This is a genomic window from Streptomyces araujoniae (assembly GCF_050871195.1).
In the GTDB taxonomy this organism is placed as follows: domain Bacteria; phylum Actinomycetota; class Actinomycetes; order Streptomycetales; family Streptomycetaceae; genus Streptomyces; species Streptomyces bacillaris.
In genome coordinates this window covers 6318003-6433345 of the sequence record NZ_CP194070.1, presented here as the reverse complement: position 1 = coordinate 6433345, position 115343 = coordinate 6318003, and the positions used below count along the sequence as shown (strand labels likewise).

Annotated in this window: 91 protein-coding genes and 1 pseudogene (2 of these 92 cut by a window edge); 52 read left to right on the top strand and 40 right to left on the bottom strand. The window is 71.9% G+C overall.

Annotation, left to right across the window (positions count from 1 at the left end; translation table 11 throughout):
• On the top strand, window positions 1–620 hold the end of the coding sequence (glgX, locus tag ACQ9ZG_RS27505; RefSeq protein WP_028418136.1) for a glycogen debranching protein GlgX. It extends 1510 nt beyond the left edge of the window; only the last 620 of its 2130 coding nucleotides appear in the window; its start codon lies beyond the left edge, outside the window; its stop codon occupies window positions 618–620.
• 80 nt (window positions 621–700) lie between these two features.
• The gene (gene treY, locus ACQ9ZG_RS27500; RefSeq protein WP_499281329.1) at window positions 701–3082 is read left to right on the top strand and encodes a malto-oligosyltrehalose synthase; all 2382 of its coding nucleotides are present in this window, start codon (window positions 701–703) and stop codon (window positions 3080–3082) included.
• Between the two features lie 33 nt (window positions 3083–3115).
• On the opposite strand, the gene ACQ9ZG_RS27495 is transcribed toward treY, so the two are convergent.
• From ACQ9ZG_RS27495 to ACQ9ZG_RS27480, 4 genes are all read right to left on the bottom strand, one after another.
• Window positions 3116–4252: a cytochrome P450 gene (locus ACQ9ZG_RS27495; protein WP_499281328.1), complete on the bottom strand. Its 1137-nt coding sequence runs from the start codon at window positions 4250–4252 to the stop codon at window positions 3116–3118.
• A gap of 163 nt (window positions 4253–4415) precedes the next feature.
• Complete coding sequence (locus ACQ9ZG_RS27490) at window positions 4416–4982, bottom strand: DUF1707 and FHA domain-containing protein (protein ID WP_018491631.1); 567 nt, start codon at window positions 4980–4982, stop codon at window positions 4416–4418.
• Window positions 4983–5113: 131 nt separating this feature from the next.
• A complete protein-coding gene (locus tag ACQ9ZG_RS27485; protein WP_109915432.1) occupies window positions 5114–6241 on the bottom strand; it encodes an alpha-L-fucosidase in 1128 nt (375 codons plus the stop codon).
• Window positions 6242–6255: 14 nt separating this feature from the next.
• The gene (locus tag ACQ9ZG_RS27480; protein WP_109915436.1) at window positions 6256–7683 is read right to left on the bottom strand and encodes a GH1 family beta-glucosidase; all 1428 of its coding nucleotides are present in this window, start codon (window positions 7681–7683) and stop codon (window positions 6256–6258) included.
• 220 nt (window positions 7684–7903) lie between these two features.
• Between ACQ9ZG_RS27480 and treZ the strand changes: the two genes are divergently transcribed.
• A complete protein-coding gene (gene treZ, locus ACQ9ZG_RS27475; RefSeq protein WP_109915433.1) occupies window positions 7904–9664 on the top strand; it encodes a malto-oligosyltrehalose trehalohydrolase in 1761 nt (586 codons plus the stop codon).
• Window positions 9665–9700: 36 nt separating this feature from the next.
• Here treZ and ACQ9ZG_RS27470 read toward each other — a convergent pair whose 3' ends face one another.
• Window positions 9701–10840, bottom strand: coding sequence for an aminopeptidase P family protein (locus ACQ9ZG_RS27470; protein WP_109915434.1), 1140 nt, complete (start codon window positions 10838–10840; stop codon window positions 9701–9703).
• Window positions 10841–11107: 267 nt separating this feature from the next.
• Window positions 11108–11755, bottom strand: coding sequence for a nucleoside/nucleotide kinase family protein (locus tag ACQ9ZG_RS27465; protein WP_499281327.1), 648 nt, complete (start codon window positions 11753–11755; stop codon window positions 11108–11110).
• Window positions 11756–11849: 94 nt separating this feature from the next.
• Here ACQ9ZG_RS27465 and ACQ9ZG_RS27460 point away from each other — a divergent pair, with 94 nt between their 5' ends.
• A complete protein-coding gene (locus tag ACQ9ZG_RS27460; protein WP_018491637.1) occupies window positions 11850–12251 on the top strand; it encodes a VOC family protein in 402 nt (133 codons plus the stop codon).
• 61 nt (window positions 12252–12312) lie between these two features.
• On the top strand, window positions 12313–13566 hold the full coding sequence (locus ACQ9ZG_RS27455; protein WP_499281326.1) for a low temperature requirement protein A: 1254 nt from the start codon (window positions 12313–12315) through the stop codon (window positions 13564–13566).
• A gap of 424 nt (window positions 13567–13990) precedes the next feature.
• On the opposite strand, the gene ACQ9ZG_RS27450 is transcribed toward ACQ9ZG_RS27455, so the two are convergent.
• The 3 genes from ACQ9ZG_RS27450 to tdh all read right to left on the bottom strand — a co-directional run bounded on the left by ACQ9ZG_RS27450 (window position 13991) and on the right by tdh (window position 17255).
• Window positions 13991–14914, bottom strand: a complete 924-nt coding sequence (locus ACQ9ZG_RS27450) for a LysR family transcriptional regulator (RefSeq protein WP_109914520.1) — start codon at window positions 14912–14914, stop codon at window positions 13991–13993.
• 49 nt (window positions 14915–14963) lie between these two features.
• The gene (locus ACQ9ZG_RS27445; protein ID WP_109914521.1) at window positions 14964–16163 is read right to left on the bottom strand and encodes a glycine C-acetyltransferase; all 1200 of its coding nucleotides are present in this window, start codon (window positions 16161–16163) and stop codon (window positions 14964–14966) included.
• Between the two features lie 63 nt (window positions 16164–16226).
• Complete coding sequence (tdh, locus tag ACQ9ZG_RS27440; RefSeq protein ID WP_084991414.1) at window positions 16227–17255, bottom strand: L-threonine 3-dehydrogenase; 1029 nt, start codon at window positions 17253–17255, stop codon at window positions 16227–16229.
• 744 nt (window positions 17256–17999) lie between these two features.
• On the opposite strand from tdh, the gene ACQ9ZG_RS27435 reads away from it, so the two are divergent.
• From ACQ9ZG_RS27435 to ACQ9ZG_RS27400, 8 genes are all read left to right on the top strand, one after another.
• Window positions 18000–21032 (top strand): 3-keto-alpha-glucoside-1,2-lyase-like domain-containing protein, encoded by a 3033-nt coding sequence (locus ACQ9ZG_RS27435; protein WP_109914522.1) that lies wholly within the window; start codon window positions 18000–18002, stop codon window positions 21030–21032.
• Between the two features lie 475 nt (window positions 21033–21507).
• Window positions 21508–23820: a coiled-coil domain-containing protein gene (locus ACQ9ZG_RS27430; RefSeq protein ID WP_109914523.1), complete on the top strand. Its 2313-nt coding sequence runs from the start codon at window positions 21508–21510 to the stop codon at window positions 23818–23820.
• 320 nt (window positions 23821–24140) lie between these two features.
• Window positions 24141–26825, top strand: coding sequence for a GTPase-associated protein 1-related protein (locus ACQ9ZG_RS27425; RefSeq protein WP_499281325.1), 2685 nt, complete (start codon window positions 24141–24143; stop codon window positions 26823–26825).
• A 285-nt stretch (window positions 26826–27110) separates the two neighbouring features.
• Window positions 27111–31283: a SpoIIE family protein phosphatase gene (locus ACQ9ZG_RS27420; protein WP_375138369.1), complete on the top strand. Its 4173-nt coding sequence runs from the start codon at window positions 27111–27113 to the stop codon at window positions 31281–31283.
• Window positions 31283–31564, top strand: a complete 282-nt coding sequence (locus ACQ9ZG_RS27415) for an STAS domain-containing protein (protein WP_084991426.1) — start codon at window positions 31283–31285, stop codon at window positions 31562–31564. The genes ACQ9ZG_RS27420 and ACQ9ZG_RS27415 overlap by 1 nt, the downstream gene beginning before the upstream one ends.
• Before the next feature lie 61 nt (window positions 31565–31625).
• Window positions 31626–32051 carry an STAS domain-containing protein gene (locus ACQ9ZG_RS27410; protein ID WP_499281324.1) on the top strand — a complete coding sequence of 142 codons (426 nt, stop codon included), beginning with the start codon at window positions 31626–31628 and terminating at the stop codon, window positions 32049–32051.
• Between the two features lie 134 nt (window positions 32052–32185).
• Window positions 32186–34273 (top strand): GAF domain-containing SpoIIE family protein phosphatase, encoded by a 2088-nt coding sequence (locus ACQ9ZG_RS27405; protein WP_258312487.1) that lies wholly within the window; start codon window positions 32186–32188, stop codon window positions 34271–34273.
• Between the two features lie 117 nt (window positions 34274–34390).
• Entirely contained in the window at window positions 34391–34750 is a 360-nt protein-coding gene (locus tag ACQ9ZG_RS27400; RefSeq protein WP_109917563.1) for a GvpU-like protein, read from the top strand.
• Between the two features lie 107 nt (window positions 34751–34857).
• Here the strand turns inward: ACQ9ZG_RS27400 and ACQ9ZG_RS27395 are convergent, their stop codons facing one another.
• A complete protein-coding gene (locus tag ACQ9ZG_RS27395) occupies window positions 34858–35226 on the bottom strand; it encodes a VOC family protein (protein ID WP_109917564.1) in 369 nt (122 codons plus the stop codon).
• Between the two features lie 74 nt (window positions 35227–35300).
• Here ACQ9ZG_RS27395 and ACQ9ZG_RS27390 point away from each other — a divergent pair.
• A pseudogene (locus ACQ9ZG_RS27390) lies at window positions 35301–35753 on the top strand (MarR family winged helix-turn-helix transcriptional regulator); the annotation flags it as partial.
• A 115-nt stretch (window positions 35754–35868) separates the two neighbouring features.
• Here ACQ9ZG_RS27390 and ACQ9ZG_RS27385 read toward each other — a convergent pair.
• Window positions 35869–36336, bottom strand: coding sequence for an ATP-binding protein (locus tag ACQ9ZG_RS27385; RefSeq protein WP_109917566.1), 468 nt, complete (start codon window positions 36334–36336; stop codon window positions 35869–35871).
• 153 nt (window positions 36337–36489) lie between these two features.
• Between ACQ9ZG_RS27385 and ACQ9ZG_RS27380 the strand changes: the two genes are divergently transcribed.
• From ACQ9ZG_RS27380 to ACQ9ZG_RS27360, 5 genes are all read left to right on the top strand, one after another.
• Window positions 36490–37365 (top strand): helix-turn-helix domain-containing protein, encoded by an 876-nt coding sequence (locus ACQ9ZG_RS27380; RefSeq protein WP_499281323.1) that lies wholly within the window; start codon window positions 36490–36492, stop codon window positions 37363–37365.
• The gene (locus tag ACQ9ZG_RS27375; RefSeq protein WP_109917568.1) at window positions 37362–37610 is read left to right on the top strand and encodes a DUF397 domain-containing protein; all 249 of its coding nucleotides are present in this window, start codon (window positions 37362–37364) and stop codon (window positions 37608–37610) included. Before ACQ9ZG_RS27380 ends, ACQ9ZG_RS27375 begins: the two co-directional genes overlap by 4 nt.
• Before the next feature lie 64 nt (window positions 37611–37674).
• Window positions 37675–38127: a hypothetical protein gene (locus tag ACQ9ZG_RS27370; protein ID WP_258312488.1), complete on the top strand. Its 453-nt coding sequence runs from the start codon at window positions 37675–37677 to the stop codon at window positions 38125–38127.
• Between the two features lie 362 nt (window positions 38128–38489).
• Complete coding sequence (locus ACQ9ZG_RS27365; RefSeq protein ID WP_099219858.1) at window positions 38490–38960, top strand: hypothetical protein; 471 nt, start codon at window positions 38490–38492, stop codon at window positions 38958–38960.
• Window positions 38961–39048: 88 nt separating this feature from the next.
• Window positions 39049–39195, top strand: a complete 147-nt coding sequence (locus ACQ9ZG_RS27360) for a hypothetical protein (protein ID WP_181398339.1) — start codon at window positions 39049–39051, stop codon at window positions 39193–39195.
• Window positions 39196–39318: 123 nt separating this feature from the next.
• Here the strand turns inward: ACQ9ZG_RS27360 and msrB are convergent, their stop codons facing one another.
• The 4 genes from msrB to ACQ9ZG_RS27340 form a co-directional block, all read right to left on the bottom strand.
• Window positions 39319–39726 carry a peptide-methionine (R)-S-oxide reductase MsrB gene (gene msrB, locus ACQ9ZG_RS27355; RefSeq protein ID WP_028418112.1) on the bottom strand — a complete coding sequence of 136 codons (408 nt, stop codon included), beginning with the start codon at window positions 39724–39726 and terminating at the stop codon, window positions 39319–39321.
• Between the two features lie 50 nt (window positions 39727–39776).
• Window positions 39777–41177 (bottom strand): UDP-N-acetylmuramate--L-alanine ligase, encoded by a 1401-nt coding sequence (gene murC, locus ACQ9ZG_RS27350; protein ID WP_109916826.1) that lies wholly within the window; start codon window positions 41175–41177, stop codon window positions 39777–39779.
• A gap of 113 nt (window positions 41178–41290) precedes the next feature.
• Window positions 41291–41743 (bottom strand): indole-3-glycerol phosphate synthase, encoded by a 453-nt coding sequence (locus tag ACQ9ZG_RS27345; protein ID WP_181398340.1) that lies wholly within the window; start codon window positions 41741–41743, stop codon window positions 41291–41293.
• A gap of 248 nt (window positions 41744–41991) precedes the next feature.
• Window positions 41992–42912: a pyrimidine reductase family protein gene (locus tag ACQ9ZG_RS27340; RefSeq protein WP_499281322.1), complete on the bottom strand. Its 921-nt coding sequence runs from the start codon at window positions 42910–42912 to the stop codon at window positions 41992–41994.
• A 37-nt stretch (window positions 42913–42949) separates the two neighbouring features.
• Between ACQ9ZG_RS27340 and zapE the strand changes: the two genes are divergently transcribed.
• The 4 genes from zapE to ACQ9ZG_RS27320 all read left to right on the top strand — a co-directional run bounded on the left by zapE (window position 42950) and on the right by ACQ9ZG_RS27320 (window position 47067).
• On the top strand, window positions 42950–44044 hold the full coding sequence (zapE, locus tag ACQ9ZG_RS27335) for a cell division protein ZapE (protein WP_028418109.1): 1095 nt from the start codon (window positions 42950–42952) through the stop codon (window positions 44042–44044).
• 99 nt (window positions 44045–44143) lie between these two features.
• The gene (locus tag ACQ9ZG_RS27330) at window positions 44144–44569 is read left to right on the top strand and encodes an OsmC family protein (RefSeq protein ID WP_109917589.1); all 426 of its coding nucleotides are present in this window, start codon (window positions 44144–44146) and stop codon (window positions 44567–44569) included.
• A gap of 140 nt (window positions 44570–44709) precedes the next feature.
• Window positions 44710–46131, top strand: coding sequence for an alkaline phosphatase PhoX (locus ACQ9ZG_RS27325; RefSeq protein WP_258312489.1), 1422 nt, complete (start codon window positions 44710–44712; stop codon window positions 46129–46131).
• An 81-nt stretch (window positions 46132–46212) separates the two neighbouring features.
• The gene (locus ACQ9ZG_RS27320; protein ID WP_028418106.1) at window positions 46213–47067 is read left to right on the top strand and encodes a polysaccharide deacetylase family protein; all 855 of its coding nucleotides are present in this window, start codon (window positions 46213–46215) and stop codon (window positions 47065–47067) included.
• Window positions 47068–47119: 52 nt separating this feature from the next.
• On the opposite strand, the gene ACQ9ZG_RS27315 is transcribed toward ACQ9ZG_RS27320, so the two are convergent.
• Window positions 47120–47878 carry a restriction endonuclease gene (locus ACQ9ZG_RS27315; protein WP_109917590.1) on the bottom strand — a complete coding sequence of 253 codons (759 nt, stop codon included), beginning with the start codon at window positions 47876–47878 and terminating at the stop codon, window positions 47120–47122.
• Window positions 47879–48698: 820 nt separating this feature from the next.
• Here ACQ9ZG_RS27315 and ACQ9ZG_RS27310 point away from each other — a divergent pair.
• Window positions 48699–49451 carry an HAD family hydrolase gene (locus ACQ9ZG_RS27310; RefSeq protein ID WP_109917591.1) on the top strand — a complete coding sequence of 251 codons (753 nt, stop codon included), beginning with the start codon at window positions 48699–48701 and terminating at the stop codon, window positions 49449–49451.
• Between the two features lie 30 nt (window positions 49452–49481).
• On the opposite strand, the gene dhaL is transcribed toward ACQ9ZG_RS27310, so the two are convergent.
• The 4 genes from dhaL to ACQ9ZG_RS27290 all read right to left on the bottom strand — a co-directional run bounded on the left by dhaL (window position 49482) and on the right by ACQ9ZG_RS27290 (window position 52295).
• Complete coding sequence (dhaL, locus tag ACQ9ZG_RS27305; protein ID WP_109917592.1) at window positions 49482–50159, bottom strand: dihydroxyacetone kinase subunit DhaL; 678 nt, start codon at window positions 50157–50159, stop codon at window positions 49482–49484.
• A gap of 47 nt (window positions 50160–50206) precedes the next feature.
• The gene (locus ACQ9ZG_RS27300) at window positions 50207–51199 is read right to left on the bottom strand and encodes a dihydroxyacetone kinase subunit DhaK (RefSeq protein ID WP_109917593.1); all 993 of its coding nucleotides are present in this window, start codon (window positions 51197–51199) and stop codon (window positions 50207–50209) included.
• 206 nt (window positions 51200–51405) lie between these two features.
• Complete coding sequence (locus ACQ9ZG_RS27295) at window positions 51406–51594, bottom strand: hypothetical protein (protein ID WP_109917597.1); 189 nt, start codon at window positions 51592–51594, stop codon at window positions 51406–51408.
• Window positions 51595–51620: 26 nt separating this feature from the next.
• The gene (locus tag ACQ9ZG_RS27290) at window positions 51621–52295 is read right to left on the bottom strand and encodes an AIM24 family protein (RefSeq protein WP_109917594.1); all 675 of its coding nucleotides are present in this window, start codon (window positions 52293–52295) and stop codon (window positions 51621–51623) included.
• Window positions 52296–52366: 71 nt separating this feature from the next.
• Between ACQ9ZG_RS27290 and ACQ9ZG_RS27285 the strand changes: the two genes are divergently transcribed.
• The 5 genes from ACQ9ZG_RS27285 to ACQ9ZG_RS27265 all read left to right on the top strand — a co-directional run bounded on the left by ACQ9ZG_RS27285 (window position 52367) and on the right by ACQ9ZG_RS27265 (window position 59011).
• A complete protein-coding gene (locus ACQ9ZG_RS27285; RefSeq protein ID WP_499281321.1) occupies window positions 52367–53167 on the top strand; it encodes a peptidyl-tRNA hydrolase in 801 nt (266 codons plus the stop codon).
• A gap of 678 nt (window positions 53168–53845) precedes the next feature.
• On the top strand, window positions 53846–54592 hold the full coding sequence (locus ACQ9ZG_RS27280) for a DUF4142 domain-containing protein (RefSeq protein ID WP_028418098.1): 747 nt from the start codon (window positions 53846–53848) through the stop codon (window positions 54590–54592).
• A gap of 130 nt (window positions 54593–54722) precedes the next feature.
• On the top strand, window positions 54723–56204 hold the full coding sequence (locus tag ACQ9ZG_RS27275) for an MbnB/TglH/ChrH family RiPP precursor modification enzyme (protein ID WP_499281320.1): 1482 nt from the start codon (window positions 54723–54725) through the stop codon (window positions 56202–56204).
• Window positions 56205–56212: 8 nt separating this feature from the next.
• Window positions 56213–57244 carry a TIGR04222 domain-containing membrane protein gene (locus tag ACQ9ZG_RS27270; RefSeq protein WP_499281319.1) on the top strand — a complete coding sequence of 344 codons (1032 nt, stop codon included), beginning with the start codon at window positions 56213–56215 and terminating at the stop codon, window positions 57242–57244.
• Between the two features lie 198 nt (window positions 57245–57442).
• Window positions 57443–59011 carry an alpha/beta hydrolase gene (locus ACQ9ZG_RS27265; protein WP_109916758.1) on the top strand — a complete coding sequence of 523 codons (1569 nt, stop codon included), beginning with the start codon at window positions 57443–57445 and terminating at the stop codon, window positions 59009–59011.
• Between the two features lie 160 nt (window positions 59012–59171).
• Here ACQ9ZG_RS27265 and hemQ read toward each other — a convergent pair whose 3' ends face one another.
• Entirely contained in the window at window positions 59172–59900 is a 729-nt protein-coding gene (hemQ, locus tag ACQ9ZG_RS27260) for a hydrogen peroxide-dependent heme synthase (RefSeq protein WP_084991462.1), read from the bottom strand.
• A gap of 4 nt (window positions 59901–59904) precedes the next feature.
• Window positions 59905–61416 (bottom strand): protoporphyrinogen oxidase, encoded by a 1512-nt coding sequence (hemG, locus tag ACQ9ZG_RS27255; protein WP_499281318.1) that lies wholly within the window; start codon window positions 61414–61416, stop codon window positions 59905–59907.
• A gap of 126 nt (window positions 61417–61542) precedes the next feature.
• On the opposite strand from hemG, the gene ACQ9ZG_RS27250 reads away from it, so the two are divergent.
• Entirely contained in the window at window positions 61543–62610 is a 1068-nt protein-coding gene (locus ACQ9ZG_RS27250; RefSeq protein ID WP_499281317.1) for a DUF4349 domain-containing protein, read from the top strand.
• A 46-nt stretch (window positions 62611–62656) separates the two neighbouring features.
• Window positions 62657–64045 carry an FAD-dependent oxidoreductase gene (locus ACQ9ZG_RS27245; RefSeq protein ID WP_109914451.1) on the top strand — a complete coding sequence of 463 codons (1389 nt, stop codon included), beginning with the start codon at window positions 62657–62659 and terminating at the stop codon, window positions 64043–64045.
• Between the two features lie 70 nt (window positions 64046–64115).
• Here the strand turns inward: ACQ9ZG_RS27245 and hemE are convergent, their stop codons facing one another.
• Entirely contained in the window at window positions 64116–65213 is a 1098-nt protein-coding gene (gene hemE, locus ACQ9ZG_RS27240) for a uroporphyrinogen decarboxylase (RefSeq protein WP_028418090.1), read from the bottom strand.
• Window positions 65214–65305: 92 nt separating this feature from the next.
• On the opposite strand from hemE, the gene ACQ9ZG_RS27235 reads away from it, so the two are divergent.
• From ACQ9ZG_RS27235 to ACQ9ZG_RS27205, 7 genes are all read left to right on the top strand, one after another.
• Window positions 65306–65965, top strand: a complete 660-nt coding sequence (locus tag ACQ9ZG_RS27235) for a DUF3000 domain-containing protein (protein WP_109916853.1) — start codon at window positions 65306–65308, stop codon at window positions 65963–65965.
• A 209-nt stretch (window positions 65966–66174) separates the two neighbouring features.
• Window positions 66175–66837 carry a helix-turn-helix transcriptional regulator gene (locus ACQ9ZG_RS27230; RefSeq protein ID WP_018491682.1) on the top strand — a complete coding sequence of 221 codons (663 nt, stop codon included), beginning with the start codon at window positions 66175–66177 and terminating at the stop codon, window positions 66835–66837.
• A 113-nt stretch (window positions 66838–66950) separates the two neighbouring features.
• Window positions 66951–68225, top strand: coding sequence for an HRDC domain-containing protein (locus ACQ9ZG_RS27225; RefSeq protein ID WP_499281316.1), 1275 nt, complete (start codon window positions 66951–66953; stop codon window positions 68223–68225).
• Between the two features lie 295 nt (window positions 68226–68520).
• Complete coding sequence (locus ACQ9ZG_RS27220) at window positions 68521–69747, top strand: thiolase family protein (RefSeq protein ID WP_028418088.1); 1227 nt, start codon at window positions 68521–68523, stop codon at window positions 69745–69747.
• Complete coding sequence (locus ACQ9ZG_RS27215; RefSeq protein WP_109916244.1) at window positions 69744–71873, top strand: 3-hydroxyacyl-CoA dehydrogenase NAD-binding domain-containing protein; 2130 nt, start codon at window positions 69744–69746, stop codon at window positions 71871–71873. Before ACQ9ZG_RS27220 ends, ACQ9ZG_RS27215 begins: the two co-directional genes overlap by 4 nt.
• Before the next feature lie 228 nt (window positions 71874–72101).
• Window positions 72102–73181 (top strand): LCP family protein, encoded by a 1080-nt coding sequence (locus ACQ9ZG_RS27210; RefSeq protein WP_109916245.1) that lies wholly within the window; start codon window positions 72102–72104, stop codon window positions 73179–73181.
• A 39-nt stretch (window positions 73182–73220) separates the two neighbouring features.
• Window positions 73221–73604, top strand: coding sequence for a PIN domain-containing protein (locus tag ACQ9ZG_RS27205; protein WP_028418085.1), 384 nt, complete (start codon window positions 73221–73223; stop codon window positions 73602–73604).
• A 118-nt stretch (window positions 73605–73722) separates the two neighbouring features.
• Here the strand turns inward: ACQ9ZG_RS27205 and ACQ9ZG_RS27200 are convergent, their stop codons facing one another.
• The 9 genes from ACQ9ZG_RS27200 to ngcE all read right to left on the bottom strand — a co-directional run bounded on the left by ACQ9ZG_RS27200 (window position 73723) and on the right by ngcE (window position 85908).
• A complete protein-coding gene (locus ACQ9ZG_RS27200) occupies window positions 73723–75189 on the bottom strand; it encodes an amino acid permease (RefSeq protein ID WP_028418084.1) in 1467 nt (488 codons plus the stop codon).
• 180 nt (window positions 75190–75369) lie between these two features.
• Window positions 75370–77283 carry a 1-deoxy-D-xylulose-5-phosphate synthase gene (gene dxs / locus ACQ9ZG_RS27195; RefSeq protein WP_028418083.1) on the bottom strand — a complete coding sequence of 638 codons (1914 nt, stop codon included), beginning with the start codon at window positions 77281–77283 and terminating at the stop codon, window positions 75370–75372.
• Between the two features lie 164 nt (window positions 77284–77447).
• Entirely contained in the window at window positions 77448–78782 is a 1335-nt protein-coding gene (locus ACQ9ZG_RS27190) for a sugar ABC transporter permease (protein ID WP_181398266.1), read from the bottom strand.
• A complete protein-coding gene (locus tag ACQ9ZG_RS27185) occupies window positions 78779–79567 on the bottom strand; it encodes an ATP-binding cassette domain-containing protein (protein WP_024264112.1) in 789 nt (262 codons plus the stop codon). The genes ACQ9ZG_RS27190 and ACQ9ZG_RS27185 overlap by 4 nt, the downstream gene beginning before the upstream one ends.
• Before the next feature lie 301 nt (window positions 79568–79868).
• The gene (locus ACQ9ZG_RS27180) at window positions 79869–80981 is read right to left on the bottom strand and encodes a sugar ABC transporter substrate-binding protein (protein ID WP_109914181.1); all 1113 of its coding nucleotides are present in this window, start codon (window positions 80979–80981) and stop codon (window positions 79869–79871) included.
• Window positions 80982–81101: 120 nt separating this feature from the next.
• Complete coding sequence (locus ACQ9ZG_RS27175) at window positions 81102–82301, bottom strand: ROK family transcriptional regulator (RefSeq protein ID WP_109914179.1); 1200 nt, start codon at window positions 82299–82301, stop codon at window positions 81102–81104.
• 259 nt (window positions 82302–82560) lie between these two features.
• The gene (locus ACQ9ZG_RS27170; protein WP_109914178.1) at window positions 82561–83490 is read right to left on the bottom strand and encodes a carbohydrate ABC transporter permease; all 930 of its coding nucleotides are present in this window, start codon (window positions 83488–83490) and stop codon (window positions 82561–82563) included.
• A complete protein-coding gene (locus tag ACQ9ZG_RS27165; RefSeq protein WP_028418078.1) occupies window positions 83490–84410 on the bottom strand; it encodes a carbohydrate ABC transporter permease in 921 nt (306 codons plus the stop codon). Before ACQ9ZG_RS27165 ends, ACQ9ZG_RS27170 begins: the two co-directional genes overlap by 1 nt.
• A gap of 49 nt (window positions 84411–84459) precedes the next feature.
• Window positions 84460–85908 (bottom strand): N-acetylglucosamine/diacetylchitobiose ABC transporter substrate-binding protein, encoded by a 1449-nt coding sequence (gene ngcE / locus ACQ9ZG_RS27160; protein ID WP_028418077.1) that lies wholly within the window; start codon window positions 85906–85908, stop codon window positions 84460–84462.
• Window positions 85909–86415: 507 nt separating this feature from the next.
• Between ngcE and ACQ9ZG_RS27155 the strand changes: the two genes are divergently transcribed.
• Window positions 86416–90288, top strand: coding sequence for a GH92 family glycosyl hydrolase (locus ACQ9ZG_RS27155; protein ID WP_109914177.1), 3873 nt, complete (start codon window positions 86416–86418; stop codon window positions 90286–90288).
• 87 nt (window positions 90289–90375) lie between these two features.
• On the opposite strand, the gene ACQ9ZG_RS27150 is transcribed toward ACQ9ZG_RS27155, so the two are convergent.
• Window positions 90376–91002 (bottom strand): histidine phosphatase family protein, encoded by a 627-nt coding sequence (locus ACQ9ZG_RS27150; protein WP_084991491.1) that lies wholly within the window; start codon window positions 91000–91002, stop codon window positions 90376–90378.
• 97 nt (window positions 91003–91099) lie between these two features.
• On the opposite strand from ACQ9ZG_RS27150, the gene ACQ9ZG_RS27145 reads away from it, so the two are divergent.
• A complete protein-coding gene (locus ACQ9ZG_RS27145; protein ID WP_499281315.1) occupies window positions 91100–91717 on the top strand; it encodes a hypothetical protein in 618 nt (205 codons plus the stop codon).
• 75 nt (window positions 91718–91792) lie between these two features.
• On the opposite strand, the gene acnA is transcribed toward ACQ9ZG_RS27145, so the two are convergent.
• Window positions 91793–94513 carry an aconitate hydratase AcnA gene (gene acnA / locus ACQ9ZG_RS27140; protein WP_109916439.1) on the bottom strand — a complete coding sequence of 907 codons (2721 nt, stop codon included), beginning with the start codon at window positions 94511–94513 and terminating at the stop codon, window positions 91793–91795.
• A 320-nt stretch (window positions 94514–94833) separates the two neighbouring features.
• Window positions 94834–97623, bottom strand: coding sequence for an alpha/beta hydrolase (locus ACQ9ZG_RS27135; protein WP_499281314.1), 2790 nt, complete (start codon window positions 97621–97623; stop codon window positions 94834–94836).
• A 248-nt stretch (window positions 97624–97871) separates the two neighbouring features.
• Between ACQ9ZG_RS27135 and ACQ9ZG_RS27130 the strand changes: the two genes are divergently transcribed.
• Both ACQ9ZG_RS27130 and ACQ9ZG_RS27125 read left to right on the top strand, forming a co-directional pair.
• Entirely contained in the window at window positions 97872–98708 is an 837-nt protein-coding gene (locus ACQ9ZG_RS27130) for an alpha/beta fold hydrolase (protein ID WP_109916177.1), read from the top strand.
• A 200-nt stretch (window positions 98709–98908) separates the two neighbouring features.
• Complete coding sequence (locus ACQ9ZG_RS27125; RefSeq protein ID WP_018491703.1) at window positions 98909–100438, top strand: helix-turn-helix domain-containing protein; 1530 nt, start codon at window positions 98909–98911, stop codon at window positions 100436–100438.
• A 143-nt stretch (window positions 100439–100581) separates the two neighbouring features.
• Here the strand turns inward: ACQ9ZG_RS27125 and ACQ9ZG_RS27120 are convergent, their stop codons facing one another.
• Entirely contained in the window at window positions 100582–100782 is a 201-nt protein-coding gene (locus ACQ9ZG_RS27120) for a site-specific integrase (protein WP_375138328.1), read from the bottom strand.
• 722 nt (window positions 100783–101504) lie between these two features.
• Here ACQ9ZG_RS27120 and ACQ9ZG_RS27115 point away from each other — a divergent pair.
• From ACQ9ZG_RS27115 to ACQ9ZG_RS27105, 3 genes are all read left to right on the top strand, one after another.
• A complete protein-coding gene (locus ACQ9ZG_RS27115) occupies window positions 101505–101954 on the top strand; it encodes a universal stress protein (protein WP_109916176.1) in 450 nt (149 codons plus the stop codon).
• Entirely contained in the window at window positions 101951–103021 is a 1071-nt protein-coding gene (locus ACQ9ZG_RS27110) for an adenylate/guanylate cyclase domain-containing protein (protein WP_109916175.1), read from the top strand. Before ACQ9ZG_RS27115 ends, ACQ9ZG_RS27110 begins: the two co-directional genes overlap by 4 nt.
• 287 nt (window positions 103022–103308) lie before the next feature.
• Window positions 103309–104109 (top strand): CPBP family intramembrane glutamic endopeptidase, encoded by an 801-nt coding sequence (locus ACQ9ZG_RS27105; protein WP_181398284.1) that lies wholly within the window; start codon window positions 103309–103311, stop codon window positions 104107–104109.
• Between the two features lie 284 nt (window positions 104110–104393).
• Here ACQ9ZG_RS27105 and ACQ9ZG_RS27100 read toward each other — a convergent pair whose 3' ends face one another.
• Complete coding sequence (locus ACQ9ZG_RS27100) at window positions 104394–104825, bottom strand: winged helix-turn-helix transcriptional regulator (protein WP_109916173.1); 432 nt, start codon at window positions 104823–104825, stop codon at window positions 104394–104396.
• 105 nt (window positions 104826–104930) lie between these two features.
• Here ACQ9ZG_RS27100 and ACQ9ZG_RS27095 point away from each other — a divergent pair, with 105 nt between their 5' ends.
• The 3 genes from ACQ9ZG_RS27095 (at window position 104931) to ACQ9ZG_RS27085 (ending at window position 107580) form a co-directional block, all read left to right on the top strand.
• The gene (locus ACQ9ZG_RS27095) at window positions 104931–105644 is read left to right on the top strand and encodes a DsbA family oxidoreductase (RefSeq protein WP_109916179.1); all 714 of its coding nucleotides are present in this window, start codon (window positions 104931–104933) and stop codon (window positions 105642–105644) included.
• A gap of 482 nt (window positions 105645–106126) precedes the next feature.
• Complete coding sequence (locus ACQ9ZG_RS27090; RefSeq protein ID WP_109916171.1) at window positions 106127–106789, top strand: NAD(P)-dependent oxidoreductase; 663 nt, start codon at window positions 106127–106129, stop codon at window positions 106787–106789.
• Between the two features lie 68 nt (window positions 106790–106857).
• Window positions 106858–107580: an SDR family NAD(P)-dependent oxidoreductase gene (locus ACQ9ZG_RS27085; protein WP_109916170.1), complete on the top strand. Its 723-nt coding sequence runs from the start codon at window positions 106858–106860 to the stop codon at window positions 107578–107580.
• Window positions 107581–107954: 374 nt separating this feature from the next.
• On the opposite strand, the gene ACQ9ZG_RS27080 is transcribed toward ACQ9ZG_RS27085, so the two are convergent.
• Complete coding sequence (locus ACQ9ZG_RS27080) at window positions 107955–109388, bottom strand: endo-1,4-beta-xylanase (protein WP_109916169.1); 1434 nt, start codon at window positions 109386–109388, stop codon at window positions 107955–107957.
• A gap of 1025 nt (window positions 109389–110413) precedes the next feature.
• On the opposite strand from ACQ9ZG_RS27080, the gene ACQ9ZG_RS27075 reads away from it, so the two are divergent.
• Both ACQ9ZG_RS27075 and ACQ9ZG_RS27070 read left to right on the top strand, forming a co-directional pair.
• Entirely contained in the window at window positions 110414–110863 is a 450-nt protein-coding gene (locus ACQ9ZG_RS27075; protein ID WP_375138327.1) for an RNA polymerase sigma factor, read from the top strand.
• Complete coding sequence (locus ACQ9ZG_RS27070) at window positions 110860–111513, top strand: hypothetical protein (protein WP_258312234.1); 654 nt, start codon at window positions 110860–110862, stop codon at window positions 111511–111513. The genes ACQ9ZG_RS27075 and ACQ9ZG_RS27070 overlap by 4 nt, the downstream gene beginning before the upstream one ends.
• A gap of 160 nt (window positions 111514–111673) precedes the next feature.
• Here ACQ9ZG_RS27070 and ACQ9ZG_RS27065 read toward each other — a convergent pair whose 3' ends face one another.
• Both ACQ9ZG_RS27065 and ACQ9ZG_RS27060 read right to left on the bottom strand, forming a co-directional pair.
• Window positions 111674–112336, bottom strand: coding sequence for a hypothetical protein (locus ACQ9ZG_RS27065; RefSeq protein WP_109916166.1), 663 nt, complete (start codon window positions 112334–112336; stop codon window positions 111674–111676).
• The gene (locus ACQ9ZG_RS27060; RefSeq protein WP_258312233.1) at window positions 112333–112893 is read right to left on the bottom strand and encodes a zinc metalloprotease; all 561 of its coding nucleotides are present in this window, start codon (window positions 112891–112893) and stop codon (window positions 112333–112335) included. The genes ACQ9ZG_RS27065 and ACQ9ZG_RS27060 overlap by 4 nt, the downstream gene beginning before the upstream one ends.
• A gap of 409 nt (window positions 112894–113302) precedes the next feature.
• On the opposite strand from ACQ9ZG_RS27060, the gene ACQ9ZG_RS27055 reads away from it, so the two are divergent.
• Window positions 113303–114772 carry an aldehyde dehydrogenase family protein gene (locus tag ACQ9ZG_RS27055; protein WP_499281313.1) on the top strand — a complete coding sequence of 490 codons (1470 nt, stop codon included), beginning with the start codon at window positions 113303–113305 and terminating at the stop codon, window positions 114770–114772.
• Window positions 114769–115343: the 5' portion of an APC family permease gene (locus ACQ9ZG_RS27050; protein WP_032755846.1), read on the top strand. 1018 nt of this gene lie beyond the right edge of the window; the window shows 575 of its 1593 coding nt (coding positions 1–575); its start codon is at window positions 114769–114771; its stop codon lies beyond the right edge, outside the window. Before ACQ9ZG_RS27055 ends, ACQ9ZG_RS27050 begins: the two co-directional genes overlap by 4 nt.

The window sequence follows — 115343 nt, the reverse complement described above, 5'->3', positions numbered from 1 at the left end:
GGAACTTCATCGCCACGCTGATGCTCTCGCAGGGCGTCCCGATGCTGAGCCACGGGGACGAGTTCGCCCGGACCCAGCAGGGCAACAACAACGCCTACTGCCAGGACAACGAACTGGCCTGGATCCACTGGCCCGATCCGGAAGCGCCGGACGACGCGTTCCGGCGGAACCTGCTGGAGTTCACCCGGGCCATGGTGTGGCTCCGCCGCGACCACCCGGTCTTCCGGCGCCGCCGCTTCTTCCACGGACGCCCGGTGGAGGGCACCCACGACGAGCTGTCCGACATCGCCTGGTTCACCCCCGAGGGCGAGGAGATGACCCAGCAGGACTGGCAGGCGGCGCACGCCAAGGCGCTGACCGTCTTCCTCAACGGCCACGCCATCTCCGAGCCGGGGCCACGCGGGGAGCGGATCTCCGACGATTCGTTCCTGCTGATGTTCAACGCGAGCGCCGAGACGCTGGACTTCGCCGTCCCGGTCGGCCACGGGGAGCAGTGGCAGGTCGTCGTGGACACCGCACGCGCGGAAGGGGTGCCTCCGGGGACCGGGCCGAAGGTGGCCGAGGGCGAACAGGTCACGATGATCGGCCGCAGTCTGACCGTGCTGAAACGGCCCGCCTGAGGCCCCGCGCCCGCGCTCGGCGGGGTGAGCGTTCCGCCCGGGGTGAGAGAGGCCGCCCCGGGCGGGGTACGTAGAAGGCCATGACGCCCACCGCCACGTACCGGCTTCAGCTCCAGCCCGACTTCCCCTTCCCGGCGGCCGAGAAGGCGGTGCCCTACCTGGCCGCGCTCGGCGTCTCCCACCTCCACCTCTCGCCCGTCCTGGAGGCGGTCCCCGGCTCCCGGCACGGCTACGACGTGGTCGACCACAGCCGCGTACGGGAGGAGCTGGGCGGTGAGGAGGGGCTGCGGAGCCTCGCCGCCACCGCCCGGGAGCACGGGCTCGGGCTCGTCCTCGACATCGTGCCCAACCACATGGCCGCGGCCCCCCGCCACAACCGGCAGCTCTGGGAGGTGCTGAGGGAGGGACGGGCATCGCCGTACGCCCGCTGGTTCGACATCGACTGGGCTGCGGGCGGGGACAAGGTGCTGCTGCCGGTGCTGGCCGGTCCGCTCGGCGGCGAGCTGGACGCCTTCACCGTGGACGCCGGCGCGGCCGTGCTGCGCTACGGCGAGCAGGAGTTCCCGCTGCGGGCGGGAACGGCGGAGCTTCCGCTTCCGGAGCTGCTGGACGCCCAGCACTACCGGCTCGCCTGGTGGCGCCTGGCCCGCACCGAGCTGAACTACCGCCGCTTCTTCACCGTCTCCGAGCTGATCGGCGTCCGCGTCGAGCACCCCGAGGTCTTCGACGCCACCCACGCCAAGGTCCTCGAACTGCTCCGCGACGGCGTCCTGGACGGCCTGCGGATCGACCACCCCGACGGCCTGGCCGACCCCGCGGCCTACCTGGGGCGGCTGAACGAGGCGACCGGCGGCCGCTGGACGGTCGTGGAGAAGATCCTCACCGGCGACGAGCACCTTCCGGCCGGGTGGGCGGTGGCCGGGACGACCGGTTACGACGCCCTGCACCGGATCGACGGGCTCTTCACCGACCCCTCGGGCGCGGCGGAGCTGCTCGGCCGCTACCGGGAGTTCGCGGGTCCGCCCGGCGACCGGGGCGGCTACTGGAAGGCGACCGTCCGCCGGGCCGCCTACCGGGTCGCCACCCATGAACTGGCCTCCGAGACCGCCTGGCTGACCCGGCTCGCGGCCTCCGTCTGCGCCGCCGGCCCGGCCCTGCGCGACCACGCCCCCTGGGCGCTGCGCACGGCGATCCTGGAGCTGCTGGTCCGGATCCCGGTCTACCGCCCGTACGTCACGGCGGGCGCGGTGCCGACCCGGATCGCGGAGGAGACCCTTCCGGACGATGCCGTACGGGACGCGAAGGCGGTGTTCTCCGTGCCGGAGGAGGCCGCCGCGGTCGATGTCGTACGGGATCTGGCCCTCGGGCGGCTGGGCGGCGGGGAGGAACAGGCGGCCTTCTGCGCCCGGTTCGCGCAGACGGCCTCCGCGCTGCACGCCAAGTCGGTGGAGGACACCGCGTTCTACCGGTACGTGCCGCTGGTCTCGGCGACGGAGGTGGGCGGGGACCCGGGACGGCCGGCGGTGTCGGTGCGGGAGTTCCACGCCTTCGCCACCCGCGTCGCCCGGGACTGGCCGGCGACGGGGACGGTGCTGACCACGCACGACACGAAGCGGAGTGCCGATGTACGGGCCCGGATCGCGGTCCTGTCGGAGTGCCCCGACCGGTGGGCGGAGCTGGTGGGCGAGCTGACACAGGCCACACCGGTCGCTTCCCCGGACCCGCAACTCGCCTGGCAGGCCTGGCAGTCGGCCTACGGCTGCGCACCGCTGCCCGCCGGGGAGCTGGGGGCCCGGCTGGAGCCAGCGCTGCTGAAGGCGGTGCGGGAGGCGGGGCTCTTCACCAGCTGGACGGAGCCGGACGCGGCGTACGAGCGGGCGGTGACGGACTTCGTGGCGGCGGGGCCGGGCAGCGCTTCGGGGACGGCCCGGCGGCTGGTGACCGCGTTCGCGGAGTCGCTGGCCCCGCACGTCCGGGCGACGGTGCTGGGGGCGGCGCTGGTGCAGCTGACGATGCCGGGGGTGCCGGATCTGTACCAGGGCACGGAGAGCGAGTACCTGGCCCTGGTCGACCCCGACAACCGGCGCCCGTTCCGGCGGCCGGAGGGTCCGGAGGAGGAGAAGCAGGTGGTGACGGGGGCGGCGCTGCGGCTGCGGCGGGAGCTGCCGGAGGTGTTCGGGGAGTCGGGGACGTACGCACCGCTGACGGCGCGGGGCCCGGCCGCCGGGCACGTGGTGGCGTTCTCCCGGTCCGGCGAGGTGGCGGTGGCGGTGACCCGGCTGTCGCTGCGGCTGGCGGAGGACGGCGGGTGGCGGGACACGGTGGTGGAGCTGCCGGACGGGGGGCCGTGGCGGGACGTGCTGGCCCCCGGGCCCGTGCGGGAGTGGGCGGGGGGCGCGGTGGCGGCGGGCGAGCTGTTCGGCGAGCGGCCGGTGGCGCTGTTGCGGAGGGTACGGGAGTGACGCCGGGGGCCGTGCCGCTCCGGCGGGAGGGGCTCAGGACGGGCGTACGAGCAGGGTCCTCGGCCCCCGGGTGAGCACCCCGCTCGCTGTCGGGCGGAAGCCCTCGGCCCAGCGGATGCGGGGCATCGCCGTCAGCAGGGCCCGCAGGCCGTGTTCGGCCTCCAGCAGCCCGAGGAGGACGGCGGGGCAGCCGGCGGGGCCGCTGAACAGCGGGTCGGCGTCGGTGCGCAGCGGGTCGAACCGGTCCGGGGCGGCGAACCGGGCCGGATCGCGGCCGGCCGCGCCGATGAGGCAGGCGACGGCCTCCCCGGCGGGCAGGGTGCCGCCGCTGACCCGGACCTCGGTGCGGGTGCGGCGCAGCACGATCTGGACGGGCGGGTCCCGGCGCAGCGTCTCGGCCCAGGCCCGGCGGACCAGCATCCCGGCCCCGGCCCCGCCGCCCGCCACGGCGGCCAGCAGGTCGGGGTCGTCCAGCATGTTGGCGAGGAACGAGGCGAGGGCCCGTTCGCGGAGCCCGGCCTGCCGGAGGCAGTCGTCGGATCCGCCGCCGGGCCGGGGCGGGGCGGCGGGGGCCGGGGAGGAGAGCCCCGCTGCGGCACCGGCACCGGCTCCGGCGGGCAGCCAACGGCAGAACTCCCCCACCAGATCCGCCTGGTCGCGCCCGGCTATGCGGCGGGCCAGGACGTAGGCGGCGCGCTCGACCGCGGGGGCCGGTCCGGCGGCGGTGACGGCCGGGGCGGAGGCGGGGACCGGCCCGGCGGAGGCGGCCCGGGGGTCCGGGGTCTCCGCCCGGAGGTCCCGGGTCTCCGGGCGGGGGTCCGGGGTCTCCCGCCCGGCGGGGGCCGTTCCGCCTTGCGGCAGCGGGGTGCAGACCAGGCTCCCCCGGCAGAGCCCCAGTGGCGCCGGGACCGGGCCGCGCGGGGCTCCGTCGTGCGGGTAGCCGGTGAAGCGGGGGTCCGTGAGGGCCAGGACCACGTCCTCGTACCGGCTGAGCAGCCAGGCGCCGAGGCCCGGGTCGTGTCCCAGCGGGAAGTCGGTGCGCAGGACCCGGTAGAGGCGCAGACGGTACGGGTCGGTCGAGGCGCCCGGTTCCAGGATTCCCGGTTGCCCGCCCGCGAGCCGGTGCGGGCGGCGGGCGGTGGGCAGGGCCTCGGAGCGGTCGGCCGGCATCCCTCGTCGCCCCCTGCGGTCGTGGCGTCGGCTGTCGACGCACCTGCGACCAGTGGACCTCCGCCGGGGGCCCGCCGCAGTCGGCGTACGCCCGTTCGGGTGAGGGTGCGGGGCTACGCCCACCGCCGCCGGAGCGCGGGAGCCGGGGAGGCCCGGGCCGTGCTCAGGCGGGCGGGCGCGGGGCGGGGGCGGTGAGGCGGAAGCTCATCCGGCCGAAGCTCACCTGGTCGCCGTCGCGCACCGGGATCGAGCCGACGAGGCGCTGGCCGTTGACGCAGGTGCCGTTGGTGGAGCCGAGGTCGCGCAGCACCCAGCGGCCGTGCTGCACGGTCAGTTCGGCGTGCAGCCGGGAGACCGTCTCGTGGTTGAGGCGCAGCCCGTTGCCCGGGTCGCGGCCGATGAGCAGCGGATGCGGGCCGGGCGCGGGGAGGAGCAGCTTCGGGAGGCGCTCGGTCTGCCAGGCGCGGCGCAGCCGGCCCGGGAAGGCGGATATCCCGCCGACCGCCCGGACGAGCCCCTGCGAGAAGCGGCTGCCGGAGTCCAGGTCCGAGGTGAGTGCCGCCAACTCCTCGGGGCGGCGCGCGGCGAGGGCCAGTTCCATGCGCCGCATGAAGGTGTCGTGGGAGAGCTTGCCCTGTGCGGCACCTTCTCTGAGCACGCCGAGGACACGGTCGCGCTGGGCGTCCGACAGCCGCGCGGGATACGTGTGGAACTCGGGGGACGACGTCACAGGGTCGATTGTCGGGCCGAGGGGGCCGGGGTGTCCAGAAGGGTCCGGGTTCCCGCCCGTTCTGACCTGCGCCGGGGGGCGGTCCGGCGGGCCGGACCGCCGGTCTCCGGGAGGTCCGGGGCGCGTGGGACTCATCGCGGGGGCGGTCCTCCCACGGTCTCCGCCGCGTCCTCCGCCAGCCAATCCAGCCGCAGCCGCTGTTCGGCCGGGATGGTCGCGTCCTCGCCGCGCGGGCCCACGTTCAGCAGCAGGTTCCCGCCGTCGGCCGCCGTGGAGCGGACCAGGGAGGCGAGGGCCTCGCGGCCGATGAAGGCGTCGGGCGGGGAGTTGCGGTTGTAGCCGAAGCTGTGGTCGATGCCCCGGGTGATCTCGTACGGGTCGGAGCCGGTGTACCGGGCGTACTCCGGCGTGCGGAAGTCGAAGGCGGGCGGGGTGCGCGGGACGAACCCCTCGCCCTGGGCCACCGTGCGCCTGTCCCACCAGTTGTAGAGGGACCGGGCGCCCGGCAGGCGGAGTGCCCGCCAGTGCGGGGCGTACGGGAGCAGGCGGTCGTTGACGACGCCGTGGGGGACGGTGAAGCGGTAGTAGTCGGTGAGGGAGCGGATCTCGGCGGCGGAGGCCGGCCAGGCGATGTCGTTCCAGAGGATGTCGGGGCGGTAGCGGCGGATCAGCTCGCGCAGTTGGGCGTCGGCGTAGGCGGGGTAGCTGCCGCGCGGGACGGCGGAGAACATGTCGGCGGCGGTGCCGATGGGCCGGTCGTCGAAGGTCCAGTCGAGCCCGCCGGAGTAGTAGACGCCGAACCGCAGGCCCTCGGCCCGTACGGCTTCGGCGAACTCCCCGACCACGTCCCGGGTGGTGTGCCAGCCGGTGCGGTGCGGGTTCTCGGTCTCGGAGGGCCAGAGGCAGAAGCCGTCGTGGTGCTTGGTGACGAGGACCGCGTAACCGGCGCCCGCCTCGCGGAAGGAGCGCGCCCAGGCGGCCGGGTCCCAGGTGGCGAGCCCGTCCTCGAAGTCGCGGCCGAAGTCGGTGTAGGGGCGGGTGCCGTAGGTGGCGCGGTGGTGGGCGGCGGCCGGGGAGCCGGGGAAGCGGAGGGAGTTCTCGTACCACTCCGCGTACGGGGTCCAGCCGAGCGGCGCACGCCGTCCCGCCGCCGGGAGTCCGGCGGCGGGGACGTGCGGCGGGGCCCAGCCGGGGACGGAGGCGGGTGTCCAGTGAACGAAGATCCCCAGCCGGGCCCGGGACCACCATGAAGCGACCATGGCCGGAGTATTGATCATTCGGAGGGGGCCGCGTAAGCCCCCTCGACCGCCGGATTCCGGTTCTTCCGCCGGCCTTGCTGCATCCGGTCCGGCTTCTGCCGCTTCTGGGCGCGGATCAGGTCGCGGTACCAGGCGTAGGACGCCTTCGGCGTCCTGGCGAGGGTCTCGAAGTCGATGTGGACCAGGCCGAACCGCTGCGACGCGCCCTCCGTCCACTCCACGTTGTCCGTGAGCGACCAGGTGAAGTAGCCCCGCACGTCGACCCCGGCGTCCATCGCCGCGCGCAGGGCGGTCAGGTGGCTCTCCAGATAGGCGATGCGGCGGTCGTCGGCGAGCGGCTCCGCGAGGGCGCAGCCGTTCTCGGTGATGTGGAGCGGCGGGAGGCGGTCTCCGTAGCGGCGGTGGAGCAGGGTGAGGATCTCGGTCAGCCCCTCGGGAACCACGGGCCAGCCGAAGCCGGTCTTCTCGTACCCCTCGATCTCCCTGATGCCGAAGGGGAGTTCGGCGGGCATCGCGAAGCCGGAGAAGGTCTCCAGCGCCTCCGGGCGGGGGGCGCCGACGAGGGTGGGGTTGTAGTAGTTGACGCCGTACCAGTCGAGCGGGGTGGAGATGACCTTGAGGTCGTCCGCCACCGGCCCGGGCATCAGGGCGGCGAGGCCGTCGTCCGGGTAGCGGCCGGTGAGGACGGGGTCCGCGAAGAGCCAGTTGGTGAGGGTGTCGTAGAGCTCCGCCCCGAAGCGGTCCTCGTCCGCGTCCCCCGCCGTCCAGACCGGGGCGTGGGAGAAGGCCGCGCCGATGTTGTCGGCGCCCGCCGCGCGCAGCGCCCGGACGGCGAGGCCGTGGGCGAGGAGCTGGTGGTGGGCGGCGGGGAGGGCGTCGAAGAGGAGGGTGCGGCCGGGGGCGTGCTCGCCCAGGGCGTAGCCGAGCAGGGTGACCTCGGCGGGTTCGTTGATGGTGATCCACATCGGGACCCGGTCCGCGAGCCGTTCGGCGACGATGCCCGCGTACTCCGCGAAGCGGTAGGCGGTGTCCCGGTCGAGCCAGCCGCCCGCCTCCTCCAGCGGGAGCGGGGTGTCCCAGTGGTAGAGGGTCGGGGCGGGGGTGATGCCGTGGGCGCACAGCTCGTCGACGAGCCGGTCGTAGAAGTCGAGCCCGTCCGCGTTGACGGCCCCGCTGCCGCCCGGCACCACGCGCGGCCAGCTGACGGAGAAGCGGAACGCGTCGGCGCCGAGCCCGGCGAGCAGGGCCACGTCCTCGCGGTAGCGGTCGTGGAAGCCGGTCGCGCGGGTGGTGTCGGTGCCGTCCTTGATCCGGCCGGGCAGCGCGGCGAAGGCGTCCCACCCCGAGGGGCCCTTCCCGTCGGCGTCCACGGCCCCCTCGGTCTGGAACGCGGAGGCGGAGGCCCCCCAGAGGAAGCCGGGCGGGAACTGCGGTACGGGCATCTCGGCCTCCATGAGCCGTACGGATGAACGGAACCTGTATGAGCGGGGAGCCGACCGGGCAATGATCAGGACCAGACCTTAATGGCCGGTAACCGGCCGGTTCTAGAGGCGGGCGGTCATGGATGGTGGTGAGCCGGGCGCGGGGCCTGCCTCCGGACTGCGGGGGGCGGCCTGACGGTCTGTTACGAGCGTGGCGGACGTTACGGACGAGGAGTGGTGGATGCGGTTCGAGGTGTGGGCCCCCGAGGCGGACACGGTCGTGCTGGAGGCGGCGGAGGTCCGGTATCCGATGGAGCGCGACCCGCTGCGGGAGGGGTGGTGGGGCGCGGAGGCGGAGGCGGCGGACGGGGACCGCTACGGATTCCGGGTGGACGACGGGCCACTGCTGCCGGACCCCCGTTCGCGCCGCCAGCCGGACGGGCCGGACGGGACGAGCGCGGTGGTCGACCAGGGGGCGTACGCCTGGCGCACCGGGTGGGCGGGGCGGCGGCTGAACCGTGCCGTGCTGTACGAGCTGCACGTGGGGACGTACACCCCGGAGGGCACCTTCGACGCGGCGGCGGAGCGGCTGGGCCATCTGGCGGAGCTGGGGATCACCCATGTGTCGCTGATGCCGGTCTGTCCGTTCCCGGGCGTCAACGGGTGGGGGTACGAGGGGGTCTCGCTCTGGGCGGTGCACGAGCCGTACGGCGGACCGGAGGGGCTCAAGCGCTTCGTCGACACGGCCCACGGGCTGGGGCTCGGGGTGGTCCTGGACGTGGTCCACAACCACCTGGGCCCGTCCGGCAACTATCTGCCCGCCTTCGGCCCGTACTTCACCGACACCCACCACACCCCGTGGGGCGCGGCGGTCAATCTGGACGCCCCGGGCTCGGACGAGGTGCGGGACTTCCTGGTCGGCAGCGCGCTGGCCTGGCTGCGGGACTACCGCCTGGACGGGCTGCGGCTCGACGCGGTGCACGCGCTGGCCGACACCCGGGCGCTCACCTTCCTGGAGGAGCTGTCGACGGCGGTCGACGCGCTCGCGGCGGAGCTGGGCCGGCCGCTCGGCCTGATCGCGGAGTCCGACCTCTGCGACCCGCGGACGACCACCCCGCGTACGGCGGGCGGCCTCGGGCTGCACGCCCAGTGGAACGACGACTTCCACCACGCCCTGCACACCGCGCTCACCGGCGAGTCCCAGGGCTACTACGCGGACTTCGCCCGCGCCCCGCTCGCCGCCCTGGCCAAGACCGTGACCTCGGTCTTCTTCCACGACGGGACCTTCTCCAGCTTCCGGGGCCGCAGCCACGGCCGCCCGGTCGACGTCTCCCGCTCCCCCGCCCACCGCTTCGTCGGCTACGCGCAGACCCACGACCAGATCGGCAACCGGGCCCTCGGCGACCGCCTCGCCGCCTCCCTCTCCCCCGGCCTCCAGGCGTGCTCGGCGGCCCTGGTGCTGACCGGGCCGTTCACGCCGATGCTCTTCATGGGCGAGGAGTGGGGGGCGCGCACCCCGTGGCAGTTCTTCACCGACCACACCGATCCGGAGCTGGCGGAGGCCGTACGCAACGGCAGGCGGCGGGAGTTCGGCGCGCACGGGTGGGCGGAGGAGGAGATCCCGGACCCGCAGGACCCGGCGACCCGCGACCGCTCGTGCCTCGACTGGACCGAGCCGGAGCGCGGACCGCACGCGCGGTTGCTCGCCTGGTACCGCGAACTCATCGCGCTGCGGCGGGCGTTGCCCGACCTCCACGATCCGGACCTGGCGTCGGTGAAGGTCGCCTACGACGAGGACGCCCGCTGGTTCGCGTACCGCAGGGGCGATGTGCGGGTCGCGGTCAACCTGGCGGGCCGGCCGGTGGCGATCCCGCTGGGTCTCGGGCGCCACCGCCGGTCCGGCGGACGGGTGCTGGCGGCCTGGCAGCCGGTGGAGGCGCCGGGGGCGGACGGGGTGCTGCGGCTGCCGCCGGAGTCGTGCGTGGTGCTGGCGGACGAGTGAGGCCGGGCGGAGGACGGAACTCCCTCCGCCGGTCGGCTACTCCACGATCGCCAGCTCGCGCGCGGTGGCGTTGAGGCGGCGGCCGCCGTCCTCGGTGACGGTCACGATGTCCTCGATCCGGACCCCGAAACGGCCGGGGAGATAGATGCCCGGCTCGACGGAGAAGCACATCCCGGGGACGAGCGGCTGCTCCTCGCCCTCGATCATGTAGGGCGGTTCATGCGTGGTGACGCCGATGCCGTGGCCGGTGCGGTGGATGAACCGCTCGCCGTAGCCGAACTCGGTGATCACCGCCCGGGCGGCCCGGTCGATCTCCTGGCAGGCGACCCCGGGCCGCACGGCGGCGCACCCCGCCTGCTGGGCCTCGCGGACGATGTCGTGGACCCGCTGCTCCTCGGCGGTGGGCTCACCGACATGGACCGTACGGGAGGTGTCGGAGCCGTAACCGTGCTTCAGGCCGCCGAAGTCCAGGACGACCATGTCGCCGCGCTCGATGGTGCGTTCCCCCGCCTCGTGGTGCGGGTTGGCGCCGTTGGGGCCGGAGCCGACGACCGTGAAGTCGACCTGGGAGTGGCCGAAGTGCCGGAGCAGCGCGGCGAGATCGGCGGCCACGTCGGCCTCCCGGCGCCCCGAGAACCGCACCTTCAGGATCTCCTCGTACGTGGCGTCCGCCGCCGCCCCCGCCGCCGCCAGCCGCTCCAGCTCGGCCGCGTCCTTGACCGCCCGGAGCATCGGGAGCGCCTCGGTGAGGGCGGTGTACGCGGTGCCGGGCAGCGCCCGCTGGAGGCCGAGGAGGTGCATCGCCCAGGCGTTGTCGCTGACGGCGAAGCGGCCCCGGTCGCCGAGGAGCGGGGCGGTGACCGCGTAGGGGTCCGTGCCGTCGGTCCAGTCCCGCAGCGCGAGGGCGGGCGCCCCGGTGGCGGCCGCCGCGTCGGGGGCCTCCAGGGTCGGGACGACCAGGACCGGTTCCTCGCCGGGCCGCAGGACGAGGAGGGTGAGGCGTTCGGTGGAGACGGGTTGGTAGCCGGTCAGATGGACGAGGTCGGGGCCGGGCGCGACGACGACCCCGGCCAGCCCGTCCGCGGCGGCGGACTCGGCGGCCCGCGCCATCCGGGCCCGGTAATCCTCGGTGGTGAAGGGGACGGGGGGCGGCGCGGGCTGGTTCGGGCTGGACATCAGGCCTCCTGGGGTGAGGACCGGCGCGGGGCACGGCTCCCTGCATCCTGCCCGCCGGGCGGGGTGCCGACCAGCCACGATCAGGCCGGTACGTGGGGGCCGGTGGGCGCCCGTACGTACGGTCGGACCTTTGCGCGCACGGTCCGGTCGGTGCCCGTCGGTCGGGCCTATACGCGTACGGTCCGGTCGGTGCCCGTACGTACCGGTCGGACCTTTGCGCGCACGGGTCCGGTCGGTGCCCGCGTACCGAAGCCGTCGGCCGTCCGGTCACGACGGCAGCCGCACCGCCACGTCGGCCCGGTCCCGGCCGCTCTCCACCAGGCGGGCGTTCGCCTCGTCCGAGCGCTCCACCCACGCCCGGGCGTACGCCGGAGGCTTCCCGTACCGCACATGGCGCTCGACGAGCCGCCGCACCCGGACCTCCGGGTCGAGGTCGAGGTACCAGACCTCGTCCAGCAGCCCGCGCACCGGCGTCCAGGGCTCCACGTCGAGCAGCAGGTAGTTGCCCTCGGTGATGACGAGCGGGACGTCCGGGGCGATCGGCAGGGCCCCGGCGACCGGCTCCTCCAGGGCCCGGTCGAAGGCGGGGGCGTACACGGGGTGGACCGGGTCGGGGTCGCGCAGCCGCCGCAGGAGCGCCGCGTACCCCGGCGCGTCGAAGGTGTCGGGGGCGCCCTTGCGGTCGGCGCGGCCGAGGCGGTCCAGTTCGGCGGCGGCGAGGTGGAAGCCGTCCATGGGGACGAGGGCGGCGCGCCCCTCCAGGGTCTCGGCCAGCCGTCGCGCCAGGGTGGACTTGCCGGCGCCGGGCGGCCCGACGATGCCGAGGACGCGGCGCGCCCCGGTTCCCGCCAGGCGGCGGGCCCGGTCGGTCGCGGGGGTGAGGGCGGCGGCTCCGGTGAGGTCCAGGAAGTCCATGCGGGGCATTGTGCGGGGGCTGGGGCCGGAAGCGTTAGTGTTACGTATAACTAACGCGTTGCGCACCACTGCTTCCCGAGCCTCTGGAGGGCCCGTGTCCCACATCGCCCTGGTCACCCTGGTCGTCCGCGACTACGACGAGGCGGTCGCCTTCTACCGCGACGCGCTCGGCTTCGACCTGGTGGAGGACACCGACCGGGGCGACGGTTCCCGCTGGGTGGTCGTGCGCCCGCGCGGGGCGGCGGACGGTACGGGGCTGCTGCTCGCCCGTGCGAAGGACGGGGCGCAGGAGGCGAGCGTGGGGGCGCAGACCGGCGGGCGGGTCGGCTTCTTCCTGCACACGGAGGACTTCGCGGCCGACCACGCCCGGATGAGCGCGGCGGGGGTGCGCTTCCTGGAGGAGCCCCGGCACGAGACGTACGGCTCGGTCGCGGTCTTCGAGGACCTGTACGGCAACCGCTGGGATCTGCTGCAGCCGGCTCCGGCCCGGTCCTGAACCGTCTCCATTCGGCCCACAGCCGAGGCGCGGCCGGACGCCCTGCGCCGACGATGGGGCCATGGAGTCGACGGAGAGCGCCGCACCGGCCCCGGCCGAGCGGCACGCCGGGTGGAACGAGCTGTTCTTCGACCTGGTCGTCGTCGCCGGGGCGGGGCAGCTGGCGCATCTGCTCCACGACGGCCCGGACCCGGCGGACCTCGCCCTGTACGCGGTCCTCTATCTGGCCTTCTGGACCACCTGGGCCGGGTTCGCCGTCTACGGGGACATCGCGGCCTCCGAGACCCGGGTCCGTACGCTGCTGGTCGCGATGTTCGGCATGGCCGTGATGGCGGCCTCCGTGCACACCGTGCAGACCGGCCACGCGGCCGCCTTCGTGATCGCCTATGTCGCGCTGCGCTGGCAGGCGGGCCGTATCTGGCAGCGGGGCAGCATCGTCGTGGACTGGCCGCTGGCCCAGTTCGGTTCGGGTGCGGTGCCCTGGCTCGTCTCGCTCTTCGTGGACGCGCCGCTGCGGTACTGGCTCTGGGCCCTGGGCATCGCGCTGGACATCGTCACCCTGCTCGTCTCCACACGTGACCGCACCCTGCGCCGGGCCCACGAGCGGGCGGCGCACCGGCGCGACGGCCGCCCGCCGCCGGGCCCCGCCCACGGCCCGGCCGCCGGACCGCCCCGCCTCAGCGAGTCCCGGATCGACGCCGCGCACATGGGTGAGCGGCTGGGGCTGTACGTGATCATCGTGCTGGGCGAGGGCGTCATCCAGATCATCGGCGCCGCGTCCGAACGGGACGACTGGGACGGGCCGCTGGCCGCCACCGGGCTCGGGGCCTTCGGCCTGCTGGCCGGGATCTGCACGCTGAGCCTGCTCTACGGCACCAACGGCATCCCCCATCTGCGCAGGGGCGCCCTCGCACCGAGGCTGGCGATGCTGCTGCACGCCGTGATGACCGGCTTCCTGGTGGCGCTGGCCACCGCGCTGGGCTCGGCCATCACGCACGTCGACGACGTCCTGCCCCGGGGCCAGCACTGGCTGCTGTGCGGGGCGGTCGCCGGATACTTCGCGGCGGGCCTCGTCGCGGCGCTGCCCCTGGCGGACCGGTCCGACCGGGCGTGGCTGCTGGGGTGGGCGCTGCCCTGCCTGGCCGTGTCACTGGCGCTCGCCCCGCTCGGGGAGCGGCTGCCGGCCTGGGCCACGATCTGGATCCTGGTGGCCCTGGTCTGCTGGCAGATCCTGTACGACCCGGGGCGGGCGGGGAAGCCGCAGTCGGGGCGGCACTGGAGGGGGAGGATCCGGCGTACGGCGCGCGTGGCGTGAGGCGAGAGCGGTGCTCTGGGGAGCGGACGGCGCTCGGGGGCCAAAGCGGTGCTCCGCCGCCCGAGCGGCGCCCAACCGGCGGGACGGCGAGCGGCGCTCCAGGGGGCGAGCGGTGCTCCGTTGCCTGAGCGGCGCTCAACCGGCGGGACGGCGAGCGGTGCCCCAGGAGGCGAGCGGAGCTCCGCCGCCCGAGCGGCGCCCAACCGGCGGGATGGCGCTCAGGCGCCAGGGCGGCGCTCCGACGCTCGGGCGGTGCTCGCGGCTGTGAGCAACGCTCACCGGGGCAGCGCCCACCAGGGCAACGCTCACTGGAGGGAGCGGCGCCCGCAGCGGAGAGCGGCGCTCACCCGGGGCGGCGCTCAGAACCGCAGCCACCGCTCTCCCTCAAGAGCACCGCTCTCCCCCCAACACACACGAGCACCGCTCACGCCCGTGCCAGCCCCGCTTCCCTGACCGCCACCGCCTCCATCGCGTCCAGCACCGGCCGGATCAGCGGGTGGCCCTCGGCGCCCTGGCGTACGGCCGCGAAGACGCGGCGGGTGGGGGTGCTGCCCTCCACCGGGCGGACGACCACGCCCGTCAGCTCCATCCCGCGCAGCGCCGAGCGCGGCACCAGCGCCACCCCCGCGTCCGCCCCGGCCAGCGCCACCACCGCCCGGAAGTCGTCCGACGCGTGCTCGAAGCGTGGGGCGAAACCGGCGTGCTCGCAGGCCAGGACCACCACGTCATGGCAGGGGTTGCCCGGGTACGGGCTGATCCACGGGTCCTTCGCCAGGTCCGCGACCGCCACCTGGTCCTGGTCCGCGAGGCGGTGGTCCACCGGGAGGACCGCGTCGAACGGCTCCGAGTAGAGCGGGACCCTGGTCAGCCGGCGGTCGTCCTCGGCGGGGGCGCCCCGGTATTCGACGGCCACCGCCACGTCGACCTGGCGGTCCAGCACCATCGGGACGCTGGCGTCGCCCTCCGCGTCCTGGACCTTGACCCGGATGCCGGGCGCGGTGCGGGCCAGCTCGGTGAGGGCGGGGGCGAGGACGAGGCCGATGCCGGTGGCGAACGCGGCGACCGTGACCGTACCGGCGACGCCCGCGCCGTACTCCGCCAGCTCGGCCTCCGCCCGCTCCAGCTGGGCCAGGACGACGTTGGCGTGGCTGAGCAGGATCTCCCCGGCGGCGGTGAGCCGGGCGCCGCGCGCACCCCGCTCGACGAGCCGGTGACCGGTCTCCTGCTCCAGGGCGGCGAGCTGCTGGGAGACGGCGGAGGGGGTCAGATACAGGGCGGCGGCGGCCGCGGTCACGGTGCGGTGGTCGGCCACCGCACGGAGGATTCGCAGCCGCCGCGCATCGATCATGTGCCCATTGTCCCAGGTCGCGACGGCGGCCCGGACCTGGTGGAACGGGTTACGCCTCCGCCTCCAGGGCCGCCCGCGCGTCGACGAAGGCGTCCACGGCCCGGTTGACGTCGGCGGTGGAGTGGGCGGCGGAGAGCTGGACGCGGATGCGCGCGGCCCCCTGCGGGACGACCGGGTAGGAGAACCCGATCACGTACACGCCACGCTCCAGGAGCAGCTCCGCCATCCGGCCGGCCTTCGCCGCGTCCCCGATCATGACGGGGGCGATGGCGTGGTCGCCGGGGAGGATGTCGAAGCCCTCCTCGGTCATCCGGGTGCGGAAGAGCGCGGTGTTGGCGTTGAGCTGGTCGCGCAGGTCGCCGGCGGACTCCAGCAGGTCGATGACCTTGAGCGACGCGGCCGCGATGACCGGGGCGAGGGAGTTGGAGAAGAGGTACGGGCGCGAGCGCTGGCGCAGCAGGGCGACGATCTCGGCGCGGGCGGCGACGTAACCGCCGGAGGCGCCGCCGAGCGCCTTACCGAGGGTGCCGGTGATGATGTCGACCCGGTCCATGACACCGTGCAGCTCGGGCGTGCCGCGGCCGCCGGGGCCGACGAAGCCGACGGCGTGGGAGTCGTCGACCATGACCATGGCGTCGTAGCGGTCGGCCAGGTCGCAGATCTCCTGGAGCGGCGCCACGTACCCGTCCATGGAGAAGACGCCGTCGGTGACGATCAGGCGGCGGCGGGCGCCGGACGCCTCCTTGAGCTGCTTCTCCAGGTCGGCCAGGTCGCGGTTGGCGTACCGGTGGCGCTGGGCCTTGGAGAGGCGGATGCCGTCGATGATCGAGGCATGGTTGAGGGCGTCGGAGATGACCGCGTCCTCGGGGCCGAGGATCGTCTCGAAGACCCCGCCGTTGGCGTCGAAGCAGGAGGAGTAGAGGATCGTGTCCTCCTGGCCGAGGAAGGCCGAGAGGCGCTGCTCCAGCTCCTTGTGGACCTCCTGGGTGCCGCAGATGAAGCGGACCGAGGCGAGTCCGTACCCCCAGCGGTCGAGCGCTTCGTGGGCGGCGGCGATGACCTCGGGGTGGTCGGCCAGGCCCAGGTAGTTGTTGGCGCAGAAGTTCAGCACCTCACCCGGGCGGCCGCCCGCGGTGACGGCGACGGTCGCGGACTGCGGGGTGCCGATCACGCGCTCGGGCTTGTGCAGCCCGGCGGCGCGGATCTCGTCGAGGGTGGTGCGCAGGTCGTCGCGTACGGAGTCGAACATGCTGGATTCCTTCGAAGGGATGCGAGAAGAGGTTCGAGGAGATGCGGAAAGAGGTTCGACGGGTCAGGCGGTCCAGTCGAGGATGACCTTGCCGCCGAGGCCGCTCGCGGCGTCGTCGAACGCCGCCTCGAAGTCGCGGAATCCGTACCGGCCGGTGATGACGGGGGCGAGGTCGAGGCCGCCCTCCAGCAGGACGGACATGGCGTACCAGGTCTCGAACATCTCGCGGCCGTAGATCCCCTTGATCGTGATCATCGAGGTGACGATCCGGGACCAGTCGACGGCGAACTCCTCGGCGGGCAGGCCGAGCATCGCGATCCGGCCGCCGTGCGTCATGTTGGCGACCATGTCGCGCATCGCCTCGGGGCGGCCGGACATCTCCAGGCCGATGTCGAAGCCCTCGCGCAGCCCCAGCTCCCGCTGGCCGTCCGCGATGGTGCGGTCCGCGACGTTGAGGGCGAGGCTGACGCCGACCTTGCGGGCCAGGGCGAGACGGGCCTCGCTGACGTCGGTGATGACGACGTTGCGGGCCCCGGCGTGCCGGGCGACGGCGGCGGCCATGATGCCGATCGGCCCGGCGCCCGTGATCAGGACGTCCTCACCGACCAGCGGGAAGGAGAGCGCGGTGTGCACGGCGTTGCCGAACGGGTCGAAGATCGCCGCGATGTCCAGGTCGACGGGGACCCGGTGCACCCAGACGTTGGAGGCGGGCAGGACCACGTACTCCGCGAACGCCCCGTCCCGGCCGACGCCCAGGCCGACGGTGGAGCGGCAGAGGTGGCGGCGGCCGGCGAGACAGTTGCGGCACTTGCCGCAGACCAGGTGGCCCTCGCCGCTGACCAGGTCGCCCACCGCGATGTCGGTGACGTCGGAGCCGATCGCCGCGACCTCCCCGACGAACTCGTGACCGAGGACCAGCGGGGTGGTGACCGCCTGCTGGGCCCAGCCGTCGTAGGCGCGGATGTGCAGGTCGGTGCCGCAGATCCCGGTACGCAGGACCTTGATCAGGACGTCTCCGGGGCCGTGCTCCGGCTCCGGCACGTCCATCAGCCACAGTCCCGGTTCGGCCTTCTGCTTGACGAGTGCCTTCACGGCTGCGGCTCCCTGCACATGGGTGGTACGCGGGTGGTGGATACCCCGGGCCTGGGGGCCTGTCGGAGGAGCCCTGCGGCCCGGGGCGGTCTGGGGGTCCCCGTCACGCTCTCTCGTTACGGGGGTGGGTACGGCCGGACGGGACGGAGCACGCGGAACGGGTCGGGCCCGTCCGTGCGGCTCCACGCACCGCCACCGGCCGTCACCGAGAAGGCTGCCGTACGGCGGGGTGCCAGGTCCATCGAGGATTTCTTAAGCACGGTCGCAGGAGATCTTCACACCTGGCCGTGGCTTCACCGACCGCTGGCGCGCATCAGCCTTCGTTCCTGCGGCCCCGGCTCACCCGAACGCCACGGTTTCCCCCCTGCTCGCCCCCGCTCGCCTCGACGCCGTGCCGATTCCGGGTCCGGCCCGGGGGGGGCGCCGGGGTTCGGCGCAGGTCAAGGCCGTCGCGCCGTCCAGGGATGCGTAACAGGCCGCGGAAGAAGGGGAGTTCGACCTTTGATCGAGGACCGGCAAACTTTGAACACAGTGATGACGAAGTATGGACGTCACCGGCAGAAGCCTCCTACTGTTTCGGTCGCACCAGGCCGAGTCGCGCGCGATCGAGCCGCACCATGCCGAACCGCACCATGCCGAACCGCACGCGACCGACCCGCACGAGCCGAACGTTCACCCCCGGGCGCCGGGTGGCCCCACCCACCGCCGCGACGTGCCCCTCGCTGCGAGGGGCCAGGAGGAAGAATGCATCCACGGCCGTTCCACCGCCTCCGCAGACGCACCCCCCACGGGCGCCGACCGCTCCGCAGGCACCTCACCGGCCTGCTCGCCGCCTCGTTCCTGGTCGGCGCCCTCACCGCCGCACCGGCCACGGCGGCCCCGCCGTCCCCGGCCGCCGAACTGCCGCCGCAGGAACCGGGCGTGACCCTGCGCGTCTTCGATGTCCAGGTGCCCCTGGACGAGTTGTGCGACATCAAGGCGGGCCAGACGCCCAACGTCGACAAGCTGATGCCGCTGATCGACTGGGACGCGCCGGAGGACTTCGGCTTCGAGGACCGGTTCGTCTCCCAGGTGACCGCCAACATCCATGTGCCCGAGGACGGTTCGTACGCGTTCCGGCTCACCAGCGACGACGGGTCGCGGCTGCTGATCGACGATCAACTGGTCATCGACCACGACGGGTTGCACGGCGCCGAACCGAAGGACGGCACGGTCACCCTCGCGGCGGGCCACCACGCCCTGCGCATCGACCACTTCGACCGCACCGGCGGCCAGCAGGTCACGCTGGCCTGGCAGCCGCCGGGCGCCGGCGGTTTCACCGTCGTCCCCGAGTCCGTGCTGACGACCGACGCCGATGTCGTACGGGTGACGGCCCCGGGCCGCAAGGAGTGCGAGGGCGCGCTCGACTCGCCCGGCGACGGGCTGCCACTGGGCGGTGTCCACCCGGACTACGCGCTCACCGATCTGCGCCCCGACGGGTTCGAGCCGCAGGTCTCCGCCATGGACTGGCTGCCGGACGGGCGGCTCGCGGTGGCCACGTGGGGCGGTACGGACAACGAGACCGGCGAGGTCTATCTCCTCGACGGTGTGCGGGGCGAGACCGGCCCGGACCAGGTGGAGGCGAAGAAGGTGGCCGAGGGGCTCAAGGAGCCCATGGGCATCAAGGCCGTCGACGGGAAGCTCTATGTCTCGCAGAAGCACGAACTCACCGAGCTCACCGACACCGACGGCGACGACGTCACCGACGAGCGGCGGACCGTGGCCACCTGGCCGTACGGCGGCAACTTCCACGAGTTCGCCTTCGGCCTGCTCTACCGGGACGGCCACTTCTACCTCAACCTCTCCGTGGCGATCGACTACGGCGGCGCGACGACGGACCCGCAGCCGGCGGAGAACCGCGGCACGACCATCAAGGTGAACAAGGAGACGGGCGAGGTCAGTTACCTCGCCGGGGGTTTGCGGACGCCCAACGGCATCGGCTGGGGTCCGGAGAACGACCTCTTCGTCCTGGACAACCAGGGCGGCTGGCTGCCCTCCTCCAAGCTGGTCCACATCAAGCAGGACCGCTTCTTCAACCACTACACCAACCCGACCGGCCCCTTCGACGCGAAGCCCGTCACCAAACCGGTGCTCTGGCTCCCGCAGAACGAGATCGCCAACTCGCCTTCCACGCCGCTTCAGTTGAGCGAAGGCCGGTTCGCCGGGCAGCTGCTCTTCGGGGACGTGACGTACGGCGGGATCCAGCGCGCCTACCTGGAGAAGGTCCACGGCGAGTACCAGGGCGCGGTCTTCCGCTTCACCCAGGGCCTGGAGGCCGGCGTCAACCGGATCAGCATGGGCCCGGACGGCGCGATCTACGCGGGCGGGCTCGGCGCGGGCGGCAACTGGGGTCAGGAGGGCAAGCTGACGTACGGGCTCCAGAAGCTCACCCCCAGCGGCGACAAGGCGTTCGACATCCTGGCGATGCGGGCGAAGCCCGGCGGCTTCGAGCTGGAGTACACCGAGCCGCTCTCACAGGAGACGGCGGCGAGGCTCGCCGAGAGCTACCGGGTCGAGCAGTGGACGTACGCGCCCACCCCGGCCTACGGCGGCCCGAAGATCGACGAGGAGACCCTGGAGGTCGGCTCGGCGACGCTGTCCGAGGACGGAAAGAAGGTCACGCTCGCCCTCCCCGGCCTCAAGCCGAACCGCGTCGTCCACGTCCGCTCCCCGCGCCCCTTCGCCTCCGCCAGCGGCGCGGAGCTGTGGTCGACGGAGGCCTGGTACACGCTCAACTCCCTTCCCGGGGACCAGCCTCCGCCCACCCTGTACGAGGCGGAGGAGGCCGCTCTCACCGGCGGCGCGGGCGTCGACACCGAGCACGCGGGCTACTCGGGCGGCGGCTTCGTCGACAACTTCGGCAACGAGGGCGCGGCCGTCACCTTCGACGTGCGGACGGAGAAGGCCGGGACGTACGACGTCGGCCTGCGCTACTCCAACGGCCCGGACCCGGCCCCCGGCACCAAGACCATCAGCGTCCACGTCAACGGCACGAAGGTCCGGCAGACGAGCCTGGCCTCCACCACCGACTGGAAGACCTGGGCCACGAAGAACGAGCAGCTGGAGCTGGAGGAGGGCCGCAACACCGTCACGTACTCCTACGACAGCGGCGACACCGGCCATGTGAACCTCGACATGATCGCCGTCCACCCCGAGGGCGCCCGCATCCAGCTCTTCGACGGCACCGACCAGGCCGGCTGGCAGCACCCGGACGGCCGGGCACCCCAATGGCCGGTGAGCAACGGGGAGATGGAGATCAAGGACGGCGACCTGCGCACCAAGCAGGGGTTCGAGGACTTCCGCGTCCATGTGGAGTTCTGGCTGCCGAACCTCCCGCCGGACGTCACCGGCCAGGACCGCGCCAACAGCGGCGTCTACCTCCAGGAGCGGTACGAGGTGCAGATCCTGGACTCCTACGGTGACGACACCCTGGCCGACAACGAGGCCGGGGCGATCTACACGAAGAAGGCCCCGGACGTGAACGCGGCCACCCCGCCCGAGACCTGGCAGACGTACGACATCACCTTCCGCGCCGCCCGCTTCGACGCGGCGGGCAACAAGACGGAGGACGCCAGGATCAGCGTCGTCTGGAACGGCGTGACCGTCCACGACGACGTGGCGGTCGACGGCCCGACCGGCGGCGGAGCGGCCGAGGCGGCGACGGCGGGGGCCATCAGGCTCCAGGACCACGGCAGCAAGATCCGCTACCGGAACGTGTGGGTGGAGCCGCTGACGTGAGGGCGTAAGACGTAGGGCGTAGGGCGTAAGCGCTCCATGCAGGGGGGGGCGGTGGCCACGGGCCGCCGCCCCCCTCGGCGCAGAGCCCACTACCGCCGCTGCAGCAGGTACACCATCCACGTCACGGCCACCGAGCCCGCGGTTCCGGCGGCGCCGATGCAGGCCTGCAGGAGCAGTCGGTGCCATATCGGCCGCGGGTTCGCCCGCGACCACTCCACAGGGTCAGGCGGGTGCGGCTGTCGGCATGCGCTGTCGCTGGTGTCGTTCATCGAGGGTGGTCCTCCTGAGTACCGCCCGGGCCGCACCGTGCGGCGGCCCGGTCTTCTGCCTGTCCTCGACCATCGTCACTGCGGCGCGGCCCTCAAATGGCCCTGTTCCGTTGCCGGTTGAAGGTGGCAACGGTGGCGCTGTTGCCGATCGAGGTGGCAACACCTCCTGGGCGGCGGATGGTCGGTCGGCGGCGGATACTGGGGGCATGTCTGACAGTGCCGTCGAGATCACCACGCCCAAACCCACCGGCCCGGGCAGGCCCCTGACGCTGGCCGCCCTCAAGGAGGGGCTGGCCCCGGAGAAGAGGGCGCTGGCCGAGGATCTCCGAGCGTTGTTCGGTGCTCTGGACGTCAGCGTGCGGCGGTACGCCGTGCGTCGGCATCTCGACGCGAGCTCGGTGACACGCTACCTCAGCGGGGAACGGGTCCCTCCCTGGGAATTCGTCGCCGGTCTGATCAGCGATGTGCGCGAGGTGTCGGCGCCGTTGACGCCCGCGGCCGAGGCCGCCCTGCACGAGACCCACCGGGCGGCACTCAAGACGAACCGCCGCAGCAGCGAGATGCAGACGCTGCAGGACGAGCTGGCCGTCGCGGACGAGGAGACCCGGCGCATCAAGGCACGTCAACGGGCCCTGGAAGAAGCCATCGTGGACCGTGAGCGCACGCTCCAGGAGTCCGTGAGCAGATGCCGTCGTCTGGAGGTGCAGATCGATGAGGAGCAGTCGGCGCACCGGGCGGACATCGCGTTGTGGGAGGGCGAGTACGAGCAGATACGCAGGGAGTGCCACGACCTGAGCCAGGAAGTGCTCTTCCTCCAGGAGGCACTTGCCGTGGCGAGAGCCGAACTGATCGCCGCCGAGGGCCAGTGCCATCAGTTGGAGGCCGACCTCGACGCGATGAGCCGCCTGGAGGGTCGGGGGGAGGGGGCCTCGTCCTTGATGGCCGCCCTGGAGGCCGCCAACAGCACGGCCTCCGTCGCCGAACTGGTCCAGGTCGTGGGTGACCTGGAGGCGCGCACGCAGCAGGCGATGGCACGCGAGCTGGTCTCCGCGGCGAGTCGCTCCCGTCGCGTCGAGGAGGTGGCGGCCTTACTGTCCGGGCTGCAGGAGGCCGGCCTTCCCGCCCATGCCGATACGGCGATACCGGCGTTGGTGATGACGCGACCCGTGGCCGAGACGGCGGCGCTCGCCGGCGCACTGCACCGGGCGGGCTTCGAGGATGGTGTGGCCGCTCTCCTGCGCTCGTCGGTCGAACTGCACTCTCCGTGCGATGTCATCGGCCTCTGTCTGGGGCTGCACCGTGATCAGTTGGACGAGTTGGCGGAGAGTCTTCTGGCGGCTGCCTTCGTCGTACGGCCGGTGGCGGAGGCCGTGGCCATCGCCGTGTGGGCGGCCGGTACCGAGGTCGAACAGGCGACCGTGACGGCTCTGGGCCCGGCCTTCGGCCGACGCGGCGCTCAGGAACTGGTGGAGCTGAGTATCGCGCTGCGGGCCGCGGGACGGCACCGGCACGCCGACACGCTGCCGACCGCGGTCGCGGAGCGCCGCGACGCCCGAGCCGTCGTCGATGTCATCGAGTGCTTCACCGACAGGGGGCTGACTTCGGAAGCCGACCGGGTCTTCGCGGTGGCGCAGGAGCGGAGCGTTCCCCATGTGCTGGCGCTGGTGCGCGCGCTGGTCCAGGGACGGCACAGCGGGGCCGCCGGCGGGGTCTTGGAGCAGGCGGTGGCCCGATGGTCGGCCCGGGAGATCGCCACCACGGTCACCGACCTCTACAACACGGATCACTTCCCCCAGGCCGCTCAGACGTTGATGAGTGCGCTGCACAGTCCCACCGTCGAGACGCGGCTGCTCCTGCACCAGGTGGACGAGGTCTCTCCCGGCGCCGAGGCGGTGGTGGAGATGGTGGCCGACACGGGGAGCCCCGAGCGGGCCGCCCACCTCCTGCTCTGTCTGGAGAATGACGGCCTGCCCTTGCTGGCCGAGGTGGTGTTCGAGCAGACGCTGACGCACAAGCCCACCGGTCACGCAGGCCAGTTCCTGGGTGTCCTGGCGCAGTCGGGCGCGGCTGTCATGAGCGAGGCCGCACTGTACGAGCGGGCGTGCTCGGCGGCCGGGCCGGACATGGCGCCCCTCCTGCTCGCCCTGGCCACCGCCCGGCAGGACAAGGCGGTCGGCTCGGTCGCCCTAGGCTGTATCCGCACCCATGACCTGTCCGACCTCGTGGTGCTGTTGAGGCAGTTGCACAAGCTCGACAACCCGATCCAGCCGCGTAGGGCGGACGTCGTCGACCAGATCATCGGGGCCGTGGTGCAGAACTGGCCCATGGAGGACCAGGCCTCGCTGGTGGTCGCCCTCGCGCAGGCGGGCCTGCCCCGGGATTCGGCTCTGCTCACCCATCGGGCAGCCGCGAGCCGGCCCAGGTTCCGGAAGCTTCTGAGGCACGAGCAGACGAAGCACGCCCAGAAGGTGCTCTCCCGCACGTTCTGGAGGAAGGGTCCCACCACCGTGAGCGGTTGAGCCGGGGTGCTCCGGTCGACCGGTGCGGAGACGCCGCCGCGGGGGCTGCCGCCCGCAGCGCCCGTTCGCGGTGACCGCCGCTCCGGCGCCGGAGCACCGCTCACCGCCCTCAGCGCAACGCCCCTCCGCGCCCGCGGAACGCTCCCGGAACTCCCCCGGAACACTCCTGGAACGCTCCCGAGGCCAACGCCTGACGCAGCGTAGGGAAAGTGCCTCCGTCCTTGATAACGTCGCCTCCGCGGCTGTGGACTTCTCCCCCGACCCGGTCGCGTGTGCGTGGGAGCGGGGACGGGTCGCGGCAGGACGAAGAGGGCCGGCAATTGAGCCTTGCACAGGTGCACCACATCTCCGCCGCGGCCGGGGACGAGAGCGCGGAGGGCCGTTTCACGGCGGTGGGACACGGGGTGACGGCGGCGCTGCTGGCCGAGTTGGAGCCGCTCTTCGCGTACGTGCTCCCCGACGGAGCCCCGCACCGCCCCGCCGACGCCGAACTCCGTTCGCTCCCCCAGGCGTTCACGTACGCCGTGCTCTCCGACGGCAGCCGCGCCGTCGGCCGTACGGCACCGGCGCGCGGGGAGGCCTCGGCGCCGGTCCGGTTCCACACGCACGCGGTGCACATACCCGCGGGCGTGCCGCTGCCGGGCGGCCGGCTGCCGGTGGAGGCGTGGCGGTCGCCGCACTGGGCCACGGTGACACCGCCCGGCGGGGCCGCTCCCTCCGACCCGCTCGGCGCGCTGCCGCCTGGCCCCGCTCCCGTACGGGAGGGCCTGGACGACTTCGCCGTCTCGCGCGGCCCTTGGCTGGCGGCGGTCCTCGCCGATCTGCGCCGGGCCGGCGAGGAGGCGCCCGCGGGCGGTCCGGTGGTGCTGGTGGAGCGGCGGAGCGCCGATGTGGCACGGTGGCTGGCGCTCGCGGCGATCGCCCTGCCGAGGGAGAGCGCGGAGCGGCTGACGTTCACCACGTACACGCGGCGGCCGGGGAGTTCGCCGCTGCGGGTGGCCGGGGTGGCGCCGGAGGACGCGGCGGCGGCACGCGAGGCGGGGCTGCGGGTCCATGTGTGTGCGGACCGGCCCCCGGTGGAGGCCACCGAGGACATCTGGGCGCGGACGGCGGCCCGGGTGTGGCGGAGCCGGGCGCCGGAGCTGTTCCAGGAGGCGCGTGTGCTGCCCGGAGACCCTTTCGCCGCAGGCCCGTTGGCGGTGGTGGCGCTCTGCGCCGGGGTCGGGCTCGGCTCCGAGGAACGCGCGGCGGCGGCCGCTTGGGCGGCGGAGCGGCCGTACGCGCTGGACGCGAAGCGGGTCGGCCGGTTGGTGGAGGCGCTGACCTCGCCGGGGATCGACGACCGTACGGGCTCCGAATTCGACGCGGTGGGGCGGTTGTTCGGCGCCCTGGACGGCCGGTGCCCGGCCTCCGTCACCGCGCCGCTCGCCGCGATGCTGGTGACGGAGGCGGTGCGGGGCGGCAACGGTTCGCTGGAACTGCCGCGCCCGGACGCGTTCGTGGGGCCGGAGGGCGAGGCGATCGCCGGGGTGCTGGGCCCGGAGATCCTGACGGAGCTGGAGAGCGGGGCGGGTGGGGCGCGGCCGGTGGCACGCACCGTACAACTTCTGCGGGTGGCGAGGCTGCTGGGCCTGAACACCCGTGATCTGCTGCCCGGCGTCACGACCCGCCTGGCCCCGGCGCTCCTGAGGGAGGCGGGGGCGGAAGCGGAGCAGGCCGGGGGGTCCGGCGCGGCGGGAGGACCGGAAGGCGCGGAGGGAACGGCCGGATCTCCGGAATCGGCCGGGACTCCGGGAACGCCCGGGACTCCTGGAGCCCCCGCGACTCCGGGCACAGCCGGAACAACGGGAACGCCCGCGACTCCGGGGGCAGCCACGTCTCCGGAGGCAACCGGCCCCTCGGGAACGCCCATCCCCCCGGGCGCACCCGGACCATCGGGAACAGCCGGATCTCCGGCGGTGCCCGCCTTCGCCCCGGCGCTGCTGGAGCTGCTGGACGAGCAGTTCGACGTACGGACGGCACTGCTCGGCGCGCTGGACCGGATCGCGCCCGAGGACCCCGGCGCGGTGGCCCGGCTCCTGGAGCGGGTGGCTCTGCCGTTCACGGGGACGCAGGCGCTGCCGCATCTGCGGATGTGCGCCGAGGCCCCCGGGGCGACGACGACGCTCGGCCGGGACCGCACGGCGCTCTGGCACCGGATCCTGCGGGCGGCCGGCCTCTCCCCCTTCGCCGAGCCGCTGGTGCTCCGTACGGCGGCGGGCCTGGTCTGGGGGGACCGGGCGCCCACCGTGGAGGAGGCCCGGCTGCTGCTGGAGGCGGCGACCTCGGACGCGCACCGGGCGGCCGGGACCTGGTCCCGCCTGGCCGACGCGGCGCTCGGCGCCCCGGCGGACGCGGAGGAGGCGGAGACCCTGGCCCACGACCTGCTGCGCGCCTTCCCCCAGGAGATCGGGGGCCGGGAGCGGGCCGCGCTCCAGCTCCTCGCCCTCTGCCGCGATCTGCGCACCGGAGCCCCCGAGCCCGGCTGGGCGGACCGGGTCCGTACGCTGCGCGACCGCGCGGCCCCCCTGGAACCGCCCGTCCGGGAGCGGGCGTCCATCTCCCTGGCCGAACGCCTGCTGGCCCCGGACCGCCCGGGCGCGGAGCTGTACGCCTTCGTCCGGAGCGACGACAGCGACCTGATCGCCGCCTACGACCGCGCGGCCCGCACCGAGCCGACCCGCACCCGGCTCTGTACCCAGCCCGCCTACGCGGCCGACTGCTTCACCGTCTGGACCGCCCACCCCCACGCCGGCCCCGCCTGGACCGCCACGGCCGCCGCCCTCCTGGAGGAGGTGCTCCGCCCGGCGGTGCGGTCCATGGGCGCCGAGTTGGTGGCGGAGGTCGAGGAGACGGTGGGCCGGACCGGCAGCAGCGGCCGGGCGAACGCCTTCCGCGACTGGAACCGCTCACGCGCGCTGGGCCGCCTGGGGCGGCGGATCGTGGGGCGGGTGCGGCGGGGCTGACCGGGACCGCCGGTCCCGGCCGCGCGCATCGCCCCTGCACAGGTTCACTCGGCGGTCCGCGCCGCCGCCGTACGGGCTGCCGCCAGGTGCCGCCTACCGTGGCATCCGCACCGGGCGCGGTTGTCTTATCCTACGTATTGCGCTGGCGGATCTTCGGGCGGTGGGAGAGCTTCTCGTGTCGTCCGCGGGGTAGAGGGTTGGGTGTTTGCCGGTCGGCGGCGCTGTGGAGCAGCCTCGGGCGGTACGTCGCATGAAGAGGCTGAGGCCAGTGAAGGGGTGTCTGCTGTGACGCGCTCGGAGGACGGTGAGCTCACCATTCCCTCGGCTGCGATGGACGAGGTGTTCACAGCCGACCGGAACATCGGCCGGGAACTGGCCAAGGTGGAGTGGTCGGCGACGCCGCTGGGAGAGCCTGAGGACTGGCCGCAGAGTCTGCGGACGGCGGTGAGCATCCTGCTGTCGTCGAAGTTCGCCATGTGGATGGCGTGGGGACCGGAGCTGACGTTCTTCTGCAACGAGGCCTACCGGCGCGACACCCTGGGCCAGAAGTACCCCTGGGCGCTGGGCCGGCCCAGCGCCATGGTGTGGTCGGAGATCTGGGACGACATCGCCCCTCGGGTCGACACCGTCCTGAACTGCGGTGAGGCCACCTGGGACGACGGGCTGATGCTGTTCCTGGAGCGGTCCGGCTACACCGAGGAGACCTACCACACCTTCTCCTACAGTCCCCTGCGCGATGAAAGCGGCGCTGTGGTCGGCCTGCTGTGCGTGGTCAGCGAGGACACCAAGCGGGTCATCGGCGACCGCCGGATGGCGACCCTGCGCGACCTGGGCTCCGACCCCAGTGTCATCCGCACCGAGCAGGAGATGCTCGACTTCGCCGGGGGGCAGCTGAGTCGCAACCCGTACGATCTGCCCTTCACCCTGACCTATCTGTTCCAGGACGACGGCAGTGCCCGTCGAGCCGCGGTGACCGGGTTCGGGACGGCAGATCCGGCCGCGCCGGACATCCTTCCCCCGGACTCCGTCTCGCCCTGGCCCGTCCACGTACCGGCTCGGGGCGATTCGGTGCTGGTGCCTCTGGACGGCGAGGCGTACTCGGACCTGCCGACCGGGGCCTGGGAGAAGGCGCCGGCCCAGGCACTGGTCGTACCCCTGCAACAGCAGGGTGGGGCCCCGTACGGATTCATGGTGACGGGTCTGAACCGCTTCCGTGCCCTGGACGAGGACTACCAGGGCTTCCTGGATCTGGTCGCCGGACACATGGCCGCCGGCGTCGCGAGCGCCCGCAGCTACCAGGCACAGCAGCGCCGTGCCGAGGAGCTCGCGGAGCTCGACCGGGCCAAGACGACGTTCTTCTCCAACATCAGCCACGAGTTCCGCACCCCGCTGACCTTGATCATGGGACCGGTCCAGGAACTGCGGGAGCAGCTCGCCGACGCGGAGCCGCGCGTGCGCGAGGAGCTGGAGGCCGTGCACCGCAACGGTCTGCGGCTGGGCAAGCTCGTCAACTCACTGCTGGACTTCTCCCGCCTCGAGGCGGGCCGGATGCAGGCGAGCTACGAGCCGGTCGACCTGGCCACGGTCACCAGCGCGCTGGCCAGTGTCTTCCGTTCCGCCGTCGAAAACGCCGGCCTGGACTTCCGTGTCGAGTGCGAACCCCTGCCCGAGCCGGTGTACGTCGATCGCGGTATGTGGGAGAAGGTGATCCTCAACCTGCTCAGCAACGCGCTGAAGTTCACCTTCGAAGGGTCGATCCGGGTGGGCGTGGGCGTCCAGGACGACGAGGCCGTGGTGCGGATCACGGACACCGGGATCGGTGTGGTGGCCGAGGAGATGCCCCGGCTGTTCGAGCGATTCCACCGTATCGAGAACGCCCGGTCCCGTTCCAACGAGGGCAGCGGCATCGGCCTGGCGCTGGTGAAGGAACTGGTCGGCCTGCACGGCGGTGTCATCACAGCCGAGTCCGCCGAAGGTGAGGGCACCAGCTTCACCATCCGTCTGCCGTTCGGCTCCGCCCACCTGCCGGCCGACGCCCTCCGCACCCGCGTGGGCGACGGCGTCACCTCTCCCGGTGCCGCCGCCCCCTTCGTCCAGGAGGCCCTGCGCTGGCTGCCGGGCGTGCAGACCGGTGTGCCGGCCGGCGAACCGCACGGCGGGCCGCAGACGGCCGTCGAGACTTCCGCGGCCCGCCTGTCGGCTCAGGCGCGGGTACTGATCGCCGACGACAACGCCGACATGCGCGAGTACCTCACCCGGCTGCTGCGCGACGCCGGATACCAGGTCGACGCGGTCGTCGACGGACAGCAGGCCCTCGAAGCCGTTCGCCTGGACGCCCCCGATCTCGTGGTCAGCGACGTCATGATGCCCCGCCTGAGCGGCCTGTCCCTGGTGCGAGCGCTGCGCACCGACTCGCGTACCGCCTCGGTGCCGGTGGTACTGCTGTCCGCCCGCGCCGGGCAGGAGGCGGCCATCGAGGGTCTGCAGGCGGGCGCGGACGACTACCTCGTCAAGCCGTTCGCCGCCGCCGAACTCCTGGCCCGCGTCGAGGCCAACGTGAAACTGGCCCGGCTGCGCAACCACCACGCCCGGTGGCGTACCGCTATGATCGACTCGCTCCAGGAGGCGTTCTTCGTCTGTGACGAGGACGGCGCGGTCATCGAGATCAACACCTCCTTCACCGGCATCCTCGGGTACGGCCCCGAAGACCTGCCCTACCAGCCGGTGCACCCCTGGTGGCCGGATGCGGCCACCGACCCCGAAGCCCACCGCCTGGTTGCCGAGGCCTTCGCCACACTGACCGGCCAGGAACGCGGTAGCTACACCATTCCCGTCACCCACCGCGACGGACATCGCCTGTGGGTGACGGCCACGTTCAACCAGGTCCAGGACCCCGACACCGGCCGTACGGTGATCGTCGGAACCTTCCGCGACGTGAGCGCCGAGCACTACGCCATCCAGCGCGAAACCGCCCTGGCCGCTCTGAGCACCCGTCTGTCCCAGGCCGCCAGCCTGGCCGAGGCTCTCGAAGGTTCTCTTGAGGAGCTGAAGAAGCTGTGGCACGCCCAACACGTGACGGCCGTGGTCTTCGGTCCCCGGGACGAGCCCGCCCTCACCGGCACCGACACCGGCCTCGTCTGGCAGGATCTGCCTGCCGAACGCCGCCGGATGCTCACCGCTCTGCGTGACCAGCCGGCGCTCACCGCCGTTCCGGGCCAGGGCGGGGCCACCGTCGTCCTGGAACACCCGCAAGGCAGCCTGGCCCTGTGGATCGCCCTGGGCGAGCGGCGCCCCTTCACCGGCGAGGACCAGCTCCTGCTGTCCCTCCTGGCCGGTCGCCTGGCCCAGGGCCTGGCCCGTGCTCACCAGATCGACCAGCAGCGCGAGACAGCCATCGCGTTGCAGCGGGCCATCCTCGGCCCGTCCCGGCTCCCGGACGGCTTCGCCGTCCGCTACGAGCCCGCCACCCGCCCCCTGGAGGTCGGCGGCGACTGGTACGACACCGTCGCCCTGCCCGACGGTCGTATCGGCATCGTCGTGGGCGACTGCGTCGGCCGCGGCCTGGAGGCCGCCTCCGTAATGGGGCAGCTGCGCAGCGCCTGCCGCGCCCTGCTGCTCCAGGACGCCGGTCCCGCCCGGGCGCTCATGGCCCTGGACCAGTTCGCCGCCGGTGTCCCCGGCGCGATGTGCACCACCGTCTTCTGCGGAGTTCTCGACCCCCGGACCGGACAGCTCGTCTACTCCAGCGCGGGGCACCCCCCCGGCATTCTCGTCCGACCCGACGGCATCACCAGGCTTCTGGAAGACGGACGTTCCCTGCCCCTGGCCGTACGGCCCGACCGGCCGCGGCCCGAGGGCAGCTGCACCATCTCCGCCCGTTCCACGCTGCTGCTGTACACCGACGGGCTGGTCGAACGCCGCCGCCGTCCGCTCAGCGCGGGCATCGACCGGGCCGGCGAGGCCCTTCAGGACGGCCGGGACACCGCGGTCGACGATCTCGCCAGCAACGTGATGTCCCGGCTGGCTCCCGACGGCGGCTACGACGACGACGTCGCCCTGCTGCTCTACCGTCACCCGGCTCCGCTGGAGATCTCCTTCCCGGCGGAATCAGGCCAGCTCGCTCCCGTCCGGAAAGCTCTGCGCGGCTGGCTCGAACAGTGCGACCTGCCGCCGCGCACCGCGCAGAGCGTCCTGGTGGCGGCAGGCGAAGCCTGTGCCAACGCCATCGAACACGGACACCGCGACGCCCCCGGCGACACCGTCTACTTCCGCGCCGAGGCATCCGTCGACAACCTGCGCCTGACCATCGCCGACAGCGGTCGGTGGAAAGTGCCCCAGCCCGAGCTCAACGCCCACCGCGGCCGCGGTATGGGGCTGATGCGTGCCCTGATGCAGCAGGTCACCGTCGTCCAAGGACCGACCGGTACCACCGTCGACATGCACACGAGGATCGCCTGATGACTACGCCCCTGACCCTCACAGCCAGTCGGCGGCCGGACGGCACCAGCGTGCTGACCGCGGTCGGTGAGATAGACATGAGCAACTGCCTGAGCCTGGCGGCCGCCCTCGACGACGCACCCGGCCCCCTCGTCCTGGACCTGAGCGACGTCGAGTACCTCGACAGCGCCGGCCTCAGCGTCCTGTTCCCGCACGCAGAGCGCCTCGAACTCATCGCCGGCCCGCTCCTGGAGCCGGTACTGACCATCTCCGGACTCACCGACCTGACCACACACCACTGAGGCCCGCACCGTCCCTGCCGGCAGAGACCGCCCCATATCCTGGGCGGTCTGGAGAACCCATGTGGAGGAGACCGAAGTGTTCACGGTAGACGTCAGGCGGGACGCACGAGGAGTGGTGTTCGCTCTGCGCGGGGATCTCGACTTCCACAGCGTGGTGCAGCTGTACGAGGCCGGCGAGGAGGAACTGGGCACCGGCAGGGTGACAGGGGCCGTGGTGATCGACTGCGCCCACCTGGCCTACTGCGACTCCACCGGCATCAGCGCCCTGCTGAAGCTGTACCACCAGATGTCCGCGCAGGACGGGGTTCTGTGCCTGGCCTCCGTGACCGACAACCTCAACCGCCTGTTCGAACTGACCGGGCTGAAGCAGATCTTCTGTCTGCACACCGACCCGGAAGAGGCTCTCAACGCCCACCTGCATGTTCCCGGAGCCGTTGCGGCCGGCGCCGACAGCGCGGCGCGGACCGGCACGGAGCACGGCGGATGACGGGCGCACCGGACCAGCAGGCACCCTCGCCTGTCCGGACCGGCCCGGTGCCGGCGGCACGAGCCGCCGCATCCAGCGACGGGGAGGACGATCTACGGTCGTTGTTCGGGCAGTCGATGGCCTTGTTCGCCTCCATGGCCGGGCCGGCTCACCTGCTGGAGGCGGCGAACCCGGCGTTCTTCGCGGCGATCGGCGGAATCGAGCGCACCCGTACCGGCGTGCCGCTGGGACAGCTCATGCCGGAACTGGTCGAGCAGGGCTTCATCGCTCTGCTGGACCGTGTCTATCGCACAGGTGAGGCCTATACCGGCCGGGATGCCCGCGTGATGCTGGGCGAGGGAGCGGATGCCCGCGAGGGGTTCTTCGACTTCACCTACGAGCCCCGTCTGGACTCCGGCGGCAACATCATGGGCGTGCGGATGATCGGAATGGAGACCACCCAGGTCAAACATGCGCAACGGCTGACGGCCGAGCACCGGGCCCTGCTGGAGCAGATCGCCCGCCAGGCCCCTCTCTCCGAGGTGCTCGAAGGCATGGCACGGGCGATCGAGGATCTCACTCCTGAGGAAGTGCTGGTGTCGGTCCTGCTCGCCGACGCCGACGGCCGGCACCTGCGCCACGGCGCCGCACCGAGCCTGCCCGACTTCTACAACCAGGCCATCGACGGTATCGCCACAGGTGAGGGCGTCGGCTCCTGCGGCACCGCCGCTCACCGCCGCCGGCCGGTGATCGTCACCGACATCGCCACCGATCCGTTCTGGGACGACTTCCGCGACCTGGCCGAGAAGGCCGGTGTCGCCGCCTGCTGGTCCACCCCGATCCTGGCCCGCGACGGTTCGCTGCTGGGCACCTTCGCGATGTATCACCGCGTTCCGCGCGTCGCGCAGGAGGCCGACCTCGCCCTCGCCCGGGTCTTCGCCGGCACCGCTGCCCTGGCCATCGAACGCCACCAGGTCGAGCAGGCGTATCAGGCGGCCGAAGCCCGCGAGAAGACCGCCCGCGACGACCTGGCCTTCCTTCTGAACGCCAGCACCCTCCTGAGTACCGACCTGGACGTCGCCCAGACCCTCAACCGCCTGGCTCAGGCCTGCAGCCCGCGCCTGGCACCGCTGTGCGCGGTCGATGTCATCGAGGGCGGCCGGGTCCGCCGTGTGGCCACCGCCGCCCCCGACCAGTGGCAGCAGGATCTGCTCGCCGGCCACGCCCCTGTCTACGACGACACCGACGACGCCGTCGCACGCGTCCTGGCCTCCGGCGTGACCGAAGTGGCGCGGCGAACCCCCACCGGCCCCGGCCCCTGGCACGATCTGGGCGTCACCGGTTATCTGTGCATCCCCCTGTTCGACCGGGACAGCGTCGTCGGCACCGTGACGCTGCTGTCAACCGACGGGTACACCTTCGACGGACACACCGTCGCCCTGGCCGAGGAGCTCGCCACACGCGCCGCCCTGGCCGCGCGCAACGCCCGCCAGTACACGCACCGCGCCGTCCTCGCCCGCGATCTGCAGGCAGGGCTCCTCCTGCCGGAACTGCCCTGCGTGCCCGGCACCGAGGTGGCCACCTACTACCACCCCGCCGGTGAGGGACTCGACGTCGGCGGCGACTTCTACGACGTCTTCCCCCTGCCCGACGGCCGATGGGCGTTCCTGCTCGGCGACGTCTGCGGCCGCGGCGCCATCGCCGCGACCACCACCGCCCTGGTCCGCCACACCGCCCGCGCCGTCGCCCCGCTCGTCCCCGGCCCCCAAGAGGTCGTCGAAGCGGTCAACCAGGCCCTGTGCAACCGGCCCGTCGGCCACGGCACCGGATTCGTCACCCTCGTCTACGGCCGGATCACCCCCACCGACGACGGCCTCGACATCGAACTCGTCCGCGCCGGCCACACCCTCCCCCTCCACCTGGACGCCCACGGCACCGTCCGAGCGGTCGACGCGCCGGGCGTCCTGCTGGGCATCGGGCCCCAGACCCACCTCACCGCCCGCAACCTGCGGCTGCGCCCGAACGAGAGCCTGGTGCTCTACACCGACGGCATCACCGAAGCCCGCCGCCACGACAACGAACTCTTCGGCGACCGACGCCTCGCCGACGCCTTGGCGGACGCACCGGCCGGACCCGCCGCCCAACAGCTGATCGACACCGTCACCCACGCCGTGCACGCCTTCACCGGAGGCCACGGCATCGACGACGACCAGGCCATCCTCGTCCTGACCGCCACCGGATGACCCTTACGGCCCGTCAGCCCGTCGGCCTGCGGATCCACCCGACCCTCGAAGAGGCGCGCACCATCTGGACCGGACCGCAGGGACCGCGGCCGGAGCCGCCGACTAGAATCGGCTTCCATGTCGAAGCCTGACGAGTTGCTCATCGATGTCGCCGCCCTGGTGGAGTCCGGGCACAGCAACCAGATGTCGCTGACCGTGGTCGCCGGAGGCGCCGTGATCACCGGCCGCCTGGCCCCCGAGGCCGTCTGGCGCCAGCGGGTGTCGGAGGTTCTGGCGGACTCGGACCGACTGGGCGAGTTCGCCGCCGTCTTCACCGCCTCGGCCCGCAAGGAAGGGCCGCCCACGCATCTGCACTTCCACGTGGCCCGCATCCTCCAGGGCTCGGTGGGGATCCCGGAGACGGGTGGGATGTACCGCGTGGCGATCGAGGACGTCAGCGCCTGGACCATGGGCGACTTCAGCTACTCCGACCACTGATCCCAGCCCTCCCGCGCCCCGCTCGCAGCGCCGTCGGCAGAACCGTCCCGGCCCTCCCCCCGGCACCGCCCCCGCCCCGACACCACCGGTCCGGGGCGGGGCGGATCTCAGGCGCGGTCGTGGAGCGTGACCCGGTATCCGTCCGGGTCCGCGAAGGTGAAGGTCCGGCCGAAGGGGCCGTCGACGGGGGCGGAGACGATGGTGTGGCCGTCGGCGGCCAGGGCGTCGTGGACGGCCTGCACGTCCGTGGCGTGGAACCAGACCGCGGTGCCGGCACCGGGCTGCGGTACGGACGCGAGGTCGGTGCCGGGCAGAGGGTCACGGAGCGCGAACGCGATCGGCTTCGTCTCGAAGACCACGGCGTGCGGCGGCCCGGCCTGCGAACGGACGAGGCCGAGGTACCGCTCGTAGAAGGCCTGCGACGCGTCGAGGTCGCGCACCTGGAACGAGATGAAGTCGGGGCCGGTGGCGGGCATGGCGGTACTCCTTCGCTTCACGTCAGCTACATGTCAGCTTCCTGACACCCACCACGGTATGTCAGAATCCTGACATGGGCAAAACGGGTGACGGCATCGACCTGGACACATCGCTGGGCTACGTGCTCAAGGAGGCTTCGAGCGCCCTGCGCACGGCCATGGAGGAGGTCCTCAGACCCCTCGGGATGAGCGTGACGCACTACTCGTGCCTCGAACTGCTCGCCCAGCGTCCGGGCATGTCCAACTCCGAGCTGGCACGGGGCGCGTTCGTGACCCGCCAGACGATGAACGTGCTGCTCCAGAACCTGGAGCGCGAGGGGTACGTGACCAGGCCGACGGAAGCGCGCGTCGGCAAGGCCCTTCCCGCGCAGCTGACCCCGCTCGGCCGGGAGAGCCTGGAGAAGGCGACCGAGGCCGTCCGGTCCGTGGAGGTCAGGATGCTGTCCGGCATGACCGAGGCCGAGCGGCGGGCCGCCTTCCGGTCCCTGAGGAGCATGATCCACTCCCTGCGCGACGGCGGCAGCGGCGGCCACGGTGACGGGAGCGGCAGCGACGGGAGCGGCAGCCACAGCGACCGGCGCGCCGGGAGCAGCGGCGGCGACACCCGGTCCGACGCCTAGCAGAGACACCACCGGCCCCGGCTCAGTACACCAGGTCCAGTTCCGCGCGGACCGTCTTCCCCGGCTGCGGCACGCGGTCGACGACCGCCCAGCGGTCCGCCAGCGCGTCCACGATCAGCAGCCCGCGCCCGCTGTCGTCGCCGTCGGCCGGTACGGGGATCTCACCGGGCCCCGGCGGCCGGCACTCGGTGCGGGTGTCGGACACCTCGATCCGCAGGACCCCGGGGGTCTCCGGGTCGCCGGGTGCGTGCGTCAGGCGCAGCTCGAAGTCACGGCCGGGGACCCGCCCATGGGTGACAGCGTTGGCCGCCAGCTCCCCGATGATCAGGGCCGCCGACTCCGAGGCGTCACTGAGATACGGGATGCCCCAGGTGTGCAGGCGGTAGAGACCGACGCGGCGGGCGAGCCGGGCGCCTCCCGGATCCGCGGCGAAACGGCGCCTGAACACACGTACGGTTACGGCCGATTGGGTCTTCCCAGGTGCTTGCATGCCCCCAGATTCCCGGGCCGCCGCCCTCGCGACCAGGTCAGCAACCCGTACGCTGAGTCAGCGTACGGGCGCAAAGGGTAGACAGTACGAATCACGTTCCGTGAGCATGAGTGGGTTACGAACCACGACAGGCGCACGGGGAGGTGGCCGTACATGACACACGGCACGGACGGCAACGAGAGTACGTACGGAACCTTCGGCAACGGCGGCGCGGGCCGCGTCGAACCCGATCCGCACTACAACCTCAAGATGTTCGGGGAGGTGGTCAAGACCTTCCGCAAGAGGGCACGGCTGACACAGGATCAGTTCGCCCCGATGGTCGGGTACTCACTGGAGACCTGCGCCTCCATCGAGCAGGGCCGCCGCCTGCCGCCTCCGGACTTCCCGCAGCTCGCGGACACCATCCTCGACGCGTTCGGCGTGATCCTGGCCGCGTCGAAGCATCTGACGCGGCGCAAGGGGCTGGCCAGTTGGTTCCGGCAGTGGGCCCAACTGGAGCTGGAGGCGCTGAGTCTGTACACGTACGAATGCCGGTTGATTCCCGGGCTGTTGCAGACACCCGCGTACGCGCGGACGCTGTTCGCGGACCAGTTGCCGCCGCTGGCCGACGAGCAGATCGAGGCGCAGCTCGCGGCCCGGCTGGAGCGCCAGGAGCTTCTCCGGAACCGGCCGAACACCGCGTTCACCTTCATCCTCGAAGAGCACCTGTTCCTGAGGCAGTTGGGTGGCAAGGAGGTCACGAGGGAACTGATCGACCACATCCTCGAACTGTCCGAGCTGCGCAATGTAGACATCCAGATCATGCCGTTGGTGCGGCATCACCACGCGGGGCTACAGGGCCCCATGCGGCTCCTGGAAACGCCGGACCACCAGTGGTTCGGCTACCTGGAGGGACAGGAGCACGGCCAGTTCGTCTCCGATCCCAAAGTGATCAGCGCGCTCCAGATGCGGTGTGCCACTATGCGTTCACAGGCTCTCTCGTTGGACAAGTCCAAGGGCCTGATGCGGCAGATGCGAGGAGCGAGATGAGCAGCACCACACCCCTGGCCTGGTTCAAGAGCAGCTACAGCAGCGGATCCGGCGACGACTGCGTCGAAGTCGCGATGGAGTGGCACAAGTCGAGCCACAGCAGTGGTTCCTCCGGCGATTGCGTCGAGGTCGCCGCCTGCCCCTCCACCGTCCACGTCCGGGACTCCAAGATCGAGGACAGCCCGCAACTCGCCCTCGCCCCGGCCTCCTGGACGCACTTCCTCTCGTACGCCGTCCAGGGCTGATTCCCACGGCTCCGGGACAGGGAAGCATGACGCGAGCACGTCGGGGCAGCCGTCAGCCATGGGTATGGTCGGGAACGGTCGCTTCGAAGCTGTCCGGCGCCGCTGGGCGCGCAGGCGGGGCCGCGCGCGTCTGCTGGATCGTCTGGAGTGGACGGCCTGTCCGCCCTCGGCCGGGACCAGCGAGCACCATCTGCTCCTGGTCCACCACCGCAAGGTGGTCGGTGAGTTCTCCTACCGGCTCTGCGACCGCTGCCCGGCCGGTCAGATGACCACCACACGCGTCCCCCTGTCCCTGTCCGAGGGGCGCGTGGTGCGCCGGGCCATGTCGCACCTGCGTTTCCGGCACCCGGACAGGTCCTGGCTGCCCCAGCCCGCCGTCGCCGGGACCCGCCCGGCCCGGCGTCGGTATCTGGCGGACAGCCGCTTCTGCGAGGGCCACGACTCGGCGGGCTACTCCCTCCCCGCGTCCACCGCCTTCTCCCCGGAACCGTCCTCCAGGGCCGCCGCGACGGCGTAGCCCGCTCGCGGTGACGGCCCCGCCCTTCCGACACCGCACCCCCGGCTCCTGTCGGCGGCCCGCGACGTCCTCCCTCATGGCTTCGTCACGGCCCGGGTGAACGCGCTCCCCGGTACGGCGTGCGCCGACGCCGCGCCGCCCGGTCAGGCGCGGGACCGCTCCGGACTGCCGTCACCCGGGCCCGGCTCGGGCCCGTTCCGGACGGCCGGGCGGGCCGGGGCGCGCGCCACCAGGTCCTGCGGGCTCCCGGGTCCGCAGGACCACCGCCGGGCCCTCGTACCGGTACCGGACAGGTACGGTATCGAGGTACCGATGTCACTCATGGGCCTCCTGGCGGGCTGCGTGAACCCAGGAGGAGCCGCATGACGACCAACCGTGGACGCAAGGACGTCATCCGCGACCGGATGGCCGCCACCGGCGAGTCGTACAACGTCGCCGCCCGCAACCTCAAGGCCATGAAGGACACCGCCGCCACCCGCGACGCGGTGCTCGTCCAGCGCTGGAAGCCCGCCGACTCCTTCGACGTGCCCTGCCCCTGCGGCGGGACCTGCGAGCCGGGCGAGACCTGCGACCACTGCCACGCCCGCCACCGGCACGTGAAGCGCTACCCGGGCTCCACCACCGAGGTCGAGACCTGGGCCGACCGCTACGAGTGCACCGGCTGCTCCTCCTCGTACACCCTGACCGTCCACCTGGCCGGCCGGCCCTGGGGCGTCGCGGAGACGGTCGTGCGCGGCGGGTCGGGCGAGGAGGCCGTGCAGGCGACCGTCTTCCCCGGGGTCATCCACCCGCTGCTGCGGTCCGAGGCGAACGAGGGTCCCGGCCAGGAGTGAGATGCCCCTCGGTGAAGACGCGGTCACCGAGGGCGTGCGGACGGGTGATTAAGGGGTAAGCGGGAGGCAGGCCCCGCGAGGAGGAATCATGTCCCGTCTGCTCGATCGCATCACCCGCTTCACCCGCAGCCCCCAGGGGCGGCGGACCATCGATTCGGCCCGGCGCGCCGCGGCCGACCCCCGTAAGCGCGCTCAGGCCCGCAGCCTGCTCGGACGGTTGCGCGGACGCCGGTGACTCCGGCCGCTTCGGTCGACGGCCGGAGTGGTGTCGGTAGGCGTACGCGGAGATGCCCGCACAGGTCTCCCTGTGCGGGCATCTCCGCGTTCCGTCCGTGTCCGGCTCGGCTCTCGTCCGGGCTCAGCTCTCGTCCGGCGCCAGCGTCAGCGAGATCGAGTTGATGCAGTAGCGCTGGTCCGTCGGGGTCGGGTAGCCCTCGCCCTCGAAGACATGGCCCAGGTGCGAGCCGCAGCGGGCGCAGCGCACCTCGGTGCGGACCATGCCGTGGCTGCGGTCCGCGATCAGCTCGACCGCTTCGGTGTCCTTCGGGTCGTAGAAGGACGGCCAGCCGCAGTGCGACTCGAACTTGGTGTCGGAGCGGAACAGCTCCGCCCCGCACGCCCGGCAGGAGTAGACGCCCGCCGTCTTGGTGTCGGTGTACTCGCCCCGGAAGGCGGGCTCGGTGCCGGCCTGGCGCAGCACCGCGTACTCGGCGGGGGTCAGCTCTTCCCGCCACTGCTCGTCGGGCTTCTCGACGTCGTACGGCACGGCTCGCTCCTTAGCTCGGCTCAGTCGTCGCACGCTCGGTGGCCGGTCGGCTACCGGACGCTCGACAGGTGGTCCAGGATGCGCGGGCCGAGGTCGGTGACATCGCCCGCTCCCATGGTGAGAACGAGATCGCCGGGCTTCGCCATTCCCGCGACGGCGGCCGGGACGGCGTCCTGGTCGTGGACGGCGGTGACCTCGGCGCCCGCCGCCTTCGCCGCGTCGATGATCAGGGCACTCGTGATGCCCGGGATCGGGTCCTCGCGGGCCGGGTAGATGTCCAGGACCACGGAGGCGTCGGCCAGGGCGAGGGCCTGGCCCATCTCCGTACCCAGCTCCTGCGTACGGGAGAAGAGGTGCGGCTGGAAGACGACCAGGATGCGGGCGTCGGCGGCGGCGCCGCGCATGGCCTCCAGATCGGCGGTCATCTCGGTGGGGTGGTGCGCGTACGAGTCGATGACCTGCACGCCCGCCGCCTCGCCCTTGAGCTGGAGGCGGCGCTTGACCCCGGTGTACGAGCCGAGGGCCGAGGCCAGGTTGTGCGCGGGGATGCCGAGGGCGACCCCGGCGGCGAGGGCGGCGACCGCGTTGTGGGCGTAGTGGGCGCCGGGGACCGAGACGGTGAAGGTGAGGAACCTGCCGTTCAGCAGGACCGTGACCTCGCTGGTCAGGCCGCGCGGGGTGACCTTGTGGACGCGTACGTCGGCGTCCTCGGCGGAGCCGTACGTGACGACCTTGAGGTCGGAGAGGTCCCGGACCCGGCGGGTCAGCTCGACGGCGCCCGGCTGGTCGGCGGAGACGACCAGGGTGCCGCCGGGGACGATCTTGCCGACGAAGGTCTCGAAGGAGTCGTAGATCTCGTCCATCGAGGCGTAGTTCGCGTGGTGGTCCAGCTCGACGTTGAGGACGATCGCGACCTCGGGGTCGTACTTCTGGAAGCTGCGGTCGCTCTCGTCGGCCTCCGCGACGAAGATGTCCCCCTCGCCGTGCGTGGCGTTGGTGCCGGGGCCCTCCAGGTCGCCGCCGATGGCGTACGAGGGGGCCAGGCCCAGCGAGGAGAGGGCGACGGCCAGCATGGACGTGGTGGTGGTCTTGCCGTGGGTCCCGGCGACCGCGATGGCCCGGAGGCCGTTCATCAGGGAGGCGAGCGCGTCGGAGCGGTGGACCACCGGGACGGCCAGCTCGGCGGCGCGGAGCAGCTCCGGGTTGTCCTCGCGGATGGCGCTGGAGACGACCACGCAGGAGGCGTCGTCGGCCAGGTGCCGGGCCGCGTGCCCGATGTGCACGGTCGCCCCCAGCGCCCGCAGCGACTCGGCGGTGGCGGACTCCTTGGCGTCGCTGCCCGCCACCTTCGCGCCCCGCTGCGCGAGGATCTTCGCGATGCCCGACATTCCGGCGCCGCCGATGCCGATGAAGTGCGGTCGTTCCATGGCGGCGGGAATGCCGGGTGCCATCTGTTCCTCCGTTGGTGAGAGAGTTCTGCGCGGTCCCGGGTTGCCCTCCGGACGCCCGCAGAGAGTGCTGCGCGGTCCCGGGTTGCCCTCCGGAGGCCTGCGCGGCCTTCAGCCTATTCGCTGTGCGCGAAGAGCTTGAGCACCGGGACGCCGACCTTGTGCCGGGCGCGGGAGGCCCAGTCGCGGTGGAAGAACTCCTCCACGTAGTGCGGGGCGGTCAGGACGATGACCTCGTCCGCGCCCGCGTCCTCGACGACGGTCTTCAGCTTGTCCAGGGGGTGGTTCTCGACCACCTCCCCGACCGCCTCGGCACCCGCCTCGCGCAGTGCGCGCAGGGAGTACTCCAGGCCCATCTCGGCGGGCTCGCGGGCCTCCCTGCCCTCCGGCTCCTCACCCTCGCGGACGGCTTCCCTCAGCTCCCCCATCGCCACGTCGTCGATCGCGCGCAGCAGGACATCGGCCTGGTCGCCGCGCGGCTGCAACAGAACGACGAACGAGATCCGCTCGTCGCCGTGGAGGGTCGTGACGAAGTCCACGTCCTCCGGCGTGAGCGGCTTCTCGATCATCAAAACGCTTGTGAACACGACAGGCGCCCTTCCGCTTCTGCGTCTCGTCGACAGCCGGCTCGACCGTCGACGGTCGTTTGCTGAAACCATCCTTCCCCGTGCTTCCACGGGGACTGCAGAGGTAAGTGTGCCCAGCCGGAGCTAACCGGAACGAGTAATTCCGCTAAGTGCCCCCGCACTGGTGACGCGGTGTCTAAGTTGCCCTCCGGAGGGGAATCACCAGCCCCCGCCCCGGGCGGCCGCCCGGCTCACCGCCGGTAGCGGCCGAAGAGGAAGCCGTCCTCCTCCAGCAGCGACGCCAAGGTGAAACGTTCCGGCACGGCGACCCCGGGGCCCCCGGCGATCCGCTGCGCGTCCCCGGCCGTGAGCATCGGGGAGAGCGTGAGGCACAGCTCGTCCAGCACCCCCGCAGCCACGAACTGGCCGAGCAGCCGGGGCCCGCCCTCCGTCAGCTGGCGCCGCAGCCCCCGGTCCGCCAGCTCGCGCACCGCGCGGGCCGGGTCCACCCGGGCGCCCTCGCCCGCGATCACCACCTCGGCACCGGCCTCGCGGGCCGCCGCGATCCGGTCGGCGGGCGCCCCGGAGCCGGTCACCACGAGGGTCGGGACCAGGGGCTCGGTGAACAGCGGCAGCGAGAAGTCCAGGTCCAGCGAGCCGGACACCACCGCGACGGCGGGGGCGGGCCCCTGTCCGGCGGCCGCCCGCCGCGCCGCGAAGGCCTCCCGGGCGCGGGCCGGACGGTACCCCTCCTGCCGTACGGTCTCCGCCCCGGCGATCACCACATCGGCCAGGGCCCGCAGGGTGCCGAAGATCCGCATGTCGGCGGCGCAGGAGATGGGCTGCGAGCGGCCGTCGTGCTGCGCGGCGCCGTCGAGCGTGGAGACCATGTTGGCGCGCAGCCAGGCGCTCCCAGGGCCTTCGGCGGGGAGGCCGGTGGGGTACGCGTACGCCTCGGCCAGCTCGTCGAGGCTCCACTCGCGGTTGCCGGGGCTCCGCCCGCCCGCTGCGCGACGGTCGCGGTCCTCGTGGCCCGTGCGGTTCTCGTGCCCTGCGCGGTCCGCGCGGTCTCCGGGGCCGGAACCGTGGTCCGCGCGGCCGGGGGCGGCGGCCCGGTCCTCGTCGCCGGGGGTGCTCGTTGTCAGGTCCGTCACAGGGAACAGGCTTCGCATGGGTTGCAGTCTGGCACGGGCCTTAGGGTGGAGAGTTGTGTCGTCCTCCACCGCGTTTCCGGGGCAGAGCCCCCTTGCCGAAACGGCCCCGCTGTCCCTGTGCGCCCGCGAGCCGCACGTCCCCGCCGACCGTCTGGTGGCGGAGATGGTGCCGCCGCCGCGCTTCGATTCGGTGCGCTTCGACACCTACGTACCCGACCCGGACCAGCCCAGCCAGAGCGAGGCCGTGACCGTGCTGTCCGGCTTCGCCGCCGGGCTCGGCGGGTCGCACGCGACGGGCACCGGGCGCCGGAAGTGGTTCGGGAGCAGGAAGCCCGCCGCGCCGGCCGGGCCGCGCGGGGTCTATCTGGACGGCGGCTACGGCGTCGGCAAGACCCACCTCCTCGCCTCCCTCTGGCACGCCACGCCCGCCGAGCCCTCGCTGAAGGCCTTCGGCACGTTCGTGGAGCTGACCAACCTGGTGGGCGCGCTCGGTTTCCAGCAGACCGTGCGGACGCTGAGCGGGCACCGGCTGCTCTGCATCGACGAGTTCGAGCTGGACGACCCGGGCGACACCGTGCTGGTCTCCTCGCTGCTCAGCCGGCTGGTGGAGAACGGGGTGGCGCTGGCCGCGACCTCCAACACGCTGCCGGGCAAGCTGGGCGAGGGCCGGTTCGCCGCCGCCGACTTCCTGCGCGAGATCCAGGGCCTGTCCGCGCACTTCCGCCCGCTGCGCATCGACGGCGAGGACTACCGGCACCGGGGGCTGCCCGAGGCCCCGGCCCCGTACACCGACGAGCAGGTCACCCGCGCCGCGTACGCCACGCCGGGCGCCGCGCTGGACGACTTCCCGGGGCTGCTGGCGCACCTGGCGAAGGTGCACCCGAGCCGGTACGGGGCGCTGACCGACGACATCGGGGCCGTCTGCCTGACCGGGGTGACGGCCGTGCCCGACCAGTCGACCGCGCTGCGGCTGGTGGTGCTGGCCGACCGGCTGTACGACCGGGAGGTGCCGGTGCTGGCCTCCGGGCTGCCGTTCGACCGGCTGTTCAGCGACGAGATGCTGAACGGCGGGTACCGGAAGAAATACTTCCGGGCGATCTCGCGGCTGACGGCACTGGCGCGTGACGCGAAGGGCCTGGTGACCCAGTAGGTTCGGGGGGTGACACCGGGTGCGCCTCCGCGGCGCACCCGTGACACCCCGTTCCCGTACAACACGCATACAGTTCCGTTCCGTTCGAAGGGATCCAGCATGGCTACCACGCGTCAGGCGCACACGGTCTGGGAAGGCAACCTCCTCGATGGCCAGGGGGTCGTCACCCTCGACTCCTCCGGCATCGGTGAGTACCCGGTCTCCTGGCCCTCCCGCGCCGAGGCGGCGAACGGCAAGACCAGCCCGGAGGAGCTGATCGCGGCCGCGCACTCCAGCTGCTTCTCGATGGCGCTCTCGCACGGTCTGGCCGGGGCCGGCACCCCGCCCACCAAGCTCACCACCTCGGCGGACGTCACCTTCCAGCCCGGCGAGGGCATCACCGGCATCCACATCACCGTCCAGGGTGAGGTCCCGGGTCTGGACGAGGCGGGCTTCGTGAAGGCGGCCGAGGACGCCAAGGCCAACTGCCCGGTCAGCCAGGCGCTGTCGGGCACGAAGATCACGCTGTCGGCCTCGCTGGCCTGACCTTCCGCGGCGGGGTGCGGCCGTCAGGGCCGTCCCCCGCCGCGACACGGGGCGCGGGGGCGCGCATGGTTCCCCCGCGCCTCTGTGCGTGCTACACACATGCGGGTCATGTCTACCTGTCCGCCAGCAGGGAGCTGCCCATGTCCTCCGTTTCCCGGAACACCGAGACCGCCGCGACCACAGCGACCACCGTCGGCACCGCCCGGCACGCCACGACACGACGACAGGTCCTGGCAGGCGGCGGCGCGGCGGCCGCGATCGCCTTCACCGGGGCGTTCTCCGAACTCTTCGCCGGTACGGCGGCCGCGCGCGGCCACAGCGGCTACGGCCCGCTCGTCCCCGACCCGGACGGCCTGCTCGACCTGCCGAAAGGTTTCCGCTATCGGGTGCTCTCCCGGGAGGGCGACCCGCTGCGCTCCGGCGAGGGCGAGGTGCCCGGCAACCACGACGGGATGGCCGCCTTCGCGGGGCGACACGGCCGCGTCCACCTGGTCCGCAACCACGAGAACCGGCACACGGCGAAGCTCGGCGTCCCGGCCGTCACCGGGCTGACGTACGACCCGGCGGCCAAGGGCGGCTGTACGGCCCTGGAGCTGGACGGCCGGAACAACGTGCTGGGCGAGCGGGTCGCCATCGCCGGTACGGCGGTGAACTGCGCGGGCGGGCCCACCCCCTGGCGCACCTGGCTGACCTGCGAGGAGACCGAGGACCGGGCCGGGACCAACGGGTACACCAAGGACCACGGCTTCATCTTCGAGGTGGACGGCGCCGATCCGCGCCGCACCGGGGCCGTCCCGCTCACGGCGATGGGCCGCTTCCAGCACGAGGCGATCGCGGTCGACCCGAGGAACGGGATCGTCTACGAGACGGAGGACGCGTTCGACCACCCGTTCGGCCTCTTCTACCGCTTCCTCCCCGCCAGGCCGCTCGGCGGCACCGGCTCGCTGCGGGCGGGCGGGGAGCTGGAGGCGATGCGGGTCCCGGGGGTGCCGGACCTGTCGGCCGTCCAGGAGACGGGGGCGAGCTTCGACCGGGTCGAGTGGGTGCCCGTACCCGACCCGCTGGCGGCCGGAACACCCATCCGCTTCCAGGACTTCGGCCCGAAGGGCATCACGCACGCACAGAAGCTGGAGGGCTGCTACTGGGGCGGCTCGTCCGTCTACTTCGTCTCCAGCTTCGCGCGCAGCGCCGAGGGCTCGGCGGCCGACCACTACGGCCAGGTCTGGCGTTACGAGCCGGGGAGGCGGCGGCTCACGCTGGTCGTGGTCTTCGGCCCGGACACCGACATCCAGTTGCCGGGCGAGTCCCCGGACAACATCTGCCTGGCCGCCGACGGCGGGCTGATGGTCTGCGAGGACGGGGGCGGCGCGCAGCACGTGCTGGGGGTGACCCGGCGGGGCGAGGTGTACGCGATGGCGCGCGGGCGGCAGAACATCGGGACGCCCGAGGAGCCGGAGTGGGGCGAGTTCGCGGGGGTCGCCTTCTCGCCGGACGGTTCGACGATGTACGTGAACTGCTACACGCCGGGGACGACGTTCGCGGTGAGGGGGCCGTGGCGCTGAGACCACGACACCAGAGCGCCACATAAGGGATATAGGCGTACTATCGGATATTTTCCGTGAGTGATCACTACTGCACGGAAGATGACGACGCTGACGGTGGCGGGGGTGTTGCTGGGCGGCGCCCTGGCCGGGTGCGGGGGCGGCACCCCCGCACCCGCCCCCGTAGCCACGCCGCCCGCTGCCGCCGCCTCCCCCGCCCCTCCGAAGAAGCCGCCCACGATGGCCCCGGGGCCGGAAGGGCGCACCCCGGTCTTCGAGCGGCGCCCGGCCACGGCGGCGGTGGCGGGCGGCTCCCCGTCCGACGAGAAGGTCGTGGCGCTCTCCTTCGACGCGGACATGACGGCCGATCAGGGCCCCCGGGCGAAGGCGGGCGAGCGCTTCGACAACCCGGAGCTGATCGCGCTCCTGCGCCGGCTCAAGGTGCCCGCCACGGTCTTCATGACCGGACGGTGGGCGGAGGAGTACCCGGCGCAGGCCAAGGACATCGGCGCGGACGGCCTGTTCGAGGTCGCCAACCACTCCTACAGCCACCACGCCTTCACCGCCGACTGCTACGGCCTGCCGGTGGTCGCGAAGGAGACCATGGCAGCCGATGTGGAGCGGGCCTTCGCCGCCTTCCGCGAGGCCGGTGTACGGAACGTGGTGCCGTACTTCCGCTTCCCCGGCGGCTGTTACGACGACGCGGCCCTGCGCGCCCTGGCCCCGGCGAACGTGACGGCGGTGCAGTGGGACGTGGTGAGCGGCGACGCCTTCGCGACGGACGCGGGGGCGGTGGCCCGGCAGGTGCTGGACGGGGTGCGGCCCGGGTCACTGGTGGTGCTGCACTGCACGCGCAGCGCGGCACCGGTCACCGGGGAGGCCGTCGGCAGGATCGTCCCGGAGCTACGGAAGCGGGGTTACCGGTTCGTGAAGGTGTCGGAGCTGATGGAGGGCTGACGGAGGGTTGGCGGAGGGCGACGGAGGCCGATCGAGGTCTTCGGCCAGGGCCTCAGGCCAGCGGGGTCGGGCTGGGGCTGGGACCGGTGCTCTGCCGGGGGCCGCGCGGAGGCGGCACGGCCCGCAGGAGTTCCCAGAGGGGCCGGCCGCCCCCGGCCCAGGCGGAGAGGGTGGCGCGGTCGACGAGATGCAGCCGCTGGGTCCGCGCGAACTCCAGGGCGGGGCGGGAGAACCGCCCGTTGGTGACCAGCACGACGACGTCACCGTGGTGCACGGGCCGGCCGGTCCCGTTGAGGACGTGCAGATCCGGGGTCCCGACCGGCGCCCCCGCCGAACCGGCCTTGCGGTGCTTGCACTGGATGACCCAGCGCCGCCCGTACGGGTCCGTGGCCTTGACGTCGGCCCCGTGGTCCCCGGCCCCACCGACCTGGACGGCGTCGGCACAGCCGTCCCGGAACATCAGGTCCCGTACGGCATGCTCGAACGCGCGGTGGTGCAGCCGGTCCAGCTGCTCCACGGCGTAGCGCAGCGCCCGGGCGCTCTCCTGCTCACGGCGGAGCCGGTCGGCCCGGTGGCGGTACCGGAGGACACCGCCCGCCACCGCGAGGAGGAGGACGAGCAGCACGATCCACCGGTTCGCGGCGACCAGGTCGAGCAGCTGCCCGACCATCCAGAGCAGGAGGAGGACGCCGACGGCGAGGACGGCGGGCGACTGCCCCTGCCGCTTGCCACGGCGGCGCGAGGGCGCGCGCCGGGAGGGAGAACGCCGGGCGGGTGAGCGTCGGGCCGAGGTACGGCGCCGGGCGCTCATCGGCCGAAGCCCGCGAGGCGGACGGCTCCCGCTCGGCGTACCAATCCGCTGCTGGTCAGCATGGCCGACACCTCTCCCCCGGTCCCCCGAACACCGACGTCCGTTTCTAACGCGGGCGGGACGGCGGCGCGCCGGGCTTACCGGGAGTTGGCGACAATGCGGCGCTGAGCTGGCCGAATATCGCGGCAGGAACTCCCCCTGCGACGGCGCGGTCGCTGCCCTCATGCCGTCGGCGGCAGCGGACTCCCCTGGGTGGACCCCCTTCGCGTCCGCACGCGCTCCAGGGCACGGGCTCACAAACAAAAAGAAGAATGTGCGCCCGCGCACGCTGGTAGAACACGAGGGAGGCATTCCAAATCCTCTTACCTTCTTTCGAGTGTGCATACCTGGGAGTGCACTACACGCCACAGCTCGGCCTTTTCCGGCCATCTGGCCGGATGAGCGAAATCAACCGGCGAAAGCATTCACTCGGGCCGATTTCCCTCAACGCGACTTCCGGTAAATGCGGTTGACACGCGAGGCCGACATTCCGCCGATCACCTTCCGGCTTCCCGTAGCGGATTGCTCGCATGAATGTCGAGAGGCCAAGCCAGTGATTGCAGCGCTTGCGCGAAAGTGAATAGCGTCTCGGCAACGCCACTTCTGCGCGACGGCCCTATGAGCCGATTTTTGGCCCATGAGCCGGCTTCCGGTCCCTGCCCGACCGCGGTCCGCGGTGGGCAGTGCGAGGACTTTCGCAAGCGTATGCGGAGTGGCGACCCCCATGGTCCGCGGTCCCGCGTCATGCCGGGCCGCATTTCCCCCCAGGAGTGGTCCACCGATGACCATCACCGAGCAGCCCTTCCGCGGCTGGTCCCCCGAAGCCGTCGTCTTCGACTGCGACGGCACACTCATGGACACCGAAGAGCACTGGCAGGACGCCCGGCGCCGGGCGTTCCGGGAGTTCGGCCTGCGGCCGGCACCCGGATTCGCCGAGCGCGCCAAGGGAGTCCACTATCTCGACTGCGGCCGGATGATGGCCGAGGAGGCCGACAAAGCCCATCTGGCACCGGAGCTCACCGAATCGCTGCTCGCCCATTTCATGGAGCGTGTCGCCGAAGACCCGGTGACCATGCCCGGGGCCGCCGAGTTCGTCCGGAGCCTGTCCGGCCGGCTTCCGCTGGCGGTCGCGAGCAACTGCCCCCTCGCGGTGGTCGAGAGGAGTCTGGAACGGGCCGGGCTGCTGTCGCACTTCGGTCACATCGTCGTCCCCGGCGACCCCGGACCCACCGGTGCGACCACCGGGAACACGGGCGGCGGGACCACCGGGAGTACGGACGGCGGGACGCTCATCAGGCCCAAGCCGTGGCCGGACGTCTACGCCACCGCGGCACGGCTCTGCGGAGCCCGGAGTGAACGGACCCTCGCGGTCGAGGACTCCCTCACCGGCATCGAGTCGGCCCGCCGGGCGGGGCTGCGCGTGGTGGGCGTCGGCGACCGGCCCGCCGACGGCCGTGCGGACACGGTCGATCTCTGGGTTCCCACCCTGAACGCCCCCGAGTTGCTGGAACTGGACTGGGTGCGCCCCGGGTAGCGGCGGGGCAGGGGCGCCGCGGGGAGGCCGTCAGCCGGCGGCGCGTACGGCGTCCAGGTGCGCGCCGAGGTCAGGCCTCCCGGCCTGGGCACAGGAGAGCAGGAGGGCGACACCGACGGCACCCGGGTCGGGAATCCCCTCGGTGCGCTCGCCCAGATAGCTGGAACGTCCCATGCGGGCCCGGAGCCTCGCGGTGGCGGCAACGCCGTCCCACGCGCTCGCGGCCGCGGCCGCGAGCGCGTCAGCCGCGGGAGCCGACGGGTCGGTCGAGCGGAGGACGTCGGTGGCCGGGGCCAGGGCGTCGACGAGGGTCTTGTCCCCGGGCCCGGCACCGCCGACACGCTGGATCGCGGCGAGGCCGGAGGCGAAGCCGTCGGCCAGGGCCGCGGTGGTGAGCCCGTCCGCGGCGATCGCCGCGGCCAGGGAATGCAGCAGCAGGCCGAAGAGGGGGCCGCTCGTACCGCCGACCTCGTCGAGAAACGCCTCGGCCGTGGCCAGGAGCGGCGCCGAGGGATCGGCGCCCCGGTCCGGGAGCCGGTCCAGGCGCGGCCGGGCGGCATCGACTCCGGCGGTCAGGTTGACCCCGAAGTCCCCGTCGCCGACCTGCTGGTCAAGAGCGGTGAGCAGGGGCTGACCGTCGTGGGCCGCCTCCGCGAACCGGCGCATCCAGCCGGAGGTGAAGTCGGTACTGCCGGCACCTGCGTTCATGAGAGATCCTCCCGGGCTGTCGGCTGCGGTGGCAGGGGACCGTTTCTTCACCAGCGCAGGGCCGGAGTGTGGACAGGAGCGTCGTACAGGCCCAGGGTCGTCGGGTCGGCGGCCATCAGGGTGATGGAGAAGCCGTGCATGTCCAGGGAGGTGATGTAGTTGCCGACCAGGCTGCGGGCGAGCGGCACTCCGGCGCCCCGCAGCACGCGGGCGAGCTGCCCGTGCGCCGCGTACAGCTCCAGCAGGGTGGTGGCACCGAGGCCGTTGACCAGCGATATCACCGGGACGTCGGCAGGTAGCGCGTCCAGCAGTTCCGTCGTCATGCGTTCGACCAGCTCGGCCAGCGGGCGGCGGGAGACGGTAGAGCCGGCCCGCTCCCCGTGAATGCCCACCCCGTACTCCAGCAGCCCCTCGTCCAGCGTGAAGGCGGGCCCGCCGGTGGCGGGGGAGGTGTGCGCGGCGGTGGCGACGGCGAGTGAACGGCAGCCCGCCACGAGCCGCTCGCCCAGGTCCTGGAGTTCGGCCAGCCCCATGCCGCGGTCCGCCGCAGCCCCGAGGATCTTCTCCACCAGGACGGTGCCGCCCGTCCCGCGCCGTCCGGCGGCGATCCCCTCCGCGTCGGAGGCGAGGTCGTCGTCGATGAGGACGCGGGCGCAGGGTATGCCCTTGTGGGCCAGGCGCTCGGCGGCGATCCCGAAGTTGATGCGGTCGCCGGTGTAGTTCTTCACCAGGTGGAGAACCCCTCCCGGGCGGGCGACCGCGAGAGACGCCTCGTACACCTGCCGGTTGTGCGGGGAGGCGAACACCCGCCCGGGGACGGCGGCGTCGAGCATGCCCCGTCCGACGTACCCGCCGTGCAGCGGCTCGTGCCCCGATCCACCGCCGGAGAGCAGGCCGACCGTGCGCGTTTCGGCCGGGTGGCGTGCCGTGAGGAAGCCGAACCGGGAGTCGGCCGACACCAGGTCCGCGTGGACGTCGGCGAAGGAGTGCAGCGCTTCGGAGGCGAGGTCACCGGTTGCGGTCTCGAAGTACGCGGACATCTCACTCCTCGGATATCCAGGCGCACCAGCGGGCCGAAGGACCGCGGGGCGGACACGGTCCCATCAGGCTGCGATGCCGGCCGGTGCCCCGCAAGTCCGAGGAGAGGGCGCTCTCACGTTCGAGTACGCCCTCAGTGCGGACCACGGCCGTCCGCCGGTCCGCCACCGGACGGCCCGGACGGAGGACCGGCCCGGGAGGGCAGGACCTAGCCGGAGCAGGCCGTGCGTCCCGCCTCCTGCCAGGCGCAGACCGGGCAGAGGGTGGCGCCCTTGGCCGACTCGGGGTACTCGGTCGGCTCACGGCAGAGCACGCACTCCGCGAACGCCTCGGCCGTGTCGGTGCCTGTCGGCGGGGTGACTGCGGGCGGTGTGCAGTACGAGGCGTCGTCGTCCATGTCCACGAGCGTACGCAACCCCCCTGTCAGTTGGCCGTCCGCTCCGGCCTGGCCTCGCTGGGGCGGATGATGACGAAGCCCTCGCCCTGGAGCATCAGCTGGACGGCCTCGCCCGAGCCGCCGCGGACCATCGAGCCGACGCTCTGGGAACGGTGCAGGGTGGTGGTGAGGTGCTGGCTCCAGCCGACGACCGCGTCCGTGTCGACGTACACCGGCTGGGCGCCCGTCACCGGGATCACGATCGGCGTGCCCTCGCACATCAGGCCGATCTTGCCGTAGCCGGAGAAGACGCTGTTGAAGAGGCCGCCGCCGACCATCCCGGCGCCCTTCACGGTCCTGATCTCGTACGAGAGCGTGGCGTCGAAACAGAGGACGTTGCGGCCGTTGATGGTGAGCTGGTCGCCCTGGTCCATCTCCACGATGAAACAGTTGGCGGCCTCGTGCGCGAACCACGCCTCTCCCTGACCGCGTACGGCCATGAGCGGAAGGCCCTCGCCGGTGACCGCGCGCTTGAGCAGGCCGCCGATCCCCTGGCCCTTGCGCTCGAACTGGAGGTTGCCGCGGAAGGCGATCATCGAACCCTGACGGGCGTGCATCTCCCCGTTGACGGCGTACTTGATCGACTTGGAGTTCTGGAGGGTCATGCCGGGGGCGGTGGCCGGCTGGGCCAGGTGTTCGCTGGAAAACAGATCGCTCTTCATGTCCGGCATCCTCACCCGGACCGGCCGATTAAGCCAAGGAGGTGACGGGGGCCGCCTGGCAGACTGGGAAGGTGAGCAGCGACGACACCTCCCCGAGCCCCTCCGGCGACATCCCCCCGAGTCCCCTCGGCGAGGGCCCTGTGGGTTCTGCGGGCCCCACCGGTTCCGCCCGCCCCGCCGACCGGGACGCGGCCCCGCAGTACGTGCTCCCGCTCGTGCTGCACCTGGAGAAGACGGACCCGCCCGCCCGGACGGACGCCCTGCGCACCGCCGCCCGCGCGGTGCTCACGATCCTGGCCGACGAGCGGTCCACCGGCGAGGGCGAGTGGGCGCGGGCCATGCGGGACTGGGAGGACGCCCGGATCCGGAAGGTGGTGCGCCGGGCGCGCGGCGCGGAGTGGCGCAAGGCGGCCGCGCTGCCCGGGATCACGGTCACGGGCGGGAGCGCGGAGGTACGGGTGTACCCGCCGATCCCGCTGGACGGCTGGCCCAAGGAGCTGGCCAAGCTCCAGGTCTCGGGCACCGACCTGGACGACCCGGAACCGCCCGCCGCCCCCGGCCCGGAGGGCCCGGTGCTCTGGCTCAACCCGGAGCTGGAGATGTCCGCGGGCAAGACCATGGCCCAGGTCGGCCACGGCGCCCAGCTCGCCTGGTGGGAGCTGTCAGAGACCGACCGCAAGGCCTGGCGCGAGGCGGGCTTCCCGCTCTCCGTGGCCACCGCGGCCCCGGACCGCTGGCGCGAGCTGGTCACGAGCGGCCTGCCGGTGGTCCGCGACGCGGGGTTCACCGAGATCGCGCCGGGGCCGACGGTCGTGGCGGAGGGCGGGGAGCGTCTCTGCCCGCTGCCGGGGGGACGGCCCGGCCGCCGCTGACCGCGCGGCCGCCGAGCCGCCCTCCGCCCGGCGGTGAACGCGCGGCCCCCGAGCCGCTTCCCGCTCGGCGGGGCGCGCGCCGACACATGGCCGACCGGGCCTGCCTCGACGGCCCGGGGCCGACGGGGACGACCTGTTTCCGCCCCGCTGACCGGAACGACCTGGCCGGTGTGGCCACCTGACCGGTGTGGCCACCTGGCCGACCTGGCCTGTGTGGCCACCTGGCCACCGCGTGACCCGACCACTCGGACACCTGACCGCCCAAACACCTGGGCGCCCGGCCGCCTCGCACCTCGTCACCCGGCCACTCGGACACCTGACCGCCGCGCCGCCCGGAAACCTCGCCACCTGGCCAGCGGGGCAGCCGGGCCGCCTGGCCGCCACGGCAGCCCGGCCACCCGGCCACCCGGCCACCCGGCCACCCGGCCACCCGGCCACCCGGCCACCCGGCCACCCGGCCACCCGGCCACCCGGCCACCCGGCACGAAAATAGTCCGGTCGCGGCTGAGTATTTCCGTGACCGACCACGTATCTCCCGATACCGCCCCAGCGGCGCTACCGCCAAGTAGCCTGCACCGCACGCCGGTTGGTGGCCGGTGGCCGGTCGGTGATCGGCCGGTGGCCGGTGGCCGACCGGTGTGACGGCGCTGTCACGTCCTCGTCCCGGGAGACACCTTGTTGCGACGCATCAACGGAACGGCCCTCATCATCGCGGCCCTGGTCGCCACGGTCGGCGCGCTCGCCTTCCCCGTCTGGTCCTACGCGGACCGCTCGGGCACCGGCGAGGCGAATCTCAACGCCTCCAGCGTCGCCACCCAGTGGGGCCCGCTCTCCGCGACCGACCGGGACTTCCTGGTCAAGGTGCGGCTCGCCGGACTGTGGGAGCTGCCCGCCGGGCAGCAGGCGATCGAGCGGGCGCCCAGCGAGGCGACGAAGGCCGCCGGGGACCATCTGGTCGTCGGGCACACGGACCTGGACCGGCGGGCCCGGGACGTGGCCGCCAAGCTCGGGGTGGAGCTGCCCAACCAGCCGACCGAGCAGCAGCAGGCGTGGCTGCGGGAGCTGACGGCGGCGAGCGGGGACGAGTACGAGCGGAAGTTCGCCAACATCCTGCGGGCCGCCCACGGCAAGGTCTTCGGGCTGATCGGCCAGGTCCGGCACACCACCCGCAACACCCTGATCCGGCAGCTCGCCAGCGACGCCAACCAGACCGTGCTGGACCACATCACCATGCTGGAGGCCACCGGTTTCGTCGACTTCGACGCCCTGGCCCGCGAGGCCGCGGGCGGGTCCACCGCCAGCCCCTCGGGCCCGCCCGCGCCCCGGGAGGGGCAGGTGCCGCTCGCCCCGGTGCCGGTGACGCCGTCCGGCGACCAGTCGTTCACGTCCCGTCCGGTGCCGCCGACCATGCCGCCGATGCCGTGACGTCGATGCCGTGACGTGACGTGACCTGCGGGCCGGAACCTCAAATCCTCCTCTGAACGTCCCCTTCTCCGGGTTCACCGCCGTTCCACGGGGCCATCACCCCTGGACAGAGCGGACGAGGGGGAGACGGATGAGGCTGGGCATCGGGATCGGCTGGCGGCCGGAGATCGCCGCCGAGGTGGAGGCGCTCAGGGGGATCGACTGGGTCGAGGCGGTGGCGGAGAACCTCTGCGCCGACCACCTCCCCGACTCCCTGGTCCGCCTGCGGGAGCGGGGCGTCACCGTCGTACCGCACGGCGTCTCGCTCGGCCTGGGCGGCGCCGACCGCCCGGACCCCGGGCGGCTCGCGGGGCTGGCGGCCCGTGCCGAACTGCTCGGTACGCCCCTGGTGACCGAGCACATCGCCTTCGTACGGGCCGGGGGGCCGCTGACCGCCTCCCCGCGGCTGGAGGCGGGCCACCTGCTGCCGGTGCCGCGCACCTGGGACGCGCTGGACGTGCTCTGCGAGAACGTACGCATCGCCCAGGACGCGCTGCCCGTGCCGCTGGCCCTGGAGAACATCGCGGCCCTGGTCTCCTGGCCCGGAGAGGAGCTGACCGAGGGGCAGTTCCTGGCGGAGCTGGTCGAGCGGACCGGGGTCCGGCTGCTGATCGACGTGGCCAACCTGCACACCAACCACGTCAACCGGGGCGAGGACCCGGCGAAGGCCCTGGACGAGCTGCCGGTGGAGGCCATCGCGTACGTCCATGTGGCGGGCGGGGTCGAGAAGGACGGCGTCTGGCACGACACGCACGCCCACCCGGTGACCGCCCCGGTCCTGGACGTCCTGGCCGAGCTGCGCTCCCGCGTCGACCCGCCGGGCGTCCTGCTGGAGCGCGACGACGCCTTCCCGCCGGGCGCGGAGCTGGCGGCCGAGCTGGCGACGATCCGGGCGACGCTGCGGGCGGCGGCAGCGGTGGCCCCGGCGCCCCGGACCGGAGCGGCGGTCGCGGGTGCTGCGGTGGGCCCCGCAGCACCCGCGGCCACAGTGGCCCCGGTGGCCCCGACCGGAGCCGCGGCCTCGGCAGGAGCGATGGCAGCGGTGGCCCCGGCCCCGTCAACACCTGCGGCCGCTGCGGCCCTGGCGGCAGCGATGGTCCCGCCGGCCTCGTCGGCGCCTCCGGCCGATGGGCGTGCGGCGGAACCGCTCCGCACCCCGCGCCCCGGAGCCCGCGACCGTACCGCCGTCGCTCAGACCGCACTGCTCTCCGCGCTCGTCGCCGGGACCCCGGCCCCCGAGGGGTTCGACCACCGGCGGCTGCGGGTGCAGAGCCGGGCGCTGGCCGCCAAGCGGGCCGACGTCGTCGCCAAGGTGGCCCCCGAGCTGCCGGAGATCCTCGGTGACGGCTACCGCGCCGCGTTCCTCCCCTACGCCATGTCCCGCCCGATGAACGGCGGTTACCGGCGCGACGCCATGGAGTTCGCCGAGCGGATCCTGGTCTCCGGCGGGCTCCCCGACCCCGTCGCACAGCGTCGGCTGACGCACTGGTGGGAGGACCGCTCGGGGCCCCGGCCGCCGGGCCGGGCCACCCGTCTCGTCCGGGCGGCCCGTGCCGCCCTCGCAGGGAAGTGACCACCGCCATGAACACGTTCGCCCTGCTGCTGACCCTCGCGGTCGTCCTCTCCACCGCGCTCCTCATCGCGAAGGCCGTCGCCTCCCGGTCGGGCCGCCGCACCCCCGTCGGCTCCCCCTACCCCGTCCGCGGCCTCTACGAGGCGGCGTTCCTCAACGGCGGCCCGGCCAGGGTCGCGGACACCGCGCTCACCACCCTGTACGGGGACGGGCGCCTGCTCATCGGCGGCCCCGGGATCGTCTCCGTACGGCGTGAACAGGCGCACGACCCGGTGGAGCACGCCGTGTTCCAGGTTCTGGCGACCGCGCCCAGCGGCGCCCTGCACGCGGTACGGGAAGCGGTCATGCGCCATCCGGCGGTGCAGGGGATCGGGGACGGTCTGGCGGAGCGCGGGCTGCTGGTGCCGCCCGCCGCGAGCCGTCCCGTCCGGCGCTGGGGGCTCGTCCAGGGGGTGAGCTGCATCGTCGGCTTCCCGCTCGCCATCGCCGCCACGGTCATCCAGTACGTGAACCACGACTCGCCGTTCGACATGCCGTTCCCGTTCGTCCTGAAGGTGCTGCCCGCGATCCTGCTCGGCGGGATCAGCGGGCTCGTCGTGGCCGCGGCCGCGGCGGGCCGGCTCACCCGGGCGGGGCGCCGCGCCGCCCACGAGTTCCGGACCGCCCACGCCTACCAGGTCACCCCGCCGTACCTCGTCGCCACCCAGGGGCTGCGCGCCCTCCCCGACCCGGTGCTCCAGGCCCAGCTGATCGCGGCGGCCGGGGCGAACGGACCGTCCGGGCGGTCGCGTCACCGGTACCGGACGGCGGGGGTCGTCGGCGGTACGGCAGCGGCCGGGGGCTTCGCGGCCACCACGGTGTGGTGCGCCGACGCGGGCCCCGGGCACACGAGTTGCGGCGGGTCCAGCGGCGACGGGTCGGGTTCCGGGTGCGGCGGAGGGTCCGGGTGCGGCGGCTCCGGGTCGAGCTGTGGCGGCGGGTCCAGCTGCGGCGGGGGCTCCAGCTGCGGAGGCGGGGGCGGCTGCGGAGGCGGGTCCTGAGCCGTCAGCGCTCGGGGGCGGATCCTGAGCCGTCACCCCGGGAGGCCGGTACCGAGCCGTCAGCCCGCGAGCGGTTCGGGGTCCTCACCCTTCAGGTGGCGCGAACGGGTTGATCCGCGCAACACGCCCGCCCGGTAGTGGACTTCACCGGCCGCCACCCCCACCATCCCCTCTCCGCATCCGCAGAGAGGCCCCGCCGTGAGAGCAGTCCCCCTGTACGCGACGATCGGCTCGCTGGTCCTGTCGGCGCTGGCCGGCACCGCACCGGCCGCCGCTTCGGAGAGGAACGGCGGCGGCTCCGCCGAGGAGCGCGGTACGGCGGTGGCGGCGGCCCGCGCCGCGGCGGCGGGGATCTCCTTCGGGGCGTGCCCGGAGGAGGAGATGTTCCCGGACTCGCTGGAGTGCGGCACCGTACGGGTCCCCCTGGACTACGCCCGCCCGGACGGCCCGGCCGTCCCGCTCACCGTGAGCCGTACCCGCGCCACCGGTGAACCCGCCCGGCGGCAGGGCTCGTTCGTCTACAACCCGGGCGGGCCCGGCGCCTCCGGCATCACCTTCCCGCTGCTGGGCGAGATGTCCGAGTGGAAGGAGGTGGCCGAGGCCTACGACCTGGTCGGCTACGCCCCGCGCGGCGTCGGCACCTCCGCCCCGCTCTCCTGCCAGGACCCCGCCGTCTTCGCGCAGAGCCCCACCGACTCCCCCGCCCACCCCACCACCGCGTACAAGGAGAAGCGGATCGCCCAGGCGCGGGCGTACGCGCGGGGGTGCGAGGAGAGCGCGGGCGAGGCGCTGCGCCACTACACCTCGCTCAACAACGCCCGTGACCTGGAGGTGCTGCGGGCCGCCCTCGGGGACGAACGGCTGACTTTCATGGGCGCCTCGTACGGCACGTACATCGGCTCCCTGTACGCGACCCTCTTCCCCGCGCGCGTCCGCCGGATGGTCTTCGACTCCGCGGTCGACCCGGACCCGGAGAAGATCTGGTACCGCTCCAACCTCGACCAGTCGCTCGCCTTCGAGTCCCGGTGGGAGGACTTCCGGCGCTGGGTCGCCCGGCACGACGACGTCTACGGGCTCGGCGCCTCCCCCGAGGCCGTACAGCGTCACTACGAGGACACGCGCACCGCGCTCGCGGCCGAACCGGCGGGCGGGACGGTGGGGCCGGGGCAGCTCCACGCGGGGTTCCTCCAGGCCGCGTACTACGACGACTACTGGGCGATGCGGGCGACGGCCCTCTCCGAGTACGTCCGGGGGAATGCGGAGCCGCTGGTCACACAGCTGTCGCCGCGCGCGGTCACGGCGCGGGACGACGAGAACGAGCGGGCCGTCTACACCGCCGTCGAGTGCAACGACGCGCCGTGGCCCGAGGAGTGGGAGGTCTGGGACCGCGACCACACGGACCTCGCCCGCATCGCGCCCTTCCAGACCTGGCACAACGCCTTCACCAACCTGCCGTGCGCCTTCTGGCCCGCGCCCCGGCAGCGGCCCCTGGACGTCTCCACGGGGTGGGGCGAGCTGCCGCCGGTGCTGATCCTGGCGGCGGAGCGCGACGCGGCGGCCCCGTACCAGGGCGCCCTGGAACTTCAGCGGCGGCTGCGCGGCGCGGTGCTCGTGACGGAGCGGGGAGCGGGGACGCACGGGGTCGGCGGGTTCGGGAACGCCTGCGTGGACGACCACATGCGGCGGTATCTGCTGACGGGCGGGACGCCCGCCGGGGACGCGGAGTGCGCCCCGCGCGCGGAGCCGAACCCCGTATCGCTGGACTAGGGCCTGTCCGACGTGTGGAAACGGGCCCTGTGGGCGCACTCTCGGTGCGCCCACAGGGCCCGAAGCCGAACCCGGTGTCGCTGGAACGGCGGGCGGCACGGTCGGTGCCCGATGCCCGTCTTCTGATCTTCCGGGTTGGGGTGGTGCGGGAACTCGCTGGCTATGCGAGCCCGGCCACCAGGTCTGCGATGTCCTTCCGGCGGCCCGTGTAGAACGGGATCTCCTCGCGCACGTGGAGCCGTGCCTCGGAGGCGCGCAGGTGGCGCATCAGGTCGACGATGCGGTACAGCTCGTCCGCCTCGAAGGCCAGGATCCACTCGTAGTCGCCGAGGGAGAAGGAGGCGACGGTGTTGGCGCGGACGTCCGGGTAGCCCCGGGCCATCTTTCCGTGGTCCGCGAGCATGCGGCGGCGGTCCTCGTCCGGCAGCAGGTACCAGTCGTAGGACCGTACGAAGGGGTAGACGCTGACGTAGTCGCGCGGGGTCTCGTCGGCGAGGAACGCCGGGATGTGCGACTTGTTGAACTCGGCGGGCCGGTGCAGGGCCATGTTCGACCAGACCGGTTCGAGAGCGCGCCCGAGCCTGGTGCGGCGGAAGAGATTGTAGGCGTCCTGGAGCTGGTCCGAGGTCTCGGCGTGCCACCAGATCATCAGGTCGGCGTCGGCGCGGAGACCGGAGAGGTCGTAGGTGCCGCGCACGGTGACGTCCTTGGCCGCGAGCTGGTCGAACAGCTCCTGGACCTCGTCCGCGTATCCCGTCCGGTCCAGCGGCAGCACGTCGCGGAGTCTGAAGACCGACCAGAGGGTGTAGCGGATGACCTCGTTGAGGTCCTTGGCCTTCTTTCCGGCGTTCGGACTCTTGCTAGGTGTCACAGTCTCAGGAGCACTCATACGGCTATTGTCCCGCCTCGCTCCCGGTGCCCCGAACCAGGGTCGGCGTGGCGATGATCTCGCTCGTGATCTCCCCCGCCGGATCGCTCGTGGTCCTCCCCGTCAGGTCCCGGGCGATCTCGTCGGCCGCCCGCCGCGCGCTCGCGACGCAGGCGGGGATGCCGACCCCGTCGTAGGCCGCGCCGCAGACGCGGAGCGCGGGCAGTTTCGCGACCTCGTCGCGGATGCGGGCGACGCGGGTGTGGTGGCCGACCGGATACTGCGGGAGGCCCCCGATCCAGCGGGTGACCTCGGTGTCGACGGGGCGGGCGGCGAGCCCGGTGGCCTCGCGCAGGTCCCGCAGGGAGACGGCGACGAGTTCGCCGTCCTCGCGGTGCAGGTGGTCCTCCTCGCCGTAGCGGCCGACGGAGGTGCGGAGCACGAAGAGGCCGGGGGCGGCGTCCGCGACCCACTGCCACTTGTTGCTGGAGAAGGTGGAGGCCTTGATGGTGCGGCCGTCGACCGGTGGTACGAGGAAGCCGGAGCGGCCGCGCAGGGCCTCGAGACCCTCGATGTCGGCGCGCCGGAAGGCCATGGTGACCAGGGCCATCGAGGCGTACTCGACACCGGTCAGCTCGGTGGCGGCGGCCGGGGACTCGGCGGCCAGCAGGGCGGAGGCGGACCAGGCGGGGGTGGCGAGGACGACGCCGTCGGCGGTGATCGTGCCGGTGTCGGTGCGGACCGTCCAGCCCGTGGCCGTACGGGTCAGGCCGAGGACCGGGGTCCCGGTCAGGATCTCGCCGCCCCCGGCCCGTACGGCATCGCCCACGGCCCCGGGCAGGGTGCCGATGCCGCCGCGGAGGCCCTGGAAGACGGGGCCGGTCTGCTGCCGGGCCGCGGCGCGCTCCTGGATGCGGCGGACGGCGTCCAGCAGCGGGCCGCCCTCCTGCACGGCCTCGAAGAGCTGCGGTACGGCGGCGCGCAGCGAGATCCGGTAGGCGTCGCCCGCGTAGACCCCGCCGAGGAGGGGTTCCACCAGCCGGTCGACGACCTCGCGGCCGAGCCGGTCCGCCACGTACGCGCCGACGGCCACGTCGTCCCCGACGGGCGTCGGGGTCAGGTCGCGCTCCTGGGCGATCCGGGCCAGCCCCTCGGGGGAGAGCACGCCCTCCAGGGCGGCCGGGTCGCCGGGGACGCCCATGACGTGGCCCTTGGGCATCGGGCGCAGCGCGTCGCGGGTCCAGAGGGAGGCGGTGGCGGTGGCGGGCGGCTGGAGGCGGCCGGAGAGGCCGACGGCCTCGGCGAGGGCGACCGCCTCGGGGCGGCGGGCGAGCACCGACTCGGCGCCCAGGTCGACCTGGACGCCCGCGACCTCGCCGGTCATGAGCTTGCCGCCGAGCCGGTCGGTCGCCTCCAGGAGCGTGACCCGCAGGCCGGTGGCGACCAGGCGGTGGGCGGCGGCCAGCCCGGCGATGCCGCCGCCGATGACGACGACGTGGCGCGCGGGCGTGTCCGCATCCTGCTGTGAACGCTGCATGGGTCCACTCTCTCAAACCCCTTCCCGGCCCCGACCGTGACCACTTCGAAACCTGCGGCCGGAAACCGGTCCGGGGGCGTCCGCGTCGAACCGGCACTGTCAACGACTGTCCTGGGGGGACCTGTTATGACCAGCGACAACGGCCGCTTCCTCGCCCGGCCGGCGCGTGTGCGCCGCCACCGCCGGGCCCGTCTCCGCGCGGCCCTGGGGGCGGGCGCTCTCGGTGCGGTGCTGCTCGTCGGCGGCTGCGGGGCCGCCGACAACGAGGGGAGCACGAGGGACCTGAAGGCCGACGCGCCGCAGGGGCTCGTGGACGAGCAGTACGCGCCGGACGGTGCGGACGGGGCCGGGTCCGCGGCGGCGTCCGCCGCTCCGGCGGAGGGCGCGAAGGGCGCCGAGCAGCGGCAGAAGGCGCCGAAGCCGGGGGCGGCGGGCGCCCATGTCATCCGGACCACCGAGCTGTCGGTGGAGGTGGAGAGCGCCTCGAAGGCGGCGGCCGCCGCGCGGAGCACGGTGGAGGCGAGCGGGGGCCTGGTGGCGACCGAGACCACCGAGCGGATCGACGACCGGCACGAGGCCTCGCACCTCGTGCTGCGGGTGCCGCAGGACCGCTACCAGGAGGTGCTGGGCAGGCTCGCCGGGTCCGGGAAGGTGCTCTCCCGGTCCTCGAACGCCAAGGACGTCACCGACCAGGTCGTGGACGTCGAGAGCCGGATCGCCACGCAGCGGGCGAGTGTGGCGCGGGTGCGGGAGCTGATGGAGAAGGCGGAGAAGCTCAGCGATGTGGTCACGCTGGAAGGCGAGCTGAGCAGCCGTCAGGCCGATCTGGAGTCGCTCCTCGCCCAGCAGGCGAGCCTGAAGGACCGCACCTCGCTGGCGACGGTCACGCTGGACCTGACCGAGCCGGACGCCCCGCGCACGAACGGGAAGGACGACGACCCGGGGTTCCTGGACGCGCTGGGCGGCGGCTGGGACGCGTTCGTGACGATGTTCCGGTGGATCGCGGTGGCGCTCGGCGCCTCGGCGCCGTTCCTGGTGACGGCGGCGCTGGCGCTGGTGGTGTGGCGTACGGTTCGCGCCCGGCGCACGGCCCGGACGGCGGCGGAGGCACCGCGTCCGGAAGCGGAGCCGGAGGCCCGGACGGAAGCGGGGCCGCAGGCCCGGCCCGAGGCCGGGGGCACGCCCGCTCCCTGAGCGCCGTAGCGTGGGCTCCCTGACACGGCGGAAGGGGCCCGGAGACATGGCAGCGGAGCGACTCGTGGTGATCGGCGGTGACGCGGCGGGCATGTCCGCCGCGTCGCAGGCGCGCAGGCTCAAGGGCCCGGACGAGCTGGAGATCGTCGCCTTCGAACGCTCCCGCTGGACCTCCTACTCCGCGTGCGGCATCCCGTACTGGGTGAGCGGGGACGTGAAGCACCGGGACGACCTCATCGCCCGTACCCCCGAGGAGCACCGCGAACGGGACATCGACCTGCGGATGCGCACCGAGGTCACCGAGATCGACGTGGCCGGGCAGCGGGTGCGGGCGGTGGACCGGGAGAGCGGGGAGGCGTACTGGACGGGGTTCGACAAGCTGGTGATCGCCACCGGGGCCCGGCCGGTCCGCCCCGCGCTGCCGGGGATCGACGCGCCGGGCGTGCACGGGGTGCAGACCCTGGGCGACGGGCAGGCGCTGCTGGACTCGCTGGACGCCCTGGACCCCGGCCGGAGGCGGCGGGCGGTCGTGGTCGGCGCCGGGTACATCGGCGTCGAGATGGCCGAGGCGATGCTGCAGCACGGCTTCGAGGTGACCGTCCTCAACCGGGGGAAGCAGCCGATGGCGACGCTCGACCCGGACATGGGCGCGCTGGTCCACGAGGCGATGGACGGGCTCGGGATCACCACGGTCAACGGCGCGGCGGTGACCGCGATCCTGACGGGTCCGGACGGCCGGGTGAGCGAGGTGGCGACCGAGGAGCGGAGCTACCCGGCGGACGTGGTGGTCCTCGGCATCGGCGTCGAGCCGGAGGCGGGGCTGGCCCGGGCCGCGGGGCTCGCGCTGGGGCCGCAGGGCGGGATCCTCACCGACCTGGCGATGCGGGCGGTGGGCCACGAGAACATCTGGGCGGGCGGCGACTGCGTGGAGGTCCTGGACCTGGTGGCGGGCCGGACCCGGCACATCGCGCTGGGCACGCACGCCAACAAGCACGGCCAGGTGATCGGTTCGAACGTCGGGGGCGGCTACGGGACGTTCCCGGGGGTCGTCGGTACGGCGGTGAGCAAGGTCTGCGACCTGGAGATCGCCCGGACCGGCCTGCGGGAGAAGGACGCCCGCGCGGTGGGGCTGCGCTACGTCACGGCGACCATCGAGTCGACGCAGCGGGCGGGGTACTACCCGGGCGCGAAGCCGATGACGGTGAAGATGATCGCGGAGCACCGTACGGGCCGGCTGCTCGGGGTGCAGATCGTGGGCCGCGAGGGGTCCGCGAAGCGGGTGGACGTGGCGGCGGTGGCGCTGACGGCCGGGATGACGGTGGAGCAGATGACGGCGCTGGACCTCGGCTACGCCCCGCCGTTCTCGCCGGTCTGGGACCCGGTGCTGGTGGCGGCCCGCAAGACGGTGGCGGCGGTGCGGGGCGCGGGGAGCTGAGGCCGGTCCCGGGCGCGGGGAGCGGGGCCGGCCGGCTGCGGAACGGGCCGGCCCCGGGGCTCGCGGTCGGTCAGCGCGCGGTCTGCTCGTGGACGTATCCCACGAGCCGGGTGAGCGCGTCCGGGTCCATCGACGGCATGACGCCGTGGCCCAGGTTGAAGACGTGGCCCTCCAGCCCGGCGGCGGCGTCCAGCACCTCGCGGGTCTTGGCCTCGACCGCCGGGGTGGGCGCGAAGAGGACGGCCGGGTCCAGGTTGCCCTGGAGCGCCTTGCCGGGGCCGACGCGGCGGGCGGCCTCGTCCAGCGGGACCCGCCAGTCGACGCCGACGACGTCCGCCCCGGCCTCGCCCATCAGCCCGAGCAGTTCGCCGGTGCCGACGCCGAAGTGGATGCGGGGGACGCCGTACGGGGCGACGGCGTCGAAGACCTTCGCGGAGGCGGGCAGCACCGAGCGGCGGTAGTCGGCGGGGGCGAGGGCGCCGACCCAGGAGTCGAAGAGCTGGACTGCGGAGGCGCCGGCCTCGATCTGGACCTTGAGGAAGGCGCCGGTGATCTCCGCGAGCCGGTCCACGAGGTCGGCCCAGAGCTGCGGGTCGCCGTACATCATGGCCTTGGTGCGCTCGTGGCTGCGGGAGGGGCCGCCCTCGACCAGATAGCTGGCGAGGGTGAAGGGGGCTCCGGCGAAGCCGATGAGCGGGGTGGCGCCCAGCTCGGCGGTGAGCATGCCGATGGCCTCGGTGACGTACGGGACGTCCTCGGGGGTGAGGTCGCGGAGCCGGGCCAGGTCGGCGCGGGTGCGGATGGGCTCGGCGACGACGGGGCCGACGCCGGGCTTGATGTCGAGGTCGATGCCGATCGCCTTGAGGGGGACCACGATGTCGCTGAAGTAGATCGCGGCGTCGACCTTGTGGCGGCGGACGGGCTGGAGGGTGATCTCGGTGACCAGCTCCGGCATCATGCAGGAGTCCAGCATCGCGATGCCCTCGCGGACCTTCAGGTACTCGGGGAGCGAGCGCCCCGCCTGCCGCATGAACCAGACCGGCGTGTGCGGGACCGGTTCGCGCCGGCAGGCCTTGATGAAGGCCGAGTCGCGGGTGGCGTTCCGGGCGGGGTGGTGGCTGGCGGCGGTCGTCGTCTGCTGGCCCGAAGGGCGGTCGTTGGCGCTCACGCACCAAATCTTCGCACGCACGGTGAAGGAGCCCGGCGCCGCACGGGTGTCTCTCCCTGCGCGAGGGCCGCGTTCCGCCTACTCTTCCCGGCATGGCTCCGGCTCAGGGACAGTTCTCCGATCATTCCGATGGCGCTGACGGCACGGGCGGTGCGGAGGGTCCTCCGGTACCTCCCGCGTTCCGGCGCGCGGTCGACGCGCTGCGCTCCGCGCGGCTCCGCCCGGAGCTGGAGGTGGAGACCACACGGCCGCCGCAGCGGCTGGCGCCCCACGCGTTCGCCCTGGAGGCGGCGGTCGTCGACGGCGAGGACGACCTCGCGGACGGCCGGTTGGTCCTGCTGCACGATCCGGCGGGGCACGACGCCTGGCAGGGGACGTTCCGGCTGGTGACCCTGGTGCGGGCGGAGCTGGAACCGGAGATGGCCGCCGATCCGCTGCTGCCGGAGGTCTGCTGGTCCTGGCTGACGGGGGCGCTGGACGCGCGCGGATTGTCGTACGGGGAAGCCGGAGGGACGGTGACGCGCGCCGGATCGCACTACTTCGGTGCGCTGGGTGCGCGCCGTCCGGCGACGCAGATCGAGATCCGGGCCTCGTGGACGCCGCGCGAGGGGCGCGGCGGGGTGCCGGACACCGCATCGCACCTGATGGCCTGGGGTGAGCTGCTCTGCCAGATCGCGGGGCTGCCGCCGTCGGATCCGGCGGACGCGGCGGTGGTGACGCTGCCGCAGCGGCGTGGGCCGCAGGTTTCGTAACCCAGCGTCACCCATTCGCACATATACCGGCTCTCTTTTCGTACAATCGATCGCGCGTCCTATTTGCCCGAATTGTTACTCACCAAATAGTGATCTTCCTCTAAAGGAGGACGGGTCTGCTGCCGAAGAGGTCAATGACCCTTCAAGCACGGTTCGCCCCGGCTTCATCCCCGAGCCGGCCCCGTCCCGCCACTCCCCCAGGAGGCCTGGTGTCCGTTCTCCTTGAGCAGCCCGCAAGCCTGGTCGCCTACCGCCCGAACAAGCCGACGGCCATGGTCGTCGTGGCCGACCCGCGCGTCCGTTCCACCGTCACCCGCCATCTGTGGGCCCTCGGAGTACGTGACGTCATCGAGGCGTCGTCCATCGCGGAGGCACGTCCCCGCGTCGGCAACCCGCGCGACATCTGCATTGCCGACGTCCACCTGCCCGACGGTTCCGGGCTGACCCTGCTGTCCGAGACCCGTGCCGCAGGCTGGCCCAACGGTCTCGCCCTCTCCGCCGCCGACGACATCGGCGCCGTTCGCAACGCCCTCGCGGGCGGCGTGAAGGGGTACGTCGTCACCGGCACCCGAACCAACATCGGCCACCCCGGCCGTCCCGGCGTCGCCCCCATCGGCGCCAATGCCGCCCGTATGCACCGACGTCCCCCCGGGTCCCCGAGCCACCCGGGCGGCTACCGCGAACTGTCCGGCCGCGAGGTGGAGGTGCTCCGCCTGGTCGCCGAGGGCCAGTCCAACAAGGCCATCGGCGTCTCGATGGGCCTCTCCGCCCTGACCGTCAAGTCCCACCTGGCCCGTATCGCCCGCAAGCTCGGCACCGGTGACCGCGCGGGAATGGTCGCCGTCGCCCTGCGGACGGGCATCATCCACTGACCGCCCCCGCCCGGACGTGCACCGATGCGCCTCCGGCTGGAATACGCGCATGGCCACCCGTCGACGGAACGTTACGTCGACGGGTGGCGCGTATACACAGATACCCTTGACGGGTGACCGACGCCCAAGAGACCGCAGCAGACACTTCACTGCGAACCACCGGGGGCGCTCCCCCGGACGACGTCGCCCCGGCGCCGATCCCCTTGCTCGAACCGCGCGAGGGCATTCCCCCGGTGGTGGCCTCCGAGGACGCCCTGGCCAAGGTGATCGCGGACTTCGCCCGCGGCACCGGACCGGTGGCCGTCGACGCCGAGCGCGCCTCCGGCTACCGCTACGGCCAGCGCGCCTACCTCGTCCAGCTGCGCCGCGACGGCGCGGGCAGCGCCCTGGTCGACCCGGTCGGCTGCCCCGACCTCTCCGGCCTCTCCACCGCGCTGACCGGCTCCGAGTGGATCCTGCACGCCGCCACCCAGGACCTGCCCTGTCTGCGGGACATAGGCATGTCCCCCACCTCGCTCTTCGACACCGAGCTGGCCGGGCGGCTCGCGGGCTTCCCGCGCGTCGGCCTCGGCGCCATGGTGGAGAACGTCCTCGGCTACGCCCTGGAGAAGGGCCACTCCGCCGTCGACTGGTCCACCCGCCCGCTGCCCGAGCCCTGGCTGCGCTACGCGGCGCTCGACGTGGAGCTGCTGATCGACCTGCGCGACGCGCTGGAGGAGGAGCTGGAGCGGCAGGGGAAGCTGGAGTGGGCCCGGGAGGAGTTCGACGCCATCGCCTCGGCGCCGCCCGCCCCGCCCCGCAAGGACCCCTGGCGCCGCACCTCGGGGATGCACAAGGTCCGCCGCCGCCGTCAGATGGCCGTCGTCCGCGAGCTGTGGACCTCCCGGGACCAGGTGGCCCAGCGGCGGGACATCTCCCCCGGCAAGGTGCTCGGTGACGCCGCGATCGTGGAGGCGGCCCTCGCCCTGCCCGCCAACGTGCAGGCGCTGACCGCACTGCCCGGATTCGGCCACCGGATGGGGCGGCGGCAGCTGGAGCAGTGGCAGGCGGCCGTGGACCGGGCCAAGGCGCTGCCGGAGTCGGAGCTCCCGCAGCCCGGCCAGCAGCCGGCCGGGCCGCCGCCCCCGCGCTCCTGGGCCGACAAGGACCCGGCGGCCGCGGCCCGGCTCTCGGCCGCCCGCACCGCCGTCTCGGAGCTGGCCGAGCGGCTGCACATGCCCCAGGAGAACCTGATCACCCCGGACACCGTGCGCCGGGTCTGCTGGGAGCCGCCGAAGAACCTGACGCCGGGCGCGGTCGAGGACACCCTCGCGGCGTACGGGGCCCGGCGCTGGCAGATCGAGCAGGTCGGGCCGCTCCTGGTCCGGGCGCTCGCCGCCGGCGCCTGACCCCACACCTCGGACACCCCCGGTCACCGGCCGGGGGTTTTCCGTTCTCCGAGGCCGGCCCGACCGGGGTCCACGCCCTGTTCGCGGACCGAACCGATGGTCGAAATCGCGCCAGGTTCGGAGCCCCTCCCTCCGCCTGACGGACGCCTCCGCGGGCACCCGTGGGATGTGACCTTCGACGCTCCGGCCACGGGGGGTGGGCAGTCTGGTTACCCGCAAGTAGCATGAAGGCAGGCGGTGCGCCCCCGGGCGTGCCCCGCAGCAGTGCCATCCCGCACCCTGGAGGAGAGCCATCGTGCCTCGTACCATCCGGGACGTCGTCTTCGTCGACGGCGTCCGCACCCCGTTCGGCAAGGCGGGCCCGAAGGGCATCTACCACGAGACCCGCGCCGATGACCTCGTCGTGAAGGCGATCCGGGAGCTGCTGCGCCGCAACCCGGACCTTGACCCCAAGAAGATCGACGAGGTCGCCATCGCCGCGACCACGCAGATCGGGGACCAGGGCCTCACGCTGGGCCGCACCGCCGGAATCCTGGCCGGTCTGCCGCAGTCCGTCCCCGGCTACTCGATCGACCGCATGTGCGCGGGCGCCCTGACCGCCGTCACCTCGACGGCCGGTTCCATCGCCTTCGGCGCGTACGACGTCGTCGTGGCCGGTGGCGTCGAGCACATGGGCCGCCACCCGATGGGCGAGGGCGTCGACCCGAACCCGCGGTTCGTGTCGGAGAAGCTGGTCGACGAGTCAGCCCTGTTCATGGGCATGACGGCGGAGAACCTGCACGACCGCTACCCGACCATCACCAAGGAGCGCGCCGACGCCTACGCGGTGCGCTCGCAGGAGAAGGCCGCCAAGGCGTACGCCAACGGCAAGATCCAGCAGGACCTCGTACCGGTGTCGGTCCGCCGCACCAACGCCGAGGCGGGCGAGACGGGCTGGGGCCTGGTCACCGCCGACGAGCCGATGCGCCCGGGCACCACCATGGAGTCGCTGGCGGGCCTCAAGACCCCCTTCCGCGCCCACGGCCGGGTCACGGCCGGTAACGCCGCGGGTCTCAACGACGGCGCCACCGCCTCCCTGCTCGCCGCCGAGGACGTCGCCCGCGAGCTGGGCCTCCCGGTCAAGATGCGCCTGGTCTCGTACGCCTTCGCGGGCGTGGAGCCGGAGGTCATGGGCTACGGCCCGATCCCGGCCACCGAGAAGGCGCTGGCCCAGGCCGGTCTGACCATCGACGACATCGGCCTCTTCGAGATCAACGAGGCCTTCGCCGTGCAGGTGCTCGCCTTCCTGGAGCACTACGGCATCGCCGACGACGACGCCCGCGTCAACCAGTACGGCGGCGCCATCGCGTACGGCCACCCGCTCGCCTCCTCCGGTGTCCGGCTCATGACGCAGCTGGCCCGGCAGTTCGAGGAGCAGCCCGAGGTCCGCTACGGCCTGACGACGATGTGCGTCGGCTTCGGCATGGGCGCCACGGTCGTCTGGGAGAACCCGCACTTCAACGCCGACGGAGGCAACAAGTGAGCTCCACCGCTGAGCTTCTGAAGGGTGCGGCCGAGCTGTTCCCCGGCGAGGTCGTCACGCAGGCGCACGTACGCCACCTGGACCTGCCGTCCGGTGCCGGGCGGTTCGCGCTCATCACCCTGGACAACGGCCTGGACCACACCAAGCCGACCACCTTCGGACCGCAGTCGCTGGCGAACCTCAACACCGCGATCGACCAGGTCGAGAAGGAGGCCGCCGACGGCACCATCACCGGCGTCGGCATCACCGGCAAGCCGTTCATCTTCGCCGTCGGCGCCGACCTCAAGGGTGTCGAGCTGCTCGGCCGCCACGAGGACGCGCTCGCCATCGGCAAGGGCGGCCACGACGTCTTCCGCCGCCTCTCCGGCCTCGCGGTCCCGACGTTCGCGTACTACAACGGCGCGGCGATGGGCGGCGGTGTCGAGGTCGGTCTGCACTGCTCCTACCGCACCGTCTCCACCGCCATCCCGGCGTTCTCGCTGCCCGAGGTCTTCCTCGGCCTGGTCCCCGGCTGGGGCGGCTGCGCGCTGCTCCCGAACCTGATCGGCGCGGACCGCGCGGTCTCGGTGATCATCGAGAACTCGCTGAACCAGAACCGTCAGCTCAAGGGGAAGCAGGTCTACGAGCTCGGGATCGCCGACGCGATCTTCGAGGGCGCGGACTTCCTGGAGCAGTCGCTGATCTGGACCGCGGCCGTCCTCAAGGGCGAGCTGGCCGTCGAGCGGCCGGAGATCGACCGCGGCGAGGGCTGGGACGCGGCCGTGGCCCGCGGCCGGGCCGTCGCGGACTCCAAGGTGCACGGCGCGGCCCCGGCCGCGTACCGCGCGCTGGACATCATCGCGGCGGCCAAGGACGGCGACCTCTCCGCCGGCTTCGACGCCGAGGACCAGGCCCTCGCGGACCTGATCATGGGCGGCGAGCTGCGCAGCGGCATCTACGCCTTCAACCTGGTCCAGAAGCGCGCCAAGCGCCCGGCCGGTGCCCCGGACAAGAACCTGGCCCGCCCGGTCACCAAGGTCGGCGTCGTCGGCGCCGGTCTGATGGCCTCGCAGCTGGCGCTGCTCTTCCTGCGCCGCCTGGAGGTCCCGGTCGTCCTCACGGACATCGACCAGGAGCGCGTCGACAAGGGTGTGGGCTACGTCCACGCCGAGATCGAGAAGCTGCTCGGCAAGGGCCGCATCAACCAGGACAAGGCCAACCGCCTCAAGGGCCTGGTATCCGGTGTGCTCGACAAGGCCGAGGGCTTCGCGGACGCGGACTTCATCATCGAGGCCGTCTTCGAGGAGATCGGCGTCAAGCAGCAGGTGTTCGCGGAGGTCGAGGCGGTCGCCCCGGCGCACGCGATCCTCGCCACCAACACCTCCTCGCTCTCGGTGACCGAGATGGCGTCGAAGCTGAAGAACCCGGAGCGGGTCGTCGGCTTCCACTTCTTCAACCCGGTCGCGATCCTCCCGCTGCTGGAGATCGTGCGCGGCGAGCAGACCGACGACGCCTCGCTGGCGACGGCGTTCGGTGTGGCCCGCAAGCTGAAGAAGACCGCGGTGCTGGTGAAGGACGCCCCGGCGTTCGTCGTCAACCGCATCCTCACCCGCTTCATGGGCGAGATCCAGAACGTCATCGACGAGGGCACCCCGGTCGAGGTCGCGGAGAAGGCCGTCGAGCCGCTCGGCCTGCCGATGTCCCCGCTGGTGCTGCTGGAGCTGGTCGGCCCGGCCATCGGCCTGCACGTCTCCGAGACCCTGAACCGCGCCTTCCCGGAGCGCTTCACCGTCTCCGAGAACCTCGCGGCGGTCGTGAAGGCCGGCAAGCGCGGCTTCTACGTCTACGACTCCGGCGCGCCGGTCCTCGACCCCGAGGTCGCCGCCCTCCTCAAGCAGGGCGACACCGTCCTCACCGAGGAGCAGACCCGCGACCGCGTCCTCGACGCGGTGGCGCAGGAGATCGGCCTGATGCTGGACGAGGGCGTCGTCGCCGAGGCCCAGGACATCGACCTGTGCCTGATCACCGGCGCGGGCTGGCCCTTCCACCTGGGCGGCATCACGCCGTACCTGGACCGCGAGGGCGTCTCCCAGCGGGTGAACGGCAAGCCGTTCCTGGAGCAGGGCGTGGCGAGCGTGCCCGCCTAGCGCGGACACCGGTCACCGGACGGGCCGTACGGGAGCGATCCCGTACGGCCCGTCGTCGTGGTGTCCTCGCTCCGTGAAAGAGCGGGGCACTCAACCGGTGTGCGTGCCGGGCCGGTTGTCTATAGTGCTGTTCCGCGCACGACGACCGCCGGACCGGCTCCGCCCCCCACCCGAGTCCCCCGTACTCCGCCCCCACCCGGGCCATGTGATGTGAGGACTCGATCCAGGATGAGCAACGACGCCATACCCGCGGGCTCCCGCGCCTCCCGACGCGCGGCCGGGCCCCGCAAGCGCCGCCGCGGACTCAGGATCACCCTCGGTGTGCTGCTCGTCCTGCTGCTGGCGGGCGGCTCCACCGCCTACTGGCTCTACAGCCGGCTCGACGGGAACATCACGGGCGTCGACATCGACACGGCGCTCGGCGACGACCGGCCGCGCAAGCTCCCCACCAGCGGACAGAACCTGCTGGTCCTGGGCTCGGACTCGCGGGCCGGGGCGGAGAACCAGGAGCTGGGCGGCGGCGGGAAGGCCGGTGGGGCGCGCTCCGACACCGCGCTGGTGGTGCACATCCCCGAGGGGCGGTCCAAGGCCGTCGCGGTCTCGATACCCCGCGACACCCTGGTGACCCGGCCGGAGTGCGCCGGGGCGGGCGGCGGGGCGGTGCCCGCCGAGGAGCGCGTCATGTTCAACTCCGTCTACGCCCAGGTCGGGCCCGCCTGTGTGGTGAAGACGGTGGAGAAGATGTCCGGCGTCCGGATCGACCACTATCTGGAGATCGACTTCGCCGGGTTCAAGGAGCTGGTCGACGCGATCGGCGGGGTCACCCTGGACGTGGAGCAGGACATCCACGACCGGGCGTCGGGGCTGGAGCTGGCCGCCGGCCGGCAGCGGCTGGACGGCACCCAGTCGCTGGCGTACGTACGGACCCGGCACGGCATCGGGGACGGCAGCGACCTCGGCCGCATCGGGCTCCAGCAGCAGTTCCTCGTCGCCCTGCTCTCCGAGGTCAAGTCGCAGGACCTGCTGGGCAGTCCGGCCGACTCTTACCGGATCGCGGACTCGGCCACCAAGGCGCTCACCACCGACGCGGGGCTCGCCTCGCTCACCTCGCTGGCGGAGTTCGGCCGCTCGGTGAACGGCATCGACCCGGCCTCGATGGAGACGATCATGCTGCCGGTGGCGTACGACAGGGCCGACCCGAACCGGGTGGTGGCCGCCGAGCCGCAGGCCGGTCAGCTGTGGAAGGCCCTCCGCGAGGACACCGCGATCCCCGAGGCGGCGAAGAAGTCCCCCGCCACCGGCGGCTGACCGGCCCGGGGGACGGCGCTCCCGTGACACCCTGCCGGGATGAGTGGTGACGCGGTGGTGCTGGTGATCGTGGACGGGGCCAATGTGGTCGGCTCCGTGCCCGACGGGTGGTGGCGGGACCGGCGCGGTGCCGCCGAGCGGCTGCGGGACTCGCTGGTCCCGTACGCGGCGGACGGGGTGCCGGGGGTGCCCGGGCCCGTCGCGATCGTGCTCGTCGTCGAGGGGGCCGCGCGGGGCGTCGCCTCCGTGCCGGGCGTCGAGGTCGTCTCCGCCCCCGGCAGCGGTGACGACCTGATCGCGGAGCTGGCGGCAGGGGCCGGGCCGGAGCGCGGGTGCGTCGTCGTCACCGCCGACCGGGGGCTGCGGCAGCGGGTCGAGGCGTACGGGGCGCGATGCGTGGGACCCCGTACGGTACGGCCCTAGGCGGCGTCCGGAGGCTTTCCCCGGTCCACCGCGGCCCGGCCCGCCCCAGCACCCCCGGCCCTGCCGGACCGGCCCCGTGGAGCGGCAGGACCGGCAGGCGGCAGTTCGACGACAGGCGCTAGCGGCCTTCCCGGCCCAGGCGGCTGTGCGAGCGGCCGTACACGAAGTAGATGAGCACGCCGAGCGCCATCCAGCCGGCGAACCGCACCCAGGTCTCCACCGGGAGGTTGAGCATCAGCCAGACCGAGGCGGCCACCGAGGCGATCGGCAGGACCGGCACCCACGGGGTGCGGAAGGCGCGGGGCAGGTCGGGGCGGGTGCGGCGCAGGACCAGGACACCGAGGGCGACGACGACGAAGGCGAAGAGCGTGCCGATGTTCACCAGGGTGGCCAGCTCGTCGATGCTCGTGAACCCGGCGATGATCGCGATCACCACACCGAGCAGGATCGTCGGGCGGTACGGGGTCTTGAAGCGCGGGTGCGTCCGGGAGAAGAAGCGCGGCAGCAGGCCGTCACGGCTCATCGCGAAGAAGACACGGGTCTGGCCGAGCAGCAGGATCATGCAGACCGTGGTCAGGCCGACCGCCGCCCCGAAGCTGATCAGACCGGCGTAGAAGGGGTGTCCGGTGGCTTTGAAGGCGTCGGCGAGCGGGGCGCTGACGGAGAGTTCGCTGTAGTGCTGCATGCCGGTGACGACGATCGAGACCGCCACGTAGAGCACCGTGCAGATGATGAGCGAGCCGAGGATGCCGCGCGGCATGTCGCGCTGGGGCAGCTTGGTCTCCTCGGCGGCGGTGGCCACCACGTCGAAGCCGATGAAGGCGAAGAAGACGATGGAGGCGGCGGTGAAGATGCCCATGACGCCGAAGTTGGTGGGCTCGTAGCCGAAGATCAGCTGGACCATCGGGGCGTCCCAGCCGGAGCCGGCGGCCTGCTTCTCGGACGGCGGGATGAACGGCTTGTAGTTCTCCGCCTTGATGAAGAAGAGGCCCGCGATGATCACCATGAGGACCACGCCGACCTTGATCGCCACGACCACCGAGGTGACCCGGGCGGAGAGCTTCATGCCGATGACCAGGATGACGGTCAGGATCAGCACGAGGACGAAGGCCAGGAGGTCGAAGCCGAACCCTTCGGCGACGTCGGGCCCCGAGAGCACTTCGGGCATCGTCCAGTTGACGTTGTCCATCAGGGAGCGGACGTAGCCGGACCAGCCGACCGCGACCACCGCCGTGCCGAGCGCGAACTCCAGCACCAGGTCCCAGCCGATGATCCAGGCCACCAGCTCGCCGAGGGAGGCGTACGAGAACGTGTACGCGGAGCCGGCCACCGGGACGGTGGAGGCGAACTCGGCGTAGCAGAGCGCGGCCAGGGCGCAGACGACGCCCGCGACGACGAAGGCGATGGCGGTCGCCGGGCCCGCCGTCTCCTTGGCGACCTTGCCCGTGAGGACGAAGATGCCGGTACCGATGATGACACCGACGCCGAAGACCGTGAGGTCCACGGCGGAGAGGGACTTCTTGAGCGCGTGCTCGGGCTCCTCGGTGTCACGGATCGACTGCTCGACCGATTTCGTGCGGAAAATACCGTTTCCGCGGGGTGGTGTGACCTGCGCGCTCACCTGCGTACCTCCACGCACTCGTTGTGAACGCCATGATGAGGACCGGAATGCGCAGGAACACGCCATCTGGCCCGTTTCATGCGAATGGGCCGGGAGAACCACCCGGACAGGGGTCGTCTTCCCGGCCCATCGGCCCGGAGCAGGTCAGTCGCGGGCGGGCTGCACCGCGCGGCTCTCGAAGCGGCCGTCGAGCTTGGCGACCAGGCCGGTGACCTGGCGGGCGATGTCCGGCGCGGTCAGCCCGATCTCGGTCATGACCTCACCGCGCGAGGCGTGGTCGAGGAAGACCGGCGGGATGCCGAAGTCGCGCAGCGGTACGTCGACACCGGCGTCGCGCAGCGCCTGGGCGACGGCGGAACCGACGCCCCCGGCACGGCTGTTGTCCTCGACGGTGACGACGACGCGGTGGCGCTCGGCGAGCGGGGCGAGCGCCTCGTCGACCGGTTTGACCCAGCGCGGGTCGACGACGGTGGAGGAGATGCCCTGGGCGTCCAGCAGATCCGCGATCTCCAGGCACATCGGGGCGAGCGCGCCGACGGAGACGATCAGGACGTCCGGTCGGTCCGCCTTCGGCTTGCGCAGGATGTCCATGCCGCCCGCCCGGCCGACCGCCTTGACCGCCGGGCCGACCGCGCCCTTGGAGAAGCGGACCACGGTGGGCGCGTCCTCGACGGCGACGGCCTCGCGGAGCTGGGCACGGACCTGGTCGGCGTCGCGCGGGGCGGCGATCCGCAGGCCGGGCACGACCTGGAGGATCGACATGTCCCACATGCCGTTGTGCGAGGCACCGTCGGTGCCGGTGACCCCGGCCCGGTCCAGGACGAAGGTGACACCGCACTTGTGCAGGGCCACATCCATCAGGACCTGGTCGAAGGCGCGGTTGAGGAAGGTGGCGTAGACCGCGAAGACCGGGTGGAGGCCGCCGGTGGCGAGGCCCGCCGCGGAGGCCGCACCGTGCTGCTCCGCGATGCCGACGTCGTAGATCCGGTCGGGGAAGGCCTGCTCGAACTTGCCGAGGCCGACCGGCTGGAGCATGGCCGCGGTGATCGCGACGATGTCCTCGCGCTCCTCGCCGAGCCTGACCATCTCCTCGCCGAAGACCGAGGTCCAGTCCAGGCCGGAGGTGGAGATCGGCAGACCGGTGTCCGGGTGGATCTTGCCGACGGCGTGGAAGCGGTCGGCCTCGTCCTCCAGCGCCGGGGTGTAGCCGCGGCCCTTCTCGGTGAGGCAGTGCACGATGACCGGGCCGCCGAAGCGCTTGGCGCGCTGGAGCGCGGACTCCAGGGCCTCGATGTCGTGGCCGTCGATCGGGCCGACGTACTTCAGTCCGAGGTCCTCGAACATGCCCTGCGGGGCGATGAAGTCCTTGAGGCCCTTCTTGGCGCCGTGCAGGGTCTCGTAGAGCGGGCGGCCGACGACGGGCGTGCGCTCCAGGATGTCCTTGCCGCGGGCCAGGAAGCGCTCGTACCCGTCGGTCGTCCGGAGGGTGGCGAGGTGGTTGGCCAGGCCGCCGATGGTGGGGGCGTACGAGCGCTCGTTGTCGTTGACCACGATGACGAGCGGGCGGTCCTTGGCGGCGGCGATGTTGTTCAGCGCCTCCCAGGCCATGCCGCCGGTGAGCGCGCCGTCCCCGATGACGGCGACGACGTGGTCGTCCTTCCTCAGGACCTCGTTGGCCTTGGCCAGGCCGTCGGCCCAGCCGAGGACCCCGGAGGCGTGGCTGTTCTCGATGACGTCGTGCTCGGACTCGGCACGGGAGGGGTAGCCGGAGAGGCCGCCCTTCATCTTGAGGCGGGAGAAGTCCTGGCGGCCGGTGAGCAGCTTGTGGACGTACGCCTGGTGGCCGGTGTCCCAGAGCACCTTGTCGCGCGGCGACTCGAAGACCCGGTGCAGGGCGATCGTGAGCTCCACCACGCCCAGGTTGGGGCCGAGGTGTCCGCCGGTCTTGGACACCGCGTCGACGAGGAACGTACGGATCTCCTGCGCGAGCTGGTCCAGCTCGTCGGCGGAGAGCCGGTCCAGGTCGCGCGGTCCCTTGATGCGGGTCAGCAGATCCACCCGTGCCTCCTTGCGTTTGAGCTGATCGAGCGTGCCGATCCGATGAGTCTAATGTTCTGTCCACTTCCGTGGGCAGCCGGAGCCTGTGTTCGAATGCGGGCGACCGGTGACGCACGGGTGCCCGGTACCCTCGTGGGGCACCGGGCACCTGCGGGGATGCGCGGTCAGGCGCGGCCCGCGGTCTTCTGGGTCTTCCGGGTGACGGAGTCGATGACGACCGTGGCGAGCAGCACGGCTCCCGTGACCATGTACTGGATCGGGGTGGCGATGCCCTCCAGCGACAGCCCGTACTGGATGGAGACGATCACCATGACGCCGAGCAGGGCGTTCCAGGTGCGGCCGCGGCCGCCGAAGAGGCTGGTGCCGCCGATGACGGCCGCCGCGATGACGTTCATCAGCAGGTCGCCGGTGCCGGAGCCCTGGTTGGCCGCCGCGATCTTGGAGGCCCAGAAGAGGCCGCCGATCGCCGCGAAGGTCCCCGCGATGGAGAAGACGGAGATCCGGATGGCGGTGACGTTGATACCGGCGCGCCGGGAGGCCTCGACGCTGCCGCCGAGCGCGAAGATCTTCCGCCCGTAGGCCGTCCGGCGCAGCAGGAAGTCCGTGCCGACCAGGACGATCAGGAAGAGGACCAGGGCGAGCGGCAGGCCGCGGTACTGGTTGAACATGTACGCGGCGGCGAAGGCGAACACCGCGAGGACGGCGGTGCGCAGCACGATGTCGGCGATCGGGCGGGCCGGGACGCCGGCGGCCTCACGGCGGCGGGTGTCCAGGAAGGCGGCGGCGAAGTAGCCGATCGCCGAGAGGGCGGCGAGCCCGTAGGCGGCGGCGACGTCGGTGAAGTAGTACGTGGTCAGCTGGCCGACCACGCCGTCGCCGTCCAGGTTGATGGTGCCGGAGTCACCGAGCAGCTGGAGCATGAAGCCGAGCCAGAACAGCAGGCCGGCCAGGGTGACGGCGAAGGCGGGCGCGCCGATCCGGGCGAAGAAGAAGCCGTGGATCGCGCCCATCACCGCGCCGCTGACGATGGCGACGACGATCGCCAGCCATTCGTTCATACCCTGGGTGACGCTGAGCACCGCGACCAGGGCTCCGGAGACACCGGAGACGGAGCCGACCGAGAGGTCGATCTCACCGAGCAGCAGGACGAAGATGATGCCCACGGCCATCATGCCCGTGGCGACCATGGTGACCGCGATGTCGCTGATGTTCTTCGCGGAGAGGAATTCGGAGTTCAGGCTCTGGAAGACGACGGCGATGATCGCGAGGCCGATGATCACCGGGATCGAGCCCAGGTCACCGCCGCTGATCTTGCGCTTGAACTCGGTGAGGTAGCCGGCGAAGCCCTGCTCGCGGATGAGGAGGCGGGGGTCGACGACGGTGGCGGCGCCCTCGGCGGCGTCCGGGTTCCCGACCGGCGGCGCGTCCACCGTGTCGCTGCCCTTGTCCAGCGAGCTGCTGCTCTTGTCCACCGTGTTGGTGGTCTCGTCGGTGGTCACTTGGAAACCTCCGCGTTGCGCGCCGCACGTCGGGTCACGGCGTTGTCCGTGGCGCCCGTGATGGCGGAGATGATCTCTTCCTGGGAGGTGGTCTTCACATCGAAGACACCGTTGTTCCGGCCCAGCCGGAGCACGGCGACCTTGTCGGCCACGGCCTTCACGTCGGCCATGTTGTGGCTGATGAGGATGACCGCGTGACCGCGCTCGCGCAGCCGCTCGACGAGGTCGAGGACCTGGGCGGTCTGCTCGACGCCGAGGGCGGCGGTCGGCTCGTCGAGGATGACGAGCTTGGGCTCACCGAGCATCGAGCGGGCGATGGCCACGGTCTGGCGCTGGCCGCCGGAGAGCGAGGCGATCGGAATGCGGACGCTCGGGATCCGGATGGAGAGCGTGGAGAGCAGCTCGCGGGAGCGGCGCTCCATCTCGACCTCGTCCAGGATGCCGAACCTGCGCAGCTCCCGGCCCAGGTAGAGGTTGCCGACGACATCGATGTTGTCGCACAGCGCGAGGTCCTGATAAACGGTCGCGACGCCCAGGTTCTGGGAGTCGTGCGGCTTGTTGATCTGCACCGCCCGGCCCTCCCACTCGATGACGCCGTCATCGATGGGGTGCACCCCGGCGATCGTCTTGACCAGCGTTGATTTACCGGCGCCGTTGTCGCCGACCAGGGCGACCACCTCGCCGGCGTGGACCTCAAGCTCTACATCGGTGAGTACCTGGACGGCACCGAAGCGCTTGGAGACCCCTCGCAACGCCAACACGGGCGTAGCGGACACATGAACCATCTCCTTCGCCGCCTGACCGGCGGGGATGCCGCGCCCGGGGGAAGGCGCGGCGGTGTCGAGCAGAAGAGATACGGGAAGAGCGGTGAAGCGTTCCGTCCGGCGCCCCGCCCGGTAGCGGGACGGTTGGTGTGCGGGACGCCGGACAGGCTTCGTGACGCGGGCGGGCCGAAGGCCTGCGCCCGCGCGGGCGGTGGGCCGCCCGGCCCTCGCGCGGGCGCGCGGCGGACCGGGTGGCGGTGGTGCGGGCGGGACCCGGCGGCTCGGGGGCGGGCCGGGTCCCTGGGGCCGGAGCCCCGGGGGACTACTTCAGGCCGATCTTGTCGCAGTCGGCCTTGTACTTGGCCGAGCAGATCTCGTCCAGCGTCCAGATGCCGTCCTTGATGACGGTGTCCTTGATGTTGTCCTTGGTCAGCGAGACGACCGGGACGAGGACCGTCGGGATGCCCTTGGTGGTGGCGCTGTCGACCTTGGAGGTGGCGATGGAGTCGAGCTTCTCGCCCTTGGCGAGGGCGACGGCCATCTCCGCGGCGACGATGCCCTCGGCCGGGTAGGACTTGTAGACGCTCATGAACTGCTCACCGGAGACGATGCGCTGCACACCCGCGAGCTCGGCGTCCTGGCCGGTGACCGGCGGGAGCGGATCGATGCCGGCGGCCTTGAGGGCGGTGATGATGCCGCCCGCCATGCCGTCGTTGGCGGAGTAGACGCCGTCGATCTTGTCCTTGCCGAGCGCGGTGATCGCCGCTTCCATGTTGGCGTTGGCGTTCTCCGGCTTCCACTCCTTGGTGTCGTACTCCTTGCCGTACTTCACCTTGCCGTCGAGGACGGACTTGGCGCCCTTCTTGAAGAGCGCGGCGTTCGGGTCGGTGATCGCGCCGTTCATCATCACGATGGTGCCGCCGTCGGCCTTGTCGCCCAGGGCCTCCAGCAGGGCGGTGCCCTGGGCCCGGCCGACCTCTTCGTTGTCGAAGGAGGTGTAGGCGTCGATGGGGCCCTCGGCGAGGCGGTCGAAGGCGACGACCGGGATCCCGGCGTCCTTGGCCTTCTTGACGCTGTTGGCGATCGCCTTGGAGTCGACCGAGCCCAGGATCAGGGCGTCGACCTTGTTGGTGATCATGGTGTCGACCTGCTGGGCCTGCGTGTTCGCATCCTGCTTGGCGTTGGCGTAGGTGACCTTCGCCTTGCCGCCGGTGAGCTCGCTGATCTTCTTCTCGATGATCGGCCGGTCGAACTTCTCGTAACGGGCCGTCTGGTTCTCGGGGAGGAGCAGACCTATCTTCAGGTCGTCGCCCTTCTTCTCCGAGCCCTGCTCGGCCTTGTCACCGGACTCCTTGGCGCTCCCGCAAGCGGCCAGCGAGATCGCCATCGTGGTGGCGGCAACGGCAACGGCGGCACGACGCATACGCGTGTTCATTCTCGAACCTCCCTGACGAGGCCGCGACGTTGCGGCCGAGGTGGCTGGAAGTCAACTCGGCCACAGGGCCAGCGTCAAGGAGTAAATCCTTAACGAGATGACAACGGTGCCATTCGTTATCTAAGTGAAGGCAGGAGTCGCTGCGGGGAGGGTGCTCTCCAAAAGGGTTGAATCCCCCATCTCGCTCAGCACCAGGGCGAGGGCGCCCAGCACCTCGGCGCGGCCGCCCAGGGCCCCCGGGAGCACCGAGAGCTGCCGGGCCGCGCTGGGGATCGCGTACCGCGAGACGGAGTCCCGTATGGGCCCCAGGACCAGCTCCCCGGCCTCCGCCAGCGAGCCGCCGAGCACCACCCGGCTGGGGTTGAGCAGATTGCACAGGTTGGCGACACCGCTGCCGATGTGGCGGCCGACGTCCCCGATGACCCGGCGGCACCCCGGATCGCCCTCGCGGGCCAGCTGGACCACCCGCTCCATGGTGAGCCCGGGTCCGTGGCTGGGCTGGAGCAGCGGCAGCACGTACCGCGCGGCGGTGAAGGTCTCCAGGCAGCCGCGGTTGCCGCAGCGGCAGACCGGGCCCGACTCGTCGAGCGTGATGTGGCCGATCTCGCCGGCCGTGCCGCCGGGGCCCCGGTAGATGGTCCCGTCGATCACCAGCCCGGCGCCGACGCCGCTGGCGACCTTGATGTACGCGAGGTCCCTGACGCCCCGGCCGCTCCCCCAGACCAGCTCGCCGAGCGCCCCGAGGTTGGCGTCGTTGTCGACGTAGACCGGGACGCCGAGGCGGCCCGACAGCTCCTGGCTCGGGTTGATCCCGGTCCAGCCCGGCAGGATGGAGGTGGAGCCCAGCGTTCCGGACTCCACGTCGATGGGTCCCGGGACGCCGAGGCCGACGCCGATGATCTTGTCCGGGCCGATTCCGGTAGCCTCGATCAGCCGCTTGACCAGCACTTCCGCCCGGTCGAACCCCTCGGCGGAGGAGGCGTCCACATCGAGCGGCTCGGACTCCTCGGCCAGCACCTGGTGGGCCAGGTTGCCGACCGCGACGCGCAGGTGCGTATGGCCGAAGTCGACGCCGATGACGATGCCCGCGTCCCCGCTGAGCGAGACGCTGCGGGCCCGGCGGCCGCCCGCCGAGGTGGGCGTCACCTCGACCGTTCCGCCGTCCTTCAGCTCCCGGACGATATTGGAGACCGTGGCCGCGGAGAGCCCGGTGCTCCGGGCGATCTCCGCCTGGGTGAGCGAACCGGCCATCCGTACGGCGCGTACGACCCGCTCCAGATTGGCCCTGTGCAGCGATGTCTGCGACCCGGGAGTCTCCATCGACTCATCCACTCCTGCCCTTGGCGGGCGGTCCGGAGAGGACCGCCCCGGCCGGGGCGGCAGCGATGACACCCCGGCTTCCTCCAACATGTGAACTCTAAGCTGACCGTTCGGGGGTGCCTCCCGTCAAGACCTGAGCATGCGCGCACAGCGCGACGGCCCGGTGCCCCGGCGGAGGAGTCTCCGCCGGGGCACCGGGCCGTTGTGAAAAGGTGACCTGCTCCGGTCCGCGCGCGACCTGCTTCCGTCCGTGCGCGACCTACTTGAGCGCCCCCGCCGTCAGACCGGAGACGACCTGGCGCTGGAAGACGATGTACGCCGCCAGCACCGGGAGCATCGCGATCACCAGGCCCGCGAAGAGGCCGGAGTAGTCGCCCTTGTACCCCTGGCTCGCGGCCAGCTCCACCAGCCCCTGGGCCAGCACCCGCTTCTCCGGGTCGGTGTTGAGCACCGTCGGCAGCATGTACTGGTTCCACTGGCCCAGGAAGTTGAAGATGCCGACGCTGATCAGGCCGGGCTTGGCCATCGGCAGCATCACCTGGAAGAACGTCCGGGTGTGCGAGGCCCCGTCGATGATCGCCGCCTCCGCGACCGAGGTCGGCAGCGTACGGAAGAACGAGGTCAGGAAGAACACGGTGAACGGCAGCGAGTACGCGATGTACACGAGGATCAGGCCGTGGATCGTGTTCAGCAGCCCCATGTTGTCCATGACGTAGAACAGCGGGACCAGCGCCAGCATGATCGGGAAGCTCATGCCGCCGACGAACAGGAAGTAGATGAACCGGTTGCCCGGGAACTCGAAGCGGGCGATCACATAGGCGGCCATGGAGCCGAAGACCAGGGTGCCGACGAGCGAGCCGCCCACCACCAGGATGGTGTTCAGGAAGTACTCGCTCATGTGGGCCTGGCTCCACGCCCGGCCCCAGCTGTCGAAGTTCAGCGAGCCGGGCAGCGACCAGGGGGTGTTGAAGATGTCCGTGTCGGTCTTGAACGAGGACATCACCGCCCAGAACAGCGGCAGGACCACCATGATCGCCCACAGGATGAGCACCCCGTGCGAGAAGACGTTGAGGACCTGGCCCTCGCTCTTCTTCGCGGGGGCCGACGGGCCCCGGGGGACCGTTCCGGCGCGCTGGGCCGGGATCCCGGCCTCGTCGGTGCCGGAGGGAGGGGTGTCAGTGGTCTTCATCAGAACTCCAGCCGCTCGCGCCGGCCCACCCGCATGACGATGGCGGCGAACGCCAGCGTCACGATGAGCAGGGCGACACCGATCGTGGTCGCGTAGCCCGCCTGTCCGTCACGGAACGCCGACTGGTAGACGTACAGCGGCAGGACGGTGGTCGAGTAGTCGGGCCCGCCGGGGCCGACGCTCATGATGTGGACGATGGCGAAGCCCTCGGCGCCGAGCGCCAGGATGCCCATGTAGACCCAGCCGGACTGGACCGTGTCCCACAGCAGGGGCAGCGTGATCCGGAAGAAGGTCGTGAAGCGGCTCGCCCCGTCCAGCAGGGCGGCCTCGTAGAAGTCCTTGGGGATGGAGGCCATGCCCGCGGAGAACAGCACCACGAAGAAGCCGGTGGTGCACCAGACGAGGACCGCCATGATGACCCACAGCGCCAGCTGCGGGTCGCCCAGCCAGTCCGGTACGTCCGAGAAGCCCACGGCCTTGAGGATGCCGTTGATCATGCCCTGGGCCGGGTCGAAGGCGAACTGGAACAGGATGGCCACGATCGCGATCGAGAGCACCTGCGGGAAGAAGTAGGCGATCTTGTAGAAACCCGAGCCCCGTACGCCGGTGACGGCGGCGCCCTTGCGGCGCCGGCCGCCCACGTTGAGCATGAAGGCGAAGAAGAGCGCGAGGCCCAGCGTCACCAGCGGCAGCAGAACCGCCAGCAGCACACTGTGCTGGAGCGATTTCCAGAAGATGTCGTCGTCGAACATCTTGGTGTAGTTGTCGAACCCGACCATCTTGAAGTCGGGGCTCAGCCCCGTCCAGTCCGTGAACGAGTAGTAGATGGACTGGATGAAGGGCCAGATGACGAAGATGACGTACAGCGCCATCGGGACCACCAAGAACCCGACTATGAACCGGTATTTACCGTGTTGCATCGTTACCGACTCCGACCTTCCCCGAGCTGCCGCCGCTGGTGACGCGTGGTCACTGGTGCCTGTAGTGCTTGATGGACTGGTCCTTGGCGGTCGCGTCGGCGAAGGCCTGGATCTTCTTGATGGTCTCGGCGGGGGTGGCGCGGCCCGCCATCATCTCGCCGAGCGCGGCGACGCCGATCTGCTCCTTCTGGAGCTTCACGTACCAGTCCTGCAGCCGCGGGTTGACCACGTTGGTGCCCGCCTTCTCCAGCGCGGCGACACCGGACTTCAGACCGTCCGACAGCTCGATGCCGTCGGTGCCGCCGTTGAAGGCGGAGAGCGACTTGGTGTTCGTGGTGAAGGACTTGGAGGAGGCCTCGCTGAGCATGATGCGCAGCTGCTCCATGCCGCCCGCCGGGTTCTTCGCCTTGGACGGGACGACGAACGACTCGCCGCCGGAGGCCCAGATGGTGCCGAAGGGCAGCTTGTCGGAGGAGTCGAGGCTGGAGGGCGCGCCCACGGAGAGCTTGAAGTCCTTGGGGATGATCGCCGCTTCCTCGTTCTCCAGCCAGGAGCCGTTGGGGATGAACAGCGCCTTGCCGCGGGCCCAGGCGCCCTGCGAACCGCGGTGGTCCAGGCCGGGGGTGCCCTTGAGGATGTAGCCCTTGGCGAACAGCTCGTAGTACGCCTCGAAGGCCGCCTTGACCGCCGGGTGCTCCCAGGCCTTCGGCTCCAGGTTGTCGATGGCGTCCAGGACCTCGGCACCACCGATCTTGGCGATGAAGGGGTAGAGCGAGAACGGGATGTAATAGGGGTGCTTGCCGGGGTAGGTCCAGCCGGCGATGCCCTGCTTCTTCGCCTTCGCGCAGAGCGCGAGCATCTCGTCCCAGGTCTCCGGGTACGTGGCGTCGAGCTTGTCCAGCGCGGTCTGCGAGTACCAGACGCCGTAGACCGTGTACGCGTAGTACAGGACCCAGACCTGGTCGCCGTCGAAGCGGCCCATCTCGACGATGCCGGGCCGCAGGGTGTCGCGGACCGTCTTGGAGGGGTCGTCGATGGAGGGGGCGTCGAGCAGCGGGGTGAGGTCGGTGAGCTGCTTCTTGCCGACCAGGACGCCCGTGTCCATCTGCTGGGCACCGGAGTTGTCGATCAGGTCCGGCGGGGTGCCGCCGTTGAAGCGCGGCTGGAGGACCGACTGGATCTTCTGCGTGGCGGAGAACTTGATCTGTGCCTCGGGGTAGGTCTTCTTGTAGACGTCCCGGGCCTCCTCCGCGTACTTCGTGCCGAACCCGCCGTCGAAGATGACGATCTCCAGCGGTGCGCTGCCGTTCACGGCCAGCGGGTTCTTGTCGGACTTCTCGCCCTTGGCGACCTTGTTGTCGTCGCTGTCGCCGCTGCCGCTCGCGCAGGCGGAGAGGAAGCTCATCGTCGGAACAGCGATCAGGCCGAGTGCGGCAGAACGCTTGATCAGATCGCGACGGCCAAGGCCCTCGTTGTTGTGAGCGGAGGTGGATCCCATGCTCAAGTCCTCGCCTTCTCCAGGACTCAGGCGGTGTACCGGTCACCCGTCGAGAATTCGCCTCAGGCGAAGGGCCCCGCCACCGCGGTCAGTTGCGCTCGGGTCATGCAGATATGCAGGTGTACCGGAGAAAAGAACCGGCGGAGGGGGTGGTCGGAGAACCGTACAGCCTGGGCGTCCATGACACCCCGGCGGCCGTCCCTTGTTCTCCCCCTTGTGCGCGGCCGTTGCAACGGCCGCGCGGATGGCGACAGGTATAGTCCACTTGTCGCCAACTGAGCAAGATCGAATGCAGGTTGGAGCGACAGTCTTTCCCGAGTTGAGACCTCGTGGGCTCCTCGGCACCGTACGCCCAGTTCCGGGGGCGGCTTTCTCCCGTTACGGCCGGTTCACGGACCGCACCTGAGGCAACACCCTTGACACGTCCTGTCACTTGGCTCCCTACTGGACCTTGCATCCCGCTATGACAACGTTGTCCAAGCACGCTCCGGGGAGGAACGGCTCGCCATGCAGCCACCACGAGGTCTCCACCAAGGCGCCGGAAGGGCCCTCAGCGGCGCCGCCCGTACGAGACGGAGCCGCACGGCCGCCGTCCTCGCGGCATCACTCGCCCTGGCCCTCGCGGCCCCCACGGCCGCCGTCGCCGGCCCGTCCGACGCGGACCGGAAGCCGTCCGGCGAACGGACGTTCCGCTCCTCCTTCGAGGCGGACGAGAAGCAGCCGGACTGGCGCAACACGGTGGAAGTGGGGCCGGACGGCACAGACCGCTCGTCGGGGGTCGACGGCGGATTCTCCTCCGGAATACCGGGCAATGTCACCGACAAGGTGACCGAGGTCCGCGCCAGCGCCGAGAACACCGCGGGCGGCGAAGTCAAGGAGAACCTGGTCGACGTCGAACCGGCCTCCAAGTGGCTGGCGTTCCAGCCCACCGGCTGGGTGGAGTTCGACCTGGACGAGCCGGTGAAGGTGGTGACGTACGCGCTCACCTCCGCCAACGACCACGCCCCGCGCGACCCGAAGGACTGGACGCTCAAGGGCTCGGCGGACGGCAAGGAGTGGACCGACCTCGACACCCGTACGGGCGAGAAGTTCGAGAAGCGCCACGAGACGAAGTCGTACGATTTCGCCTCCGACACCGCCTACCGGCACTTCCGGCTGGAGATCACGGCCAACAACGGCGCGTCGGACATCCTCCAGCTCGCCGACGTTCAGTTCTCGAACGGTGACACCTCCGCGCCGGTCCCGGACGAGATGCGCAGCCAGCCCGACCGGGGCCCCTCCGGCTCGCCCACGGCCAAGGCGGGCGCGGGGTTCACGGGGAAGAAGGCGCTGCGGTACGCGGGTACGCACAAGCCGGACGGCCGGGCGTACGCGTACAACAAGGTCTTCGACGTGAACACGGCCGTCACCAAGGACACCGAGCTGTCCTATCTGGTCTATCCGCAGATGGGCGAGACGGACCTCAATTACCCCGCCACCCACATCGCGGTGGACCTCGCCTTCACCGACGGCACGTATCTCAGCCGGCTGAAGGCCACCGACAGCCACGGCGGGCTGCTGACCCCGCAGGGCCAGGGCGACGCCAAGCGGCTCTACGTCAACCAGTGGAACAAGGTCTCCTCGCGCATCGGCACGGTCGCCGCGGGCAAGACGGTCGACCGGGTGCTCGTGGCGTACGACTCCGACAAGGGCCCGGCGAAGTTCCAGGGCTGGGTCGACGACATCGTGATCGAGCCGAAGAAGCCGGCGAAGCGCAAGGCGCACCTGTCGGACTACGCGCTCACCACGCGCGGTACCAACTCCTCCGGCGGCTACTCGCGCGGCAACAACATCCCGGCCACCGCCGTCCCGCACGGCTTCAACTTCTGGACGCCGGTCACCAACGCCGGTTCGCTGAGCTGGCTGTACGACTACCACCGGGGCAACAACGAGGACAACCTCCCCACCCTCCAGGCCTTCAGCGCCAGTCATGAGCCGAGCCCCTGGATGGGCGACCGGCAGACCTTCCAGATGATGCCCTCGGCCGCCTCCGGCACCCCCGACGCCGCCCGTACCGCCCGCGCGCTGCCGTTCCGGCACGAGAACGAGGTGGCGAAGCCGCACTACTACGGCGTCACGTTCGAGAACGGCCTCAAGGCCGAGATGACGCCCACCGACCACGCGGCCCGGATGCGCTTCACCTACCCGGGCAAGGACGCCAGCCTGGTCTTCGACAACGTGTCGAACGCCGGCGGCCTCACCCTGGACCCGAAGACCAGCTCCTTCTCCGGCTACACGGACGTGAAGAGCGGTCTCTCCACGGGTGCGACCCGCATGTTCGTGTACGGCGTCTTCGACGCGCCGGTGACGGACAGCGGCAAGCTGAAGGGCGGGGGCGGGGACGACGTCACCGGCTTCTTCCGCTTCGACGCGGGCAAGGACCGCACGGTCGAACTCCGGCTGGCCACCTCGCTGATCGGCGTCGACCAGGCGAAGAAGAACCTGGCGATGGAGATCCCCGCGTCCACCTCCTTCGAGAAGGTGCAGCGCACCGCGCAGAAGGCCTGGGACAAGATCCTGGGGACGATCGAGGTGGAGGGTGCCGATGAGGACCAGCTGACCACGCTCTACTCCAGCCTCTACCGGCTCTACCTCTACCCGAACTCCGGCCACGAGAAGGTGGACGGGAAGGACAAGTACGCGAGCCCCTTCTCCAAGCCGACCGGCACGGACACCCCGACGCAGACCGGCGCGAAGATCGTCGACGGCAAGGTGTACGTCAACAACGGCTTCTGGGACACCTACCGCACGACCTGGCCCGCCTACTCCTTCTTCTCCCCGAAGAAGGCCGGTGAGCTGGTGGACGGCTTCGTGCAGCACTACAAGGACGGCGGCTGGACCTCCCGCTGGTCCTCCCCCGGCTACGCGGACCTGATGACCGGCACCAGCTCGGACGTGGCCTTCGCGGACGCGTACGTCAAGGGCGTGAAGTTCGACGCCGAGGCGGCGTACGACGCGGCGGTCAAGAACGCCACGGTGGCCCCGCCCTCCTCGGGCGTCGGCCGCAAGGGCATGGAGACCTCGGTCTTCACCGGATACGCGAACACGGCCACGCACGAGGGCCTGTCCTGGTCGCTGGAGGGCTACCTCAACGACTACGGCATCGCCCGCATGGGCCAGGAGCTGTACAAGAAGACGAAGAAGGCGCGGTACAAGGAAGAGTCCGAGTACTTCCTCAACCGGGCGCAGAAGTACGTCAAGCTCTTCGACGAGAAGGCGGGCTTCTTCCAGGGCAAGAAGCCGAACGGCGACTGGCGCCTCCCCTCGGACAGTTACGACCCCCGCGTCTGGGGCTACGACTACACCGAGACCAACGGCTGGGGCTACGCCTTCACCGCCCCGCAGGACAGCCGGGGCCTGGCCAACCTGTACGGCGGCCGCGCGGGGCTCGGCAAGAAGCTGGACACGTACTTCTCGACGCCGGAGACGGCGGGCCCGGAGTTCGTCGGCAGCTACGGCGGGGTCATCCACGAGATGACCGAGGCGCGTGACGTGCGGATGGGCCAGTACGGGCACAGCAACCAGGTCGCCCACCACGCCACGTACATGTACAACGCGGCCTCGCAGCCCCACAAGACGCAGGAGAAGGTCCGCGAGGTGCTGAGCCGCCTCTACGTGGGCAGCGAGATCGGGCAGGGCATCCACGGCGACGAGGACAACGGCGAGCAGTCGGCGTGGTACCTCTTCTCCTCGCTCGGCTTCTACCCGCTGGTGATGGGCAGCGGGGAGTACGCGATCGGCTCGCCGCTCTTCAAGAAGGTCACCGTCCGCATGGACAACGGCCGCAAGCTGACCGTCAAGGCCCCGAAGAACAGCGCGACGAACATCTACGTGCAGGGCGTGAAGGTCAACGGCAAGAAGTGGACCTCCACCGCGCTCCCCCACGAGGTGCTGGCCAAGGGCGGCACGCTGGAGTTCGACATGGGCCCGAAGCCGTCGGCCTGGGGCACGGGCAAGGACGCGGCCCCGGTCTCCATCCAGCAGGACGACAAGGCCCCGGCGCCCAAGGGCGACGTGCTGAAGGGTGACGGCGCGCTCTTCGACAACACCTCGGCCACCTCGGCGGAGGTCACCTCGGTGGAGCTGCCCGTGACGGCGTCCACCAAGGCGCTCCAGTACACGCTGACCTCGGCGGCGGCCGGCAAGGCCCCGACCGGGTGGACGCTCCAGGGCTCGTCCGACGGGAAGAGCTGGAGGGACCTGGACCGCCGCTCGGGCCAGTCCTTCGCCTGGGACAAGCAGACCCGGGCCTTCTCGGTGGACCGGCCGGGAGCGTACGCGCAGTACCGGCTGGTGCTGACGGGGGCGGCGACGCTGGCGGAGGTGGAGCTGATCTCCTGACCCCCGTCCTGTGATCCGGCGGCCGGTACCCCGAGGAGGGGGTGCCGGCCGCACGGCGTTCCAGGCGCCCTGATCCTTCTGCGTCCGCTAGTCCTCCTGGGCCTCCTGAAGCGCTTCGGGGAGGGCCATGTTGAGGGCGGTGACGACCGGTCCGCCGTGTTCCGTGCCGAGCCGGGATACGGCGCCGGTGGCGAGCTGGAAGAGGCGCCCCTCGGCCGGGGTCAGCCCGAGGTAGCGGGCGGTGAGGACACGCAGGAAGTGGGAGTGGGCGACGAGCGCGATGTCCGCGTTCCCGAGCCCCTCGGCGGCCGACCGGACGCCCGCCAGCACCTGGTCGGCGCGCTGCCCGACCTGGGCCGGGCTCTCCCCGGGGTGCTCGTCGGAGCCGGGGTCGACACCGTCGGTCCAGAGGTTCCAGAAGGGGCGGGTGCGGCGGATCGCCCGGGTGGTGATGCCCTCGTAGCCGCCGTAGTCCCACTCCCGCAGCTCGGGGGTGACGCGGGGGGCGTGGAGCCCGGCCAGTTCGGCGGTGCGCCGGGCCCGGATCGAGGGGCTGACGAGGGTGAGGCCGATGTTCCGGTCGGCGAGGAGCGGGACCAGGGCGCGGGCCTGGCGTTCTCCGGTGGCGGTCAGCGGGAGGTCGGTCCAGCTCGTGTGCTGCCCGGAGCGGGACCACTCGGTCTCGCCGTGCCGGATGAGGATCAGCTCGCCCATGGGGTCCGTTCGCTTTCTGCACGGGTGGTGCCGGTGGTGCGGGTGGGGCCACGTACCGTAAGTCCCCCGCTTGATCGACTTCCCGTGGGGGGACCGCATGTCCGACAACTCTCCGCCTCCGCCGCCCGAACGGCCGCAGCCGGAGCCTCCGGTGGCCGGGCCGCCGCTCTCCCCGTGGGCGCCCCCGGCACCGCCGCCGCGCAGGCAGCGTACGGGGCTGATCGTGACGCTGGCCGTGGGCGGCTCGCTGGTCGTGGCGGGGGCGCTGGTGGCACTCGTCCACTCGTTGCTGGACGCGGCCGCGGACTCCACCGCGCTGGCGCCCGCGCGATCGGAGGCGTATGAGGAGGAGGTGCCGGAGGACGAGGGGGCGCCCTACGACGAGGAAGCTCCCTACGACGCCGAGGAGGAGACGGAGCCGGTCGCTCCCGGGCCGCGCGCCGACGGGGACGCCACGGTCACCAAATGCGTGCGGGACAAGCTGATCGGCTGGCCGCACGCGGAGGTGAAGGTCGTGAACGGGGGCGAGGGCCCGGCCGGGTACATCGTGTTCGTCGAGTTCGTGGACCCGGACGGAAGGATGCGGACCGGTGGCGTCGCGATCGCCGACGATCTCGCCCCCGGCGCGTCGGTGCGGGCGGAGGCCCAGGGGCTCGGTGAGGTGCCGCCGGGCACGACGTGCCGGATCGACCGGGTCGAACGGGACCCCGCCTAGCGGGCAGGTCCCGTACGAACGCGGCAGGGCCGCACCCCGGGTTCCCGGGGTGCGGCCCTGCTGTCACGCTGCGGCTCAGCTGCGGATCAGGCTGCGGAGCACGTACTGCAGGATGCCGCCGTTGCGGTAGTAGTCCGCCTCGCCGGGGGTGTCGATGCGGACGACCGCGTCGAACTCCACACCGGTGTCGGTGGTGACCTTGACCGTACGGGGGGTGGTGCCGTCGTTCAGCTCGGTGACGCCGGTGAAGGAGAAGGCCTCCTCGCCGGTGAGGCCGAGGGTCTCGGCGCTCTGGCCCTCGGGGAACTGGAGCGGGAGGACGCCCATGCCGATGAGGTTCGAGCGGTGGATGCGCTCGTAGGACTCGGCGATGACGGCCTTGACGCCCAGGAGCGCGGTGCCCTTGGCGGCCCAGTCGCGGGACGAGCCGGAGCCGTACTCCTTGCCCGCGAGGATCGCGAGCGGGGTGCCGCCGGCCTGGTAGTTCTGCGAGGCGTCGTAGATGAACGACACCGGACCGCCGTCCTGGGTGAAGTCGCGGGTGTAGCCGCCCTCGGTGCCCGGCGCGATCTGGTTGCGCAGGCGGATGTTGGCGAACGTGCCGCGGATCATGACCTCGTGGTTGCCACGGCGCGAGCCGTAGGAGTTGAAGTCACGGCGCTCGATGCCGTGCTCCGTGAGGTACTTGCCGGCCGGGGTGTCGGCCTTGATCGCACCGGCCGGGGAGATGTGGTCGGTGGTGACCGAGTCGCCCAGCTTGGCGAGGACGCGGGCACCGGTGATGTCCTCGACCGGGGCCGGGTCCATCGCCATGCCCTCGAAGTACGGGGGCTTGCGCACGTAGGTGGACTCGGCGTCCCACTCGAAGGTGTTGCCGGTCGGGACGGGGAGCGCCTGCCACTGGGCGTCGCCCGCGAAGACGTCCTGGTAGGACTTGTTGAACATGTCCTCGCCGATGGCGTTGGCCACGACGTCGTTGACCTCGGCCTCGGTCGGCCAGATGTCGGCCAGGAAGACCGGCTTGCCGTCCTGGTCGGCGCCCAGGGCGTCCTTGGTGATGTCGACCTTCATCGAACCGGCGATGGCGTACGCGACGACCAGCGGCGGGGACGCCAGGTAGTTCATCTTGACGTCGGGGTTGATGCGGCCCTCGAAGTTGCGGTTGCCCGAGAGGACCGACGTGACGGCGAGGTCGTTGTCGTTGACGGCCTTGGAGACCTCCTCCGGCAGCGGGCCGGAGTTGCCGATGCAGGTGGTGCAGCCGTAGCCGACGAGGTTGAAGCCGACCTTGTCGAGGTACGGGGTCAGGCCCGCCTTGTCGAAGTAGTCGGTGACGACCTTGGAGCCCGGGGCGAGGGTGGTCTTGACCCACGGCTTGCGGGTCAGGCCCTTCTCGACCGCCTTCTTCGCCACGAGCGCTGCGGCGACCATGACGTAGGGGTTCGAGGTGTTGGTGCAGGAGGTGATCGCGGCGACGGTGACGGCGCCGTGGTCGATCTCGTACGTCGAGCCGTCGGGGGCCGTGACGGTGGTCGGGTTCGACGGGACGCCGTTGGAGACGGCCGGGGCGTCGGAGGCCGGGAAGGACTCCTTGCCCGCCTCGTCGACACCGGTGTCGGAGACGTAGTTGCGGACGTCCGAGGCGAACTGCTGCGCGGCGTTGGCGAGGACGATGCGGTCCTGCGGGCGCTTCGGGCCGGCGATGGAGGGGACGACCGTGGCGAGGTCCAGCTCCAGCTTCTCGGAGAAGTCCGGCTCGGCCTTCGGGTCCAGCCAGAGGCCCTGCTCCTTGGCGTACGCCTCGACGAGGGCGACCTGCTGGGCGTCGCGGCCGGTCAGGCGCAGGTAGTTCAGCGTCTCGTCGTCGATCGGGAAGATCGCGGCGGTGGAGCCGAACTCCGGCGACATGTTGCCGATGGTGGCGCGGTTGGCGAGCGAGGTGGCGGCGACGCCCTCACCGTAGAACTCGACGAACTTGCCGACGACACCGTGCTTGCGCAGCATCTCGGTGATGGTCAGCACGAGGTCGGTGGCGGTGGTGCCGGGCTTCAGCTCGCCGGTCAGCTTGAAGCCGACGACGCGCGGGATGAGCATGGAGACCGGCTGGCCGAGCATGGCGGCCTCGGCCTCGATGCCGCCGACGCCCCAGCCCAGCACACCGAGGCCGTTGACCATGGTGGTGTGCGAGTCGGTGCCGACGAGGGTGTCGGGGTAGGCCTGGCCGTTGCGGACCATGACCGTACGCGCCAGGTGCTCGATGTTCACCTGGTGGACGATGCCGGTGCCCGGGGGGACGACCTTGAACTCGTCGAAGGCGGTCTGGCCCCAGCGCAGGAACTGGTAGCGCTCCTTGTTGCGGCCGTACTCCAGCTCCACGTTCTGGGCGAACGCGTCGTTGGTGCCGAACTTGTCGGCGATGACGGAGTGGTCGATGACCAGCTCGGCCGGGGCCAGCGGGTTGATCTTCGCCGGGTCGCCGCCCAGCTCCTTCACGGCCTCACGCATGGTGGCGAGGTCCACGACACAGGGCACGCCGGTGAAGTCCTGCATGATCACGCGGGCCGGCGTGAACTGGATCTCCTGGCTGGGCTGGGCCTGGGAGTCCCAGCCGCCGATGGCCCGGATGTGGTCGGCGGTGATGTTCGCGCCGTCCTCGGTACGGAGCAGGTTCTCCAGCAGGACCTTCAGGCTGTACGGGAGGCGCGCGGAGCCCTCGACCTTGTCCAGCTTGAAGATCTCGTACGACTCGTCGCCCACGCGCAGCGTGCTGCGGGCGTCGAAGCTGTTCGCCGACACGACAGTCTCCTTCTTCAATGTGCGCGTCTACCGCGCCGCGCCTCATTGGCAGCGGGCACCGCGTTGTGCCGCCTACGGCCCCGACCATCCGCTAAGGTAAGGCTTAGTTAGGTATGCCTTACCGGGCGGCGGCTGTGGTGCGCCTCGGCACATATCTCGATGTCGAGATAACTCTAGTACATAGCCGCCGCCCGGTCATGCCCAGGTGCCCCTGTGCACTTCTACCCGCGCTGCCGTAAAGGATGGGTGCGCCCACCGCGGACAGGGCTCCGGCCCCTCCGCGCGATCGCGGAGGGGCCGGAGCCCGTGTGCGGGACGGGTTACGGCGTGTCGCGGACCGTGCCCTCGAAGGGCGGGCCCAGCGGTGCGTCCTCCTCGTCCGTCAGCTGGAGGCGGACGTACTCGGTCGGCTCCTTCACCTGGTCACGGATGGTCGGAACGGTGAGGTCCGCGGAGGTCCGGCCTGCCTCGACCGTCGTCCACAGCGTGCCGTACTCGACCTCCGAGAGCGGGATCGCGGGGTTCGGGACCTCCTCGACCAGCTGCGACAGCCACTCCTGGTCGACATCGGCCGTGGACAGCTCCGGGCGGCCGTCGGGGACGGGGATCAGCTGGGCCACGGTCCAGATGTCGACGTCCGCCTTCTCCGAGAGGGAGATCCGCCAGGTCAGCGGCGAGCCCTCGGTGACGTCGTCGGCCACCGGCTTGACGGTCACCTTCGGCATCGGGTCGTCGTTCTCGGCGAGTACGCCACCGGCGTCAGCGCCGATGACCGTGCCCTGGACGGCCTTGACGAGGACGTCGTAGGCCTTGTCCCAGCCGTAGCGCTTGTTGCCCTCGACCTTCACCTTGACGTTGATCCCGGCGGTACCGGGGCCGACCCTGACCAGGCGGCCGGCCGACTTGCCGGTGTCCGGGTCGATGACGTACAGCCGGACCGCTCCGGCGTTCTTGCCGGTGGTGCGGACGGGGACCTGGTACGTACGGAAGCCGGAGTCGCCCTCCTTGACGGTGAGACGACCGATGTCGACGCGGGCGAGCGGCGCGGCCTTCACCGCGGGGGTGCCCGGCTTCCACGACCAGGCGTCCATCAGCCACGCCTTGCCGGAGGAGGAGAGCGGGGTCAGCTCCAGGTGGGCGATCCGGCCCAGGTCGAGCTTGGCACGGGTCGCGGGGGCCAGCGGGACGCGGACCTCCTGGGCCCAGTACGAGCTGGTCCGGTCGGTTCCGGGCAGCCCGTCGATCTTGACGCTGCCCAGCTTGGCGCGCTTGCCCTTGGCGTCCTTGACGTGGACGTCGAAGCGGGTGCCCGTGGTGTTCGGCGGTACGGCGACGCGGAGCGCGAGGCTCTGCGCACCCTTGACCGGGACCGGCTTCTTCGGGGTGACGCGGGCGATGGTGCCCGGCTTCTTCCAGTCCAGGGCGACCGCGCGGCGGCCGGCCTCGTGCTCGGGGCGCCACTGGGCGAAGTGCGGCGACCTGCCGGGGTCCTTCTCGCCCAGGCAGGCGGAGCGGCCGGGGGCGACGGCGTCGCACAGCCTGGCGCCGCCGACCTTGGGCCCGCCCTGCGGGTCGTCGGGCAGGAATCCGGCGCTCCGGTTGCCGCCGACCGCGTGGGTCAGCACCCGGGCGGGGTCGGCGGAGGGGGCGCGGCGGCCGGTGCCGTCGACGAGCCGGCGTACGCGGTCGTCGCCGCCGACGAACAGCCGCGCGGCGGCGGCGATGTAGGTCGCGCCCGCCTTGTGCTGCTGGTCGGCGGTGAGCCGTCCGGCGGCGCCGGGCGAGCAGAGCGGGTCGGGGGCTTCCTCGTCGTGCCAGAAGTCGTCGTCGGCCGGGGCCTGGGCCTGGCCGGGCGTCCACTCGGTGTTGAAGTAGTTGTGGTTGGCGCCGACCATGTAGACCGAGCTGTGCAGGGCCTTGCCCCGGCTGACACCCCGGGTGCCGTCGGTGAACACCTGGCCCTGGAGGTCGGATACGTCGCCGTCGCAGCCGGGCAGGATCGTCAGCGAGGGGACGTCCGGCACCGGGTTCTGGCCGAAGATCGTGGGCCCGATGTGGACGGTGCCGCGGATGTTCCAGCGGGCCTTGGAGCGGTAGCCGTCCTGGGCGGCCGGCGGCTGGTACAGGCTGTCCATCACCGCGCGGTTGACGCCCTCGCCGCCGCGCGAGTGCCCGACGAGGAGCACCCGGGACAGGTCGGCCTTCGGCCCCTTGCGTACGGCGGCGGGCGCGGAGGCGGGCTTGGCGGCCCAGTCGGCCCAGCGGCCGAGGTGGTTGCGGATCAGCGAGGACCGGGCCTGCGCGCCGCCGTCCTCGGCGTTCCAGTCCTGGCCGTTGATGCCGTTGGCGGAGATGGAGACGGTCACGTACCCCTGCGAGGCCAGCAGCTTCTGGTCGCGCAGATAGCCGCGGTGGCTGGGGATCGGCTTGCTGCCCTTGGCGCAGGGCCAGTCGCCGGAGGCCTCCCCGTCCTTGCCGGGGACGTAGCAGGTGGCGTGGCGACCGTGCAGGAAGAGGGCGATGGGGCGCTTGCCGGGGGCCTTCTTCGGGGCGACGACGACTCCGCGCATCTCGACGCGTTCGGGGAAGCCGGGGAGCTTGACGCCGGGGAGGTCGTACTCACCGGTGGTGGTGGCGTACGTGCCGGGCTTGCCCGGGTCGACGGTGCCCGCGGGCAGCTTGGGCGGCAGCTTCGGGGCGGGCGGCTTGGCCTTGCGGTTCGCGCCCGCGCCCGGGGCCTGGTCGATTCGGCGCCCGGCCGCCTCGACCGCGAGGTCGCCGAGATCGGCGGTACGGACCTCTTCGAGCGGCAGCCGGAACGTCCGGCCGTCGTCCTGCGGTTCGGGTACGCCCACGAGCGCGCCGTTCGCGCGGAACTCCACGCGGGCGTCGCCCATGGGGACCGGCTCGGGCGCCCGCCACTCCAGGTGGCTGCGCCCGTTCTCTCCGGCGATGCGCCAGCCGGGCGGCAGCGCGTCGCCCGCATGGGGTGTCGCGGTGGCACCGGGTATCTCCGGCGGCGCTGGGGCGGCGTACGCCCCCGTCGGCGCCACCCCCCCCACCGTCAGCACCGCTATCGCGGTGGCCCATGCTCTCCGGCCACGTATCAAAGCTCCTCCTCAACCCTGGCTCCGCGCACGCCCGTTCCGTTGGTCTGTATCCGGATCGAACGCGCTCTCGGAGATCGAGACGGGGAGTCGAACGCGCGGGTTGCCTCCGGGAGCGGAGTGATCCGCACATCCGTCCCGTCGGCGGTGGCCGGACGCCGTCGTCGAACCGCGGTCGCCGTCCGCACGGCAGGCGACAGCGCCCTAGGCTCGTGCGGCGGAAGAGGCTCGTACGGCGGAGGGGTGACGGAGTGAAGGTCAGCGAGAGCGATCTGCGGCTGGAGGACGGCCGCACGCTCCATGTGTACGACACCGGCGGCGACGGCCCGGTCGTCCTCTGGCACCACGGCACGCCCAACACCGGCGCCCCGCCCGCGCCGCTCTTCGCCGCCGCCGAGGCGCTGGGCGTCCGCTGGGTCTCGTACGACCGCCCGGGCTACGGCGGTTCGTCCCCGCTCCCGGACCGGACCGTGGGCTCGGCCGCCCCCGACGTACGGGCGGTCACCGACGCGCTCGACGTCGGCCGGTTCACCGTCCTCGGCCACTCCGGCGGCGGCCCGCACGCCCTGGCCTGCGCCGCCCTACTGGGCGACCGGGTCTTGGGGGTGGCGACGGTGGCGGGCCTCGCCCCGTACGACGCGGAGGGGCTGGACTGGTACGCGGGCATGGTGCCCTCCTCGGCCGCCTCGCTGCGGGCGGCGGCGGAGGGGCGGGCGGCGAAGGAGGCGTACGAGGCGGGCGCGGCCTACGACCCGGACGTGTTCACCGACGCCGACCACGAGGCGCTGGCCTCCACCTGGTCCTGGTTCGACGAGGTGGTGGGCCCGGCCCTGGAGGGCGGCCCGGACGCCCCGGTCACCGACGACCTGGCGTACGTCGCCCCGTGGGGCTTCGACCCCGCGACCATCACAGCGCCCCTGCTCCTGCTCCACGGCGAGGAGGACCGGATCGCCCCCGCCGCCCACAGCCGCTGGCTGGCCGAGCGCTGCCCGACGGCCGAACTGCGGCTCCGCCCGGGGGCGGGGCACATCTCAGTACTGGAGGCGGGAGCGGAGGCGCTGGAGTGGCTGGTGGCCCGGAGGGGGTGAGGTGCGACCGGAGGGGCTGAGGCGCGGCCGGAGGGGGTGAGGCACGGGGAGGGTGTGCGCCCCCGTACGGACGCACGCCCCGCGCCGCTCGACCCCACCCGGGAGACGATGGAACGGCGGACGGCGGGCGTTGCACTCCCGTCACTCGAACGGCACACCCCCACGACAGTCTCATCTCATATCTGAGATAACCTGCCGCCATGTCAGACGACTACCTCGCACGCATCGGCAAGCTCATCCGTGACGCCCGGCAGCACCGGGGCTGGACACAGACGCAGCTGGCCGAGGCGCTCGGCACCAGCCAGAGTGCCGTCAACCGCATCGAGCGCGGCAACCAGAACATCAGCCTTGAGATGATCGCCCGCATCGGCGAAGCCCTCGACAGCGAGATCGTGTCGCTCGGGTACTCCGGGCCCATGCATCTGCGGGTCGTCGGCGGCCGCCGGCTCTCCGGCGCGATCGACGTCAAGACCAGCAAGAACGCCTGCGTCGCGCTGCTCTGCGCCTCGCTCCTCAACAAGGGCCGCACGGTCCTGCGCCGGGTGGCCCGGATCGAGGAGGTGTTCCGGCTCCTGGAGGTGCTCAGCTCCATCGGGGTCCGCACCCGCTGGATCAACGACGGCGTCGACCTGGAACTGATCCCGCCGGCCGAGCTGGACATGACGGCGATCGACGCGGACGCGGCGCGCCGCACCCGTTCGATCATCATGTTCCTGGGCCCGCTGCTGCACCGGATGGAGCAGTTCACCCTTCCGTACGCGGGCGGCTGCGACCTGGGCACCCGCACGATCGAGCCGCACATGATCGCGCTGCGCCGGTTCGGCCTGGAGATCGCCGCGACCGAGGGGCTGTACCACGCGCAGGTGGACCGCTCGGTCTCCCCCGGCCGCCCCATCGTGCTGACCGAGCGCGGCGACACGGTGACCGAGAACGCCCTGCTGGCCGCCGCCCGCCACGACGGCACGACGGTCATCCGCAACGCCTCCTCCAACTACATGGTCCAGGACCTCTGCTTCTTCCTGGAGGCGCTGGGCGTACGGGTCGACGGCATCGGCACGACGACCCTCACCGTGCACGGGGTCCCGCGGATCGACGTGGACGTGGACTACTCCCCCTCCGAGGACCCGGTCGAGGCGATGAGCCTGCTGGCCGCCGCGGTGGTGACCGAGTCCGAACTCACCATCCGCCGGGTGCCGATCGAGTTCCTGGAGATCGAGCTGGCGGTCCTGGAGGAGATGGGCGTCGACTGCGACCGCACCCCGGAGTACGCGGCCGACAACGCCCGGACCCGCCTGGTGGACCTCACCGTCCGGCCCTCCAAGCTGGAGGCGCCGATCGACAAGATCCACCCGATGCCGTTCCCCGGCCTCAACATCGACAACGTCCCGTTCTTCGCGGCCATCGCGGCCGCCGCGCACGGCCAGACCCTGATCCACGACTGGGTCTACGACAACCGCGCGATCTACCTCACCGACCTCAACCGCCTCGGCGGCCGCCTCCAGCTCCTCGACCCCCACCGCGTCCTGGTCGAGGGCCCCACCCGCTGGCGCGCCGCCGAAATGATGTGCCCACCCGCGCTGCGCCCGGCGGTGGTGGTCCTGCTGGCGATGATGGCGGCCGAGGGCACCTCCGTACTGCGCAACGTCTATGTCATCAACCGGGGTTACGAGGAGCTGGCGGAGCGGCTCAACTCGGTGGGGGCGCAGATCGAGATCTTCCGGGACATCTGATACGTGAATGCCGCCGCACCCCGCCTGACCTGCCATACAGCGGGTCAGGGATGGGTGCGGCGGCATGTCTGGGACTTCTCCGGGACTTGGGGCCTGCGGCGGGCTACGAGCCACGCTCCACGGGCGCAGGCGACCGGTCGCGGCTACGCGAAGACCGCGTCGATGGCGGCGCTACCTCGTGCGCCGGCGCGGGGCAGGAAGTGGGAGTACTTCCGCAGCGTGAACCCGGGGTCGGAGTGCCCCAGCCAGCGTGCCAGGGAGACGACCGATTCGCCGGCCTCCAGCTCCTCGGAGGCGAAGAAGTGGCGCAGGAAGTGGAAGCCGTGCTCCCGGGAGGGTCCCACACCCGGGCACCGACCGCGCTGCCCGCGTCCAGCGCGGCGATCACCCCCTGCCGCGGCCGGAGCGAGGGCCCGGTACCGGTCGGCAGGGCCTCCCGCACCGCCAGGGCCGGTTCGGGCGGCCGCGCGGTCACCGCTGCGGGTGGGCCGACAGTGGCTCGCGATGTGGTCCTTGGGGGATATGGCCCCGTCCCGGGGATCGTCGAAGTCCAGGGGTCGTCGAACTCGCCTCGGCGTGCATCGGACTGGGCCCGGGCGAGCCAGGTCTTGGCGTCCTGGAGTGCGTCGAAGCGACGGTCCTCGACGCCGGGGATGCCCTTGACTCGGTACCGGGTGCGCTTGACGCACATGGCGGTGCGGTCGCGTTCGCCGGTTCCCGGGTTCGGGCGCTTCTTCAGAACTGGCGGGCTCCGGCCCGCGGCCCTCGCGAGCACATGGGCGAAGTCGTCCAAGCCGCCACCGGCTCGCTGTCCCACCAGCAGACAGCGGACCTGAACTTGACACGACAGATGTGACCACCGGCTACACCGGAGTCCGTGGCATCGCGCACGCGGACGACCGGTACCCGGTGATCCCCCTCCGGCCCCTTTGCCGACGTGGTGCGCTGCCGCCGTCGGCCCGTACGGGCGATGTGAGGTGTGTCTCGGCGCCGCCGCGGACGGCCCCACGCCGCTCTCAATCACCTTACTTTGAAGTAAGTTAGCTCGAAGAGAAGGGAGTTGAAGATGGATGCACAGAGAACGGTTCTGGTCGGCACTGACGGGTCGGCCTCTTCGTTCACCGCCGTCGAGCGTGCTGCACGCTTGGCGGCGGACACCCGTGCGGACCTGGTGATCGTCTGCGCCTATCAGCCCTTGTCCGGGCCGGAGCTGGTGCGGGCTCAGGAGGAACTGGGCGAGGAGGCTTACCAGGTAGTGGGTTCCGCGCCCGCGGAGGAGAGCCTGCGGGCCGCTCGCGCCCGTGCCGAAGCCCAGGGGGCGGCGCATGTGCAGCTGCGGGCCGTGGAGGGCGACCCGGTCACGGTGCTCGTGCGGGTGGCACGGGAGTGCTCGGCCGACCTGCTGGTGGTGGGAAACCGGGGACTGCGATCCTTGGCCGGCCGCCTCCTGGGGTCGGTGCCCGCCGACGTCGCGCGGAAGGCAGGCGTGGACGTGCTCATCGTGCACACCACATGAGCACGCCGCCGGGCGACGACGTCGCAACTACGGCCTGGGACAAGCCGGAAGAACAGGATGACGCCGGGCGGGCGGAGCGCGACCCTGTCGAATCGGTGCTGCTCGGACCCCGCAGGTGGACTCGGTCCGAGGTTGCCGAACGGGCCGGGGTCGGAACCGAACGCACTGCGCAGATCTGGCGTGCCCTGGGGTTCCCCGCCGTCGCCGATGAGGAGCGGGCGTTCACGGACGCCGACGTGGACGCGTTGCGGGCCGGTGAAAGGCTCATCCGGGCAGGGGTCATCACCGCGGAGGGTGAGACGATGATGGCGCGGGCTCTGGCCCACCATCTGTCCCGGCTGGCCGAGTGGCAGGTCCACACCCTGGCCTCCCAGATCGCAGCCGCCGACGGCCGCGGGGCGGAGGAACTGGCCCTGTCCCTGCTCCCGGAAATGGAACTGCTGCAACGTCATGTGTGGCGCCGCCATCTGGCCGCCCACGCCGCACGAACGCTCTCGCAGGACAGCTCCCGGCCATACGCGTACGGGGAGGGGCCCACGCCGGAGACCTGTCCGGACCCGGCCGACGGCCTTCGCGTGCTCTGTCGGGCGGTGGGGTTCACCGACATGGTCGGGTACACCCGAATGACCCAGGGGCTGGACAGCCCGCAACTTGCCCGGATGATCGACCGGTTCGAGGAGCTGACCACGGGCGTGATCGCCGACGGGCGGGGACGGGTCGTCAAGACGATCGGCGACGAGGTCCTCTACGTGGCCGATCGCGCCGACGAGGCGGCAGGCATCGCCCTGGAGATCGCCTCCCGCACCGAGGCCGATCCCGAGCTGCCCCGGGTGCGGAGCGGTCTGGCGCACGGAGCCGTCCTCAGCCGGTTCGGCGACGTATACGGCGGCACGGTGAACACGGCGGCGCGCCTCACGGCTCTGGCCCGCCCCGGCACCACGCTGGTGGATACCGGACTGGCCGCCGAACTCGCGCATCTGCCCCGCTACACCCTGAGAGCACTGCGGCCCGTGGCCGTCCGCGGTTACAGGCGGCTGCGCCCCGTGCTCCTGAGGCCGGCCCTCTGACGACGGTTCCGCGCCTTGCGGCAAGGCAAGCCGCCTTGCCGCAAGGCGGCGCCGTCACCATGAAGCGCCTCCTCGTCCGCGTCGACCGCACCGCACCCTGCCTCCGGCCCGCCGGCAGTTCCCCGTTCGGAGCAGCCCCTCCGCCCAGAACGGGCGCGGTCCACGTGTCGGGGAGAGGTTGATCGGAGCAACAACGCTTCGACCGAAGGAGTAGGCGGATGAGGCAGAGAGACTCCGAGCGGCTTCGGAACGCTTCCGGTACGACGGCACCGGCAAGTTCGTGGTTCATGGCAGTTCTCGCTGTGACGGTGTCCCTGACCGTCGGGCTGGCCGTTGGGCACTTCTTCGTACGGGGTGCCGGAATCGAGTCCGGCACCCACAGGGAGATCGCGCTGTGGTCCATCGCGGCCTTCCTCCCCGCTCTCCTGGTGCTCTCGATCTGGGTGAGGGCGACCGAGGGGAGGAGTCTTCTCGGGCTGTGCTTCGGGGGCGAACACCGGGTGCGCAAGGCCGTGCTCGGCACCGTGACCGCCGCAGTCTTCTTCCTCGTGCTCAATACGGTGGCGGGGATCCTGGCGGGAGACGGGCCGGACGGGGACGCCGGAGACGGAGCGACGGTCTCCTTGGCCATGGGAGCACTGCTGCTGCTCGGAGTCGCCGTGCAGTCCTCCACCGAGGAGGTCCTCTTCCGCGGCTACCTACTCCCGGTCCTGCGTCATCGCTGGGGAACCGCGGCAGGTGTGCTGGGCAGCTCGGCGCTGTTCGGATGTGCGCACATGTTCAACAAAGGAGCCTCGGCCTCCTACGTGTTCATGACGTTTCTCATCGGTGTCGCCCTGGCCCTGTGGGCGACCGCAGACGGCAACATCTGGCGCACCTGCGCCTTCCACACCACATGGAACTTCATCCCGAGCCTGTTCACCCCTGACGGCCAGACCTCCGACGACACGGCGGCGGGGCAGACAGTCGCCGCGGTGATCGTTCTGATCGCCGTGATCCTGTGTGCCCTGTGGAACGTGCGCCGCGCCCGCCCCGCACACCGCGCCTCTGACGGGGCAGCCGCACCGGAAGCTGACGTCCTTCCCTGAGCAGATTACGGATCGTGTGCCGGCAGGAGGGGGTGAGGAGGTCACGGACGCTCACTCGCACGAAGATCTCAGGCCGGCCACCGAGCCGCACACCGTCACCGGGATGTCGGGCAGCGACGGAGATCACCGGAATGCCGCACGGGCTGATCCGCCGGACGGCCCGGCGACCGGGTCACCGCAACTACGTCCGCGGTGGAGGCCACCGGGGATCCTCCTCGCCCGGCCGGCGACGGGGAGTCGGGGGGCCGTGTGTGTCGCCGCAGTCGGTGACGGTCTCCGGTAGCTCAGGCGCGTGCACCCGTGACCGGCTGCGCGGAGGTCGTGCGGGCCCGGTTCGCACGGATCTCGTCGTGGTGGGCGGCGGCCCAGCCGACCAGGGACGTGGCGATCTCGTGGAGGCCGCGACCGAGCGGGGTCAGGGTGTACTCGACGCGCGGGGGCACTTCGGCATAGGCGGTGCGGGAGATGAGGCCGTCCTGCTGGAGTTGGCGCAGGGTGAGGGTGAGCATGCGCTGGGAGATCCCGGGAACTTGGCGCTGCAGGTTGGTGTAGCGCAGCGGGCCGGGTTCCAGGACGGCGATCAGCAGCAGGCTCCATTTGTCGCCGACGCGGTCCAGGACCTCGCGGATGAAGGCCATGTGCTCGGCGGGGATCGCCGTGCACGGCCCGACCGCCGCCGCCCCACCGGTCGCCTTCGGCTGGCTGCCCCGTTCCATCACGCACATTCCTCTCCGGCACGCACATCGGTGTGCCTTTTGTATCGCTTTTCATACTGGTCCACCATGGCGTTACGAACAAGTCGTAAGAATTGGAGGTGCGTGGTGAAGGTGGACATCTGGTCCGAGGTGACATGCCCCTGGTGCGGACTGGGCCGTCACCGTCTGCAGCGGGCCGTGGAGCGGTTCGAGCACGCGGGCGAGGTGGGGGTGGTCCACCACTCGTTCCCGCTCAGCAGCAGCTTCCCCGAGGACCGCACCTTCTCCGTCCGCGAGGCCCTGCTGCGACGGCACGGTGTGGGCGGCGGTCAGGCCGATGCGTCGACACGGCGGATCGAGGCACTGGCCGCAGCCGAGGGACTGAGCCCGTACCGAGTGCTGGACAACCAGGTCGGCAACACCGACCTGGCCCACGAGTTCCTCGCCCACGCCTCCGCCCACGGCAAGAACCAGGAAGCGTGGGACGTGATCTTCGGCGCCTACTTCGGCCGGGCCCAGCCCGTCTTCTCCCTGGACGACCTGCTCGCGCTCTCCGACACCCTGGGCCTGGACCGCGAGCAGACCCGGCAGGCCCTCGCCGAGCGCCGCTACCGGGCACAGGTCCGCGATGACGCGGCCCATGCTCAGCGCCTCGGCGCGACGGGCGCCCCGTTCATCGTCGTCGACAGCCGCTACGGCGTCCCCGGCGCCCAGGACAGCGACACCCTGCTCGACCTGCTCCGCAGGGCCTGGAACGACACCTACCCCCTCGCCCCCGTCGCCGGTGGCGACGCCCCGGCCTGCGGCCCGGACGGCTGTGCCGTCCCCGCGCACGGCTGAATCCCCCATAGCCCCCGTGATCCGGAACCAGGATGTCCGACGAACCTCCTGCTGCGGGTCCTGCGGGGACTGCCGGCCACGGTATGCGCGACGGCCGTCGTCATAAGGACGGCTCAGCTCGTCGACAGGCTCGTCGGCGCTCCTCCCTACGCCGAGGGCCTCGCCCCGGGCACGGTCCGGCTGATCAGCGCGGCCGAGCCGGCCGCCGCGCTCGGCCTCGTCCTGCCCGCCACCACCGGGCATCGCGGCGGTCCTCACCCCGCTCACCGCGCTCGCCCCCGCGGTGCGGACGGCGCTGATCGGTACCTTCCGCGTCCGCCGCCGGGAGTACAGCGCGATCGGTGTGAACGCCGTGCTGCTGGTCCTGGCCGTCGAAGTGGTCTGGGGGCGCTTCGGCCCGTACTCCGTCCGATCCTTCCGCATCCGTCCCCGGCCGGCTCATGCCAGCCGGCTCTACGCACGATGAAAGGCGATGACTTCCCATGGTCGACCTGCTCGTCCTGGGCGGCAGCGGCCGCACCGGCGCCCACGTCCTGGCGCAGGCCGCCGCACGTGGCCACCGCGTCCGCGCCCTCGTCCGCGACCCCTCCGCCGTCCACGCCCCGGCCGGTGTCGAGCTGATCCAGGGCACGCCCGCGAACATCGACGACATCCGCGAGGCCGCCCACGACACCCGGGCGGTGATCAGTGTGCTGAACAACGCCCGCGCCTCCGACAACCCCTGGGCCAGGCCGGTCAGCCCGCCGATGTTCATGACCAATGCTGCCCGCGACACCCTGACCGTGATGGCCGAGCAAGGCATCCGCCGGATCATCCTGGCCTCCTCACAGGGCGCCGGCGACGACTGGGCCCGCCTCAACCCGCTGATGAAGGCATTCATCAACCTGTCGAACATCAAGGCCGGGTTCACCGACCACACCGGCGTCGAACGGGCCGTGCGCGCCTCCGACACAGACTGGACCCTCGCCCGCGCCGTCGCCCTCACCGGCAGACCCGCCACCGGCCCCCTGCACGCCGGCGACGCCAACGTCACCACGCCCGGACGCTGGATCAACCGCGCCGACCTCGCCCGCTTCCTCCTCGACTCCGTCGACCAGGGCGCCTGGACCCACCGCGCCCCTCTGGTCTGGAACGCCCGCGGCTGACCCGCCCCATCCACCACGAACCCCCGCTGAACAGCAAGAACACCCCAGAAGCCCGAGGAGACATACCCATGTCCGACACGCCCAAGGTCCTCGTCGTCTTCGGAGCCGGCACCGGGCTCGGCGCCTCCGTCGCCCGCCGCTTCGCTCGCGAAGGCTTCCGCGTCGCCCTTGTCGCCCGCCGCAAGCACCGCCTCGACGCACTCGTCGAACAGCTCATCGGCGAGGGCATCGACGCGGCGGGATTCACCGCCGACCTCTCCCAGCCCGCCGGGGTACCCGCCCTCATCGACGCCGTCCGCGGACGGTTCGGCCGCATCGACGTCATCGAGTACGGGCCGATCAGCGGTGAGCAGAGCTTCGCCCCCGCCACCAAGCTGGACGCCGCCACCTTGCAGAAGGACAGCCCTCTTCTCCTGCTCACGCCGGTCGAGGTGGTCCGCGCGGTGCTGCCCGAATGGGCCGAGCGCGGCGACGGCGCGTTCCTGATGACCACCGGCCACACCGCCGTGGCCCCGCGGCCCTACATGAGCGGCGTCGGCCCGCTCATGGCCGCCGCCCGCAACTGGCTGTACTCCCTCAACGGCGAACTCGCCGACATCGGCGCCTACGCCGGCACCCTGTCCATCGCAGCCTTCATCGCCCGCAGCGAGACGGGAGAGTCGGCCGCCTCCGCGATGCCCGACCAGGTCGGCCCGCTCGTCGACCCCGACGACCTCGCCCAGCACTACTGGGACTTGTACACCAAGCGCGACCGCATCGAGCAGATCCACCCCCGGCCGACCGCCGGGTGATCCGGCGCAGGCCCGTCATCACGTGCCGGCCTGCTGGTCCGGCGTCGGCCGTTCGAGCAGGTCAGCGATCGACAATTCCTCATCATGGCAGTTCAGCGCGCCGGCTGTTCTCTTCCAGGACATCTGACACGACGATGCCGCCGCCCCCCGTCCGACCCGTCGGGCCGCGAGTCGGGTAGGGGGCGGCGGCATCTCCGGGGTTTCGAGCCGCGGGGGTCGGCGACCACACTCCGCAGCCGCGCCGAGCCCGTCGGCCCGGTCCCCCGTTACCCCGCACATCGAGCGGCGCCCCCGCCGCTACGCGCTGCCTTCAGGCCCAGGGCGGCGCCCCTCGGAGGAGACGCCGCCTTCCCTCGGCCGGGAGCACGCCCGCGTCAGGCGCGGGTCCAGCGCTGGTTGTTGCCGTTCGAGCAGGAATAGAGCTGGATGGAGGTGCCGTTGGCGGTGCCCCTCCCGACTGCGTCGAGGCAGAGGCCGGACTGGACGCCGACGATGCTCCCGTCGGAGTTGAGACGCCACTTCTGGTTGTCGCCGCCCCAGCAGCTGTAGATCTGGACCCTGGCGCCGTTGGCGCTGCCGGCGGCGTCCAGGCACTTGCCGTCGTAGACCCTCAGCTCACCGGTGGCGGTGTGGGTCCACTTCTGGTTGGCGCCGCTGCCGCAGTCCCACAGCTGAACCTGAGTGCCGTCGGAGGTACTGGAGTTGGGCACATCGAGGCACCGGCCCGATTCCACGCCCTTGATCGTGCCGCCGCCTTCGGCGGGCGGTGTGGTGGAGCCGCCGTTGAGCGCGTTGAGGACGGCGGAGTAGGCGGCCTTCTTGCTGCCGTCACCGTTGAACAGCAGCGGCGTGTCACTCGCCCGCCAGGAGTCGGTGTCGCGCACTCCCCAGACGGTGATGCCGAGGCAGCGCGGGACGGCCAGGCAGTCGTTGGTGACGTTGGCGTAGGTCGTCGACGAGGCTCCCTGGATGTCGAGTTCGGTGACGGCCACGTCCACGCCGAGAGCGGCGAAGTTCTGGAGCGTGGTGCGGAAGTTGCTGTTGTAGGGGCTGCCGCTGTTGAAGTGCGCCTGGAATCCGACGCAGTCGATGGGTACGCCTCGCTGCTTGAAGTCCCTGACCATGTTGTACATGGCCTGGGTCTTCGCCCAGTTCCAGTTCTCGACGTTGTAGTCGTTGTAGCAGAGCTTGGCGTTCGGGTCGGCGACACGTGCGGTCCGGAAGGCGACCTCGATCCAGTCGTTGCCGGTCCGCTGCAGGTTGGAGTCCCGACGGGCCCCCGAGTTGCCGTCGGCGAACGCCTCGTTCACGACGTCCCATTGGACGATCTTGCCCTTGTAATGGGCCATCACCCCGTTGATGTGCTCGATCATCGCCTGACGCAGCGTGCTGCCGCTGAGGTTCTGCATCCAGCCGGGTTGCTGGGAGTGCCAGGCGAGGGTGTGGCCGCGCACCTGTTTGCCGTTCTGGACCGCCCAGTTGTAGACGCGGTCGCCGGCTGTGAAGTTGAACTGGCCCCGCTGCGGCTGGGTGGCGTCCAACTTCATCTCGTTCTCCGCCGTCACCATGTTGAACTCACGGTTGGCGATCGAGGTGTAGGCGGATTCACCGAGCTTGCCCGAGGCGATGGCGGTACCGAAGTACCGGCCGCTCTGCGCCGCCGCGGCGCCCAGTGTGTTCTCGGCGGCCTGTGCGTCCGGCGGCGCGACCAGCGCGGTAGCCACCAGAGGGATGCTGACGGCGAAGGACAGCGCCAGACTGCGGATTCTCCGGCGGACCGCAGGTCCGGGAAGTGCGTACGAGCCCATGGGTGTGCCTCCAGGGTGGATGTCACGGAAGGGCTGAGGCGCAGCGGAGTTGCTCCGGCCGCCCTCGACGGGCTGGGCGGCCGCACGGGCACCGTGCCGGTCGTCGGGCGTACGCACCGGACAGCGGTGGTGTTCCGGACCTCGCTGTCAGGAAGCGGATGGCACAGGTGCTCGGCTGCGCGGATCAGTCATGCGGGTGCGTGTACAGATGCGGGTGCGGTGGGTCTGCCGCACTGCGGCACGGATCGCTCCGGTGCGGCGCGGCGGGACGCCGGGAACTGGCAACGGCGTCCTAGACAGGGATGATTGAGGCGCTGACGGTACATCGTCAATAGCCAAGCAGATAGAAAATTTCGCCTCACTATCGAAAGTTTCGAAGCACTCAATGGGCGAGTAGCGACCTCGGAAAACTGCGAGAACCTCGCTTCCGGCGTCGCCCATCAGGCATTACATCTCCTCCCACGGGTTCCGCACCCTCCACGAACGACACTTCGCACCATCCAGTTCGGCACTACGCCTTGACGAAGAGCCACACCCTTCCTAGCTTGTGGCGCGAAGTCTTCGAAAATTATTCGAAACTTTTCGAGTGGGACTGCTCTGCGATTCGTGAGTGTCCCGCTTCCCGAGAGGAGGTCCGATGCAGCCCCATGGCCTGCCCCGGCCCACACCGAGGGCCCCGCCCACAGCCCTTAGCACCGGGTCGGTCGTCGGGCTCGCGGCGGAGCGGGCCGGACCGCTCCGGAGGGGCTGTGGCCCTCCAGGGTTCCGAGCCCCGCCGTCGAAGCAGGGCCCGGAAACGGCCTGGAGGTCCGGGGAGGGCAGCGGAGTCCGCCGACAGCCCGGAAGGGTCTGTCGCCCCTGCGGGCCGGCCCCTGCGAAAATGCGGGCCCATCGTTGTTCCCGGGGACTGTAAGGACGTGCGGCTCCCACGACATGTACGGGGTGTGGAGACCATTCAGACCGGAAGCGACCGTGAACGCGCCGCGCGATTCACGGCTTTGTATGTGCAGGACCACCCACGTGTGATGGCCTTCGTACTGCGGCGTCTGGGTGCACGCGCCGCCGCGGAGGAACTGACCGCCGAGGTGTTCCGGATCGCCTGGGAGCGCGTCCTCGGGGGCGGCGGGGATGTCACGAGTGGCTGGCTGTTCGTCACCGCGCGGAATCTGCTGGGCAACCACTACCGTGCCATGGCCCGCCTGACGGAACTTCACCGGCGCATCAGCGACGAGCTGGACCGCCCGTCGGTGTCAGATGAGGGATCCGCCGTCCTCGACACGCTCGACCGCCTTCCCGTACGCCACCGGGAGGTTCTGCTCCTGAGCTACTGGGACGGGCTGAGCGCCGCGGAGACCGGTGAGGTCCTCGGCTGCAGCGGGGCGGCGGTCTGGGTCCGGCTGCACCGTGCCCGCAAGGCGTTCCGAGACCTGTACGCAGAGCCCGTTCAGCCCGAGCAGTCCGAGGAGTCGGCATGATCCGAGTGAAGTCACTGGTTGGAGCCGCCAACCCCGTCCCGGTACCGGAGAGGGAACAGCAGCCGGACGGGCTGTCGGCCCGGGCCCTCACCGAACTGGCAGCCCTGGTCGGAACCCCTACGCCGTCGGCAGCCCCTCGCCGGACTCCCCGGCGCCGTCTGCTGATCGCCGCCGGTGCCTGTACGGTCGCCGCCGCCGTGGTCGTCGGCGTCACCGCCGTGCTGAGCGGCCTGGAAGAACCGGGCGGCGGCCCCCTGGCGGACGAGCCGTTCTACGCCTCCACGGCCGAGTTGGAAGAAGAGGCGGACCTGATCGTTCTGGCGCGGCTCGGAGCCGGGCGTGAGGAGACGGCCGACGACAGCGACAGAACGGTCGCCACGGCGGTGGTCGCCGCGACCGCGAAGGGCGCGGATCCGGGCCGTACGGTCGAGGTGTCCTACACGACACCCGGGTCGGGCCCGGAGACCGCCGACCTCACCGAGGGCAAGGAGTACGTCCTCCTGCTCGACGCGCAGGACGACGGCCGCTTCACCCTGGTGAACACCACACAGGGGGTGTACGAGGTGAACGGCGGCCGGGCGGTCGCGGGCGCGGACAACGACGTGACGCTGAGCAGCGGTGTGCTCAAGGCCCTCCGTCTGACTTCCTAGGGTGTCGTCCCGGGGCACCGGCGGTCGGCACCAACGCCGCAGAGGCGCGTACCCCCACCGCTGATGCGGACCGGTCGAAGCACATCAGCCGTCCGGCCCAGGGCGGCTGCTGCCGCACACCGTGCGTGCGTGGCAGCAGCCGCCCTCCGGGTGCCGTGGGTCAGCGGGCGCTGCCGATCGTGCGCGCCTTGGCAGCCAGTTGGCCGACGCTCCCGGCGTTGCCGAATCCGTCGTCGGCCACCGCCTCGACCTTCTCACCGGGGGTGACGGTGTAGAGCGCCTGTGTCGGGTTGAGCAGGTCGTAGGGTGCCTGGGGACCGTGGTCGGCGAGCATCAGCACGTACTCGGTCGTGCCCTTCACGAGGTGCGTGGTCTGCTCCTCCTTGTAGGTGACGCCGTCCACCGTGCCGCCGAGCTGGCTCACTTCGACGGTGTCACCTGCCTCGACACCCCCGGCGGGGCCGGAGAGCACTTCGGCGACCTTGACGGTGGAGACCGTGACGATCACCGGGTCGACCTCCGCCGCCTCTTCCGGCGAGACTCCCGCCTGCGGATTGGCGGCGGGATCGTCACCCTCCGACGCCTCGGGGAGCAGTTCCCTCACCTGCGCCCCGACGACCGTCCCCCTGATGATGACGTCGGATTCCTCGATGACCTCGTCGATGGAGTCGTAGGCCGGATAGTCCGCCTCGTAGGCGACGACGTTCGATTCCCCTTCGGAGCCGTTCCCCGCCTTGGACGTGCCTTCGAGCGAGCATCCGGCGAGGGCGACGGCGGCCACGAGCGCCGACCCGCCGACGAGGATATTCCTTATCGCGGTCACTTGTAGATCCTCTTCACTTCGGAGACATCGTACGAAAGGGGCGCCTGCACGGTCGCGCGATTGCGGTTGTGCTTCATCAGCGATGCCTTGGTCGTGTTCGGATTGTCGTCCAGACTCAGCGCGTGTCCGAGTTCATGAGTGGTGGTGCTGCGGCACCATTCCGTCATCTTCGAACCGGACTTCTCGGCGAGCCTCTTGGCATTCACCTTGATCGCGAATATGCGATTGATCGGGCGAAATCCGGACGGAGAGTAGAGGCCGTACCAGCTTTCGTTGTAGCGGCCCGCCGTGAAGGTGGCCTTGGCGCTGGACTTCCGTCCGATGTTCGTCCCGGCGCCCGATCCGTTCCAGTTGCTGCGGCCACGGTCGAGGAAGCCGACCCAGGTGTCGTTGATGCCCACAGCCTTCACGTTGAAGGACCGGCTGGGCATTCCGCCGCTGTAGTAGTCGGCGTGGGCTGTCGTCGCCGCCCCCAGGCTCAGGGTCACGGTCAGCGCGACGGTCAGCGTCGCACAGGAAGTGATTTTGGCCGTGTTGCGCCCATATCTCTGCTTCAAGGGATTCCCCCGTGGAAATTCGACGCGCGGATGATTCCGCGCCTGCCGGCAGGGCCAACCCGGGGAAAGGACTCCCCGGGATTGATAGTAGAGATTCCACTTTCCGCCCGAGGTGTACTGCCCCTGCCCCGTCCCAGGCGAACGCATTGCCGAGTCTATGTGTCGACGAGCGAACGGGCAACGATGAATCCGTATCATCCGGGACCGGCAGCCGAAAAGTCGAACGAAGCAGAGAATGAGGAATCTGAACCTCCTTTTCCGGTCTCTCCCAGCGGGGTCGCCGTTCGCAGCGGGCACCGGCATTCGGACCAGGAGGTGAGCGCGAGGCCGTCCGCGCTGCGCCCCCGCCCCGCTCCGCTTACTCTCTGTCGTGGAGTCGCCACAGAGGGCGCCGGGAGCAGGAGGAGCCATGCCGGAGCTGTTCATCGGCGGCCGGTGGACCGCCGCCGCCGACGGGGGGACGCGGGAGATCCGCTGTCCGGCCGACGGCACGCCGGTCGCCACCGTCGACGAGGGCGGGCCCGAGGACGCCCGGGCGGCCGTCGCCGCCGCGCGGCTGGCCTTCGACGAGGGGCCCTGGCCGAGGACGCCGGCCGCCAGGCGCGGGCGGCTGCTGCTGCGGGTGGCAGAGCTGCTGGAGCGCGACAGGGACACCTTCGCGCGGGCGGAGTCGCTGGACACCGGGAAGCGGCTGGTGGAGAGCGCGTACGACATGGACGACATCGCCAACTGCTTCCGATACTTCGGCAACCTCGTCTCCGCCGGGTCCACCGACCGGGTCGTCGACACCGGGACGGCGGACGTGGACAGCCGGATCGTGTACGAGCCCGTCGGCGTCTGCGCGCTCATCACCCCGTGGAACTACCCGCTCCTCCAGACCGCCTGGAAGGTCGCCCCGGCCCTCGCGGCCGGCAACACGTTCGTGCTCAAGCCGAGCGAGCTGACCCCGCACACCGCCGTCCTGCTCATGGGGCTGCTCGTCGAGGCCGAGCTGCCGGAGGGGGTCGCCAACCTGGTGCTCGGGACGGGGGCGGCCGTGGGGGCGCCGCTCACCGAGGACCCGCGGGTGGACATGGTGTCGTTCACCGGCGGGCTGGCCACCGGGCGGGCCGTCATGGCGGCCGCCGCGCCGACGGTGAAGAAGGTGGCCCTGGAACTGGGCGGCAAGAACCCCAACATCGTCTTCGCCGACGCCGACTTCGACACCGCCGTCGACTACGCGCTGATGGCGGTCTTCCTGCACGCGGGGCAGGTCTGTTCCGCCGGGGCGCGGCTGCTGGTGCAGGACGAGCTGCACGACCGGTTCGTGGACGAGCTGGTGGCGCGGGCGGGCCGGATCAGGCTCGGCGGGCCCTTCGACGAGGACGCCCGCAGCGGCCCGCTGATCTCCGCCGCCCACCGCGACAAGGTCGAGGCCTACGTGGCCGAGGGCATCGCCGAGGGCGCCGTACTGCGGTGCGGGGGCGCGCGGCCCGACGATCCGGCGCTGGCGGACGGCTTCTACTACCCGCCGACCGTGCTGGACGAGTGCCGCTCGGCCATGTCCGTGGTGCGGGACGAGTCGTTCGGGCCCGTCCTCACGGTGGAGCGGTTCCGGGACGAGGACGAGGCGGTACGGCTGGCCAACGACACGGTGTACGGGCTGGCGGGCGCGGTCTGGACGCGGGACGCCGGACGCGCCCACCGGGTGGCCGCGCGGCTGCGCGCCGGGACCGTGTGGATCAACGACTTCCACCCCTACGTACCGCAGGCGGAGTGGGGCGGTATGAAGCAGTCCGGTTTCGGGCGGGAGCTGGGGCCGACGGGGCTCGCGGAGTACCAGGAGGCCAAGCACATCTGGCGCAATGTGGCCACCGTCCCGCAGCGGTGGTTCGAGTGAGCCGCGCCGAGGGGTCAGGTGGCGCCGAAGGGTCCGGCGGCCCTCGCGGCCGTACGGTCGACAGCAGCTCCGACGACGCCGCGCTCGGGGAGCTGGGCTACCGGCCCGAACTCAAGCGCACGCTCGGCAACTTCCACACCTTCGCCGCCGGGATCAGCTACATCTCGATCCTGACCGGCACCTTCCAGCTCTTCTACTTCGGCGTCACCTTCGGCGGCCCCGCCTACTGGTGGTCCTGGCCGATGGTCTTCTGCGGGCAGCTGATGGTGGCCCTGTGCTTCTGCGAGCTGGCGGCCCGCTATCCGGTGGCCGGTTCGGTCTACAACTGGGCCAAGAAGATGGGCGGCCCGCACGTGGGGTGGCTCGGCGGCTGGATGATGATGACGGCCACCATGGTCACCCTGTCGGCGGTGGCACTGGCCTACCAGATCACGCTGCCGCAGATCGACGGGTGGTTCCAGTTCGTCGGGGACGGCAGCGGGCAGAACGACCAGGCGGCCAACGCCGTCCTGCTCGGCACGGTGCTCATCCTCTTCTCCACCCTGGTGAACGCGTTCGGCGTCAAGCTGAT

Excerpts from the sequence above, each read along its gene's own strand:
- treY (WP_499281329.1), top strand. The coding sequence starts at position 701 with ATGACGCCCACCGCCACGTACCGGCTTCAGCTCCAGCCCGACTTCCCC.
- ACQ9ZG_RS27495 (WP_499281328.1), bottom strand. The coding sequence starts at position 4,252 with ATGCCGGCCGACCGCTCCGAGGCCCTGCCCACCGCCCGCCGCCCGCAC.
- ACQ9ZG_RS27485 (WP_109915432.1), bottom strand. The coding sequence starts at position 6,241 with ATGGTCGCTTCATGGTGGTCCCGGGCCCGGCTGGGGATCTTCGTTCAC.
- ACQ9ZG_RS27480 (WP_109915436.1), bottom strand. The coding sequence starts at position 7,683 with ATGCCCGTACCGCAGTTCCCGCCCGGCTTCCTCTGGGGGGCCTCCGCC.
- treZ (WP_109915433.1), top strand. The coding sequence starts at position 7,904 with ATGCGGTTCGAGGTGTGGGCCCCCGAGGCGGACACGGTCGTGCTGGAG.
- ACQ9ZG_RS27470 (WP_109915434.1), bottom strand. The coding sequence starts at position 10,840 with ATGTCCAGCCCGAACCAGCCCGCGCCGCCCCCCGTCCCCTTCACCACC.
- ACQ9ZG_RS27465 (WP_499281327.1), bottom strand. The coding sequence starts at position 11,755 with ATGGACTTCCTGGACCTCACCGGAGCCGCCGCCCTCACCCCCGCGACC.
- ACQ9ZG_RS27455 (WP_499281326.1), top strand. The coding sequence starts at position 12,313 with ATGGAGTCGACGGAGAGCGCCGCACCGGCCCCGGCCGAGCGGCACGCC.
- ACQ9ZG_RS27450 (WP_109914520.1), bottom strand. The coding sequence starts at position 14,914 with ATGATCGATGCGCGGCGGCTGCGAATCCTCCGTGCGGTGGCCGACCAC.
- ACQ9ZG_RS27445 (WP_109914521.1), bottom strand. The coding sequence starts at position 16,163 with ATGTTCGACTCCGTACGCGACGACCTGCGCACCACCCTCGACGAGATC.
- ACQ9ZG_RS27435 (WP_109914522.1), top strand. The coding sequence starts at position 18,000 with ATGCATCCACGGCCGTTCCACCGCCTCCGCAGACGCACCCCCCACGGG.
- ACQ9ZG_RS27430 (WP_109914523.1), top strand. The coding sequence starts at position 21,508 with ATGTCTGACAGTGCCGTCGAGATCACCACGCCCAAACCCACCGGCCCG.
- ACQ9ZG_RS27415 (WP_084991426.1), top strand. The coding sequence starts at position 31,283 with ATGACTACGCCCCTGACCCTCACAGCCAGTCGGCGGCCGGACGGCACC.
- ACQ9ZG_RS27405 (WP_258312487.1), top strand. The coding sequence starts at position 32,186 with ATGGCCGGGCCGGCTCACCTGCTGGAGGCGGCGAACCCGGCGTTCTTC.
- ACQ9ZG_RS27400 (WP_109917563.1), top strand. The coding sequence starts at position 34,391 with ATGTCGAAGCCTGACGAGTTGCTCATCGATGTCGCCGCCCTGGTGGAG.
- ACQ9ZG_RS27395 (WP_109917564.1), bottom strand. The coding sequence starts at position 35,226 with ATGCCCGCCACCGGCCCCGACTTCATCTCGTTCCAGGTGCGCGACCTC.
- ACQ9ZG_RS27385 (WP_109917566.1), bottom strand. The coding sequence starts at position 36,336 with ATGCAAGCACCTGGGAAGACCCAATCGGCCGTAACCGTACGTGTGTTC.
- ACQ9ZG_RS27380 (WP_499281323.1), top strand. The coding sequence starts at position 36,490 with ATGACACACGGCACGGACGGCAACGAGAGTACGTACGGAACCTTCGGC.
- ACQ9ZG_RS27375 (WP_109917568.1), top strand. The coding sequence starts at position 37,362 with ATGAGCAGCACCACACCCCTGGCCTGGTTCAAGAGCAGCTACAGCAGC.
- ACQ9ZG_RS27370 (WP_258312488.1), top strand. The coding sequence starts at position 37,675 with ATGGTCGGGAACGGTCGCTTCGAAGCTGTCCGGCGCCGCTGGGCGCGC.
- ACQ9ZG_RS27365 (WP_099219858.1), top strand. The coding sequence starts at position 38,490 with ATGACGACCAACCGTGGACGCAAGGACGTCATCCGCGACCGGATGGCC.
- ACQ9ZG_RS27360 (WP_181398339.1), top strand. The coding sequence starts at position 39,049 with ATGTCCCGTCTGCTCGATCGCATCACCCGCTTCACCCGCAGCCCCCAG.
- murC (WP_109916826.1), bottom strand. The coding sequence starts at position 41,177 with ATGGCACCCGGCATTCCCGCCGCCATGGAACGACCGCACTTCATCGGC.
- ACQ9ZG_RS27345 (WP_181398340.1), bottom strand. The coding sequence starts at position 41,743 with ATGATCGAGAAGCCGCTCACGCCGGAGGACGTGGACTTCGTCACGACC.
- ACQ9ZG_RS27340 (WP_499281322.1), bottom strand. The coding sequence starts at position 42,912 with ATGCGAAGCCTGTTCCCTGTGACGGACCTGACAACGAGCACCCCCGGC.
- ACQ9ZG_RS27330 (WP_109917589.1), top strand. The coding sequence starts at position 44,144 with ATGGCTACCACGCGTCAGGCGCACACGGTCTGGGAAGGCAACCTCCTC.
- ACQ9ZG_RS27325 (WP_258312489.1), top strand. The coding sequence starts at position 44,710 with ATGTCCTCCGTTTCCCGGAACACCGAGACCGCCGCGACCACAGCGACC.
- ACQ9ZG_RS27320 (WP_028418106.1), top strand. The coding sequence starts at position 46,213 with ATGACGACGCTGACGGTGGCGGGGGTGTTGCTGGGCGGCGCCCTGGCC.
- ACQ9ZG_RS27315 (WP_109917590.1), bottom strand. The coding sequence starts at position 47,878 with ATGAGCGCCCGGCGCCGTACCTCGGCCCGACGCTCACCCGCCCGGCGT.
- ACQ9ZG_RS27310 (WP_109917591.1), top strand. The coding sequence starts at position 48,699 with ATGACCATCACCGAGCAGCCCTTCCGCGGCTGGTCCCCCGAAGCCGTC.
- dhaL (WP_109917592.1), bottom strand. The coding sequence starts at position 50,159 with ATGAACGCAGGTGCCGGCAGTACCGACTTCACCTCCGGCTGGATGCGC.
- ACQ9ZG_RS27300 (WP_109917593.1), bottom strand. The coding sequence starts at position 51,199 with ATGTCCGCGTACTTCGAGACCGCAACCGGTGACCTCGCCTCCGAAGCG.
- ACQ9ZG_RS27295 (WP_109917597.1), bottom strand. The coding sequence starts at position 51,594 with ATGGACGACGACGCCTCGTACTGCACACCGCCCGCAGTCACCCCGCCG.
- ACQ9ZG_RS27290 (WP_109917594.1), bottom strand. The coding sequence starts at position 52,295 with ATGAAGAGCGATCTGTTTTCCAGCGAACACCTGGCCCAGCCGGCCACC.
- ACQ9ZG_RS27275 (WP_499281320.1), top strand. The coding sequence starts at position 54,723 with ATGAGGCTGGGCATCGGGATCGGCTGGCGGCCGGAGATCGCCGCCGAG.
- ACQ9ZG_RS27270 (WP_499281319.1), top strand. The coding sequence starts at position 56,213 with ATGAACACGTTCGCCCTGCTGCTGACCCTCGCGGTCGTCCTCTCCACC.
- hemQ (WP_084991462.1), bottom strand. The coding sequence starts at position 59,900 with ATGAGTGCTCCTGAGACTGTGACACCTAGCAAGAGTCCGAACGCCGGA.
- hemG (WP_499281318.1), bottom strand. The coding sequence starts at position 61,416 with ATGCAGCGTTCACAGCAGGATGCGGACACGCCCGCGCGCCACGTCGTC.
- ACQ9ZG_RS27250 (WP_499281317.1), top strand. The coding sequence starts at position 61,543 with ATGACCAGCGACAACGGCCGCTTCCTCGCCCGGCCGGCGCGTGTGCGC.
- ACQ9ZG_RS27245 (WP_109914451.1), top strand. The coding sequence starts at position 62,657 with ATGGCAGCGGAGCGACTCGTGGTGATCGGCGGTGACGCGGCGGGCATG.
- ACQ9ZG_RS27235 (WP_109916853.1), top strand. The coding sequence starts at position 65,306 with ATGGCTCCGGCTCAGGGACAGTTCTCCGATCATTCCGATGGCGCTGAC.
- ACQ9ZG_RS27210 (WP_109916245.1), top strand. The coding sequence starts at position 72,102 with ATGAGCAACGACGCCATACCCGCGGGCTCCCGCGCCTCCCGACGCGCG.
- ACQ9ZG_RS27205 (WP_028418085.1), top strand. The coding sequence starts at position 73,221 with ATGAGTGGTGACGCGGTGGTGCTGGTGATCGTGGACGGGGCCAATGTG.
- ACQ9ZG_RS27185 (WP_024264112.1), bottom strand. The coding sequence starts at position 79,567 with ATGGTTCATGTGTCCGCTACGCCCGTGTTGGCGTTGCGAGGGGTCTCC.
- ACQ9ZG_RS27180 (WP_109914181.1), bottom strand. The coding sequence starts at position 80,981 with ATGAACACGCGTATGCGTCGTGCCGCCGTTGCCGTTGCCGCCACCACG.
- ACQ9ZG_RS27175 (WP_109914179.1), bottom strand. The coding sequence starts at position 82,301 with ATGGAGACTCCCGGGTCGCAGACATCGCTGCACAGGGCCAATCTGGAG.
- ACQ9ZG_RS27170 (WP_109914178.1), bottom strand. The coding sequence starts at position 83,490 with ATGAAGACCACTGACACCCCTCCCTCCGGCACCGACGAGGCCGGGATC.
- ACQ9ZG_RS27165 (WP_028418078.1), bottom strand. The coding sequence starts at position 84,410 with ATGCAACACGGTAAATACCGGTTCATAGTCGGGTTCTTGGTGGTCCCG.
- ngcE (WP_028418077.1), bottom strand. The coding sequence starts at position 85,908 with ATGGGATCCACCTCCGCTCACAACAACGAGGGCCTTGGCCGTCGCGAT.
- ACQ9ZG_RS27155 (WP_109914177.1), top strand. The coding sequence starts at position 86,416 with ATGCAGCCACCACGAGGTCTCCACCAAGGCGCCGGAAGGGCCCTCAGC.
- ACQ9ZG_RS27150 (WP_084991491.1), bottom strand. The coding sequence starts at position 91,002 with ATGGGCGAGCTGATCCTCATCCGGCACGGCGAGACCGAGTGGTCCCGC.
- ACQ9ZG_RS27145 (WP_499281315.1), top strand. The coding sequence starts at position 91,100 with ATGTCCGACAACTCTCCGCCTCCGCCGCCCGAACGGCCGCAGCCGGAG.
- ACQ9ZG_RS27125 (WP_018491703.1), top strand. The coding sequence starts at position 98,909 with ATGTCAGACGACTACCTCGCACGCATCGGCAAGCTCATCCGTGACGCC.
- ACQ9ZG_RS27115 (WP_109916176.1), top strand. The coding sequence starts at position 101,505 with ATGGATGCACAGAGAACGGTTCTGGTCGGCACTGACGGGTCGGCCTCT.
- ACQ9ZG_RS27110 (WP_109916175.1), top strand. The coding sequence starts at position 101,951 with ATGAGCACGCCGCCGGGCGACGACGTCGCAACTACGGCCTGGGACAAG.
- ACQ9ZG_RS27105 (WP_181398284.1), top strand. The coding sequence starts at position 103,309 with ATGGCAGTTCTCGCTGTGACGGTGTCCCTGACCGTCGGGCTGGCCGTT.
- ACQ9ZG_RS27100 (WP_109916173.1), bottom strand. The coding sequence starts at position 104,825 with ATGGAACGGGGCAGCCAGCCGAAGGCGACCGGTGGGGCGGCGGCGGTC.
- ACQ9ZG_RS27090 (WP_109916171.1), top strand. The coding sequence starts at position 106,127 with ATGGTCGACCTGCTCGTCCTGGGCGGCAGCGGCCGCACCGGCGCCCAC.
- ACQ9ZG_RS27085 (WP_109916170.1), top strand. The coding sequence starts at position 106,858 with ATGTCCGACACGCCCAAGGTCCTCGTCGTCTTCGGAGCCGGCACCGGG.
- ACQ9ZG_RS27080 (WP_109916169.1), bottom strand. The coding sequence starts at position 109,388 with ATGGGCTCGTACGCACTTCCCGGACCTGCGGTCCGCCGGAGAATCCGC.
- ACQ9ZG_RS27075 (WP_375138327.1), top strand. The coding sequence starts at position 110,414 with ATGGCCTTCGTACTGCGGCGTCTGGGTGCACGCGCCGCCGCGGAGGAA.
- ACQ9ZG_RS27070 (WP_258312234.1), top strand. The coding sequence starts at position 110,860 with ATGATCCGAGTGAAGTCACTGGTTGGAGCCGCCAACCCCGTCCCGGTA.
- ACQ9ZG_RS27055 (WP_499281313.1), top strand. The coding sequence starts at position 113,303 with ATGCCGGAGCTGTTCATCGGCGGCCGGTGGACCGCCGCCGCCGACGGG.